Below are 114,283 nucleotides of genomic sequence, written 5' to 3' on the forward strand. Positions count from 1 at the left end.
GCCGTCGCTTCGTTTTCTGCGTCGCTGCATCAGCAGCAGAGAAGTGAGATTATGTCGCAGCTTCTCGTCGTCGTCAACAGTTTTTTTCGCTTTCTTCGCTCGCCGCCGTAGCGACTCGCCTGCTCGAAAACCACCAACCACCGGGCTTTCCAGCCCGTCGCCCCAACCGCTTCGCCGCTTGCGCTGCGTCGCCGTCGTTGCGAGAGACGAGATATTAGTGAAAACCCCGAACCCTGGCAAGCCCTTTGTGAAAATATTTTGAAAAGCCATGAAAAAGCCCCGCCGGGACGGGGCTTTTTCATCAGGCATCTTCACCCACCGGGACCGATGCTCTTGTTGAACAGAACACCGCCCATCACGGCTTCTTGCCGAAGTACCGCGCGTAGATGGTGTCGTACGTGCCGTCGGCCCTGATCGCGTCGATGCCCTTGTTGATCTTGGCCAGCAATTCGGCGTCGCCCTTACGCACTGCAATCCCGTAATACTCCTTCGGGAAGCTGCTGTCGGAGACCGTACGCAGCTTCGCGCCCGGATTATTGGAAATGAAGTTCACCACCACACCATTGTCGGCCACGACGGCATCCACGCCCCCTGCCTCGAGTTCCTTCATCGCCAGCGGCGTGCCTTCGAAGCGTTTGACGGCGGGGTTGTTCTTGCCCATGAGCTTCTGCACCACCTCGTCGCCCGTGGTCGCCGTCTGCACACCCACCTTCAGCGACTTGAGATCGTCGAACTTCGTTACCGTCGAGCCGGCCGGCACAGCAATCAACTGCGACGCTTCGAAATACGGCTTCGAAAAGTCCATCTGCTTGCTGCGCTCGTCGGTGATCGTGATCGCCGATATCAGAATGTCCCGATCGCCCTGCACCAGCGAATTGAAGATTCCCTCGAAAGGCGTGTTGATGAAGCGAATGGAAATGCCGGCCTTGTCGGCGACGGCCTTCATCACATCGATGTCGAAGCCGGCGATCTGCCGGGTATCCGTTTCGAATTCGAACGGCGCATAGGCGGCGTCCGAACCGACGACATACACGGGTTGCGCGCCGTCCGGCCCCACCGAGCGGCCCGCGGCCGATTCTTCCTTTTTCCCGCAGGCACTCAACAGCAGCCCTGAAGCCACTATGAGCGCCAGCGCCAATGTACGTCGTTTGGTCGACATCGTTCCGTCCCTTGCTGAAAAAACCGGCAGCCTACCACAAGGACGCCCCCCGTAAAGGAGGTCGTCACCGTTTTTCACAACACCGTCAGCGATGCTTGAAAACAGGCTTGCGTTTCTCGACGAATGCCGCCATGCCCTCTTTCTGATCCTCCAGCGCGAACAGCGAATGGAAGATACGACGCTCGAACTGCACCCCCTCGTCGAGGGTCGATTCGAATGCACGGTTCACGGCCTCCTTGGCCGCCATCACGACCGGCAGGGAGAATTCGCAGATGGTGTTCGCCGCGCCGATTGCCTCGTCGAGCAGCTTGTCGAACGGGACCACGCGCGAAACGAGACCGGCGCGTTCAGCCTCCGTGGCATCCATGAAACGGGCGGTCAGGCACATGTCCATCGCCTTGGCCTTCGACACGGCGCGCGTAAGACGCTGCGTGCCGCCCGCGCCCGGAATCACGCCCAGCTTGATCTCCGGCTGGCCGAACTTCGCGGTGTCCGCCGCGATGATGAAATCGCACATCATGGCCAGTTCGCAGCCGCCGCCGAGCGCGAAGCCCGACACCGCCGCAATCACCGGCTTGCGGATGCGACGCACCGTCTCCCAGTTGCGCGTGATGTAATCGCCCTTGAACACGTCGGCGAAGGTGTACTTCGACATCATGCCGATGTCGGCACCCGCGGCGAACGCCTTTTCGCTGCCGGTGATCACCATGCATCCAATGGCGTCGTCGGCATCGAAGGCGGTCAGCGCGGCGCCAAGTTCATCCATCAGCGCGTCGTTGAGCGCGTTGAGCGCTTTCGGACGATTCAGCGTGATCAGACCGACGCGACCGCGCGTCTCCACCAGAATGTTCTCGTACGTCATCCTCTTCTTCCTCCAGTCAAAGTCTTGTCTTGTGTTTCGGGGGTAGGTAACGGCACATCACTGCAAACCTGGGTTCAGGGCATGATGCCATCGATCCCCCGGGCACGCACCTGCCGTTCCGCCAAGCAGACTTCCGGCCTTCACGCCCGACGACGGGCGCGGAGACCGTCCCGCCGTCGGGGAAAACCCGGCGTCATCGCATGCCACGCCCGGCAGATTTGATGCTATATTAACAAACCAACCGGTCGGTTAATTAATGTCGACAATGCGTGTCGACGACGACCGGGTGCCGTCACCTGCGTCCTGCCGCGCGCCCGCACGAACGTGCCCGCCGGCGGGTAGCGAATCCGCCAGCCGCATCCCGACACGGACAGATCCACCACCATGACCCATCCCCTCTTCGCCAAACACCAAGAGACTCTCGAGCGCGCCCTTCAGGCCATCGCCACGCGTGGTTACTGGAGCCCGTTCACGGAAATGCCGAGCCCGCGCGCGTATGGCGAAACGGCGGCCGCCGACGGCGAAGCCGCCTTCAAGCAGTATCTGAACGCTGCCTTCCCGCTTGATCAGCGCGGCAGCACGGGACGCGTCGGCCAGGAAGCCTCGCCGTTCGGTTTCGCCCTGGGCACGACCTATCCCGGTTTCGAGGTCGACACCCTGCTCGCCCGCGTGAGCGACGCGCACAAGTCATACCGCGCCGCCACGCCGGACGCCTGGGTCGGGGTTTCGCTCGAAATCCTCAAGCGCCTGAATGCCCGCAGCTTCGAGATGGCCAACGCCGTCATGCATACCACGGGCCAGGCCTTCATGATGGCGTTCCAGGCAGGCGGCCCGCACGCCCAGGACCGTGGCCTCGAAGCCGTGGCCTACGCCTGGGACGAACTGCGCCGCATTCCGACCGACGCCTACTGGGAGAAGCCGCAGGGCAAGAACCCGCCGCTCGCCATGGAAAAGCGCTACACGGTGGTGCCGCGCGGCGTGGCACTGGTCCTCGGATGCTGCACGTTCCCCACGTGGAATGGCTATCCCGGCCTGTTCGCCAGCCTGGCGACCGGCAATGCCGTGATCGTCAAGCCGCACCCGGGTGCGATCCTGCCGCTGGCCATCACGGTGAAGATCGCTCGCGAGGTGCTCGAGGAAGCCGGCTTCGATCCGGATGTGGTCACGCTCGCCGCGACCAACCCGAACGACGGCGCGATCGTCCAGCAACTCGCCCAGCGCGGCGAAGTGCGCGTGATCGACTTCACCGGCAGCACCGCCAACGGCGACTGGCTCGAGACGCATGCCCGTCAGGCACAGGTCTATACCGAGAAGGCCGGCGTGAACCAGATCGTGATCGACTCGACGGACGACCTCAAGGGCATGGCCCGCAACATCGGCTTCTCGCTGGCGCTGTACTCGGGCCAGATGTGCACCGCGCCGCAGAACATCTACATTCCACGCGACGGCATCCAGACCCCGGACGGCAATGTCTCGTTCGACGAGGTCGTGGCTGCCATCGCGGGTAGCGTCCAGAAGACGTGCAGCGACCCGTCCAAGGCCGTGGAGCTGCTCGGCGCGGTCCAGAACGAAGGCGTGCTCGCACGCGTCGAGGAAGCCCGCGGTCTCGGTCGCGTGGTCCTCGACAGCCAGTCGCTGCAGCACCCGGCTTTCGCCGACGCCCGCGTTCGCACGCCGCTGATCGTGGCCCTCGACGTGGCCGACGAGGCGACCTTCACGCGTGAGTGGTTCGGCCCGATCGCCTTCGTGATTGCCGTCGACAGCAGCGCACAGGCCTTCGCGCTGGCCGGACGCATCGCCGCCGAACACGGCGCGCTCACGCTTTCGGCCTACACGACGTCGGCCGAGGGCGAGGCCCAGGCGCTCGACGCCGCCATCGAGGGCCGCGTGGCGCTGTCGCTGAACCTCACGGGCGGTGTGTTCGTGAACCAGTCGGCCGCCTTCTCGGACTATCACGGCACGGGCGGCAACCCGGCCGCGAACGCGAGCCTGGCGGACGCCGCCTTCGTGGCGAACCGATTCCGCGTCGTGCAAAGCCGTCACCACGTGCCGGCCCGCTCCGCCGAAGCGAGCGCCTGAGCGACGCGACACTCATCTATATAGAAGGGACGGAGAGAAAACCCGGCGTCGTGCGCCAACGCGGCGGTAAGTCACTACCATAGTCACTCGCCGCCGACGGGGCACGATCGATCGCCACCGACCGGCACCGGGGCCGTCTCCCGATCACCAAGGACAGGAACGAGACATCATGACCGAAGCCTTCATCTGCGACGCGATCCGCACCCCCATCGGCCGCTACGGCGGCGCCCTGAAGGACGTGCGCGCCGACAACCTCGGCGCCATTCCGCTCAAGGCGCTCATGGCGCGCAATCCGAACGTCGACTGGACGCTCATCGATGACGTGATCTACGGCTGCGCCAACCAGGCGGGCGAAGACAACCGCAACGTGGCCCGCATGGCGTCGCTGCTCGCCGAGCTGCCGATCGACGTGCCGGGCGCCACGCTCAACCGCCTGTGCGGCTCGGGCATGGATGCCATCGGCACTGCCGCGCGCGCCATCAAGGCCGGCGAAGCCGGACTGATGATTGCCGGCGGCGTCGAATCGATGACTCGCGCACCGTTCGTGATGGGCAAGGCCGACAGCGCCTTCGCGCGTCAGGCGGCGATTTTCGACACCACCATCGGCTGGCGCTTCATCAACCCGCTGATGAAGGCGCAGTACGGCGTGGACTCCATGCCCGAGACGGCGGAGAACGTGGCCGACGACTTCAAGATCAATCGCGAAGACCAGGACCGCTTCGCGCTGCGCAGCCAGGAGAAAGCGGCGCGCGCGCAGGCCGACGGCACGCTGGCGCAGGAAATCACGCCGGTGTCGATCGCCCAGAAGAAGGGTGACCCGATCGTGGTGGAGCGTGACGAGCACCCGCGCGCCACGAGCCTGGAGGCGTTGGCCAAGCTCAAGGGCGTGGTGCGTCCCGATGGCACCGTGACCGCGGGCAACGCCTCGGGCGTGAACGACGGCGCGTGCGCGTTGCTGCTCGCGAGCGAGAGTGCCGCCAGGCTGCACGGCCTCACGCCGCGCGCGCGCGTGCTGGGCATGGCCACGGCCGGCGTGGCGCCACGCATCATGGGTATCGGCCCCGCCCCGGCCACGGTCAAGCTGCTCAAGCAACTGAACATGACGCTGGACCAGTTCGACGTGATCGAGCTGAACGAAGCCTTTGCCAGCCAGGGTCTGGCCGTGCTGCGTCAGCTCGGCGTGGCCGACGACGACACCCGCGTAAATCCGAACGGCGGCGCGATCGCACTGGGCCATCCGCTGGGCGCCTCGGGCGCGCGTCTGGTCACGACCGCGATGTATCAATTGCATCGCACCGGCGGCCGTTATGCGCTGTGCACGATGTGCATCGGCGTGGGCCAGGGCATCGCCATCGCCATCGAACGCGTCTGATCGCTCACGGCGCTTCGCCAAGACAAGAGACACCCGGAGGAAGACACTCATGACCGCCACGATTCAGCTCTCGCTGCAGGCCAACGTTGCGACGATCACGCTCAACCGTCCAGAGAAGCTCAACAGCTTCACGCGCCAGATGCATGCGGAATTGCGCGACGCGCTGGACGCCGCGCAGGCGCAAGGCGCGCGCGCGATCGTGCTGACCGGCGCCGGACGCGGCTTCTGCGCCGGCCAGGATCTGGCGGATCTCGACTTCACCCCGGGCGCCTCGACCGATCTCGGTGCGCTGATCGACGAGAACTTCAATCCGCTGGTGCGCAAGCTGCGCGCGATGCCGGTGCCGGTGATTGCCGCCGTGAACGGCATTGCGGCGGGCGCGGGCGCGAACCTGGCACTCGCGTGCGACATCGTGCTCGCCGGCGCCTCGGTGAATTTCGTGCAGGCGTTCGTGAAGATCGGCCTGCTGCCGGATACCGGCGGCACCTGGTTCCTGCCGCAACGCGTGGGCATGGCGCGCGCCATGGGGCTCGCCATGCTCGGCGACAAGCTCTCGGCCGAACAAGCCGAGCAATGGGGCATGATCTGGCGCTGTGTCGACGACGATGCGCTGATGCCCGAAGCCCTGAAGCTTGCCGCCCAGTTGGCGACGCAACCCACGCGGGCGCTCGCCACCATCAAGGCAGCGCTTTACGCGTCGGCGACCAACACGCTCGATCAGCAGCTCGACCTGGAGCGCGATTCGCAGCGGGCGCTGGGCGCCTCGTACGACTACGCCGAGGGCGTGAACGCGTTTCTCGAGAAACGCGCACCGAAATTCGAGGGCCGCTGACCGACGCCCGCACCCAGCGCGCTTGCCCCGGCCAGGACCGCATGCCGCGCGAGAGACCGATACCAAAACAAGACGAGAGACACGATGAGCCTGACCTCCTCCGCCGCCAAGGCACCCAGTGAGATGACACCGGAAGAGCTCGCCCGCGCCACGGGCGAGGCGATGTACAGCACCGATCGCGCCAGCCAGTGGCTGGGCATGGAATTGCTGGAAGTGCGTCCGGGCTATGCGCGCATGTCGATGCGCATTCGCGACGAATTCCTCAACGGCCACGCCATCTGCCATGGTGGCCTGATGTTCACGCTCGCGGATTCGACCTTTGCGTTCGCATGCAACAGCTACAACATCAACACGGTCGCCGCCGGTTGCAGCATCGAATTCCTGAAGCCGGTTGCCGGGGGCGACACCCTCACCGCCGAGGCGCAGGAGCAGGTGCTTTCGGGGCGTCACGGGATCTACGACATCCGGCTGACGAATTCGGCCGGCGAAGTGGTCGCCATGTTCCGCGGCAAGTCCGCACAGATCAAGGGCAACGTCGTCTGACGCGCCCCGGGCAGTACGTGGGTCCGGGCATGCAGGCACGAGACACACACGTCATAGTGAGTAGTAGTAGAAAGTAGCAAGTCCCAAGGAGACAGTCATGACCACCGCCTTGCCGCTCGAGCCGATCGAGAAAGCGAGCCTCGACGAACTGCGCGCCCTTCAGCTCGACCGCCTGAAGACGACGCTGCGGCATGCCTATGAGAACTCGCCGGTGTACCGCCGCAAGTTCGACGAGGCCGGCGTCCATCCGGACGATCTGACCACGCTGGCCGACCTGGCCAAGTTCCCGTTCACGACGAAGCAGGATCTGCGCGACAGCTATCCGTTCGGCATGTTTGCCGTGCCGATGGAGCAGGTCTCGCGCGTGCATGCGTCCTCGGGCACCACGGGCAAACCGACGGTCGTGGGCTATACCGCGAACGACATCAGCACCTGGGCCGACCTGGTCGCGCGTTCGATCCGTGCGTCCGGCGCCCGTCGCGGCGACAAGGTGCACGTCAGCTATGGCTATGGCCTGTTCACCGGCGGTCTGGGCGCGCATTACGGCGCCGAGCGCGCCGGGCTGACGGTGATTCCGTTCGGCGGCGGCCAGACCGAGAAGCAGGTCCAGCTGATCCAGGACTTCAAGCCCGACATCATCATGGTCACGCCGAGCTACATGCTCGCGATCGCCGACGAGCTCGAGCGTCAGGGCGTGGTAGCGGCCGAGTCGTCGCTACGCATCGGCATCTTCGGCGCCGAGCCGTGGACCAATGACATGCGCACGGCCATCGAGAAGCGCATGGGCATCGACGCGGTCGACATTTATGGTTTGTCGGAAGTGATGGGACCGGGTGTCGCGTGCGAATGCGCCGAGACCAAGGACGGCCCGACCATCTGGGAAGATCACTTCTATCCCGAGATCATCGATCCGGAGACTGGCGAAGTGCTGCCCGACGGCGAATTCGGCGAGCTGGTCTTCACCTCGCTCACGAAAGAGGCCCTGCCGATCATCCGCTACCGCACGCGCGATCTCACGCGCCTGCTTCCGGGCACCGCGCGCACGATGCGTCGCATGGAGAAGATCACCGGCCGCTCGGACGACATGATGATCATCCGCGGCGTGAACGTGTTCCCGTCGCAGATCGAGGAACTGCTGCTGCGCCAGCCCGTGCTCTCGCCGCACTATCAGATCATCCTGGACAAGGAAGGCCCGATGGACACGATGGCCGTCGAAGTCGAAGCCGCTGTCGGCTGCAACGACGACGGCGCGCTGCAATCGGCCGGCGGCGAGCTCAAGCGCGATATCAAGACGCTCATCGGCGTGTCGTGTGCGGTGCGCGTGAAGCCGGTCGGCGCCATCGAGCGCTCCGTCGGCAAGGCGCGCCGCGTGCTCGACAAGCGCCCGCGCTGACCCTTCCGACCCGCCGGACCGCGCGGCATCCCCGCGCCGCGGCGGGTCGCCGCGTTCCCTCGCCTTGACGGCGCCGTAACGACGAAAAAGCCCGCGAATCCGCGGGCTTTTTCGTTGTCCTGGACGCTGCGGCCCATGCCACCGGCATCCGGCGCATCGCGCGGCGTCACTGATTCGGCAGGAACACCCACATCTTGCCGCTCTGGCGCATACGCCCGGCGAGATCGCCGGCGTCGTCGCCCAGCCCCCAGAAGAAGTCCGCGCGCACGCCGCCCTTGATGGCGCTGCCCGTATCCTGCGCGAACATCAGCCGGTTGATGGGCGCATTCGCCTGCGGCCCGAAAGGCGGGCGCGTGGTCGAGAGGAACACCGGACTGCCCAGCGGGATCGACGCCGGATCGACCGCGATCGAGCGCTCCGCCGTCAGCGGCACCCCGAGCGCCCCGATCGGGCCTTCGATGCCGCCCACGCCGTGGTTCGGCATCTCGCGGAAGAACACGAAGCGCGGATTCACGTCGAGCAGAGCGTCCACCCGCGACGGGTTGGCCCGCGCCCACGCCCGAATGCCCTGCATCGTCGCCTGCGCGGGCGTGATCTCCCCGCGGTCGATCAACCAGCGCCCGATCGACTTGTACGGCTGGTCGTTATTGCCCGCGTAGCCCACGCGCATGACGGTACCGTCGTCGAGCAGCACCTGCCCCGAGCCTTGCACCTGCAGGAAGAACGCTTCGATGGGGTCGTCCACGTACACCAGTTCGTTGCCGCGCAACATGCCGCTGCGCATGAGCTCCGCCCGCGGGGGCAGCGATCCGGCTCGGCGGCCGGCCGGCCATTTGTAGAGCGGGGTCTGGTACACGCCGCCCCGCACCCGCGAGCCGTGCAGCAACGGCTCGTAGTAGCCGGTAATCAGGCCCGTCTGCGTGCCATCGGAGTTCGCGATACGAAACGGCGTAAAGTACTGTTCGAAGAATTGACGGACCGCTGCCGGATCGAGATCGTCGAGCTGCTCGGAGGCCCGGCAGGCCATTTGCCAGTGACTCTGGCGGCTCAGCTTGACGCAGCTTTGCGCGAGCGCGAGCCGGGCGCCGATGAGCGAATCATCCTGCCAGCCGTCGACCTGCGACCACGATACGGGTTGCATGCGGCCTGCGCCCGAGGGCGGCGTGGCCACGGTCGATGGTGGCGTGCCTGGACGATAGGTGCCCTTCGGGGGCACACTCGAACAACCGTAAAGCAATACCGCCAACGCGGCGAGTGCCAGCCCCCGGCCGGCACGCCACCGCCCGAACACATTCAGGAAAAGCGTCATGGGTAATCTGTTCGATGAATATCCGGCGTTGCTGGTACTGCCGGAAGTGTTGCTTGCCGTCGTGATCATCGCGGCCATCGTGGTGATGCGTCGCAGACCGTCGCCCCACCGCCGGGTGCACCAGACACGGGCGAGCCAGCCCATGCCGAGCGACACCGTCGACCCCATCGATGCCGACGCGGCCGCTCGCACGTCCGACGATCCGTTGAAGCGGGAAGACTGGTCCGACGACCGCCGCTGACGCCCGGTGCCTGCGTTCATACCCGATTTCAGTGCAGCGTGCGCGGCATGGTGAGCGCGAACTCGGCGATGGGGACTTCGAAGCGCGTGCCGTCCTCGGCCACGCAGAAGTACTCGCCTCGCATGGTGCCGACCGGCGTGCCGACCATGGCCCAGCTCGTGTACTCGAACTGCTCGCCGGGCTTGAGGAACGGCTGATGCCCCACCACGCCCAGGCCGCTCACTTCCTGCACCTTGTTGTCGCCGTCGGTGATCACCCAGTGGCGCGAAATCAGCTGTGCCGGCATTTCGCCCGTATTCACGATCGTGATCGTGTATGCGAAGGCGAACTGCCTCCGATCCGGTTCCGATTGTTCGGGAAGATACTGCGGGCGCACGGTGACGGTAAATTCGTACTGGCTCATCGGGTGTTCCTGTTGCGCATGCGTGCTCTCTGATGGCGTTCTGGTCATGGCGGTCGGGCCGCCGGCTGTCGGTCTTTCGTCGGTCGGTCCCACGGCGTCGCGACGATTGCGCTTCGCGCGACCGTGCGCGCGTCATCGCGCTTTGCAAGGCATTCTGCGGCAAGTCGTCGCGGGTCGCAACCGGCGGACATCCCGGGCCCATGCCGCCCCGGCAGGCGCCTGGTTCGTGCCGGGCCCACCTCGCTTGTAGCCGACGTGCCGCCTCAATACCTCCAGTCCCCGTGCCGATTCGTCACACGAAGCCGGTGCGAACCTTCCCGATGAGAGCACTGCGGGCAGGCGTCATGCGAAAGCTTTAAAATAGCGCTTTTGACGCTATCGCCCCACCCCGCCATGACGCAATTCTGTATCGCCCCCAGCATCCTGTCCGCCGACTTTGCCCGGCTTGGCGAGGAAGTCCGTAACGTCGTGGCGGCCGGCGCCGACTGGATTCACTTCGACGTGATGGACAACCATTACGTTCCCAATCTGACCATCGGCCCGATGGTCTGCGAGGCGATTCGTCCGCACGTGGACGTGCCCATCGACGTCCACCTGATGGTGCGCCCGGTCGACCGCATCGTGCCGGACTTTGCCAAGGCGGGCGCCAACCTCATCACGTTCCACCCCGAAGCCTCGGACCACATCGACCGCACGCTCGGCCTGATTCGCGACAACGGCTGCAAGGCCGGGCTCGTCTTCAATCCGGGCACGCCGCTGCACTACCTCGACCACGTGATGGACCGCCTGGACATGGTGCTGATCATGTCGGTCAACCCGGGTTTCGGTGGCCAGTCGTTCATTCCCGAGGCGCTCAACAAGCTGCGTGCCGTGCGCGCGCGCATCGACGCCTACCGCGCCGAGACTGGCCGCGAGATCCGCCTGGAGATCGACGGCGGCGTGAAGGTCGACAACATTGCCGAGATTGCCGCCGCAGGCGCCGACACGTTCGTGGCCGGCTCCGCCATCTTCGGCAAACCCGACTACAAGGCGGTGATCGATCAGATGCGCGCCCAACTGGCGAGCGTGGCATGATCCAGAATCCGCATCTCCGGCTCGACGGGATTCGTGCCGTACTGATCGACCTGGACGGCACGCTCGTCGACACCGCCGGCGACTTCGGCGTGGCGCTCAACGCGATGCTGGCCGCCCTGGGGGCCGCCCCCGTGCCGACCGGGCGCCTGATGACCTTCGTGGGCAAGGGCACGGCCAACCTCGTGCGCAAGACGCTCGCCGAGCGCTTCCCCGACAACGAGATCGAGTCCCTGTTCGCGCGTGCGCAGGACAAATACGAAGCCGTCTACACGTCGATCAACGGCGAGAACACGGTGCTCTATCCCGAAGTGCGCGAGGGATTGGCAGCGCTGCGCGAGGCGGGGCTGCCCGTGGCCTGCATCACCAACAAGCAGCACCGCTTCGCCGTGGCGCTGCTCGAGCACTACGCGCTCGCCGATCATTTCGATCTCGTCTACGGCGGCGACTCATGGCCCAGGCGCAAGCCTGACCCGATGCCGCTCATCAAGGCGTGCGAAGCCTTCGGCGTGTCGCCGTCGCAGGCGGTGCTCGTCGGCGACTCGGGCAACGATGCGCAGGCGGCCCGTGCAGCCGGTTGCGCATCGCTCACCGTGCCGTACGGCTACAACCATGGCGAATCTATACAAACGATCGACACGGATGGTATAGTCGCCTCAATTCTGGGCGCCGCCCGGGCGATCCTGCCCAGGGCAACGTCCGATCTGGCGAGCTGAATTCGCCGTCTTCCACACTGCATTCAAGCGCAATGTTCCTGAACAAGAAACGGAGTCTTGGCGTGATCGACCGGGGGGCCTGGCCCTGGCGACGCTGGTCCTGCTGAACCCTTCCACGGGGTGGCCGGGACCGCCGAGGCACGTCTTCGGCAACCCGTTTCTTGCATCGTTGTTGTTCCCAAGAAGTCATTTGTCTGCGCGCCGTGTCACACAGCGGGCGGATGCGTCGAGACGCGATTCGCGCGGCGATCCCGCGGGCGTTTGCCCGTGCCTCGCGCGCACGTTGCGCCCCGGGCGCGGGCCAGCACGTCCACCCCGACATCACTTAGGTATTCTCAACGCCAATCCACGCCGACATCGCGGGACCGCCCGCCGGCAAACCTGCAGGCAGAGTGCAACATGACCGAACTCGAATTCAAATCGCTGGCCAACCAGGGCTTCAACCGCATCCCGCTGATCGCCGAGGCCTTCGCCGATCTCGACACACCGCTCTCGCTTTATCTGAAGCTGGCGCTGGGCGACCGGCGCGGCGCGAACACCTTCCTGCTCGAATCGGTCGTCGGCGGCGAACGCTTCGGCCGCTACTCGTTCATCGGCCTGTCGGCCCACACGCTGCTGCGCAGCTTCGGACCGAAGACCGAAGTGGTGCGCGACGGCGCGATCGTCGAGACGCATGAAGGCGATCCGCTCGAATTCATCACCCGGTTCCAGGCCCGCTTCAAAGTCGCCCTGCGCCCGGGCATGCCGCGCTTCTGCGGTGGCCTCGCCGGGTACTTCGGCTACGACGCCGTGCGCTACATCGAGAATAAGCTGGCCCACACCACGCCGCGCGACGACCTGCATCTGCCCGACATCCAGTTGCTGCTCACCGAAGAACTTGCCGTGATCGACAACCTGACCGGCAAGCTCTACCTCATCATCTACGCCGATCCCACCCAGCCCGAGGCTTATTCGAAGGCTCGCCTGCGGCTGCGCGAGCTGCGCGCCCGCCTCAAGGCGCCGGTGGACGCGCCGGTCACCTCGGGCAGCGTACGCACCGAGACGTTCCGCGAATTCGCCAAGCCGGACTATCTCGCGGCCGTCGCCAAGGCCAAGGAGGCCATCGCGGCAGGCGAACTCATGCAAGTGCAGGTCGGCCAGCGTCTCATCAAGCCGTATCGCGACGCCCCGCTCTCGCTCTACCGCGCGCTGCGCTCGCTCAACCCCTCGCCGTACATGTATTTCTACAACTTCGGCGATTTTCAGGTGGTCGGCGCGTCGCCCGAAATCCTCGTGCGTCAGGAACGCCGACAAACGCCGGACGGCGAACAGGAGATCGTGACGATCCGCCCGCTCGCGGGCACGCGCCCGCGCGGCGCCACGCCCGAGCGCGACGCCGAACTGGCCACCGAGTTGCTTGGCGATCCGAAGGAAATTGCCGAGCACGTCATGCTCATCGATCTGGCGCGCAACGACGTGGGGCGCATCGCGCAAACGGGCACCGTGACAGTCACCGACAAGATGGTGATCGAGAAGTACTCGCACGTGCAACACATCGTGAGCTCTGTGGAAGGACGCCTGCAACCGGGGTTGTCGAACATCGACGTGCTGCGCGCCACGTTCCCCGCCGGCACGCTTACCGGCGCACCGAAGGTACGTGCCATGGAACTCATCGACGAGCTCGAACCCGTGAAGCGCGGGTTGTACGGCGGCGCGGTGGGTTACCTGTCGTTCGGCGGCGAAATGGACGTGGCCATCGCCATCCGGACCGGCGTGATCAAGGACGGCAACCTCTACGTACAGGCCGCCGCCGGCATCGTCGCCGATTCGGTCCCCGAGTCGGAATGGCAAGAAACGGAGAACAAGGCGCGCGCCGTGCTACGCGCCGCGGAGCAGGTGCAGGACGGCCTCGACGCCGAATTCTGACCCGAGCGCGCGGCGCCGGGGCATGGCGCCCCGGCGGGTGCGCGCACCAACTTGACGCATCCCACCGAACAAACGGAACGCCCCCCGCCCACGCGCGGAATCCCCGAATTGACGCAACAGCACCTGAAACGGGCCGGACTTCCGTGACCCCCGCATGACACGCCAATAGACAGGGCTCCGAATCGACTGAGTTGATCCTCTAGTCGATTCGGGGCCCTTGTTGATTTAGCACAATCGTTCGCTTTTTTTCGACCACTTTCGTATACGCCGATTGACGTCGCCACGCTATAGTGGGATGTCCGTCGGGAGGTCGAGACTTCTATGGCGAAACCATGCAATCCACGTATGCGTTCCGGCGTCGCATCCCCCCTTGCGACGACCGTGACGGCCACCCTGAGCGCGATTCTGGCAACCCTGACCAGCGGTTGCATTTCGATGGCGCCGACCTACGAGCGTCCTGCGGCGCCGGTGCCCAACGTGTGGACATCGGATGTCAGCACGTCGCCCGCCACCGTGGCCGCGCAACCGGCCGCCTCGCTGGGCTGGCGCGAATACTTCGCCGATCCGCAGTTGCGCGGCCTCATCGAGACGGCGCTGGCCAACAATCGCGATCTTCGCGTTGCGCTCGCGCGCGTCGAACAGGCGCGCGCCGTGTACGGCATTCAACGCGCGGACCTGCTTCCGTCGTTGGGTGTGGGGGCGAACGAAACCCGGCAGCGGCTGCCGCGCGACCTGAGCGTTACCGGCAATCCGTACATCAGCAGCCAGTATCAGGTCGGTCTTGGGCTGTCGACATGGGAGCTGGACTTTTGGGGGCGCATCCGCAATCTCAAGGACGCCGCGCTCGATGATTATTTGGCATCCGATGCATCTCGCCGCGCACTCGAACTCAGTCTGATCTCCCAGGTGGCCCAGACGTGGCTGAGCCTGCGCGAATTCGACGAGCGCATTGCACTGGCGCAGCAAACGGTCGACAGCCGAGCCGAATCGCTGCGCATCTTCACCCGCCGCGAGCTGGTCGGCGCCACGTCGAAGCTCGACCTGACCGAGGTCACCACACTGTGGCAACAGGCGCGCGCACTCGTCACGCAGCTCCAGCAGCAACGCGCCGCGCAGGCGCATGCGCTGCAGGTGCTCGTGGGCGCACCGATCGACACTTCGCCGCACGCCCTCGACCACACCTTCGACGACGCGGCGCTGATGCGCGATCTGGAACCGGGGCTGCCGTCCTCGCTGCTCGAAGACCGGCCCGACATCATCGCGGCCGAGTATCAGTTGCGCGCGGCGCATGCCAACATCGGCGCGGCGCGCGCGGCGTTCTTCCCGCAAATCACGCTCACCGGCTCGGTCGGCACGGCCAGCAGTGCGCTCGACGGATTGTTCAAGGCCGGCAGTGCCGCATGGACCTTCACGCCGAGCATCAGCCTGCCGATCTTCCAGGGCGGGCGCCTCGTCAACAACCTGGATCTGGCCGAAGCGCGTCGGGTGGAATCGGTTGCCAACTACGAAAAGACGATTCAAGGCGCGTTTCGCGACGTCGCGGACGCCCTCAGTGCGCGCCGTTGGCTGGCCGATCAGGTCTCGATCCTGCAGGCCACGCAGGACGCCCAGGCCGAACGCGCCCGTCTCGCAAAGCTGCGCTACGACCACGGCGCCGCGGCCTTCCTCGAAGTGCTCGACGCCCAGCGCGATCTCCTCGCGATCGAACAACAGACGGTGCAAACGCGTCGTGCGCTGCTCTCCGCGCGGGTATCGCTCTACACGGCACTCGGCGGCGGCAGCCGTCTGATGCCGGCGGCCGCTTCCCCCGCCGGCCCGTTCGCGCGCACGCCCCGCGTGATCGAGCCCACCCCGGCGGGCAATGTCGCGGCGCCCGGGGCATCGGGCCGGACGAACGCCACGCGGACCGCCCAATGACTTCAAGAGGTCAAAGAACATGACGCTTCCCAACGCCAAGCAACTGATGGTTTCCGTACTCGCCGTGCTGGTCGTGATCGGGCTGGGTTGGTACGGATGGAAGACCTACAACCACACCGGGCCGGGCGCGGGCTTTGCCAGCGGCAACGGTCGCATCGAGGCCACGGAAGTCGATATCGCGACGAAGCTCGCCGGACGCGTGGAGGCCATCTACGTGAAGGAAGGCGATTTCGTCAAAGCCGGGCAGGTTCTCGCGAAGATGCAGATCGACACCCTCAATGCGCAGCGCGACGAAGCGCGTGCACAGTATCAGCAGGCCGTGACCAACGTTGCTGCGATTCAGGCACAGGCGGCGGCGCGTCTGTCGGACAAGGCGACTGCCGAAGCCAACGTTGCCGCGCGCGAAGCCGAGCTCGATGCGGCGCAGCGGCGCCTGTCGCGCTCCGAGACGCTGTCGAAGGAAGGCGCCTCATCGGTGCAGGAACTCGACGACGACCGTGCGCGCGTGCGCAGCACCCGTGCGGCCGTGACTGCCGCACGCGCGCAGGTCGCCGCGGCGCAATCCGCCGTCGAGGCCGCCAACGCGCAGGTCACGGGCGCTAAGTCCACCGTGCAGGCCGCCCAGGCGACCATCCACCGCATCGAAGCCGACATCACCGACAGCGAACTGCGCGCCCCGCGCGACGGCCGCGTGCAGTATCGCGTGGCCCAGCCCGGCGAGGTGCTGGGCGCCGGCGGCAAGGTGCTCAACCTCGTCGACCTGTCCGACGTGTACATGACGTTCTTCCTGCCGTCCGAGGTGGCGGGACGCCTTGCGATGGGCGCCGAGGCCCGCATCATTCTCGATGCCGCGCCGCAGTTCGTGATCCCCGCGAGCATCTCGTTCGTCTCCAGCACTGCGCAGTTCACGCCAAAGACCGTCGAGACCGAGAGCGAGCGCCAGAAGCTGATGTTCCGCGTGCGCGCGCAGATCGCGCCGGCGTTGCTACGACAGCACCTGACGGTGGTCAAGACCGGCCTGCCGGGCGTGGCCTGGGTGAAGACGGACAGCGAGCGGCCGTGGCCGCCGCAGTTACAGACGAAGTTGCCGCCGCATTGAGTCGAATGTCATGACGGTACCCAAGACGTCCCCGTTGCCTGCGATGCCCGACCCGCCCCGGCCGGGACGCGGCCTGCCGCCGGTCATCCATGTGGCCGGCGTGTCGTTGCGCTACGGGCGCAAGACGCTCGCACTCGATAACGTTTCGATCGACGTGCCCGCGCACTGCATGGTGGGGCTGATCGGCCCTGACGGTGTGGGCAAATCGACGCTGCTATCCCTCATTGCCGGCGCACGCGCCGTGCAGACCGGCACGGTCGAAGCACTCGGCGGCGACATGGCGAGCGAGGCGCACCGCAACATCGTGTGTCCGCGCATCGCGTACATGCCGCAGGGGCTCGGCAAGAATCTCTATCCGACGCTCTCCGTCGAGGAGAACCTGCAGTTCTTTGCGCGCCTGTTCGGCCACGACGCCGCCGAGCGCCGCCGCCGGATCGACGATCTCACGCGCAGCACAGGCCTGCACCCCTTTCTGGGGCGCCCGGCGGGCAAGCTCTCCGGCGGCATGAAACAGAAGCTCGGCCTGTGCTGTGCGCTGATTCACGACCCGGACCTGCTGATTCTTGACGAGCCGACCACTGGCGTCGATCCACTCGCGCGGGCGCAGTTCTGGGACCTGATCGCGCGCATTCGAAGCGAACGCCCGGACATGAGCGTGATCGTGGCCACGGCCTACATGGACGAGGCCCAGCGCTTCGACTGGCTCGTGGCGATGGACGCGGGCAACATTCTAGCCACCGGCACGCCGGCCGAGCTGCTCACGCGCACGCGCCGCGACAATCTCGAAGCGGCGTTCATCGACCTGCTGCCGGACGAGAAGAAAGTCGGCTATGAGCCGGTCGCGATTCCGCCATTGCACGTCGACGAGCACACCGAGATCGCCATCGAGGCCAAGGGTCTCACCATGCGCTTCGGCGATTTCGTGGCAGTCGATCACGTGGACTTTCGCATCCGGCGCGGCGAGATCTTCGGCTTTCTCGGCTCGAACGGTTGCGGCAAGTCCACCACGATGAAGATGCTCACCGGGTTGCTGCAGGCAAGCGACGGGCAGGCATGGCTCTTCGGCCACGAAGTCGATCCCCGGGACATCGACACGCGGCGGCGCGTGGGCTACATGTCGCAGGCGTTCTCGCTCTACACCGAACTCACGGTGCATCAGAACCTGGTGCTGCATGCCCGCCTGTTCCACGTGCCGGCGCACGAAGTCGGCGTGCGCGTGGACGAGATGGTCGAACGATTCGGACTGGCCGAGGTGATCGACGCCTTGCCCGACAGCATCCCGCTGGGCATGCGCCAGCGCCTGTCGCTGGCGGTGGCGATGGTGCACAAGCCCGAGCTGCTGATCCTCGACGAACCGACGTCGGGCGTCGATCCGGTGGCGCGCGACACCTTCTGGCGTCTGCTGGTGGAGCTGTCGCGCCGCGATCGCGTGACGATCTTCATCTCCACGCACTTCATGAACGAAGCTGAGCGTTGCGACCGCATTTCGCTGATGCACGCGGGCAAGGTGCTGGTCTCGGATCCGCCCGCGAAGATCACCCTCGACAAGGGCGCGGCCACGCTGGAGCAAGCCTTCATCGACTATCTCGTCGAAGCGGGCGGCGGCACGCCCTCGGCGGGCCAGGCCGTGCAGGTGGCGCGGGCACCGGCAACGTCCTCCGTGCCCTCGACCGCCAACGCATCGCGCAAGGCATTCTCGCCGGCGCGGATGATCAGCTACCTCTGGCGCGAAATGCTCGAACTCCAGCGCGACCCGGTACGCGCCGCGCTGGCGCTGGTGGGCTCGCTCGTGCTCATGCTGGTGATGGGCTACGGCATCAACATGGACGTGGAGGACCTGCGTTACGCAGTACTCGACCGCGACCAGACGGCGCTCAGCCAGAACTACGCGCTCAACATCGCCGGTTCGCGCTACTTCATCGAGCAGCCGCCGATCACCGGGTACGACGACATGGACCGGCGCATGCGCGACGGCGAGCTGGCACTTGCCATCGAGATTCCGCCCGGCTTCGCGCGCGACGTGGCGCGCGGCAAGGCGGTGCAGATCGGCGCGTGGATCGACGGCGCCATGCCCATGCGGGCCGAGACCGTGCAAGGCTACGTCCAGGGCATGCACCAGAACTGGCTCGCCGATCAGTCGCTGCGCCGTCTCGGCGTGCGCCCGACCGCCTCGCTCGACCTCGAGACACGCTTTCGCTACAACCCCGACGTGAGGAGCCTGCCCGCGATGGTGCCCGCAGTGATCCCGCTGCTGTTGCTGATGCTGCCCGCGATGCTCACGGCACTGTCAGTGGTGCGCGAGAAAGAACTCGGCTCGATCCTGAATCTCTACGTCACCCCAGTCACGCGCACGGAATTCCTGATCGGCAAGCAGATTCCGTACGTCGCGCTCGCGATGCTGAACTTCCTGCTCATGACGCTCATGGCGGTGACGCTGTTCGACGTGCCGGTCAAAGGCAGTTTCGTGACGCTGGTGACCGCCGTGTTCATCTTCAACGTAGTCGCGACGGGCATCGGCCTGCTCGCGTCCACCTTCACCCGCAGTCAGATCGCGGCCCTTTTCTTCACGATGATCGGCACCATGATCCCGGCGATCCAGTTCTCCGGCATGCTCACGCCGGTGCCGTCGATGGAGGGCTCGGGTCGCTTCATCGGCGAGATCTATCCGGCGACCTACATGCTCATCATCAGCCGCGGCGTGTTCAACAAGGCACTCGGGTTTGGCGATCTGGGCGGCGCCTTCTGGCCGATGCTGGTCGCCGTGCCCGTGATTCTGGGCGTCACGATCCTGCTGCTCAGGAAACAGGACAAGTGATGACGCGTCCGGCCGCATCTCCCGCTTCCTCGCCTTGCGCGGCACCGCCGCGTCGCAGGCCGTCGCTACTGCGGCATCTGGCCAACATCTACCGCCTTGGCGTGAAGGAACTGTGGAGTCTTGCGCGCGACCCGATGATGCTCGTGCTGATCGTGTACACGTTCACCGCGGCGGTATATTCGGCGGCCACCGCGCAGCCCGACACGCTGCACCTCGCGCCGATCGCGATTGTGGACGAGGACGTCTCACCGCTCTCGCAGCGCATTGTCTCGGCCTTCTACCCACCGCAATTCACCATGCCACGCATGATCACGGCCGACGCCGTGGACCGAGGCATGGACAAAGGCGCCTACACGTTCGCGCTGAACATTCCGCCGAACTTCCAGCGCGACCTGCTCGCGGGACGCTCGGCCGAAGTGCAGCTCAATGTCGACGCCACGCGCATGAGCCAGGCATTCTCCGGCAGCGGCTACGTGCAGCAGATCGTCTCGGCCGAAGTGCGCGAATTCCTGCAGCGATATCGCGCCAGTCCGGAACTGCCGGTCGATCTGGCACTGCGCGTACGCTTCAATCCGACACTGGAGCGCGCGTGGTTCGGCGCGCTCATGGAGATCATCAACAACATCACGATGCTCTCGATCATCCTGACCGGCGCGGCGCTCATTCGCGAGCGCGAGCACGGCACCATCGAGCATTTGCTCGTCATGCCGGTGACACCGACCGAGATCATGCTGGCCAAAGTCTGGTCCATGGGGCTGGTGGTCCTCATCGCGGCGGCCATGTCGCTGTGGCTGATCGTCAGCGGTGCGCTGCACGTGCCGATCGGTGGCTCCGTGGCGCTGTTCCTGCTGGGGGCCACGCTGCACCTGTTCGCCACCACGTCCATGGGCATCTTTCTCGCGACGATCGCGCGCTCGATGCCGCAGTTCGGCATGTTGCTGATCCTGGTGTTGCTGCCACTGCAAATGCTCTCGGGCGGCAACACGCCGCGCGAGAGCATGCCGAAGCTCGTGCAGGACATCATGCTCGCCGCGCCGACGACGCACTTCGTCGAGCTGGGACAGGCGATCCTGTTCCGTGGCGCGGGAATCGGTGTCGTCTGGGTGCAGTTCCTGGCACTCGCCGGCATCGGCGCCGTGTTCTTCGTCTTCTCGCTGCGACGGTTTCGCCGCACGCTCAGCTCGATGGCCTGACGCCCCCGGGGAGAGCGAACGTCCGCGACGGCGCGCCGTCATGTCGAATTTGAGAGGTCATTGCCATGCCTGCCAAGTCTGCCAAGTCATCCGCCACGCCCGGCACGCCCGCTACGTCCGCTACGTCCGCCAAGACGCCCATGCCGGCGACTTCCGCCGCACTCGAACGCCCCACCTCGTCCCGCGACACGGCGTCGTCGACCGCCGACGCGCCCTGGCTCTCGCACCTGCCGTGGATGGCGGCGGCCGCCGAGTATGCCGTGGACGCCTGGCAGCGCAGCGTGCTGTTCGCCGACGTCATGCGACAGCGGGGCAACCAGTATCAGGCTCACCTCGCCGAGTCGGCGCCCAACGTGCTCGACTTTCCCGCCGAAGTCGTCCTCGACGGTCACGATCTGCCGCGACCGTGCAATTACTGCCTGATGCGCATCGTGCCGCCGCACGACACGCCGACCCAGCCCAACGCACGTCCCTTCGTCGTGGTCGACCCGCGCGCCGGACATGGTCCGGGTATCGGCGGCTTCAAGCCCGACAGCGAGATCGGTGCAGCCCTGCGCGCCGGCCATCCGTGCTATTTCGTGGGCTTTCTGCCCGACCCCGTCCCGGGACAAACGGTCGAAGACGTCATGCACGCCGAAGCGGCGTTCCTCGAGAAAGTGATTTCGCTGCACCCGGACAGCGCGAGCAAGCCGGCCGTCATCGGCAACTGCCAGGCCGGCTGGCAGATCCTGATGACGGCTGCGATGCGCCCGGAGCTCTTCGGCCCGATCATCGTGGCCGGTGCGCCGCTGTCCTACTGGGCGGGCTGGCGCGGACGCAATCCCATGCGCTACTCCGGCGGGCTGCTCGGCGGCAGCTGGCTTACGGCCCTCACGAGCGATCTAGGCGACGGACGCTTCGACGGCGCGTGGCTCGTGCAGAACTTCGAGAACCTCGATCCGGCCAATACGCTCTGGCGCAAGAAATATCACCTTTACGCCAACGTCGACACTGAAGCACCGCGTTACCTCGGCTTCGAGAAGTACTGGGGCGGGCACGTCTTCCTGAATGCGCAGGAAATGCAATACATCGTCGACAACCTGTTTGTCGGCAACCGGCTCACCAGCGCCGAGCTGATCACGAGCGACGGCGTGCGGCTCGACCTGCGCAACATCCGCTCGCCCATCGTCGTGTTCTGCTCCTACGGCGACAACATCACGCCGCCGCCACAGGCGCTCGGCTTCGTGACCGACATGTACCGCGACGACGCGGATGTGCTCAGCCACGACCAGACCATCGTCTATGCCACGCACGAGAGCATCGGGCACCTGGGCATCTTCGTGTCGGGCAGCACGGGACGAAAGGAGCATCGAAAGTTCGTGAACAACATCGACCTGATCGACGTGCTGCCCGCCGGCATCTACCAGGCGCAAATCGCCGACAAGACCGCCGACACGCCACACCGCGAGCTGGTCGACGGCGATTACGTGATGTCGATCCAGCGACGCAGTGTGGCCGATGTCCGGGCCATCGTGCAGCCGGACGTACAGAGCGACCGGCGCTTTGCGACGGTGGCGCATCTGTCGGACATCCATCTCGGGCTGTATCGCAGCCTCGTGCAACCGTGGGTGCGTTCGATGGTCACCCCGACCTCTGCCTACTGGATGCGACTGCTCCACCCGTTGCGGGTGAGCTACGAACTTTGGTCCGACCGAAATCCTTTCGCGGTGCCGTTCGCCGACAAAGCCGCGCGGGTGCGCGAGTCCCGGCATCCTGTGGCGCCCGACAACCCCTTCCTTGCCCTGGAGACGGCCGTCGCGTCGGCCATCGAGCAGTCGCTCGACTTCTATCGCGATGTGCGCGACGACACTTGCGAAAAGGCATTCGAGCTCGTCTACGGGCAAGCCTGGGTACAGGCGCTCGCCGGCTTGCACGGCAGCGACGACTCGGCCATTCGGGTGCACCCCGGCACGTCGCCCGAGCACGTGGCGTTCGTCCGGCACACACTGGAGCACCGCCAGCACGAACTCCACGAAGGCGGCCTGCTCGAAGCGGGCATCCGAGCGCTGCTCTGGGTGCATCGCCTGCGTGGCGAAGCCGACGAGCGGCAGTTCAATCTCGCGCGCTCGTTACCGCACGGCGAGCGCGATCTCCCGATCGAGACCTTTCGCGAAATCATCCGGCGTCAGGCCGGTCTGCTGCGCATGGCGCCAGACACGGCGATGGCGGCCATTCCCGGCATGCTCGCGCACGCGTCGCCCGGCCACATCCGGCGGGTGGCGACGGCCGTGCGGGATCTGAGCTTCGCCGTGCCGCTCGACGCGAGCGAACAACGCGATCTGGCCCGCGTGCTCGACGTGTTCGAGCAAACCGCCGCACAGCGCGAAGGCGAGGCGTCGGCGCCTCGGCCAGCCCGCGCGACACGTGCCCGCAGAGGCAAGGCGAACGCCAAAGCGCCCGCCCCGACGTCTGCTGTGACAACCGCAAAAGCGCCGGCCAGAGCGCCGGTCAAAGCGCCGGTCAAAGCGCCTGCGGCCACCGCGTCGAAGCGCAGGAAAGCCGCCTGACGGACGTATCGGTGCACGCTGCGGGTTCCGGTATCGCGAGCGCCCATCCCAGGCGATAGCCAAGCCCGCGCGACGTCTGGATCGCACCGCAACCGAGCTTGCGGCGCACGTTGTGGATGTGGACGTTGAGCACGTTGCTGCGAACACGCGCGGTCATGCCGTAGAGCCTGACATGCAAGGTGTCGGGGGGTACCCATCGTCCACGGTGGCTCGCGAGACACGCCAGCAAGTCGATTTCCCGGCGCGACAGGGCGACGGGCTCATGGCCCAACCACGCCAGCCCGCTTGCGGGGTCCAGCCGCAGCGGCCCCGCCTCGATCATGTGTGCGCAACGCCCCTGCGTGCGACGAATCAGCGCGTGCAGCCGCGCAGCCAGTTCACGCACGTCGAAGGGCTTGACCAGGTAGTCGTCAGCGCCTGCGTTCAGCCCGGCCACCCGGTGCTCCACCGCACTCGCCGACGTGACGAGCAACACGGGCACGTCGGGTTCCACGGTTCGCAAACGCGCAATGATGCCCAGGCCACCGGCGCCGGTGGTGTCGAGATCCAGCACCAGCGCATCGAACCGGTCCTCGGCGTGCGCGGTTAGCGTCGCCTCGCCGCAGACCACCCCCGTCACATCGATGCCCGCCGTCAACAACGCGCCCGAGATTCGCGTCGCCATCCTTGGGTCGTCCTCCGCCAGCAGCACTCGCATTGCGCTACGCCTCCCGCTCGCCTGGGTCCAGTTCACGTAATTCACGTATCCGAAAACTCACGTCGAGCCTTCACCGTAACGGATTCACTTTCGATTAATCCTGATCGAACACGCTCCGACTTGTCCGGAAACGCCGCAGGAAGACGGGTTGACCCAACGAACGCCGCTTCTGCGAGCCCCGGAGGCTTCAGCCGCTCTTCGGCAGGTGTGCATCTGCCGCTTTCCACCATCCGGCGTCTCGCGCGCCGAAGGAGTTCGCCATGTCCACTCGTCTGTCTCTCGCATTTGCCATTTCGTCGTCCGTTCTGCTTGCGCTGCCCACACGCAGTCCGGCGGCCGACGCCCCCACGGCGACAGACAAACCGGCTGTCCTGCAATCGCTCGAGCGCGAAGGCGTGAGCGGCTTGCAGCCTTTCGATACGGGTTCGGATTTGCGCGGCTACGCCGGCTTCGCCGGCCAGCAGCCGCTCGCCGTCTACCTGTCGCGCGACGGCGGGGCCATCGTCGGGTCCCGCATCGGGGCGGACGGCAAACCGCTCGATGTCGAGCGAGTGAAAGCCCTGGTCGAAAAGCCCATGGGCGAGGCCATGTGGTCGAGGCTCGTGTCGTCCGGTTGGGTGCAGGACGGCAAGATCGAGGCACCGCGCGTTGTCTTCATGTTCAGCGACCCGAATTGCCCCTACTGCAACCGCTTCTGGGAAATCGCCCGCCCGTGGGTGGCGGCGGGGAAGGTGCAATTGCGGCATGTTGTCGTGGGCGTGATCCGCGCCGACAGCGTCACCAAGGCGGCCGCGATCCTGGAGGCGGCCGACGCGTCGGCCGCCCTGCGCCAGAACGAGCAGCAATTCGCGCAAGGCGGCATCAAGCCGGCACGGAGCGTGTCGAAGTCCGTCGCACAGAAGCTCGAGGCGAACCAGCGGCTGATGGCGGAACTGGGATTCCGGGGAACGCCGGGCATCGTTTACCGCGACGCCCAGGGCATCGCCCGGCGCGCGAGCGGCATGCCGCCGGACGATGCGCTCGCGGCGATCCTTGGGCCTCGCTGAGCGGCCGCCCCTTCCTGGCCGCAGATTCGTCTACCGAAGGCGGCCGTCGGGCGCACATTCTTGCAAGAATCGCCCCGATGGCGCGCGAAATTCGCCGATTGGCCGCTTTTTGCGACACTCCGCCACGGCGGGCCGCGGATACTGCTACAATCGGCTTCACTATGAAGTCGCATCAGTCTTTCTCCCTCCTCTGGTCGCCCCTGACCGCCGCCCTGCGCTGGTGGCGGTAACCCGCCACGTCCATCTCATCCCCATAGCGCCCTCCCCCGCGGATCGCGAACTCAACGTGGGGGCACGCTCAGGGGGAATTCGCAAATCTCATGCGTTCGACAATCCTTTGTCACCAGACGAACAGGGACCATCATGCTGCTGATGATCGACAACTACGACTCGTTTACCTACAACATCGTCCAGTACTTCGGTGAACTGGGCGAAGACGTACGCGTCTTTCGCAACGACGAAATCACGCTCGACGCGATCGCCGAACTCTCCCCCGGGCGCATCTGCCTGTCGCCGGGCCCCAGTTGCCCGGCCAATGCAGGCATCACGCTCGACGTGCTCAAGCGGTTCTCTGGCGAAATTCCCATTCTTGGCGTCTGTCTCGGCCATCAGGCCATCGGCGAGGCGTTCGGCGGCAAGGTCGTGCGAGCGCAGCAAATCATGCACGGCAAGGTGAGCGAGATCGAAACCACGCAGCAGGGCGTGTTCGCCAACCTGCCCAGGCGCTTTACCGTCACGCGCTATCACTCGCTGGCGATCGAGCGGGCCTCGCTACCCGATTGCCTCGAGGTGACGGCCTGGACGGACGACGGCGAAATCATGGGCGTGCGCCACAAGACGCTGGACGTCGAAGGCGTGCAGTTTCACCCGGAATCCATTCTCTCGGAGCACGGCCACGACGTGCTGCGCAACTTCCTGCACGCCGCACCGCGCGTGGCGCAGGCCGCCTGACGCGCGCCGCCCAGCCGCATACGACGAACGCCGAACCGATACGAGACAACGCAATGATTACCCCGCAAGAAGCCCTGCAGCGCACCATCGAACACCGCGAGATTTTTCACGACGAGATGCTTCATCTGATGCGCCTGATCATGCGCGGCGAGATTTCGCCGGTCATGACGGCGGCCATCATCACCGGCCTGCGCGTGAAGAAGGAAACCATCGGCGAGATCGCCGCCGCCGCGCAAGTGATGCGCGAGTTCGCCAACCACGTGGATGCGCCGGCCGACGAACACTTCGTCGACATCGTGGGCACCGGCGGCGACGTGTCGCATACGTTCAACATTTCCACGGCATCGATGTTCGTGGCGGCCGGCGCCGGTGCGAAGGTCGCCAAGCACGGCAACCGGGGCGTCAGTTCGAAGTCGGGCAGCGCCGACGTGCTCGAAGCCCTGGGCGTGAACATCATGCTCTCGCCCGACCAGGTGGCCGAGTGCCTGCGCGAGGTCGGCATCGGCTTCATGTTCGCGCCGAACCACCATCCCGCCATGAAGAACGTGGCCGCCGTGCGCAAGGAAATGGGTGTGCGCACGATCTTCAACATTCTGGGCCCGCTCACGAATCCAGCCGGCGCGCCCAACCAGCTCATGGGGGTGTTCCACCCCGATCTGGTGGGGATTCAGGTGCGGGTGATGCAGCGTCTGGGCGCCGAACACGTACTCGTTGTCTACGGCAAGGACGGCATGGACGAAGTCTCGCTCGGCGCCGCCACGCTGGTGGGCGAGCTCAAGGACGGCAAGGTCACGGAGTACGAGATTCATCCGGAAGACTTCGGTCTGCAGATGGTGAGCAATCGCAGCCTGAAAGTCGGCAGCGCCGACGAGTCGAAGACGATGCTCCTCGAAGCGCTCGACGACAAGCCGGGCACCGCGCGCGAGATCGTGGTGCTCAACGCGGGCACCGCCCTGTACGCGGCCAATCGCGCGGCGTCGATCGGCGAGGGGATCGGCATGGCGCGCGAATCGATCGCCAGCGGCGCTGCCCGGGCGAAGCTCGACGCATTCGTCAAGTTCACGCAGCGCTTCAAGGCTTGAGCGCCGGCGCGGCGCCACCCTCGAACAACGAAGCGGTCCAACCCTACGCGACAGCGTCGCGCATCCGACACATGATGCCCGACCTTCATTGAACCTCCGAATCCACATCGATATGTCTACCGTTCTCGACAAGATCCTGGCCGTGAAGGCCGAAGAAGTGGCCGCCGCGAAGCGTGCCCGCGACCTCGCAAGCCTGCGGCGCGACGCCGAGGCGACGGTGAACGACAGCGCCCTGCGCACCCGGGACTTCGTCGGTGCGCTGCGCGCGAAGATCGACGCCGGACTGCCCGGCGTGATCGCCGAGATCAAGAAGGCGAGCCCGTCGAAGGGTGTGATTCGCGAGGACTTCGTGCCGCCACGGATTGCCGAGTCGTATCAGCGCGGCGGCGCCGCGTGCCTGTCGGTATTGACCGACGCCCAGTTCTTCCAGGGCGCGCCGGCCTATCTGAAAGCCGCGCGCGCCGCCTGCGACCTGCCGGTGTTGCGCAAGGACTTCATGATCGACGCCTATCAGGTGTACGAGGCGCGCGACATGGGCGCCGACTGCATTCTGCTCATCGCCGCCGCCCTGGAGCTCTCGCAGATGCGCGATCTCGAGGCGCAGGCCCACGAGCTGGGCATGGCCGTGCTCGTGGAAGTGCACAACGGCCGCGAGCTCGAGGCCGGGCTCGCGCTGCGCACGCCGCTGCTGGGCATCAACAACCGCAATCTGCACAACTTCGAGGTCACGCTCGACACTACGCTTGGCCTGCTCAAGCACATTCCCGACGATCGACTCGTCGTGACGGAGTCGGGCATTCTGTCGCGCGACGACGTGACGCGCATGCGTGCTGCCAATGTCAACGCCTTCCTCGTCGGCGAAGCCTTCATGCGCGCGCCCGAGCCGGGCGATGCCCTGGCCACGCTGTTCGACATGCCTCGCTGACCTTGCGGAGCGCACACCGATGGCCATCGAACGCGAACTCAAACTCGCGCTGCCGGGCGACCTGCCCGCCGCGCGCGCCAACGCGCTGATCGAACACCTCGACCGCCTGCCAGGCGCCGAGGCGCGCGGCGAGCGTCATCTCGTCAATCGATACTTCGACACGCCCTCGCTCGCGCTCGCGCACGCCAAGGCAGCCCTGCGGCTGCGCTACGTGGCGCGCGACGGCCATGCCGGCCAGTGGCTGCAGACGCTCAAGTCCGTGGGCGAAGCCCGCGACGGTCTGCACGTGCGCCACGAGTGGGAACTGCCGGTCAAGGGCGAGGCACTCGAACTCGCCGCGTTGATCGCCGCGTGCGATGTGCAGCAGACCGTCGAGCTGCTGCGCTCGGAAGGCGCGAACGTCGTGGCGCAGTTCGAGACGAATTTCGTGCGCCGCCTGTGGCGCTACATTGCCGGTGACGGCACGGCCGTGGAAATTGCGTTCGACCAGGGCGAGGTCGCGGTGGCGATCGACGGCACCCGGCATACGGAACCGCTCGTCGAAGTGGAACTCGAACTGCTCGACGCCCCGGACGACGACCGCGAAGGCCAGGGCGCGCGCATTCTGCACGCCCTCGCGGCCGACCTGCGCGCAGCGCTTCCGGAGTTGCGCAGCGACAACGTGAGCAAGGCGCAGCGCGGTTATCGGCTACGTCAACAGGTACTCGGCCACTGAACGCCGACACGCGCGGCGCCCGGTGCTTGCCGGACCGCGCCGCTTCTTGAACTTTCCAGACACGCATCGATGGCATCACGCTCCCGCGCGACCTCTCCGGCAAAGTCCGACGCACGACAACGTTCGCTCTTCGACGAGCCGCTTCCGGAAACCTCGGGTGCGCCGGACGCTTCCGGCGCTGCCCCCACCGCCATCACAGGCGGTACGGGCATGACGGAAGCGACGCACCCCGCATCGACCGCTGCGCGGCCGCTGGCCGAAGTGAGCACCGCCCCGACGGTGCGTCGTCGCGGTCGTCCGCCGAAGTCGGATGCGGCAGCCCCCCGGGTGGCGAAGCCGGCGGCAGCGCGCGCCGCGACGCCAGGCAGCCATCCCGAGGCCGCCGGACCGCTCAAGGGGCGCGTCGAGGACCAGTTCGACGCCCTGCCGCGCGACTGGAAGACGCTGGTCGCGCCGTTTGTGCAAAGCGACGCCTATGCTCCCCTGTGCCGGTTCGTGGACGCGGAAGTCGCAGCGGGCAAGACCGTGTATCCCGCCGACATCTTTCACGCGTTGCGCATGACATCGCCCGGCGACGTGAAGGTGGTGATCCTGGGTCAGGACCCGTATCACGGCGACGATCACGGCATTGCCCAGGCGCACGGCATGGCGTTTTCCGTGCAACGCGGCGTGCGCGTACCGCCGTCGCTACGGAACATGTACAAGGAAATCGAGCGGGATCTCGGCATCGCGCCCCCATCGCACGGCAATCTCGACGCGTGGGCGAAACAAGGCGTGCTGCTGCTCAACACGACCCTCACGGTGGAAGCGGGCCATGCGGCCAGTCACGCGAAGCCGTTCAAGACCGGCGGCTGGCAGGCCTGCACCGACACGCTGCTGAGCGGACTCGCCGCGCAACCGGGGCCGCTCGTCGTCATGCTCTGGGGCAGTCACGCGCAGGCCAAGGCGCCGCTGCTCGCCGGACACGGCCACCTGCTGCTCGAGGCACCGCACCCGTCGCCGCTTTCGGCGCACCGGGGTTTTCTCGGTTGCGGCCATTTCAGCGCCGCCAACGCCTTCCTCGAACAACACGGCAAGGCGCCCATCGACTGGCGCCTGCCTGCCTGACGCTGCCTGCCCCCCTGCCCGCCCCCTGCCTGCCCTCGCGCCGGCAGGTGCCCGGCACCTGTCGCCGCGATGTCGGTCGTGCCGGACGCACCGACGCCTGGCATCGAGACGCGAAATCGAGCGCTCCGAGGTGATTCGAAGCGAGGCGATGTGATTCGATTGGCGGGGGAAACCGGCCGCGATGCCGGGAGCTTTGCTTATGCGAGCGTTTCGGCAAGTGGCGCCAGGACGCCCATCGCGCCCTGCTGATAGCGGCGGGTCAGCTCGACCAGATCGCTTTCGTCGCGCGCGGCGAAGTTGCCGCGATACACCACGGGCTCGTCGAGCGGCTCGCCGCCGACAAGTACCAGGCGTGCGCCGCCTCGGCCCGCCAGTTGCCACGCGCCCGGCGGCAGCCGCATCGCCTGCGCACCTGCGCCTTCGGCGCGCAGTGCATGCCCGGCCAGGGCGGCATCGCCCTGCACGATCAATGCCACCCATCGACGCCCGTCGCACGGAATCTCCAGCGTGCGCAGCGCGTCGGCGCGCCAGTCGAATTGCAGCAGCGTCGTGCGCTCGCCCTCGGCTCGCGCCACGCTGTGCTCACCCCACTGGCCGCAGACCAACGTCAGCTCGACGTCGCCCTCGCGCCAGTGCGGCATGGCCTCCCTGCGCACCACCGATTGTGCGGGCGCGCCCTGGGCATGGCGTCCGGCACGGTTGACGATCATTCGCACGCCGCGCACGGCGGCGCGCGTGTCGCCGGGCAACTCCTCGTGTACCGTGCCGCAGTTCGCTTCGAGCCAAAGCATGTCGCCGGGACGCAGCGTGTCGTCGCCGCCGTGTGCGTGTCGGCATCGCAGCGAGGTTTCAGTATCGGGAAAAAGATAAGTCGCCACCACGCATCCGGCATGCGGATGCGGCGGAATGCATGCGCCGTGGCGGCGAAAGATGTCGATCGACAGCAACGGATCCGTCTCGTCGACCTGATCGAAAACACCCGTCCCCGCAGCCGCGGCACAACGGCCGGGACGGGAGACGGGAAGCACGCGCGCCATGGCACTCGCGCCGGCATGGGCGGCCGGGCGCCGGGTCTGACGCGGATGCAGGGGCGTCGGATGGGCCATTGGGGGCCTGCGCGTGCGGGTGAAGCGGTAGCCGAAGCCTTGAGCGCTGCGCGATTACAGTGCGGCGATGGCTTCGCGGGCGCCCTTGAAGGCGGCAGCGGCCGATTCCGGACCGCGTGCCAGGCCTTCGGCGAAGATGAACGTCACGTCCGTCATGCCGAGGAAGCCGAGAATCGTCTTGAGATACGGCGTCTGGCTGTCGGCCGGCGTGTCCTTGTAGTTGCCGCCGCGCGCGAACGCCACGATCACCTTCTTGCCCTGGATCAGGCCTTCCACGCTGCCGTCTTCGCGGTAGCGGAACGTCACGCGGGCACGGGCGATCCAGTCGAAGTACGACTTGAGTTGCGTCGGCACCTGGAAGTTGTACAGCGGCACGCCGAACACCACGTAGTCGGCAGCCTGAATTTCCGCGATCAGTTCGTCGCTGCGGGCGATGATGGCCTTCTGCTCTGCCGAGCGCTGCTCTTCCGGCGTGAAGAACGCACCGATCACGGCTTCGTCGAGGTGCGGCACGCCATCCGAGAGCAGGTCACGCACGACGACGTTGGCGCCGGGGTGCTTGGCGACCAGTTGTGCCACCGTTTCGTTGGCGAGGGTGGTCGAGTTCGCGCCTTGCGAACGGGCGGCGGAATTGATCTGGAGAATCGTGGTCATGTCACTGGCTCCTGAGCCTGGGGTGTAAGAGGATCCGTCCGCGCCGGCTCCCCGCTTCGGGGTGACCGTGAATTGCACGTCGGCTTGGGATGAATTCTAGTTACCCCCAAAAATGAAACAAGCCGGTAAAATCGAATTGTTTGTTCCCATTTTGGAACAATGACCTCAAGGCTCGAATCCGGGCCGCGTTGTCCCATCCTTCACTTGTTCACGCCCCTGTCATGCCGCATGCGGCGACGGGTCGACCGCGTCACCGAGGAGCGCGCGATGATTGACGATCTGAATGACATGCTGATCTTCGCGGAGGTCGTGCGCTCGGGCAGCATCACGCGGGCGGGCGAACGGCTCGATCTGCCGAAGGCCACCGTGAGCCGCCGCCTGTCGCGGCTCGAGGCGCGCCTTGGCACGAAGCTCCTGCACAAGACGACGCGACGGCTCGAACTGACGGAAGTCGGCGAAGCGTACTACGAGCGCTGCCTGCCGATACTGGAGGAGGTGGAAGAGACGCGCGACTTTGCGTCGCAATTGTCGAGCAAGCCGCGCGGGCGACTGCGCATCACCGCGCCGGCCGACTTCGCGGCGCAGTGGCTTGCGGTGCCGCTCGCCACCTTTTGCGCGGCCTATCCCGAAATTACGGTCGACATCGACCTGAGTTCGCGGCAAGTCGATCTGATCGCCGAACGCGTCGACGTAGCGATTCGTGCCGGGCAACTCTCCGACTCGACCCTCGTGGCGCGCCCGCTGCTCATGCTCACCCGCAGCCTGTACGCGAGCCCGCTGTATCTGAGCGCCACCGGGTTGCCTGCCACGCCGGACGAACTGGCGGGCCATCGGTTCGTCATCCTGCAGGGCTCACGGCGCCTGTTCACCTCCGACACCCTGCACAAGGGTCGCCAGCGCGTGGATATCACGATGCAGGGCGCGATTCAGGTCAACAGCATGGGAATGGTCAAGGAGATGGCGCTTGCCGGCAGCGGCATTGCCGCGCTGACCGACATACTGGCCGAAGACGCGCTGCGCACCGGACGACTGGTGAAAGTCCTGCCGGAATGGTCTCTGCCGGAAAGCCCGGTGAATCTGGTCACGCCGTCGCGGCGCTTCCTGCCGCGCAAGACACAGGCCTTCATCGAGCACATGCTGGCCGTGGCGCGGAGCTGCCCGGAAGAGAATCGCGACCCGGCGGTGCCGGGTCCGCTCACCGCCTGAGCCTGCTTGCGTCGGAGCACCGGAACCGGACGGGCGGAGTCCGATCGACGGCCATCAGACTCCCGGGGCGCCCCCGGCGCGCAGCGGCGCTCGGGTGCTCAGGCCGACAACCACTTCTCGCGACGCTGCGCTGCGGCGCGATCTCGCGTCTCGGTCATGCGGTACTGCGTGATCTCGGGGGCGTCGAGCGTGAGGGCGGTTTCGCGCAATTCATCGCGGCGGAACGCATGGACGGTGACCCGGTCGCCGGCGCGGTAGCGCTCGAGCAGCTTGTCGAGATTGCCTGTCGTCACGCGCAGGCCATCGATTGCCACGAGCACGTCGCCGGCCGACAGTCCCGCCGCCTGCGCGGCGCCGCCATCGAGCACCTGCGAGAGCGTGAGATCGTCGCCGCGCCGGGTCGTCTTCGCGCCAAGCGAGGGACGGCCGTTCTCGGGTGTTACCGGTTCGAGCGAGAGGCCCATGCGCTCGAGCAACGCGGGCAGCGGCAGATCGCGGGTGCCGTGAATCGCCGTGGCGAAGAAGTCCGACAGGTCGAGGCCGGAGACTTCCTCGAACAGCGGCTGCACGGCAGCCTCGTCAATGCCCACCGGTGCGCCTCGATAGAAATCACGCCCGTATCGTTGCCATAGTGCGCGCATGATGTCGTCGAGCGACTTCTGGCCGCGCGTTTGCGAGCGGATGGTCAGGTCCAGCGCCAGCGCCACGAGCGAGCCCTTGGTGTAGTAGCTCACGATGGCGTTCGGCGCGTTTTCGTCCTGACGGTAATACTTCGTCCAGGCGTCGAACGAACTCTCGGCCACCGTCTGCTTCAGGCGGCCGCTGCCGCGCAGCACGCTCGCGACCGTCTTCGAAACGAGCTCGTAATAGGCCGGGGGGGCGATCACACCGCTGCGCACGAGCATCAGGTCGTCGTAATACGACGTGAAGCCTTCGAAGAGCCATAGCAAGCGCGTGTAATTCTCCTGATCGAGCGTGTATGGCGCGAACGCCGCCGGCTTGATTCGCTTGACGTTCCACGTGTGGAAATACTCGTGGCTCACCAGGCCGAGGAAGCCGCGGTACGCGTCGCTCATGCGCGCCTGGCCCTGCACCGGCAGGTCGTTGCGGCTGGCGAGCAGCGCGGTCGATGCCCGGTGCTCCAGACCGCCGTAGCCGTCGCCCACTGTCATGAGCAGAAAGACGTAGCGCGACATCGGCACGCGCGAGCGCGAACTGGCACCTGGCTCGAACAATCGGATCTGCGACTCGCAGATCTTCTTCATGTCTCGCAGCAGGCGCTCGAGATCGAGATTCGGCACAGGTCCGGTGATCGCCACTTCGTGCGTCACGCCGCACGCCTTGAAGGTGCCGTGCACGAACGTGCCCATCTCGACCGGGGAGTCGATCAGCTCGTCGTAGTCGACGGCGAGATAACGGCCGAAGTCGAGCGCTGCCGTGCCCTCGGCGGGGGCGAGCGCGGTGGCCACGCGCCACGACTTGAATGCCGCGCCGCGCGGGCGCAGCACGTCGACTTCGCACGGCGCGTGTTCCTGCCCTTCCACGCGCAGGAACACGCTCGTGCCGTTGAAGAAGCCGTGGGTGTCGTCGAGATGCGCGGCACGCACCGACAGGTCCCAGGCGTACACCTCATACGTCACGATCAGCGTGCCCTTGCAGGGCGCGGCCTGCCAGGTGTGCTTGTCGAGCTTGTCGAGCGCGACCTTGCGGCCCCGGCAAGTCGCGCCGATCGTCACGATGTTGCGGGCGAACTCGCGCACCATGTAGCTGCCGGGAATCCATGCGGGCAGCATGAAACGCTGTCCGTCGGGGGCCGGGTTCGACACCGTGACGGTCACTTCGAACAGGTGGGCGGCGGGCGACTTCGGAACGATCGCATACCGAACGGCGGGCAAAACGGGTGTGGCGGTCATGACGTGGCGGCTTCTTGTTGTCGTGAGGTCGGGCGTACGGTGGCCGGGTTACTTGACCGTGGCGAGCGCCTTTTCCAGTTCTTCGGCGGGCACGGCCCCCGGCAGGCGGCGGCCGTCGGCCAGGATGATCGTGGGGGTGCCCGTCACGTTGTACTGGTGGCCGAGCGCCACGTTCTGCCTCACCGGTGCGTCGTCGCACTTGGCCGTGGCCGCGGGCGGTGCCTTCTTGTCGAGCATCCAGTCGTGCCAGGCCTTGACCGGATCCGCCGCGCACCAGATCGCCTTCGACTTGGCGTCCGAGTCCGGGCCGAGCACCGGGTAGAGGAAGGTATAGACGGTGACGTTGTCGATCTTCGACGACTTGAGCGTCTCTTCGAAGCGCTTGCAATACGGGCAGTTCGGGTCGGAGAACACCGCGATCTTGCGGCTGCCGTTGCCCTTCACGTACTTGAATGCGCGATCGAACGGCAGCTTGGCGAAATCGACCTTGTTGAGTTCCGACTGACGCGCTTCGGTCAGGTTCTGGCGCGTTTTCGTGTCGACGAGGTTGCCGCCGAGAATGACGTATTGGGCCTTCTCGTCGGCGTAGAGAATCTCGCCGCCGATCGACACTTCGTAGAGTCCGGGGATGGGCGTGCGCGCCACTGACTTGATCGGCGCGTCGGCGCCGAGCGTCTTCTGTACCGCGGCCTTGACGCGGTCGAGCGATGCGTCGGCCTTGTTTTGCGCGAAGGCGGACGTCGTGAGTGTCGCGGCGCAAAGTGCCGTCAGACCGAACGCGAGCGCCGCGGCGCGAGTACGTTGCAACATCGAAAATCTCCAGAAGTATGGCTAGCGGGAAGCGCGAGCGGCCAATGCCGAACGCGCGCCCGGAGGGTCATGCCGGGTCAGCCCAGTGCGCGGCCGATCAGGAATTTCTTGACGAAAGGCAGCATGTTCACGCCGTCGAGTCCGGCATTGCGAACGAACTTCGCAAGCGGGCTGCGCGTGGAGAACAGCTTGTGCAGGCCGTCGGTGGTGAGCGCCATGCTGCCGATGTCTTCCTTGCGGGCGCGCTCGTAGCGGCGCAGCACCGCCGCGTCGCCGCAATCCCGGAACGACTCGCGCGCGGCGACGGCGTCGCCAAGCGCCGCCACGTCGCGCAGGCCGAGATTCATCCCCTGTCCGGCGAGCGGGTGCACCACGTGCGCCGCATCGCCGACCAGTGCCACGCGCGCGGCGATCAGGCGCCTGGCCTGCGCGAGCACGAGCGGAAAACCCTGGGCGCGCGCTGAGACCGGCGCAAGACGCCCGAGTTCACCGCTCGAGAACGTGTCGACGCGCGCCGCGAGCGCTTTGGGATCGAGCGCAAGCAGGTGGTTGGCGTGCTCGTCGGCGGCCGACCAGACCAGCGAGACATGTTGATCGGGCAGCGGCAGCAGCGCGATGATCTCGCCGTCGTGGAACCATTGGAACGCGGTGTCGCGATGCGGGCGTTCCGCGCGGAAATTGCACACCACGCCGAGTTGCTCGTAGCGGTGCACCGAGCCGTCGAGACCGGCGGTGCGGCGCACCCACGAATGGGCGCCGTCGGCGCCGACCACGAGGGCGGCGCGCAAGGTCTTGCCATCGGACAGGCGCACGGAGGCCGCGGCGGCATCGACTTCCAGCGCATCGGCGCGGGCGTCGAGCCACTGGACCTGCGGCGAGAAGCGCAGGGCGGCGTCGAGGGCGCGTTCGAGATTCGACGATTCGGCGATCCAGGCCAGTTGCGGCACGGCGGCCTGGTAGGCGGAGAAGTGCAGGCTGCCACGCTCGTCGCCGAAGACTTCCATGTCGTAGACGGGGTTCACGCGCGCCGGATCGACGGCTTGCCAGACCCGCATGCGCTCGAAGAGGGCTTGCGAGCTCGACGAGAGCGAGTAGATGCGTGCGTCCCACATGTCGCCCCCGGCGGTGGCGGGAGCGGCCGGCTGGGCGAGCAGCGCGACGGACAGGCGAGCCTGCGAGAGCAGCAAGGCGGCGGCCTTGCCGACCAGACCGCCACCGACGACGACGACGTCGTGCGTTTGGCTGGAGGTTTGCGTTTGGGACATGCGGCGAATGCAGCGCCAGCGCATCGATCGCGCGAGCCGGCTGGGTTCAGAAAACGAGATGGCGTATTGTCGCACGCCTGCCGTGCGAGCGATGCCCGGGTGGCGCGTGGCGACCGGGACACAACGTCGCACGTCATTTCGCGGCGCTATACTGGCGCGCATAGTGAATATCGAAAGGGAGTCTGCCATGCGCCTCGACAACGAATCCGAGAGCCAGAATGTCGAAGATCGCCGGGGCGGCGGCTTTGGGGGGCGCACCACCATCGGCATCGGCACCCTCGTGGTGGCATTGGCCGCGTCGTACTTCTTCGGCATCGATCCGAGGGTGATCATCCAGGGTTCGCAGATGATCCAGGGGCAGACGCAGTCGCAGCCCCCATCGAACCCGAACGCGGCGCCGGCCAACGATCCGAAGACCGTCTTCACGCGCAAGGTCCTTGGCAACATCGAGCGCACGTGGACGACCGTATTCCCGCAGCAGGTCGAGCGTCAGTACGTGGCGCCGAAACTGGTGCTTTTCTCCGGGGCGACGCCGACCGCCTGCGGGACCGGCCAGACGGCGATGGGGCCGTTCTACTGTCCGGGCGACCGCAAGGTGTACATCGATCTGGCGTTTTACGACGAATTGCGTCAGCGCTTCGGGGCGGGCGGCGACTTCGCGCAGGCGTATGTCATCGCGCATGAGGTCGGCCACCACATCCAGAATCTGTTGGGGATTTCGGACAAGTTCGACGAATTGCGCCGCCGCATGAGCGAGACGCAGGCCAATGCGTTGTCGGTGCGTCTGGAGTTGCAGGCGGACTGTCTGGCGGGCGTGTGGGCGAACAACGCGGCCAGGGCGAACCAGCAATTGCTGGAGCCGGGCGATATCGAGCAGGGCCTGAAGGCGGCGGCGGCCATTGGCGACGACCGGTTGCAGCAGCAATCGCAGGGCCGGGTGGTGCCGGAATCGTTCACGCACGGCACGAGCGCGCAGCGCGTGTACTGGCTGCGTCAGGGCCTGCAGTCGGGCGACATGCACAAGTGCGACACGTTCTCGGCCAAGCAATTGAGCTGACGGCGCCGAGGGGGTGAAGCGGGTGGCGTTGACGGCAGAACGGGTACAATAGCGGACTTTCCGCGACGCAATGACGGCGCGATCACAGGGACTCCCGCCGGCGCATTCGACGCCGCTTCGGACACACAGGATTTAGCATGAGCCTCAAATGCGGCATCGTCGGCTTGCCCAACGTCGGCAAATCGACCCTTTTCAACGCGTTGACCAAGGCGGGCATCGCCGCCGAGAACTACCCGTTCTGCACTATCGAGCCGAACGTCGGCGTGGTGGAGGTGCCCGACCCGCGACTGGGCAAGCTTGCCGAGATCGTCAAGCCCGAGCGCATTCTGCCTGCCACGGTGGAGTTCGTGGACATCGCCGGTCTGGTGGCGGGTGCGTCCAAGGGTGAGGGCCTGGGCAACCAGTTCCTCGCGAACATCCGCGAGACGGACGCCATCACGCACGTGGTGCGCTGCTTCGAGGACGAGAACGTCATTCACGTGGCCGGCAAGGTGAATCCGATCTCCGACATCGAGGTCATCAATACCGAACTGGCACTGGCCGACCTGGGCACGGTCGAAAAGGCGCTGCAGCGCTATACGAAGGCGGCGAAGTCGGGCAACGACAAGGAAGCGGCGAAGTTGGTGGCGGTGCTCGAGAAGGTGGTGCCGGTGCTCAACGAGGCGCGTCCGGTGCGCTCGCTCAAGCTGTCCGACGACGAGCTGGCGCTGATCAAGCCGTTCTGCCTGATCACGGCCAAGCCGACGATGTATGTCGCCAACGTCAAGGACGACGGCTTCGAGAACAACCCGCACCTGGACGCCGTGCGTCAGTATGCGCAGGCCGAGAACGCACCGGTGGTAGCGGTGTGCGCGGCCATCGAAGCGGAAATCGCGGACATGGATGACGCCGACAAGGCGGAGTTCCTGGCGGACATGGGCATGGACGAGCCGGGTCTGGATCGCGTGATCCGTGCGGGCTTCAAGCTGCTGGGCCTGCAGACGTACTTCACGGCTGGCGTGAAGGAAGTGCGCGCCTGGACGATCCACGTGGGCGACACGGCGCCCCAGGCCGCCGGCGTGATTCACACCGACTTCGAGCGCGGCTTCATCCGCGCGCAGACCATCGCGTTCGACGACTACATCCAGTACAAGGGAGAACAAGGCGCGAAGGAAGCCGGCAAGATGCGCGCCGAAGGCAAGGAATACGTCGTGCACGACGGCGACGTGATGAATTTCCTGTTTAACGTCTGATCAACGTCCGAGCCCGTTCCAACCTCAGGAAAAGCCCGCCTCGCGCGGGCTTTTTCTTTGTTCGCAGGACGCTCTGCGGAGCGGCACGACTCGGTTCGACATCCGGCGAATTCACCGCGCCCATTCCTCCCGAATGATCTGCGCGATGCGCTCGCCGGTCTGGCGGTTGTGCCGCTCCACCAGCGCGACGGCGCCGGCATCGTCGCCGGTCTCGCACAGATGCAGCAGCGTCCGGTGTTCGGCATGCGAGCGTTCGGCGTTACCCGCGGCGCGCCATGAGAGAAACAGATAGCGGCCGAGATTGAGACGCGCCGTCGCCACCGCGCGCTGGAAGAACGGCCGGTCCGCCTTCGCGTAGAGCATCGCGTGAAACGCCGCGTTTCGCGCCACGATGTCCGCCAGATCCGTCGCCGCTTCCAGGGCGTCGAGCGCCGCCGATGCCCGAGCGATATCCGCTCGCGACAGATTTGGCATGGCCAAGGCCATCAAACGGCCCTCGAGCACCGCGCGGAAATCCGCCAGCTCCAACGCATCGGCCTCCGTCAACGCCGTCACCACCGTGCCCCGATTGACCCGGCTCGTCGCCAGACCGTCGGCCGCCAGCATCGTCAACGCCTCGCGCACCGGCACGTGACTCACCCCCAGTGATGCCGCCAGATGGTCCTGGCGCAATGCCTCGCCCGGCTTCAATTCCCCACGTCCAATTTGCTCTCGCAGGGCCTCATACGCGCGCTCGACCGCCGTTCCCGTGCCCGCTGACTGACGCATCGTTCGCCTCATCCGTTAACAATATATAATTAATTAAAATTATATATTATTTGATGACAGGTGACACCCATGCCTCCGGTCAGCGCCTCCTCGACCTCTCCGGCGTCGGCAACGCCCTCGGCCTCGCCCGGCGACGCCTTCTCCCGACGCTACCTCTGGCGCCACGCGCTGCTCCCCACGATGGCGGGCGTTGCCGGCATCGCGCTGTACGCCGCCGGCCTGCGCGGCGACAGGCTCGCTGTCGCCATCGTCGTTCTGCCCTGCCTGAGCTACTGGGCCACCGGATGGCTGCCGGATTTCCTCGTCTCCCTCCTCCTCATGTTCCTGCTCGCGACCTGCACGTCGTTCGGCGCGAACGTCGCGTTCTCCGGCTTCTCGTCCAGCGCGTTCTGGCTCGTCTTCAGTGGCGCCGTCATCGGCATGGCGCTCGGCACGACCGGCCTGGGCGAGCGCATCGCGGCACGTCTGGCCGACCACTGCGGCCACGCCTATGGCGCCGCGCTGGCCGGCTTCGTGACGATCGCCTTTCTTCTCGGCATCGTCATGCCGTCGACACTGGGGCGCATCGCCATCCTTACCCCCATCGTGCTCAGCTTCTGCGAACGCGTCGGGCTCACAAGCGCACGGCCCGGGCGCATCGGACTCCTACTCGCCACGGCGCTGGCCAGTTGCGAACTGACGAGCGCCGTACTTCCCGCCAACCTTCCCAATCTCGTGATGGCAGGCACCGCCGAGACCGTGCTCGGGTGGTGCCTGAGCTACGGCGAATATGCGCTCGCGCTCATCCCCGCGCTCGCGGTGATGCGCGGCGTCGTGCTGATCCTCGTCGCCTTGTTCCTCTTCCCGGATCGCCTGACGTCCCCCCGCAGCGACGGAACCGGCGAAACTGCCGCCGCGCCCACGGTCATGAGCCCCGGCGAGTGGCGACTACTCGCCGCCCTGTCGGCCATGCTGTGTCTGTGGCTGACGGAGCCGTGGCACCACATCGCCGCCGGCTGGGTCGGCCTGGGCATCGCGCTGCTGTGCCTCGGCCCGCTGAGGCTGGTGAATCCCGACGCATTCCTCCGGCAGGTCAAACTCGCCCCGCTGTGGTTCGTCGCCGCCGTTATCGGCCTGACCGCCGCCGTCGACCAGGCCGGACTGGCCAACGCATTGCGTCCCGCACTCATCCGCCTCGATCTTGCACAGATGTCGAGCTCGGCGGCGTACCTGGTCCTCGTCGCCCTGTCGATTTCGCTCACGTTTCTCGTCACGTCCAACGCCGCGCCGGCACTCTACACGCCACTGGTTCCCACCCTCGCCGCAGGCGCGCCGCTTGGCATGAAGGCGGTTCTGCTCACACAGGCCGTCGGCTTTTCCACTATCGCCCTGCCGTATCAGGCGCCGCCGCTGGTGCTCGCCATGGCGCTCGCGGGCATCGGCGTTCGCGACGCCACCCGATTCTGCGTCGCCACCGCCCTCCTCTCGCTTGTCACCGTGGTGCCGCTGAACGCACTCTGGTGGCACACCATCGGACTCGCCCCCTAGCGACACGCGGCACAAGACCCACCAGCCTTTTCCCGTCCTGAGCGCCGCGCCACGCTCGCGGCACATTGCGCCCCGGCATGCCTTGAATTTCCAGTTCAAACGCCGGTTTGCCACACCATGGACCGGAACCCGCGCATCTTCCCCCAGGCCATAACGGTTTGGAGGCCGTCTCGTCTAATATGAAAGTCAGGCGGGGCGCCAGCCCCACGCATTCGCGTCTTCGGGCGGTGCACTCGCCGGGTGCACCGGCCCGCTCGCCACACCGGGAATGTCCGGCTTGAGAAAACCGCTCCCATCCCGCGACAATCGTTGCAACCCGACGCACAACGCGTCGCATCGCTACCGGCGCAGTCATCGTTGTCGAACATCGTCATTTCATGCAGCCCAGGGGAGGTTCTTGCATGGCATCGAAGTCGTCGGCCGTCGTTGAACTGACAACGCGCGAACCCCGGCATTGGTCCGACGATCGCGCCCGCATCCGCCTCTATAGCGGCGCGGCGGTATTCATCGCGCTCGTCGTACTCGGCGCCTGGGCCTATCGACGCTACGCCGTCTCACCACCGACGATCGGCCCCATTGGCCTCGACTTCCTGCCGTTCTGGGGTGCCTCCCATTTCGTGCTGCAAGGCCACGCGCTCGACGCCTACAACATCGACGTCATGTTCCGAGCCCAACTGGCCGCGGAGCCATGGGCGAGCCAGATGGGCGGCGTCATGCCGTGGCTGTACCCGCCCGTAATGATGATCCTGCTCGCGCCCGTCGCGCTCCTGCCCTTCACCTACGCGTACGCTGTCTATGCCGCCGTCGGCTTCGCGCTCTATTACGCCGCCCTGCGACGTACCGCACCATGGCGCGACGCCCGCCTGGCGATCGTCGGCTTCCCCGGCGTGCTGCTCGTGATCGTCGCCGGCCAGATCGCGCTGTACACCACCGCTCTGGCGGGCTTCTCGCTGGCGCTGCTGCGCAAGCGGCCGGTCTGGGCGGGCGTGCTGGCCGGGCTGCTTTTCGTCAAGCCACACATTGCGATCCTGTTTCCGCTGGCGTTTCTGTGTGCCCGCGCGTGGCGCGCGCTGGCCTCGTGCGTCGCAACGGTGCTCGCCACCACGGTGCTCGCCGCCGTCGTGTTCGGGCCCGAGGTGTACCCGACCTTCCTGCATGCCACGACCTTCGCGCGACAGAGCATCGTGGACGGCACCGCGCAGATCGCCCGCGTGCCAACGATCTTCGTGATGATGAAGATGCTCGGCGCGCCGCTCGTGGTGTCCGCCGTCGTGCATGGGATCGTCGCCCTGGTCGCCGTGGCGGTCATGATCGCTTTCTGGCGCCGCCCAACCGCTTTTGCGCTTCGCGCCGCCACGCTCATGTGCGCAACCACGCTCGTGAGCCCCTATCTGTACGACTACGATCTCGCGATCCTTGCGCTGGTCGTCGCGTGGTACGTGCGCGACGGCCTTTCGCGCGGCTGGCTGCGCGGCGAGCGCGAGTGGCTCGTCGTGCTATGGCTCACGCCCTGGTTCGGACTGTTCGGCGTGCTGCACATCGGCTTCCAGTTCATGCCGCTCATCCCGCTGCTCACGCTGGCGATGCTGTGGCGCCGTCGCCGCTGCCTCTCGCACGTGCCCGACGGTTCCGATACGTCCAACGCCCGCGACGCCCGGCCGGCCATCGTCGCCTGTCACCGGCCGTCCGGCGCCCCCGCGTACACGAGGTCATGACCATGCCGCACGCCGCCGACCGTACCGAACACCGTTCCCCGCCGACATTGCCACGCTCGCCGACATCCCCGGCCGCGTCCCGCACGCCGCTCGTCTCGCTCGTCGTGCCCTGCCACAACGAGGCCCCCGCGCTCGGCGCGTTCCATCGGGCCGTGTCGCATGTCATCGACCACCTGCCAGGCGTACGTTTCGAAATCGTGTGCGTCAACGACGGCAGCACCGACGACACCCTGACCGAACTGCTGGCCATGCGCCGTGCGGACCCGCGCATCCGCGTCATCGACTTCACCCGCAACTTCGGCAAGGAAGCCGCGTTGAGCGCAGGGATCGACGAAGCGCGCGGCGATGCCGTCATTCCCATCGACGCCGACCTTCAGGACCCGCCGGCGCTCATCCCGGTGATGATCGAGCGCTGGCGCAACGGCGCCGATGTGGTCCTGGCCAAGCGCACCAACCGGGCAAGCGACAGCCTCGCCAAGCGCCTGGCCGCCGGTCTTTACTACCGCGTACACAATCGCCTGTCGGAAGTGAAGCTGCCTGAGAACGTGGGCGATTTCCGCCTGATGGATCGCCGCGTGATCACGGCGCTAAAACGCCTTCCCGAACGCCGCCGCTTCATGAAAGGACTGTTCGCCTGGGTCGGCTATCACACGGACATCGTGGAATACACGCGTGATCCCCGCGCGGCCGGGGTATCCAAATTCTCCGGCTGGCGGCTGTGGAATTTCGCGCTCGAAGGCATCACCAGTTTCAGCACCGTGCCACTGCGATGCTGGACCTACATCGGCGTCTCGCTCGCCCTGCTTTCGCTCGCGTATGGCAGCTACATCGTGGTGCGCACGCTCGTTCACGGCATCGACGTGCCCGGCTACGCCTCGCTGCTCGTCGGCATCCTGTTCCTCGGCGGCATCCAGCTCGTGGGAATCGGCGTGATCGGCGAATATGTCGGACGCATCTACTACGAATCGAAGGGCCGCCCGTTGTATCTGGTGCGACGCCGCTATCAATCGAGCGTGAAGATCAGCCATCTGCCGTCACAGGCCCCACTGCACGACGCCGGCGAGCGGACGGCATCGCCGAGGAAGGCGCTGCGCGCGCACGCTGGCGTCGGCAAACCGATCACCTCTCGTACGCGCGGGTTCATCGTCCGCTGACTCGCCGGGTCGCGCCGGACCGCCTCGCATAGCGCCTTCGATCGCATACGTCCCCGCGCGCATCGGCAACGTCCCCCTCCGCCCTTCCCCCGGTTCGCCTGCCGACACCAACACCCGACCGGGCCCGCCCCGCCGATGCCGCACCCCGGAATTACAAAGATATTAAGAAAATTGTTCCATTCCCCGGAATAGGTCTTGCATGCCTGCACGATGCGTCTAGGATTGTGTTGTACTCCGCAATAACAATACCCGCCGGACAACAGGAGGAAGACAATGCAACGCCTCAACGCCACCCACGCCGCGAGCGTGCTCGCCCTGGCCATCACGACGTGGAGCGCGTCCGCGCACGCCGACACCGCAAACGGCACGCCACCGCCCTCGCAAACGCTTACGGTCGCCGGTCTGTTGCAGCCGGCCGACATCCTGATCGACCATAACGGCGTACCTCACATCTTCGCCGCCAACGAGCGTGACGGCTTCTTCGTACAGGGCTTCAACGCCGCGCGCGACCGGCTGTTCCAGATCGACCTGTGGCGACGTCGCGGTCTTGGCCAGTTGTCCGAAGTTTTCGGACGCGCATACGTGGCGCAGGACGACGCCGCGCGTCGCTTCATCTATCGCGGAGACATGGCCACCGAATGGCGCCGCTACGGACCCGACGCGAAACCCGCGGCCGAAGCGTTCGCAGCCGGGGTGAACGCCTACATCGACTGGCTCGCCGCGCACCCCGACCAGATGCCGTATGAGTTCCGCAAGGTCGGCTACTGGCCGGCGAAGTGGACGGCCGAGGACATCGTGCGCATCCGGAGTCACGGCCTCACGCGCAACCTCAAGAGCGAAGTGGCGCGCGCGAAGGTCGTCTGCAAGGCGTCGCTGGACGCCGACGGCGTGCGCGTCGGCCTGCAACCCGCATGGAAGACACAGGTCCCCGACGGGCTCGATCCGTGCCTTCCCGACGATCTGCTCAAGGTCTTCGAACTGGCCACCCAGGGCGTGAAGATCACGAAGGACTCGCTGCAGCGCGCCGACGCCGACGTGGTGCAGCTCGCCGAGAATGGACCTTACGACGTATCGACCGAATCGGCCGAGGGCAGCAACAACTGGGTGGTCTCGCCGCAAAAGTCGTCGACGGGCCGCGCGATCATGGCCAACGACCCGCACCGCGCTTATGCCGCGCCGAGCCTGCGCTACATCGTGCAGGTGAGCACGCCCACGCTCGATCTGATCGGGGCCGGGGAGCCGGCCATCCCCGGCGTGGCGATCGGGCACAACGGCACCATCGCCTTCGGCCTCACGATCTTCAACATCGATCAGGAGGACCTGTACGTCTATGACCTGAATCCGACCAACCCCGACCAGTATCGCTACCGTGGCAAGTGGGTGCCGATGCGCACCGTGCACGAAACGATCCCGGTACGCGACGGCACCCCGGTACAGACGGACCTGAAGTTCACGAAGCACGGGCCGGTGATCCATGTCGACGCGGCCCGGCATCGGGCGTACGCCGTTCGCACCGCCTGGCTCGAACCGGGCATGTCGCCGTACTTCGACGCCATGCGCTACATGCGCGCGAAGACCTATGCCCAGTTCCAGACGGCGCTCGACACCTGGGGCGCGCCAACGGTCAACCAGGTCTACGCCGACGCCGCGGGCAACATCGGCTGGGTGCCGAGCGGCATGGCGCCGATTCGGCCAAACTGGGATGGCCTGATGCCCGTGCCCGGCGACGGGCGCTACGAATGGGCCGGCTTCTGGCGACGCGATCAACTGCCTTCGGCGTACAACCCGTCGAGCGGCTACTTCACCACGTCCAACGAGATGAACATGCCGCCCGGCTATCCGTACGCCGAACGCAAGCTCGGGTTCGAGTGGACCAACGGCTCGCGGCACGCGCGCATCGACGAAGTGCTCAGGGCGAAGGACAAAGTGTCGCTCGAAGATTCTGAGCGGCTGCAGAACGACATCGTGTCGATTCCGGCGCGGCGTCTCGTGGCCCTGCTCGCCCCACTGTCGAGCGACGACCCGAACACGGCCGCCGCGCTGAAGCTGCTCAAGGGGTGGGATGCGCATATGGGTGCGGATTCGGCACAGGCCGCGCTGGAAGAGGTCTGGTTCAGCCGCCATCTCGGGCGCGCGTACAAGAACGCCGTGCTGCCCCGGACCGCCGCCGAGAGCTTCGGCGCTCCCGATCCGGCCGCCATGCTCGACGCCCTCGAACAGCCGGCCGCGCGCTTCGGCGCGAACGCCGACGCCAAACGCAACGCCGTGCTGCTCTCGAGCCTGGGCGACGCATGGACCGAAATGGTGAAGCTCCAGGGCGCCGATCCGGGAGCATGGCGATGGGGCAAGCTTCAGACGAATCTGAACGCCCACCCCTTGGCCGACGCCGTGGACGCCGACATGCGCGCCAGGCTCAATGTCGGCCCGCTTCCGAAGGGCGGAAGCCCATTCACGCCGAACCAGTCGACGTACCGCGTGGGCGACTTCCGCCAGACCAACGGCCCCTCGTTCCGGATCGTGGTCGATGTGGGCAACTGGGACAACACCCGTGCAATGAACCTGCCGGGGGAATCGGGCAACCCGGACAGCCCGCACTATCGCGACCTCGCGCAGAGGTGGCTCGACGGCGAGTATTTCAAGTTGCCGTATTCGCGTGCGGCGGTCGAGGCCGCCACCGAGTCGCGCCTGCATCTGGTGCCCGAGGCGTCGCGCTGAGACGGTGACGCGGTAACGCGTCGGCCGTTCGCGCCGCGAGCCGGTCAATGTCCGCCGGGCACGAACTCCGGCTTGTCGCGCTTGATGTCGCGCGAGCGGTCGACGGCGTTGGTCGGCACCAGCAGCAGCAACAGCACCACGCCGATCGAAATCGCCAGCATCGACAGGAACGTGAGGTGCAGGGAGTGATGCAGCACGGCGCGGATCGCCTGATCGGCCACCGTCGCCACGCCTCGGTCTTCGAGCACGTGGCGCAATTGGTCCGACGTCACCGGCGCCAGCCCGTCCGAACGGGTCAGCCCGAAATTGAGTACGGCGCCGAAGAGCGTCGCGCCCAGGGTGCTGCCCAGATTGCGCGAGAAGATGTTCGACGCCGTGGCGCTGCCGCGCTGCGACGGGTCGACCAGCTCCTGAATCAGCACGAGCGCGCTCACGCTGCCGGTGCCCATCGAAAAACCCATCAGCAGCGAACCGAAGCCGGCGAGCAACGGCGAACTGCTCGGCCCGAGCAACGCAAAGACGAGCCCCCCCACAGGCATGAGCAGACTGCCGCCCACCAGAATGCGGCGCAGGCCGAACCGCGTGAACGTCTTGGCCGCCACGGTCGAGCCGATCGGCCAGCCGACCATGATCATGGTGAGCGCCATGCCGGCCACGACCGGCGTCTGGCGCAATACGCCCTGGGCGTACATCGGCAGAAATGTCGTCAGACCCATGAGTACCATGCCCGACAGCAGCGTCGCGGCATTGGCCGCCGCGATCGGACGCCGGCTCCATAGCGCGAAGGAAATCATCGGGTCCCGGGCGCGTCGCTCCTGCCACACGAACAGCAGCGAGGCGATCAGGCACACGAGCACGCCGGCCCACACATGCGTGTCGGTGAACGCATTCGCATCGGTGAGTGCAATCATGAGCCCCGCCACCGCCACGGTGAAAAGCCCGGCGCCGAGTACGTCGATACTCGGACGCTGCCGCGGCGCATCCTCATGCAGGTGCAGGACGAAGCCCAGCGCCGCGAGCAGGCCGATGGGGATGTTGATCCAGAAGATCCACGCCCACGACAGGTCGCGGATGATGAGACCGCCGAGCATCGGGCCGAGCACCGCCGAAATGGCCCACACGCTCGCGAGGTAACCCTGCACCTTGCCGCGCTCGCTGATCGGGTAGTAGTCGGCAATGATGGTCAGGCTGACCGGCTGGATACAGGCCGCGCCCACGCCCTGCAACAGGCGAAAGGCGATCATGGCCGGCATGGACCACGCCAGCCCGCCACCGACCGACGCCATCAGGAAGATGGCGATGCCCACGAGAATCACGGGTTTGCGGCCGTACAGATCGGCCAGCTTGCCGAACACCACGGTCATGGCCGTCTGCGCGAGCAGGAACGCGGAGAAGACCCAGCTGTAGAGATTCAGGCCGCCGAGCTGGGCGACGATTTGCGGCATGGCCGTCGAGATGATCGTGGCTTCGATGGCAACCATGGAAGTCGCCGCCATGACGGAAGCCACGATGAATGGCCGCACGGAATTGCGAGTCGCAGACATGTGATTCTTGATTTTGGGGGATCGGGCGTACCAGCTTGCGAGGAGCGCCGCCACCCCCTGGCCGGGCGTGGCAGCCACGCCGGAGGACGGAAGACGGGGATCGAACGTGGCGGCGACGCCGCACGCGTAGTCAAGACGTCAAGACAACAGGGCCCAGGCGATGCCGTCAAGCATAGCCGAATGCAGGAAAACGCGTGGGGCACGCCCAGAGACGTCCCGAATTCCGATAGCCGGGTGCGGCTTAACGCCGCACGGGTCGCACCAGCCGCAACAGGGCGAGCAGGACGATCGCGCCGATCGTCGCCGTGATGATCCGCCCGAGCGTGCCGTATCCCACCGCAATCCCCAGATGCCGCAACAACCAGCCGCCGACGAACGCCCCGATCACGCCGACGACGATGTCGCCCACGAGACCGAGTCCGCCCCCGACCACCAGCCCCGCCAGCCAGCCGGCGACCAACCCCACGAGCAGGAGCACGAGAATATCCATGATCGGTCCGGCGGCGCGAACGTCAGGCCGTACGGCCGCGCTTGATGGCGCCGTAGATCACGAGCAGCACGATCGCGCCGATGATCGATGCGATCCAGCCGGCCGCCTGGCCTTCGGTGTAGATGTGGAGAAACTGCCCGACATACTTGGCGAGCAGCGCGCCCGCTATGCCGAGGATGATGGTCATGATGATGCCCATGCTGTCCCGCCCGGGATGCAGGGCGCGTGCAATGAGGCCAACGATCAGACCGACGACGATAGTGCCGATAATGCCCATGACGTGACTCCAATGACGGGAACCCGAACGCAGTATATCCCCGAATCCCAAACGTGCGCCGAGGTTTCGGCAGGGGTGTCGCGGCGCCTCGACGCATCGTCCAGGCCACTGATATATCAGACTTTTCCGCGGCATCGGGCGGACGCACCGATGCCGCTATGCCCGGTATAAGTGGCGCCTATTTGTCAAAACCGGGCGTCTGCGCGATGATGGGTTACGCTGATCCAGTGCGCGGCGTACGGGGTGCGAACGAAACGGGCATCGCGTCGACGCGCTATAATCAGGGGCTATCGGATCCCCCACACCATGCAACTGCTCGCTCTCGGCCTGAACCACCACACGGCGCCCGTCTCGCTGCGCGAACGGGTGGCGTTTCCGTTCGAGCGGATCGAGCCGGCGTTGGCGGGGCTCAAGAGCCTGTGGACCGGTCGGTCGAATGCCGCCGAGGCAGCCATTTTGTCCACGTGCAACCGCACCGAGATCTACTGCGTGACCGACGATACGGCCGCGCGGGAGCGCGCGGTGCACTGGCTCTCGCAGTTTCACAACATTCCCGCCAGCGACCTCGCCCCCCATCTGTACGCCCTCCCCCAGTCCGACGCGGTGCGTCACGCGTTTCGCGTGGCGAGCGGCCTCGATTCGATGGTGCTCGGCGAGACACAGATTCTCGGCCAGTTGAAGGACGCCGTGCGCACGGCGGCCGAGGCAGGTGCACTCGGCACGTATCTGAACCAGCTTTTCCAGCGCACGTTCGCGGTGGCCAAGGAAGTTCGCGGCCAGACCGAGATCGGCGCGCATTCGGTGTCGATGGCCGCGGCGGCGGTGCGGCTGGCCCAGCGCATTTTCGAGAGCATCAGTACACAGAAGGTGCTTTTCATCGGCGCGGGCGAGATGATCGACCTGTGCGCGACGCACTTTGCCGCACAGAATCCGAAGGCGCTCTACATCGCCAACCGGACGGCCGAACGCGGTGAGAAGCTGGCCGAGCGCCTGGGCGGCACGGCGATCCGACTTTCGGAATTGCCGCAGCGCCTGCATGAATTCGATATCGTCGTGTCGTGTACGGCGAGCACGCTGCCGCTCATCGGTCTGGGGGCCGTGGAGCGCGCGATCAAGGCCCGCAAGCACAAGCCGATGTTCATGGTCGATCTCGCCGTGCCGCGCGACATCGAGCCGGAAGTCGGCCGTCTGACCGACGTCTTCCTGTACACCGTCGACGATCTCGGCGCAGTGGTGCGCGAAGGCAATGCGCTGCGTCAGGCCGCCGTGGCGCAAGCCGAGGCGATCATCGAGACGCGCGTGCAGAACTTCATGCAATGGCTCGACGCGCGCAGCGTCGTGCCGGTCATCCGCGACATCCACGGCAGCGCCGAGGCCATGCGGGTGGCCGAACTCGAGCGCGCGCAGCGCATGCTCGCGCGTGGCGACGATCCTGCCGCCGTGCTCGAAGCCCTGTCCCAGTCCCTCACCCGGAAGTTCCTGCACGGCCCGACGCACGCGCTCAATACGGCGCGCGGCGAGTCGCGCGAGCAAATCATCCACCTCATTCCCGAACTGTTTCGCACCTCGGGATCCGCCGACAAATAGATGAAAGCGAGCATGCAAGCCAAGCTCGACCAGTTGACGCAACGTCTGGTCGAGCTTGATGGCCTATTGAGCCAGGGCGACGTTACCCGCGATCTGGACAACTACCGCAAGCTCACGCGCGAGCACGCCGAGCTCGCGCCAGTGGTGGAGCAATACCAGCACTACCGCCAGGCAACCAACGACGTGGCGGCTGCGCAGGAAATGGCACTCGACCCGGAGATGCGCGAATTCGCGGAAGATGAAGCCGCGAATGCCCGCGCGCGCATGGAGACGCTGGAAGGCACGTTGCAACGCATGCTGCTGCCGCGCGATCCCAACGACGACCGCAACATCTTCCTCGAAATCCGCGCCGGTACCGGCGGCGACGAGTCTGCCCTCTTCGCGGGCGACCTCCTTCGCATGTACACGCGCTACGCCGAGCGCCAGCGCTGGCAGGTCGAGATCATGTCGGCCAGCGAATCGGACCTGGGCGGTTACAAGGAAGTGATCGTGCGCATCATCGGCCAGGGCGCTTACTCCCGACTGAAGTTCGAGTCGGGCGGGCACCGTGTGCAGCGCGTACCCGCCACCGAGACGCAGGGCCGCATCCACACCTCCGCGTGCACGGTCGCCGTGATGCCGGAGGCGGACGATGTCGCCGATGTCGAGATCAACCCGGCCGATATCCGCATCGACACCTTCCGCGCGTCGGGTGCGGGCGGCCAGCACGTCAACAAGACCGATTCGGCGGTGCGTATCACGCACATGCCCACGGGCATCGTGGTCGAGTGCCAGGACGATCGCTCCCAGCACCGCAACAAGGACAAGGCGCTCAAGGTGCTTGCCGCGCGCATCAAGGACGCCCAGATGCGCGCCCAGCAGGCCAAGGAAGCCGCCACCCGCAAGAGCCTGATCGGCTCGGGCGACCGCTCCGAGCGCATTCGCACGTACAACTTCCCCCAGGGCCGGATGACGGACCACCGTATCAACCTCACGCTCTACAAGCTCGAGTACATCATGGATGGCGATCTCGACGAGATGATCAACGCCCTCGTGACCGAGCACCAGGCCGAGTTGCTGGCGTCGCTGGGCGAGGCGGCGTGATGTCGCAAGGCGCGTCCGACACCGCCAGGGAAACGGCCAGCACGTCGCCGCCGGCGACCGTCGCGCAACTGCTGCGAGAGCCGGGACTGCCGCCGTCGGAGTCGCGCATTCTGCTCTCGCACGTACTTGGATGGAGTCGCACGCAACTCATCACCCGCGACCGCGAACCGCTCTCCCCGCAGACGGTTGCCGTCTACCGTGGGCTCCACGCGCGCCGCGCGGCGGGCGAGCCCATTGCGTATCTGACAGGCACGCGTGAATTCTTCGGACTGACGCTCTCGGTCAGCCCGTCGGTACTCATTCCCCGGCCCGAGACCGAACTGCTGGTGGAACTGGCGCTCGCGCGACTCGAAGGCCGGCGCTCACCGCGCGTGCTCGACCTGGGCACCGGCAGCGGCGCCATTGCACTGGCCATCGCCCACAGCCGTCCCGACGCCCGGGTGATCGCGCTCGACCGCTCGACCGACGCGCTCGCCGTGGCGCAGGCAAACGCCCGTCGCCTTGGCCTGGACGCCCGGGTACAGTGCTTCGAGAGCGACTGGTACGCCGGCCTGCCGTCGCAAAGCGAACCGTTCGACATCATCGTCTCCAATCCGCCATACATTGTGGCGGGCGACGAACACCTCTCCCAGGGCGACCTGCGGTTCGAACCGGTCGATGCCCTCACCGATCATGCGGACGGCCTCGCCGCGCTGCGCACGATCGTGGCCGGCGCGCCGCCCCGGTTGCTGCCGCAAAGCTGGCTGCTGTGCGAGCATGGCTATCATCAGGCTGCCGACGTGCGCGACCTCTGCATGGCGGCCGGTCTCGTGGACGTCGTCTCCGAGCGCGACCTCGCGGGGATCGAGCGCATCACGGGCGGGCGGCGCGTCTGAGCGCCACCGACGGGCGCGACGGAAAACCGCTAAAATGCCGGATACGCCGACTTTCCGGCATCCCAACGGGCTTTCCACCATGACCACCCAGCAACGCATTCAGCAAATCGTCACCGATCATCCCGTCGTGCTCTTCATGAAGGGCAATGCACAATTCCCGATGTGCGGCTTCTCGGGCCGCGCCATTCAGATCCTGAAGGCCTGTGGCGTCGACAACCTGTTCACGGTCGATGTGCTGCAAGACGAGGAAATCCGCCAGGGCGTAAAGGAATTCGCCAACTGGCCGACGATTCCCCAGCTCTACATCAAGGGTGAATTCATCGGTGGCTCGGACATCATGATGGAGATGTACCAGAGCGGCGAACTCAAGCAGGTGCTCGCCGACCTCGCGTAAGCGACCCTCGATGACGGTGTCGACAGGCGTCTCCCGCGCCGCGCACGGCGGCCATCCCGTGCGCCTGATCGTGGCGATCACGGGGGCGACGGGGGCCATCTACGGTGTGCGGTTGCTCCAGCGCCTGCGGGCGATGGGCGGGGTCGAGACGCACCTGCTGGTCTCGGGCGCCGGCTGGCTCACGCTGCGGCACGAACTCGGCATGGATCGCGCCGACGTGCAGGCGCTGGCCGATCAATACCACAGCGTGCGCGAGATCGGGGCGAACATCGCCAGCGGATCGTTCGCCACGGCCGGCATGGTGGTGGCGCCCTGCTCGATGAAGACGCTCGCCAGCGTGGCCCACGGCCTGTCGGACAACCTGATCGCGCGCGCGGCCGACGTCACGCTCAAGGAGCGCCGCCGCCTCGTGTTGATGGTGCGCGAAACCCCGTTCAATCTCGCGCACCTGCGCAACATGACGGCCGTCACGGAAATGGGCGGGATCGTCTATCCGCCGCTGCCGGCCTTCTACAACCGTCCCGAATCGATCGACGCCATGGTCGACGACACCGTCGATCGGATCATCGACCTGTTCGGCGTCGCCCCGCCCGTATCCACCAGTTGGGACGGTCTAGGCAAGGACGCCGAAGCCTGAGTCGCCCCCCCTGGCGCGGCCGGATCGTCACCGTACGCCGTCCAACCAGCGCTGAAGCGTATCGTGTGCGCCCTGCCACTGCCCGGCCGCCGACTCGGCCGTCTGCACGCATAGCTCCAGCATGATGTCGTTCGGATCGAGCAAATAGACGTGCTCGCCATCGCCATGCCGCTCAACGGCGAACGGCACGTCATGCGCCGCGAGACGCGACTTCCAGCGATCCAGCGCATCGCGCCCGCCCACGCGCAGCGCCACGTGGTGAATCTGCGTGGCCGGCGAGTCCGGATGCGCGACCGGCGCGAGGCCATCGCAACTGAAGAATGCCAGGGCTTGCCCCGGCGCGAGCTGGTAGCTCACGAGCAGGTACGGCTTGCCCCACAGACGACTCATGCCGGTCTGCGCGCCCGCGAGGCGAAAACCCATGACCTCGACGTAGAATTGGTGGGTTAGCGCGGCGTCGTAACTGGGATAGGCAACGTGATCGATCGCCACGGCCACGCAAGCCGTCGATTCGACGGCAGGACTCGGTTCCAGCTCGGCCTGGTTCATCACGATCCCCCGGCTGCGAATGGGCGCCCGGCGCCAGCGGGGCCGACGCGCGTCGCGACGGCGGCATTCGGGCAAACTGCGTTTGTAGTGTAGTCCCACCCCGCGCGCACCGGCAACCGGATGCCTGCGCGAGCCGCATGGACTATAGTGAAAACGCCACACTTTGCGCGCCAGGCCGCGTTCCCCCGTGGTGTGACATGTTGGTGACCGGAGTTTGTCATGGAGACCGCCCTCTCGCCCCTCGCCGTCTACGCCGTCGTAACGCTGGTATTCGTCATGCTTGTCCTCGTGGTGCCTGCGGGCGCCCGTTGGCGCCAGATCGCGTGGCCCGCCTCGGTGCCCCCGCTATCGCCACACCGGCCGGGCGATCTGCTCGGCACACCGCGCACCCCTTACTGGCGCTCGCCACACGATACGCAGGACCTGCGCCGACCGTCGTACTTCGCGACGACGGCGCGCCGCGGGCGACGCCCCGCGAATTTTCTCGCGCCGCGCGACCACGACCGGCGCTGACGTCGGCGCTCGGCGCACGCTCGATGGCGTCCCCGCCGACGCCCGGGGCAACCGATTCGTTGGCCGAATCGTTGAGGTGCCACGCCTCGCTCGCCGCTCTGGCGACGCAGGTCCGGCGCTTTCTTACGCCTTGTTACATCTGTAGTGCGACCGTAGCACCGGTGAGCACACGCGATCCGTAAAATCATGCGCATGGATCGCGCTTCGACAGGCATCACAGCGATGCCCGCCGACAGGCGCGGATGACAAGGAGATCAGATGCAAGGCAAATTTTGGATCATGACGGCAGCTGCCTCGGGAATGGCCGCGACGCTCATCTCGGGCAGTGCCTTCGCGCGCACCGACGTCTCGGTCAATATCGGCATTCCCGGCCCGGCGATCATCGCACCGGGTCCGGTCTACGCACCGCCGCCCGTCTATGCCGCACCGGCGCCGATGATGGTGGCCCCGCCCCCGCCGGTCTACTACGGCCCGCCGCCGCGTTACTGGCGTGGCCCGCCCCCGGGACATTGGCGTCACCACGGCGGCTGGGACCGTTACGGTTACGGACACGGACGCGGCTGGGATCATCGCCGCTGAGCCCGAGCCGAAAAAAAGCCCCGCAGGGTGCAAAACCCGCGGGGCTTTTTTCATAACTCGCGCGCCATTCATCAGCGGCCCGCATTTGTCGTCATTCAACGCCGGCGATTTCACTGCGCACTCGTATCCCCAATCAATAGCGATAACAGCACGGATGTCCGTAATATCCCCCGTAATAAGGGCGCGCGGGAACGACGACGCAACCGGCGAGCGTGGTGGCGAGCAAGGCGGCGACAAGCAGTTTCATGATCTGACTCCTGAGAGGACGCGAATCGGGAACGTGAATTCGTTCGCTTTCTTTATATCGCCGCCCCTGCGCGAAGCCCATCACGCGTCTGTAAGCCGTGTAAGCGAAGGTTGCCAAATGAGGCATGTGTCGCACTTTGTTACGTAACGTCGCGCGTCCGTGGCCGTAACGTGCGCGCTCGTATTGCCGGCGAGTCCAGCAACGACGAGGGTTGGCAACGTTCGCGCATCTGGCACGCAGCTTGCGTGGTCACCGACGTCGCCCTTTCAATTGCCCCGAAGCGGGCGACTTTGCGTATCCGCCTCCTCCCGTTGCAAACGCGGGAGGAGGACTTTTTCTCCTCGCTTCCGATTCCATGTCGAGGTGAATTCCGACATCGGGTCGCGACCAATTCCTGCACAATTCGCGTGCAGTATTCATTTCATTTGAGTGTTTGAAATGTATCGACGCTATAACAGCGTCGACTTCACGCGTGGTTCATTTATCTTTAAAGCCTTGATGCACGCGGCTTTCACGGTCTTATTGGCACTCAGGCGAAAGACAACATTCGGGTACGCACTGATCTCAAGTTGACTTTCGCGCTGTCGTAATCGCGTCTATAGAGGACTGCGCTTCGGGGGCCGGTGTGCGCAGATTTTCTTTCGTGACGGTCGCACGACACGCGCCGGGGCAAGCGTATCAAGGGGGATAGTCATGGAAATCGCCACGCCTGAATTCCAGATGGAGCAGCAGGAACTGCAGGCCGTCAGCGCGGCGCTCAATCGCGTACAGGCCGTCATCGAATTCGACCTGCAGGGCCACATCCTGCATGCCAACGAGAATTTTCTCCAGACCGTGGGCTACCGGCTCGACGAGATCCAGGGGCAGCATCACCGCATGTTCTGCGAGCCGGCCTACGCGGGATCGCCCGCCTATCAGGCGTTCTGGGCCAAGCTCGGCAACGGCGAGTTCGACAGCGGCGAGTACAAGCGCATCGGCAAGGGCGGGCGCGAGGTGTGGATTCGCGCCTCGTACAATCCGGTGCTCGATGCCAACGGCACGCCCTATAAGGTGATCAAGTTCGCGACCGACATTACCGACGAGCGAGGCCGTCAGGCGGAATTCGAGAGCAAGGTCAGGGCCATGGACCTCGCGCAGGCCGTGATCGAATTCAATCTCGACGGCACGGTCATCACGGCCAACGACAACTTTCTGAAAACGCTCGGCTACTCGCTCGAGGACATTCGCGGCCAGCACCATCGCATGTTCTGCGAATCGGATTACGCCGCCTCACCCGCATACCAGGAATTCTGGGCGAAGCTCAATCGCGGGGAGTTCGATGCGGGGCGCTACAAGCGGCTCGGGCGCGGCGCTCGCGAAGTCTGGATTCAGGCGACCTACAACCCAATCCTCGATGCGAACGGCCGCCCCTACAAGGTGGTGAAGTTCGCCACCGACATCACCCAGCAGGTCGAACTCGAAGCCAGTGTGAAGCGGCGCGCGGAAGAAGATCAGCGAAAGGTCGCACAGCTGCTCGACACGGTCAATCGTGCGGCCGCCGGCGACCTGACGGGCGAAATCGCCGTCGCGGGCGCCGACCCTATCGATCAGTTGGCCGAGGGCATCCGGCACATGATGGACGACCTGCGCGGCGTGATCGGCAAGGTCGTCAATTCGGCGGGCGAATTCTCCGGGGCGTCGCACGACATCGCCGAGCGCGCCAACACAGTGGCGACCGGGGCTCAGGCACTCGGCGCGACGGTCGAGGAGATGAATGCATCGATCGAGGAACTCACGGCGTCGATCAACTCGATCGCCGACAACACCAAGGGCGCCGATCAGCTCGCCAAGTCCACGCAGCAGGAAGCCGAGACCGGCGCGCGCGCCATCGCCCGCTCCGTCGAGGCGATGGCGCTGATCAACAAGTCCTCCGAGGACATCGGCGAGATCGTGAAGGTCATCGGCGAGATCGCCGGGCAGACCAATCTGCTCGCGTTCAATGCCGCCATCGAGGCGGCCCGCGCGGGCGAACACGGCCTGGGCTTCTCGGTGGTGGCCGACGAGGTCCGCAAGCTCGCTGAGCGCTCTTCGCAGGCGACCAAGGAGATTTCCAAGCTGATCAACGAGTCCACCAAGCGAGTGGCCCAGGGCAGCGAGGTGTCGCGCCAGGCGGGCGAAGCGTTCGAGAAGATCGTCGGTGGCGTGTCCCGCACCACGCAGGCGATCTCCGAGATTTCCTGCGCGGCCGACGAACAGCTCGTGGCCGCGCGCGAAGTCAGCCTCGCGATTCAGCACGTCGCCGAGGAAACGGAGAAGTCCGCCGCCGCCTGCGAGACCATCGCGCAAGCGACGACAGGCCTCAATCAGGGCGCGCAGGAGCTGGACCGGACGGTGTCGCGGTTCAAGGTGTAAGCGTCAAGCGCCATTCGGCCGCCAAACGGTATACGCCGTGCCGCGACCTGCATCACCACGGCGCGGGCTTGCGAAGCGCGCCGGATCTCACGTCCACCCAGAGGGCCCGATATGGAAATCGAAGCCGACGCCGATCCCGGTACGCAGCAGGCGCTTTTGCGCGCCGTGCACCGGCACACCGGCATCTCGATGAACGAGAAGAAGTGGACGATGTTGCAGGGCCGGCTGCGCCCCCGCCTGCGCATGCTCTCGCTGCGCTGCTATCGAGACTATCTCGCGCTGCTGGAAAACACACCCGACGAAGTGCGCAATTTCGTGAATCTGGTCACGACCAACGAGACCACGTTCTTTCGCACGCCGCGCGTCTGGGACTATGTCGCCCAGCACTTCCTGCCGCGCTGGCAGGCGGCACACCCGGGACGGACCTTGCGCATGTGGTCGGCCGCCGCGTCGTCCGGCGAAGAAGCTTATTCGGCGGCCATGCTCTGCGAGGAATTCCGTGCGCGTCACCCCGGCTTTCAGTACCAGATCCATGCGACCGACATTTCCAGTCAGGTCCTGGCCGTGGCCACGGCGGGCACCTACGGCGGGCGCAGCATCGATGCGCTGCGCCAACAGCGTCCGGCGATGCTCGCGAAGTACTTCCGCCCGGTCGAGGGCGGGTTCGCGATCGCGCCCGAATTGCGCTCGCACGTCACGTTCGCCGAACACAATCTGTATCAACGGCTGACGTATCGCGAACCGTTCGATCTCGTGATGCTGCGCAACGTGCTGATCTATTTCGAGACGAGCGATCAGGAGCGCGTTCTCGAGAACGTGCGACGAACCATTGCCCCTGAAGGCGTGCTGGTCGTCGGAGAGTCGGAGTCGCTCGCGCGGTTGTCGACCGGCTATCAGTTCGAACAACCGCTCATTTACCGGAATCAGGGGGCGCCGAATGGGGTCGTCGCATGATATTCAGGTGTTGATGGGCGAGGTGCGTATCGGGCGTGGCGAAGATGTGCTGCGCGCCATCCTTGGCTCGTGTGTCGGCATCGGTCTGCTATGGCGCGCGCGAGGCCTGTACGGTCTGGCGCACTGCCTCCTGCCGGAAGCACCGACGCCCACGCTCGCGATCGGCGCCAAGTACGTCACGCAAGCCGTCCCGTCGTTGCTTGCGCTGATGAAGGCCGACGGCGCGCGCCGCAGCGAGATCGAAGCCGTGATCGCCGGGGGCGGCAACATGATGCCTCACCAGCCGCCCGCCAGGCACGGCCTGATCGGCGTGGCCAACGCCAGGATGGCACAGACGCTGATCGCCGCAACGGGCATCCCCATCATTCATGTCGAAGTCGGTGGCGAAGTGGGGCGGCAACTGACGATCGATTGCGCGCATCATGCCTTTCACGTGCGCGCGATCGGCTCGAACGGCAGCGCGGCGGTGCCCCGACGCCCGGCGCTCCGACTCGTGGAAGGCGAACCATGAACGCACGCACACCGGGATTTCCGTTTCTGTCTCGCGACGCCGTGACCGGCCCGTCGGTTCTGCCCTCGACCGTGCCGCCCGCCGTCTCGCTTTACGAAGGCTATGGCGCTTACCGCGGTGCGCCTCGCCCAGGCATCGCCGCCGAGGCACCGGTGACGCCCGCCGCGCCGCACATGAGCATCGACTCGGCCGCCTCCATCGCTCCCACCGCGCCCCCCATCGAAACGCCGGCATCGCGCAAGGCAACATCCGACGACGTCGAAGTCTTCGGCTCGTTCCATTTGGGCGATGTGGAATTCGCGCTCCCGATCGCCGCTCTACAGGAGGTGGTGAACTACCCCGAGCGTGTCACCCCGGTACCGCTCTCGCCATCGTTCCTGCTCGGGCTTTTCAATTTGCGCGGTACGCTGATTCCCATCGTCGATCTCAAGCCGTTGCTGGACATGGCCCCTTGCGCGCCCGGCGCCGAACCGCAGGCGCACGCAGCGCATGCGTCGCATGAGCTACAGCCGTTGCCCGCAGTGCGGGCCGTGCACGGCAAGATCGCGATCGTCGACGTCGACGGCGTGCGCGTGGGCCTGTTGTTCGACGCGACGAGCGAGATCCTGCGTGTGCGCGCCTCACAGCGCACCGGTTTCGAGTACGCGCCGTCGCACACGGCACCTCAGGTCGTCGCCGGTGCGATCAAGCTCGACGGCGGCGACCGCATCCTGCAGATTCTCTCGCCAGGTGCGCTCGTGCACATCCGCAACATGCCGCAGCTGCTCGCCCGCCAGGCGCTCTCGGCGCCTCAGCGTCGGCTGCAACGTCAGCGGCTGCAATGCGTGTCCTTCACGGTCGAGCACTCGCGCCTCGCCCTGCCGATGAGCGCCATTCGCGAGATCATCCGCATCCCGGAGCTGCAAAACTCCGCGCTGGCGAGCGTGTTCTGCGTGGGCATGCTCAATCTGCGCGGCACCGTCGTTCCGGTCGTCGACTTTGCCCACTTCCTCGGGTTGCAGGCCAGCCGCCCGGACGCCCGGAACGTAGGCACGCCGTCCGACCCGCGTCGCATTCTGATCGTCAAGCAGGAGGACGTGCATTTCGGCCTGCTCGTGGATGCGGTGGACAGCATCGTCACATACTACGCCGACGAACTGCTCGCGATGCCCTCGTTCAGCGCCTCGCACGCCCAGCTCTTTTCGGGCTGCATCGCCCGCGAGTCGGCCGACGACATCGTGCTGCTCAACGCCGACGAACTGTTCACGCATGCGCAGGTGATCGAGCTCACGCGCGGCCATCGCGAGCTGTACCGTGAAGCGCAAGGCGCGCAGTGCGCCCGGCCAGGCGACGGGGCATGGCGGACTGCGAAGTCGTCGCGCGGCTCGCGGCACGCCTATGTGTCGTTTCGACTCCAGCACATGCTTGCGGTGCGCCTCGACCAGTTGCGCGAGATCATCCACGACTCGCCCGATGTCATGCCCGCGCCCGGCGCGCCGTCGTTCGTGCGCGGCATGCTCAACCTGCGCCGCGAACTCATCACCATCGTTGACCTGCGCGCGCTCTACGGCATGCCGCCGCACGACGACGCGCACACGCGCAAGATCCTCGTCATCGAACATGGCCACGACAAGTTCGGGCTGCTCGTCGACGCCATCGAGAACATCGTCACACTCGATGAAGCCGACAAGTTGCCCGTCCCTGCCTTGCTGCTCGGGCGCGCGACGAACGAGATGCGCAACGACATGCGCGAAGCCGTGGAGCTGCCCGCCGCCGACGGCTCGGCGCGCACGGCCATGCTCCTCGACCTGCAACCGCTGAAGCTGCGACTGGAGGCTGCGTTGGCGCAGTGAGGAGACGGTTCATTGAAGTGCCGGCGATTCGCGAGCGCCGGTCGCAGGGCCCTGCGGCGTGTCGGGGGGCACGCCGCAGGGGTGGTATGTCGGGGAATCGAATGAGGGCGGCCGATGGCCGAAACGTGACGCGGCCGCGTCAGACCACTTCGTGGCGATGGATGTCGTGCGTGACGAAGCCGGTCGACTCGCCGGGCATGGCCAGCCACTCCGGATGCGAGAGCGTGCGGCGCACATCGTCGAGCCCGCTCGCCCAGTGGTCGAGCATGGTGGCCAGGCCGAACTGATAGTCCTTGTAGTGCCCCTCGTACTCCTTGTTGCGATAAATGAGCTGCACCACGTTGTAACGCTTGCTGCACGCGATCTCCTCGGCCGCGTGGCACCACGGATCGCTTGCCCGTACCTCGGCAGGCACGCGCTCGAGCACCTCGCGCAGCACACGCCGAAAATGTTGCGCACGCTGCAGATTGTCGGTCACCAGACGCGTCCTGCTCGAGAACTGGATGTCCTTCTGCCGGTCCGCCACATCGTTCAGATTGTCGGGGAGCGGTCCCCGGGCGCTCCACAAATCGACCTGGAACGCGAGCGTATCGCAACGCGGCGACGTGCCGAGCACTTCGGACAGCGGCGTGTTCGAGACCAGACCGCCGTCCCAGAAATACTGACCGTCGATCTCCACCGCCGGGAAGCCGGGCGGCAGCGCGCCGGACGCCATGAAGTGCTCCGGCCGCAGCACTTCCCGCGTGTTGTCGAAATAGACGAAGTTGCCCGTATGGACGTTGACGGCGCCCACCGACACGCGAATCTCTCGCGAATTGATCCGGTCGAAGTCGACGAAACGCTCCAGGGTGCTGCGTAGCGCGGACGTATCGTAGTAACTCGCATGGGCCGGGTCGCCCATGGCGGTGGGCAGCGGTTGCGGCCAACGCGGCGTGAAGAATCCCTTCTGGCCTTCGATCAGCGCACGCCACGCCTGCCAGGCGCTGTAGGCGATGCGCCCGGACTCGGGGCCATTGAGGATGGCGGCCTCGAGCGGCGCGGGCAGCGGCGGGAACACCCCCGGCTCGCAAATCGTTCGCCAGAAGGCTTCGAGCTGCGCCACGCGCCGCTCGGGCGCATTGCCCGCAATGACCGCGGTATTGAGTGCGCCAATGGAAATGCCCGCGATCCAGTTCGGTGCGATGCCCGCTTCGGACAGCCCCGCGTACACCCCCGCCTGATATGCCCCGAGCGCGCCGCCGCCCTGCAGCACGAGCGCAACTGTCTCGTACGGCGGCAGATCGATGGCGCGGTTGGGGACTTTCGGCGGATTGGCCGTCATGTTCGTTCTCCTGAAGCCCGGCAATGCCCGGCAAATGCCCGACGATGCCGGCGGTGCGGACGAGGTGCCGGTCGGGGACCGGCCGGGTGCCTACCACGCGCCGGCGCGTGGTAGGCGCGCGACGCGCTTACTGCATGAACCAGCCGTGGCTTACCACGAACGACTGGCCGGTAAATGCGGCCGTCGGGAACGTGCTGAGAAAGAGCGCGGTTTGTGCGACGTCGTCCACCGTGGTGAACACGCCGTCGACGGTGCCGCCGAGCATGACCTTCTTGACGACCTCGTCTTCCGAGATGCCCAGTTCCTTGGCCTGCTCGGGAATCTGCTTGTCGACGAGCGGGGTGCGCACGAAGCCCGGACAGATGACGTGCGAGCGCACATTGTGCTTCGCCCCTTCCTTGGCCAGCACGCGCGCCAGGCCGAGCAGGGCGTGCTTGGCCGCCACGTAGGCGGACTTCAGCGGCGACGCCTCGTGCGAGTGCACCGAACCCATGTAGATGACGATGCCGCCCCGGTCGTCCTTGTACATGTGCTTGAGCGCCGCCTTGGTGGTGAGAAACGCACCATCGACGTGGATGGCCTGCATTTTCTTCCAGTCGGAGAACGCATAGTTCTCGATGGGGTTGACGATCTGGATGCCGGCGTTCGAAATCAGGATGTCGACCGAACCGAAGGTGTCCGCCACCTTGTCGATGCCACTGTTCACGGCGTCTTCGTTCGTCACGTCCATCGCCACGCCCATCGCGCGTCCGCCTGCGGCCTTGATCTCTTCGGCCACGGCGTCGGCGCCCTGCTGGTTCAGATCGGCGATCGCCACTGCCGCACCGGCACGCGCGAGCGTGAGGGCGATTTCCTTGCCGATGCCGCTCGCGGCACCGGTGACCACGGCGACCTTTCCATTCAACTGATTCACTGGCTGGCTCATTTGCACACTCCTGATTCGTCAAGATGGCGGGTCATGCGATGCGATTGTGGCCTGCATCGGCACGGCTCGTCGAACACGGGTTTCGGCGCCGGCGTATTCCCTGCATCCGCCTGGACGTTACCGGGCGCCGCTGAAACAGAAAAGGCGCCTTGCGGCGCCTTTTCCTGCATTACCGCGCGATCGGCTTGTAGCGGATACGCTTCGGCTTTGCCGCCTCCTCGCCGAGGCGCTTCTTCTTGTCGGCCTCGTACTCCTGGTAGTTGCCCGGGAAGAACTCGACATGCGAGTCGCCTTCGAAGGCCAGAATGTGCGTGGCGATACGATCGAGGAACCAGCGATCGTGCGAGATGACCATCACGCAGCCGGCGAACTCGAGCAGCGCATCCTCGAGTGCCCGCAGGGTTTCGACGTCCAGATCGTTCGACGGTTCATCGAGCAGCAGCACATTGCCGCCGGAGATCAGCGTCTTGGCCATATGCAGACGGCCGCGCTCGCCGCCCGAGAGCGAGCCGACCTGCTTCTGCTGGTCCGAGCCCTTGAAGTTGAAGCGGCCGATGTACGCGCGCGAAGGCGTTTCGTACTTGCCTACCGTCAGCACGTCCGCACCGCCCGATATCTCTTCGAACACCGTCTTGGTGCCATCGAGCGCATCGCGGCTCTGGTCGACGTAGGCCATCTTCACGGTCGGGCCAACCTTGATCTCACCGCTGTCCGGCTGTTCGCGGCCCGTGAGCATTTTGAAGAACGTCGACTTCCCGGCGCCGTTCGGGCCGATGATCCCGACGATGGCGCCCGGCGGCACCGTGAAGCTCAGGTCGTCGATCAGCAAACGGTCGCCGAAAGCCTTCGACACATTCTTGAATTCGATGACTTCGTTGCCCAGGCGCTCCCCCACCGGAATGAAGATTTCCTGGGTTTCGTTGCGCTTCTGGTATTCCTGGCTGTTCAGCTCGTCGAAACGGGCAAGACGCGCCTTCGACTTCGCCTGGCGGCCCTTCGGGTTCTGGCGCACCCACTCGAGTTCCTTCTTGAGCGCCTTCTGACGGGCCGACTCGCTCGCCTCTTCCTGCTTCAGGCGCTGCTCCTTCTGATCGAGCCACGAGCTATAGTTGCCCTTCCAGGGAATGCCGTGACCGCGGTCGAGTTCGAGAATCCACTCGGCGGCGTTGTCGAGGAAGTAACGATCGTGGGTCACGGCCACCACGGTGCCCGGGAAGCGCGTGAGGAACTGTTCGAGCCAATCGACGGATTCGGCGTCGAGGTGGTTGGTCGGCTCGTCGAGCAGCAGCATGTCCGGCTTCGAGAGCAGCAAGCGCGCCAGCGCGACACGACGCTTCTCGCCCCCGGAGAGCACGCCGATCTTGGCGTCCCAAGCCGGCAGGCGCAGCGCGTCGGCGGCCACTTCCAGCGTTTGTTCGATGTTGTTGCCGTCGCTCGCGGCGAGGATCGCTTCGTACTTGGCCTGTTCGGCGGCCAGGGCGTCGAAGTCGGCGTCAGGTTCGGCGTAGGCCGCATAGATTTCATCGAGCTTCGCGCGCGCCTGCATCACTTCGCCCATGCCGCCTTCCACGGCCTCGCGCACCGTCTGCTCCGGATCGAGCTGCGGCTCCTGCGGCAGGTAACCGATATTCAGGTTCGCCATCGGAATCGCCTCGCCCTCGATCTCCTTGTCGACGCCGGCCATGATCTTGAGCAGCGTCGATTTGCCCGAACCGTTCAGGCCCAGCACGCCAATCTTGGCGCCGGGGAAAAACGACAGGGAGATGTCCTTGAGGATGTGACGCTTGGGCGGCACGATCTTGCCCACGCGGTTCATGCTGAATACGTACTGTGCCATTCGGCTTTCCTGATCCTGAAACAGTGACGAAGCTCTGGCGCGAGCCTCGGATAGCGGCAAGTTTATCAAAGCGCGACACGTGCGGCATCGAACGCGTCAATGACGAGCTCGCCCCGCGCGTAGGCGCAGCATGGCAGCAACCAGCCTTGCGCTTTTTCTTCGCGCGACAGACCCGGCCACTCGATGCGGTACGCCACCGGCGCGGGTGCACCGCCCGTGCGCGCCTGACAGAGGCAGGCACGGCACGTGCCATTGCGGCACAGGCTCGGCAGCTTGATCCCCGCAGCGAGCGCCGCGAGCAGGATCGGCGTGTCGGCCGGGGCGTCGAACTGCCAGCCCGAGGGCACGAGCGTCACGGGGTACGACATCGAGGCGTCGGGCGATCCGGTCGCCGTAAGGTCGGCGGGGGTGGGAGGTTTGCGGTTCAAGAGACGCGGCTCGCGGAGGGTCGGGGACGGCTGGGAAGCATCGATTCGGTGCACGGCGCATCCTGCGCCAACGCGCTACCATAACTCGTTCCCGCGCCATTTTGTCGCGCCTGCGCATCCTAATCCGTCGCCGCCCCCGCCCACGGTCCCGCCAGCGCCCTGGTTCGCCGTTCAGGGAGCGACCGCACCGGCCGCGGACGACCTCCGAATATTGCACCCCATGTCCGCTACCCCGAAATCCACCACGTCAGGCTCCGCCCCATCCGGCAATGCACCGGAGCGCCTGATCGACACCGCCGGGCTGGAAGCCGCGCTGCACGCGTTCGCCGACGCGCGCGACTGGCATCGGTATCACACGCCCAAGAACCTTGCGATGGCGTTGTCCGTCGAAGTGGCGGAACTCGTCGAGATATTTCAATGGCAAACCGAGTCCGAGGCCAGCGCCGTCATGCGATCCGGCGAGGCCCGCCACGTCGAACAGGAACTGGCGGATATCGCCATGTATCTCGTGCGGCTGTCGTCCGTGCTCGGCGTGGACCTGAATCGTGCGATCGCCGAAAAGCTCGTCATGAACGCACGGAAGTACCCCGCGCCCCAGGCATGATCCCGCCCGCGGCACTTGCGATCGGGCAAAGCGCCCGCATAACTCCCTCGTCACCCGGAATTCGACCAGACAACGCCATGTCGCAAACGTCCCAAGCTTCGCAGGCCTCACCGGCGTCATCCGATGCGGCGCATCTGCACGGCAAGCCAACGAAACGCACGCTCCCCGCGCGCCCGCGCTGGCTGATGCTGGCGATCATCGCACTGTTGCATGCCTACATCGGCTGGCGCCTGCTCCCGCCGCTGCCCGTCGCCGTGGCATGGAAGGTCCTCGGCGGGCTGTGGCTCCTGGCCTCGACCGTCCTGATTCCACTCGGCCTGATGAGCCGCGCGATTCAGAAGGAGCCACTCGCCACGCTGCTGACCTGGACCGGCATGACGGCCATCGGCGTCTTCTCGACACTCTTCGTACTCACGCTGCTGCGCGACGTCGTGCTCGGCGCGGCCATGCTGTTCTCGGCGCACGATCCGCAACTCGTGGTGCGCTCGGCGGTGATCGTGCTGGCGCTGACGGCCGTGGCCACGATTCTGGGTTTCTACAATGCCCGACGCCTCGCGCGCGTGGTCCACATCGATGTGCCGATTGCCAACCTGCCCCCGGAGCTCAAGGGCTTCACCATCGTGCAACTGAGCGACATCCACGTCAGCTCGACGATCCGCCGCAGTTACATCGAGGCGATCGTCGAGGCGTCGAATGCGCTCGAGCCCGATCTCGTGGCCATCACCGGCGATCTGGTCGACGGCGGTGTGCCGGCTCTGCGCGAGCACATCGCGCCGCTGGCACGGCTGACGTCGCGTCACGGCACCTACGTCTGCACCGGCAATCACGAGTATTACTCCGGCGCGCCTGCCTGGGTCGAGGAGCTGCGCCGCATCGGCCTTACGGTGCTGGAGAACGAACATGTCGTGCTCGATCACGAAGGGGCATGGCTGACCGTGGCCGGCGTGACCGACTTCACCGCCCATCATTTCGATCCGGAAAAGCGCAGCGATCCGCTGGCCGCCGTCGCCGGCGCGCCGGAAGACGCACCACGCGTGCTGCTCGCGCATCAGCCGCGCAGTGCGCCGGCCGCGCACGAGGCCGGCTTCGATCTGCAACTCTCGGGGCACACGCACGGCGGACAGTTCTGGCCGTGGATGTATTTCGTCCCATTGCAGCAGCCATATGTGCACGGCCTTCATCGGCTCGGCCGTCTGGCGATCTACGTGAGCCGGGGGACAGGGTATTGGGGGCCACCCAAGCGTTTCGGTGCGCCGTCGGAGATCACGCGTCTGCGGCTGGTGCCGAAAGTCGGGTGAAGCGGGCTCCGGCGCGCGAACCGGCGGCGTCGCTCGGCGGGGGCCGGCCACGCCGGATGTCGTGCGATGGCGCTACAATCGCCTTTCCCTGCCGCCCAGCCGGCGCCGCCCCATGCCATTCCGTATCCGTGCCCCTGTTGCCATGAAGTCACTTTTGTCCAGCTCCCCGCTCGAAACTGTTGCCGTGCGTTTGCGCGGCAAGATCACGGGCGTCGGCTACCGTCAGGCAGCGGTGCGCGAAGGGCATCTGATCGGGGTACGCGGCTGGGTTCAGGCCTTGCCCGAGGGCGACATCCTGGCCGTGGTGCAAGGCACGCCCGATCAGGTCGACAAGATGCTCGAATGGATGCGGCACGGGCCGCCCGGAGCGCGTGTGACAGACTTCGAGAGCGAGGTCGAGTACACCAATCGCCGTTTCGACCGGTTCGAACAACTCTGAGGATATGCGGGGCTTGGGTGTCGGGCGCGCGCTGATGGCGGCCGCTCACGCTGGGTTCCACGAGCGTGGATGTTTGAAATTCGAAGTGACGGGCAGCGACCACCGGGTCGCCGCGCATCGCTTCAATGCGCGGCACGGCTATGCCCTCGACGGGCAACGGCTTGCGCGCAAAAGCCAGACTTCTCCGACTTAATTCTTGTGACGGTAGTTGATGCGGCCCTTGCTCAGGTCGTAGGGCGACATTTCCAGCGTCACGCGGTCACCCGCCAGGATGCGGATGCGGTTCTTCTGCATGCGGCCGCTCGCATATGCCATCACTTCCACGCCATTCTCGAGCGTGACGCGAAAGCGATTGTCCGGCAGTACGTCCGAGACGTGTCCGCTGAATTCGATCAGTTCTTCCTTGGCCAATATCGTATCCTCTTGAGGGTGCCGCTCGCGATGGCGCAGCACCGGTGTTACTGAAGGTTCGTTCGCCAATACCTTCGCCGCACCCACAAAACGCCGGGGTGTACATCGAACGCCAAAAGGAGCCTACCCGGCGGACCGGCCATGACAGGATGGCGGTGCGCCGAAACGCGGCGATGGTTCGAAGGAGCAAGGCACATTGCGGCAGTGCCGCAATGACGAGCAGTGCGTGTCGGGAGGGCGAAGACCTTGGGGTCTGCGTCATCGGCACAGCGAGTGATTCGGCTCGCAGGACATGGCTGTCAGCGGCGCCGATAAAGCATTTCGCGATCGTCAGGCGATGATCGGCGAATTTTCGCCGATCCCGTTAGGATACGCCTTTCTGCGTCGCCCGTGGAAAAAAAATGGTCCGCCGAGTCATTTTGAAGGCTTTTGCTGCACGAATGTGGCGCAATGCACCAATTCACGCGGCGCGGGTGCCACAACGGGCCCTGCGCGAGGGTTTCCGCTCCGTCCGTCCCGCGACGGGGGACGTCGTCTCGAGACGCCTGGGGACAACGCGGGCATGACGCGCGGCGAGCCCTCATCTATGCTGTAAGTACCCGTAGCCCGCAGGAGGATGACCATGAAAACAGTCGCTCAGATCCTGAAGTCCAAATCGGTCGACACGGTGTACAAAGTGCGCCCGACCGACTCGGTACTCGATGCGTTGACCCTGATGGCCGAAGCTCGCATCGGCGCGGTGCTGGTGAGCGAGGACGACCGCTCGGTCGTCGGCATCTTCACCGAGCGCGATTACGCCCGAAAGGTCGCGCTCATGGGCCGGACCTCGGTCAACACGCCGGTGCGCGACGTCATGACCTCGGCCGTGCGCTACGTCACGCCCGAGCAATCGAACGAGGACTGCATGTCCCTGATGACGGAGCATCGCATTCGTCACCTGCCTGTCATGAAGGACGGCGAGCTGGTCGGCCTGCTGTCCATCGGCGACCTGGTCAAGGACATCATGTCGGAGCAGCAGTTCGTCATCGACCAACTGGAGAACTACATCATGGGCGGCGGCGCCGCCCTGGCGGGCGGGTCGCCCTCGCGGCCGAGCTGACGCCGGAAAACCCGGAAAGCCCGGACCGGCTCGCAAACCGATCGGCGGCGCAATCAGGGGGCACGGCGCTTCACACGAAGCGCCGTTTTTTCCGGCGCGAGCGCGCAAATCGCCGACGGACGGGCCACTGCCCGGCCCACAACGAAAAACGGCCGCCATGACGGCGGCCGTGTCATTCTGCCGGTGACCCCGCAGAACGTCAGAAGTCCTCGGCGTCGACGTCGTAATTCGATGGCTCCCACCGGATCGCCAGCAAGGCCAGCAGGCCGATCGCGGGCGCGGCGGCGATCACCCAGAACACCTTCGTCGAGAGCGCGGCGGCCAGCACCGGAAACAGGAACAGCGAAACCGTCGAGCTGGCGCGCATGAGCGTCTGGTTGAAGCCGACGCCCACGCCACGCAACGACGTCGGATAGCTCAGCGACGCGAACGTCATCGAATGCGCGCCGGGACCGAAGCCCTGCCCCAGCAGGAACAGCGCAAGGAAGCCGAGCGCCCAGGCCACCTGGACACCCCCCGCGGGCTTGCCCACCAGCGCGAGGCCGACGAGCGCCGTCAGTTGAAACGCGTAGCCGACCACCGTGAGTTTCCAGGCTCCCACCTTCGGCACCAGGCGCACGCCCAGCAGGCCGCCGGTGAACGCGAACAGCAGATTGAGCGCGAGCGACATCAGGATCGTCGTGAGCATCGATTGCGCAAGGAAGCTGGCGATGATCACCGGCAGCCCGAACGCCACTGCGTTATAGGCGAACGACGATGCCACGGCGATGATCGTCGCAAGCGTGGTACGACGCAGATACACCCCCTTGAGCAGGGCACCGTAGTTGCTCCACGACGCGGGGCGCTTCGGCGCGGCGCGCTCGGCATCCGGTGCCACCACGGCGTCGATGCCATACGAGCGCTTCAGAATTTTCGCCGCGCCTTCGAGATCGCCCTGGTTTGCCGCCCATACCGGCGACTCACTCATATAGCGGCTGCGCACGGCGATGATCGCCAGCGCCGGAATTGCCCCGAAGCCCAGGATGATGCGCCACAGCAACGCACTGTGCGACGACGGCAGCGCCGAGTAGCACAGCAGCACCAGCAGGTACGACGCGCAGATCGCCGCGTACCACGTCGGGCACCACATCGCGACCCTCGCGGCCTTGTTCCCCCGCCCCTTGAGCTTGGAAAACTCGGCGAGGAATGCCATGGCCACCGGCAAATCGATGCCGACGCCCAGTCCCATCACGAAACGCGCGCCGGCGAGCACGTACGCGTTGGGGGCGAGGGCGCAGGCGATGGCGGCGATGACGAAGCAAAGCATGTCGGCCATGAACACCCGATAGCGGCCGATTCGGTCGGTCAGGAATCCGCCGAGGAACGCCCCGACGATCGCACCGAACGTGATCGCGGACGCCACCATCCCCGTACCCGCCGGGGTGAGATTGAATTCGCGCGTCACGTCCTTCAGGCCAAAGGCGAGCGCGCCGAGGTCATAGGCATCGAGGAACACACCGCCCAGGGCGATGGCCACGATCCATCGGGCATTGGACACGCGGGCGCCGCCCTCGTTGACGAGTCGGGCAACGTCGGCCGCCGAGCGGATGACGGCGGAGCCGGCGGACGCGGCCGATGCCGCGGAGCCCGCGTACGCAGACGCGGCAGGAGACAGGGAAACGTCGACGGACATGAAACGGAATGGAAAGATGCGTCAGTAGGAGCGACGCAGCCCCGAGGCCAGCCGTCGCCAAAGGTCGCGATGTTACCGCTTGGTACTGCGTCATCCAAGTGATTTCTGGTTATATGCTTAGATGATTCCCGCGCACGCACCGCAATATTCGGAAAATTTCTTGCGCAACACTCGATGCTTTTTGAGAATTCTAGTGGATTCCACTTTGGGATTAAGCATTTACAGAGCATGACCCCACGTCTTGCCTGATGGGAATATCATCGGGGAGCCCTTTGCAGGGGAACCGTGGCGGCCTCGCGCGCACCAACGCCTTTCGACGCGATGCCGAGTCTGACATCGGCGCCGGCGGCGTGCGCCACGCTGCGTCATTACAAACGCTTACCTTTTCTTACAGCATAAAGATCGGCGGAACCCTACATTCCGCGTCGTGGTCGCAACAGATGTGCCACATTGTGCGCAACGTCACGCTCGATCTGCGGTGACGCCGCATTTACCTCATGCTCACGAGGACGATCCAAAATGAACATCAAAGCACTTACGGGAATCAGCGCGGCCCTGGCCGCCGTCATGCTCGCCGGTTGCGTGGCTCCGGGCCAGCAATATGGCGGCTACCAGCAGCCGGGATACCAACAGGGATACCAGCAACCGGGATACCAGCAGGGCTATCAGCCGGGTTACCAGCAAGGCTATCAACAGGGATACCAGCAACCCCAGCAGCAGGGAGCGCTCTACGGGACGGTCCAATCGATCGAACAACTGAACGGCGCCAATAACAGCCCGAACATTCTCGGTACGGTCCTCGGCGGTGCCGCGGGCGGGCTGCTCGGCAACACGATGGGCGGCGGACGCGGACGCACCGCGACCACCATTGCCGGCGCGGTCATCGGCGGCATCGCGGGCAACCGCATCGAGAACAGCATGGGTGAGCCGAACGTGCTCTATCGCATCACGGTGCGTCTGGACGACGGCCGCGTCGCCACGGTCACGCAGGCGCCGCCGCTGCGCGTGCAGCAGGGCCAGCGCTGTGCCGTGGCGAACGACACGGTGTATCCGTACTGAGCATCGCGCCGTCGACGCACGGCGAAACAAATCGAAACGCCCGCCGGTTTCCCTCCGGGGGGCGTTTTGTTTTTCGGGTCCCCTCACCGCACGCCTCCCCTGCTTGTCGTTGCCTGTCGGGATGGCTCGACCCCGACTATTTGATCAGACGAAATAACCGCGACACATGGGTGTGCCAAGCACCGCAAGGGCGCTTTATGGTGTCACGCACTTATGCTACGCTTCGCGTCCATTACGTTGCGCCAGACGACACCGCCGTCATCGCCCATTTCACCTCGCGCGCAAACGCGCCATCGCACCGGAAATGCCCGCGTCTTTTGCAACTTCCATGCTGCGAAACATGCAATGCCGGTCGCTTCCCTCACCGCGGCCCGACGGCCCTGGATTTACCGTACGACCATGCACGTTTTGGGGGGACGTTATTGGGACGGCCGTACTTTAGAGTTCGTCGCCTAAGCAAGTCGACAAGAACTTGCCGCGCAATATCACGCTGTATCCCGCATCGGATCCGGCGTTTTGCGTTCTCGACCGTTTCGGAATCCTGTGATTTGGAATCCTGACCGAGCAGCGTCGACAGCGCGCAATCGCGACAACGCCGGGAACACGGACGCGTCGTGTCGGGGAACGCGCAATCGCCACGATTGCCCGTTGCACGTCATTCACGCACCCGTCTTCGGCACAGCATGTGCATTACCCGCACTCGCGGTCATGTATCGCGCGAGCGCGGCATCCGATCGTACTGGCCGCACGCCAGCGCTAATCCGACGATCGATCGACCTGCTGTCCCAACGACGAGCGGTGGATCGTGGAACGCAAATTGCACTCATGCCAATGGCTTCGACTGGACAACACGACGTATCGACAACGCACCATGGTCAAACGGACATGGACCTTGGGGGGACCGCACCAGTGATCGCACGGCCTGCACGAGCGATGGCTCACCTGCTGCTCGCCGCCGCAGTGGCGATCGGCACGGTCGGGGTCGCAGCGGCCCCGACGGCCGCGCAAGCCCAGTCGACGACATCGTTGTCCCTGGCTTCGCCGCAGTCGGCCACCCCGGACATCGCGTTGTATTACGGCGACGATATTCCTGTCGACGCGCTTCAGGCATTCGACTGGGTCGTGATCGATCCGGCACAGGCATCGTTGCCCGACGCCTCGATCGCCCCCCGCACCCAATGGTTCGCGCGTGCCGACGCACGCGACGCGTCGCAAACGCCCGACGCCTTCGTCGACGCGCGTATCGCGCCGCTGTGGCAAAAGGGGTTTCGCAACTTCCTGATCGACGACGGTGCGTCTATCACCAGCGATGCCGAGAGCGATGCACGCATTGCCGCGCGCGTACAAGCCATTCATGCGCGCTACCCGGACGCCCGGCTCGTGCTGAGGAATCACCTGATCGCGGCGGCCTCGCTCGCCCCCACGCTGGCCGGCGTGCTGGCCGACGGGCTGTATCGCCGATATGACGCGGCTGCGATGATCTTCGTCGACACGCCGGCCAACGTGCAGGCGGCGGCGTTCGCGCAGCTCGACGCGTTGCGCAACCAGGCGCATCTGCCGACGTTCGCCATGGACTATTGCGAGAGCGCCGACCTCGCCTGCCGTCGCGCCACGGCGCGCTCGCTCGATCAGAAAGGCGTGCGTGCCTTCGTCACGGATCCCGACGTGCAAACCGTCGGCGTGGGCCGTATCGAAGTGATGCCGCGCAAGATTCTCATGGTCCAGACGCCGGGCGACGGCGAGCCGATCGACCTGACCACCGGCGCGCGCGACATTTCGATGCCGCTGAACTACCTCGGCTACGACGTCCAATACGTCAATGCGAACAGCGGCCAGATGCCGGCGAACGTGCGCACCGACCGATATGCGGGCATCGTCGTGTCGATCGACCGCAACGTGAACAACGCCGGTGCCTGGCGCCGCTGGTTGCTCGCCCGCATCCGTGAAGGCATGCGCGTGGCGGTGATCGGCCAGTTCGGCTTCCCCATCGACCAACAAACGGCGCAGGCACTCGGACTGGAACGCGTGGCGGGCACCGTGCCGGGCGCCGTCGAACCGCGCGTGGTGAGCAAGTCGCCGATGATCGGCTTCGAGATCATGCCGACGCCGGACGTGCGCGACGCCCTTGGCGTTCGTGTCGGCCCGAAGGGCGAGCCGCTGCTTCGCCTCAAGGCGGGCGACTACACCTACGACATGGCCGGCATGCTGCCGTGGGGCGGTTACTCCCTCAACCCGTACGGTGTGACGTCGCTCGCGGGCATCGAACAGGAACGCTGGGCGATCCAGCCCATCGACTTCCTTCGCCAGGCACTCGCGCTGCCGCAGATGCCCGTGCCCGACGTGACGACCGAGAACGGGCGCCGCCTGATGTTCGTGCACGTCGACGGCGACGGCTTCGCGTCGCGTGCGGAGTTCCCCGGCGTCGATTACGGATCGATGGCGCTGTACGAGCAGATCTTCTCGAAGTACCTCGTGCCCACAACGCTGTCGGTGATCGAGGGTGAAGTCGGTCCCACGGGGCTGTACCCGAAGATCTCGCCGCGCCTGGAGGAAATTGCGCGCAAGATGTTCGCGCTGCCCAACGTCGAGATCGGCACGCATACCTATTCTCACCCGTTCAACCTCGAACAGATCAATCAGAAGACGGGCGAGCGCATCTACGGCAAGGCCAACAAGGAATGGGGCGGCGACGACGCCTTCTCGCTCGACATTCCCAACTACCGGTTCAACCTCGATCGCGAGATCCAGGGATCGATCGATTACATCAACCAGCGACTGGCCCCTCCCGGGAAGAAGGTGGTGGTGCTCCAGTGGCCGGGCGACGCCCAGGCGCCGGCCATCGCCATTCGCAGGGCGTGGAAGGCGGGCGTGCTGTCGATCAATGGCGGCGATACGATCATCACGAAGACGAACAACAGCTGGACCAACATTGCGCCGTACGGCGTGGCGAAGGGCCTGCTGCCCACGGAATTCCAGGTGTACGCGGCGGTGATGGACGAGAACGTCTACACGAACGACTGGCTCGGCCCGTATTACGGCTACACGCGCGTGCTGGAGACCTTCGAGATGACCGACAAGCCGATCCGCTTCAAGGCCGTCAACCTGTACTACCACATGTACTCGGGCACGAAAGTCGCCTCGCTCAACGCATTGAAGGACGTCTATAACGCCGTACTGCGGCAACCGGTCTTCCCGATCTTCACCACCGAATACATTCGGCGCGTGCTGGATTGGCGTCGCGTCGCGGTCGCTCGCGAAGTGTCGGCCGACGGCGCGCCGGTGCGCTGGCGCGTTCGCAGCGGCGCGGATCTGCGCGAAATGCGCTGGCCGGGCGAAGGCGTGCCCGCCATGGGCACGTCCGAGGACATCGCAGGCTATCTGCCGGGTCCGGGCGGCCTCTACATCCACATGGGCGGCGACACGGCCGAATTCTCGATCGGCGCGAAGGGCACCGACCGGACGCCCTACATCAGCGAGGCCGCCGGATTCGTGCGTGACTTCAAGCGCACGGGCCGCAACCTGTCGTTCCGGTTCGGCGGGTACTACAAGCCGTTCGTGAGCGTCGCCAATGCCGCGGGGTGCCGCCTGAGCGTCGACGGCGCGACGAAGGCTCGTGCCGATGGCGCCGGCCGCCTGCGCGTCGATGTTTCGGGAATCGCCGAGAAGCCCGTCACCATGCATGCCGTCGGGGTGGAATGTGACTGACGCAACGCGACCCAACGCCCGTCCTCCAGAGAGCGCCGCCGCTTCGCGGCCGGTCGAAAAGCGAGAGCGCCTGAGCCCGCCGTGGCTGACGGCAGCCATCGGCGCCGGCGTCGTGCTCGCGCTCGGCGCGGCACATCCGAGCGACGAGGAACAAACGCGTTCCGTGGCATCGCAACCGCCGAGCGAGCTCTCCGTCGCCTATCTCGAGGCCTGGCTGCGCATCGAGCCCGACGCACCGCGCTATCTCGACCTGCTCGGCCAGCAGTATCTCGGACTCGGCCGCTGGGATGACGCCACGCGCGTGGCGGACAAGCTGCGCGCCATGCCCGACGAACAGAATCGCCGTCGCGGCATCCTGCTCGCCCTGGCCGCCGCCGAGCAACGCGCCTACGACGTGCCTGCCGACGATCCGGGCCGCGCCGAGCGCATGGCGCAGTACGTGGAACTGCTCGACGCCACGTCGCAATATCAATGGGACGTGCCGACGCTGCGCATGCTTGCCGAGAAGGCCCGCCTGGCGGGGGCCACCGAATTGATGTTGCGCGATTACCGCCTGCTGGCCGCGGCGGACGCCGCAAACGCGGCGCAATGGCAGGAAAAGCTCGCCAATGCCGCGCTGTCGCAGTCTGCCTACGACGACGCCGCGAACGCCTATTTCGCCGCACAGGCCGTGGCCCGCACCCGCGACGACCGTCGGCGGCTGTTCCTCGCCGGCATGCGGGTGCTCGTCTCCGCGAATCAGGTGGCGCGCGCCTGCGCCGAAGGGCAAAAGCGCATCGGCGATTTGTCCAACGATCCGGTCACGCTGCGCTATCTGCTCGACGTGGCCCGTCAGGCGGGCCGCACCGACCTGATGACGACTTATGCCCGCGCGCTCACCCAGCTCTCGAGCCTCACGCCGTCGACGCATGGCGCAACCGTGCGCCTTGCGGGCTGGCTGCCCGGCGTGAGCGCGGATGGCCGCGGTCTCGACGGCGCCGCGCCCGCACGTTTTCGCTACCTCGATGGACCGGCGGGCCTGCGTGCGCTGCATCGCTCGAACGGCCCGCGCATCATTCGCGTGGCTGACGTGGGTCTGGCGCGAGGCGCGAGTGCCGCCGATGCCGCGCCGTCCTCGCAACCGGCGCAGGCCGACCCGAAAGCAAGGCTCGCCATCCCGGCCAGTCCCGACTGGGACTCGACCTCGCGACCCGCCGCCGGGGGCACCGACGCCAACGGCGTGAACGCCAGCGATTACGACCTGGCGTTCAAGGCGTTCGTCGAAGCGCGTCAGCTCGACGACGCCGAGAAGCTCGCGCAGCAGGCCCTGCAACGCAAGCTCGACCCGCTCGTCTGGACGCGCCGCCTCGCCCAGGTCGCGCAATGGAACGGACACGCGCCGCTGGCGCTGGCCTACTGGCTCAAGTACGCCGAATCGACCGGCAACGCGCAGGCGTGGGAAAACGTCTACCAGCTCGCCCCGCAACTCAACGACGATCACGCCTATCTGGCGGCACAGATTTTCGAGGCGGACCGCCAGCCGGACAACCTCAAGCTCAAGGACGACATCGTCAACACGTACGAGCGGCTCGGGCGTCCGGAAGAAGGGCTCGCCTATCTCAAGCGCCATGCCACGGGCAGCCAGCGTCGCGCCCTGCTGGAGCGCGAAGGTGACGTTGCGCAGCGCATCGGACAGGATGCCGAAGCCCTGGCCACGTTCCAGACGTTGCAAAAGGAGTTCGGCCCGTCGTCCCAGTACGCGCTGCGCATTTCCAGCCTGCTTTACCAGAAGGGGCGTCTCGCGCAAGCACTGGCCGAACTGCGCAGCGTGCGCGACGTCGCGGGCACCTTGCCCGCCGACGCCGGTTACTGGCGCACCTACGCCGAGGTCGCGCGTCTCACGCAAAGCGACGAGGACGCCAACTTCGCGTATCGACAGCTGTTGCGCACCGGCAAGGCCGAGGCGCTCGACTTCAACGCGATGACGTACTTCTACCAGGGCTATCCGCTCGATGCAGGCCGCACGGCGGAAGCGGAGTTCCGGCAGAACGATTCGGACCTCGCGCTGCAGGCGGCGATTTACTTCTATACGCAGGCCCGGGCCTACGACCGCGTGCAGGCATTGCTCGACGGCCTCGATGCGGAACAGCGCGACAAGTTCGCAAAATCCGGCGACCTGCTCGCCACGCGCGCCGTCTATTTCCAGCAGATCCAGCGCTGGGACGCCGCGCTGGCCGATCTGCGCGTCGCTTCGAAACTGGACAACGCCGGCGACGAAGTCCGCGTAGCCTACCTGTGGGCGCTGGTCGACTACGGCAGCGACGACGAGCTTCGCACGGTCCTGCACGACTACCGCCCCATGGTCGCCGACAACGCCAGCTACTGGGGCGCCTACGGTGCGGGACTGCTACGCCTGGGCAATCCCCGCGAAGCGCTGACCTATCTGCGCCAACAGGCCGCGCTCTCCGACGACGATCCGCTCTGGATGCTGTCGCTCGCCGACGCGGAAGAGGCCGCCGGCGACGCCGGCACGGCATGGAAGATTCGCCAGGGCGCCTGGAAGGATCTCCAGGCGCGTGCGGAATCGGGGCAGTTGCGTTTCGCGTCGCGCCGCCGCCAGGGCGCCGTGGTGCAACGTCTGGCCGCGCTCACGTCCGACAACGACGGCGTGCTCGAAGCCCAGGCCGCCCGCGTCACGCTGGCGCAGGTGTTCTCGAACGCGGACACGTCGCGTCAGTTGCTCGTCAACCTCCTGCGCGAAGATCGGCGCTCCGCCGACAGCGCCAAGGTCGCCGATTCGCTGCTGGGCGATTCGGCCGAGCTGGCCCCGCTCAAGCCCGCGACCGACAACCCCGGGCAGCGCGATCCGTCGGTGATGTCGCGTCAGGCTGTCATCAGTGCGACCACGCGCGACGTCGGGCTCGCCTGGGCGCTCTCCGGCGAGGATTTCGATCTCGCGCGCGCATGGCTGGCGCGCGAGTATACGAACCGGCTCCTGCGCCCGGCCGACGCCGAGATCGCGCTCGCGCTGGAGAACAACGATCGCGACAAGATGGCGCAATTGCTCGATCGCCGTCAGGGCCGCATGCCCATCGAGAACGAAATCGAGGCCAACGAGCGGCTCGGCCGCGCACCGCAGGCGCAAACGCTCGCCTGGCGCGCCGCCGACGGCGCGCCGAACAACGACGCCGTTCACACGACGTTTACCGACACGATCCTGCGCGACCGTTCCAACGCCGGCTTCGATCTCTTTTACTCCCGTCAGGCGCCGCTGAGCTACCTCGAGAGTTCGCTGATCGGCAGCCTCAACCTCACGAGCCGGATCGGCGTGACGCTCGAGGCCATTCAGCGCAACCAGCGAACCGTCGATACCTCGCAGCTCGCCTGGGTGCCCGCGCACGACCGGATATTCAACTTCACCGTGCGCGATCGCACGGTCGATCGGGATCTGGCGTTCACGCTGGGCCACCGCACCGAACTCAACAGCTTCTTCACGGGACTCGCGTCGGCCGCGTTCAACCGCAACTCGCCGCTCACGACCACGTTCCAGGTCGGCTACAACCAGTTCACCGACATTGCGCCCAACACGCAGGTCGCCGCCACCCGCGATTTCGGCAGCATGCAGATGCTGTGGGCGGGCGACGGGCGCTGGTACGGCCAGGCAACCGCGGAATACGATCGCTTTCATGCACAGGACCGCACCTACCTCGGCCGAGGCTGGCGCTTCGGCGGGGAGCTGGGATACAAGCTGCGCATCGATTACCCCGACCTGAACATCCGCCTCGTGGCCGAGCGCGGCATCTATACGCCGAGCAACAACACCGTCAATTCGCTCGCCGTCCTGCTGCCGACCGGCACGGTACCCCTGGCGTCCGAGTTCATGCCGATCACGACCACGCAATACGGCGTGATGGCCGGATTCGGTCAGGACTACCAGAACACCTACCGTCGCGCCTGGCGGCCGTATCTCGACGCCGGCTACATTCACGACAGCCAGCAGGGCTGGGGGCCCCAGGTCAACCTGGGCATCGCCGGATCGGTCATCGGCAACGACCACGCACGCATTTACTACTCGCACGACATCACCAACGGCACTGGTGTTGCCACCACGCAGGTCGGTGTCGCCTACCGACTGTTCTACTGATATTTCGCATCCGCAAGGGAGAGCCGTACCATGAAGACCAACGCATTCAAGAAGTGGCAGCGCTTTTTCGGCGTCGCCGTCCTCGCCGTGTTGATGGCCGGTTGTTCGACGATGAACGTCGGCGACGCACCGAAGCTGCCGAAGACGGCGAGCTGGGTGATTCTGCCCATCGCCAACACGACCGAAACGCCTGATGCCGGGCAGCGCGCGGAGAGCATCGCCCAGAGCATCCTGGTGCAGAATGGCTTTACCGATCTGCATCGCTACGTGGGCGACCCCGACGGCGGCGACTCGCTGATCGGCGGCAACAACGCCCAGACCCGCGTTCGCGCACTTGCATGGGCGCGCAAGATCGGCGCCAAGTACGCGCTCTCGGGCGCGGTAACGGAATGGCGCTACAAGGTCGGCGTCGACGGCGAGCCGGTCGCGGGCGTGACGTTCGACGTCATCGACGTCTCCAACGGCAACACGGTCTGGAGCGCCACGGGCAGCCGCAGCGGCTGGAGCCGTTCGAGCCTTGCCGGTGTGGGCCAGACATTGATCCGCAATCTGCTGGCACCGCTGGCGCAACAGTAACGGAATCATCGTGAATACCGCCAATCAGCAGGACGCTTCCGTCGACGCGAAGCCCAGGGTTGCCGGGCAGGTGCGGCGCTCGGAGCCGTTCGGGAACGTGAGCACCTACGGCCGCCTGCTCGCGCCGGCGGCGACACGCCCCGTGATGGTGTTCGAGGTCATCACGGGCATGGCGCTGGCCGTGGCCATCGCCTGGCTGCTGCACCCCCAGGATCCGCTGCTTATCGAGCTGGGCTTTCCGTGGATGTGGCTCGTCGCCCTCGTCATGGCGTTGCGATACGGCGCACTGCTCGGCGTGGTGGCGGGCCTCGTGCTCGCGGCCGCCTGGTACGGCCTGTATGGGCAGCACGGCCAGCCCTTCCCGACGATGTTCTTCACCGGCGGCTTCACGATGATCGTCGTTGGCGGACACTTCTGCGACATCTGGGGCAATCGGGCAACGCGCGCACGCGGCATCAATACGTACCTGAACGATCGCCTCCTGGCGCTCACCAGCAATCACTACCTGCTGCGCGTGTCGCATGAACGGCTCGAACGTGACTTGCTCACCAAGCCGAGCACCATGCGCGACGCCATCACCCGGCTGCGCGAGCTCACGCTCACCGAGGACGCGCCGGGCAAGGACACACCGCTGCCCAATGCGCAGCCGATGCTCGAGTTCGCCGCCCTCACCTGCCAGATCGAAACGGCGTCGCTCTTCCCCGTGCGCCGCAACCGTCTCGAAACGGCGGCCGTGGCCAGCGTGGGCGAAGCCTTCGCGCCCGACGAGAGCGATCCGCTCGTGCAGACCTGCCTGCGCGAAGGCCGCCTCGCGCACGTGCGCGAAGACACGACAGTGGGCGAAGACAGCGCCTACGTGGTGTGTGCGCCGTTGACCGACGGCAACGGCGAGATCAATGGCATGTTGATCGTGCGCAGCATGTCGTTCCTCGCGCTCAATCACGACAATCTGCAATTGCTGCTCGTTCTGCTGTCGTACTACGCCGACGGCGTGGCACAGCAGGCCCCGGTGGCCAGTGTGCGCGACGAAGTCCCGGCCGCGCCCTACGACTTCGCGCTGGAGCTTGGGCGCCTGGCACGCGCCAAGCGCGAGAGCGGCATTCAATCGTCGCTGGTCGCGCTGGTGTTCCCTCGCGGTGCCAGCGGCGACTCGCTGTTCGAGCAGACGGTGCGTTCACGTCGCGCGCTCGACGCGCAATGGATCCAGTCGACGCCGCGCCATCAGATTGCCATCTCGCTCATGCCGATTACCGACGACAGTGGCATCGACGGTTACCTGCTGCGCATCGAAAACGGGCTGCGTCAGCAGTACGGGCTCGATTTCCAGACAGGGCACATCGCGGTGCATACGGCGAGCGTCGACGAACGCGCGCCGGGCGAAGGACTGAAAAAGCTGCTGGAGCGCTGCCAAGATCATGCTTAAGAAACTGCTGGTGGCTGTGATCGGGATCGTGGCCCTGCTCGCACAGGCGCTGGCGATTCGCACCCTGTTCGCGCCGGTCGGCGCGATCGATCCGCTGCTGCTCTTCTTCGCGTGGCAGACGCTCAGCGCCGGGCTGACGGCGACATTCGTGCGTGCGGCCCTGCCCGAGCACTATCACGGGCGGAACGGCGCGTTCTGGCACAGTTTCGCCGTCTGCCTGTTCATTCCCGTGGGCGGGCTGGTGCTGTTCCTGGGCATCATGACGATCGGCTTCGTGTTCCCGCCGCCACGGGAACTGGCCCGTTCGGGCGCCGTGGACCGGCCCGAGTTCGTGACGTATCTCGTCTCGCAGGTCACGCACGGCGCCGGGGCGCGTCTGCGCGCCCGTCTGCGCAACGTGCGCGGCACGAACGAGGATCGCGTGGCGGCATTGGTGTCGGTACAGGCGCTGCCGTCGCGGGCGACCGGCGAGATCATGCGCGATCTGCTGTCAGACCCCGTGGAGGAAATCCGCCTGCTCGCCTACGGTATCGTCGACGGCGTGGAAAAGCAGATCATGCAACGCATCTTCGATGCGCGCTCGCAGCGTGAGCGCGCCGCCAACGACGACGAGCGTGCGGAGGGAAGCCACCGCCTGGCCGAGTTGTACTGGGAACTGATCTATCAGAATCTCGTGCGCGGCGAGGTCTACCGATTCACGTTGGGTCAGGTCGAGAAGTATGCCCGCGAAGCGCTCGCGCATCGCGAGAGCGACGCCGCCATGTGGTACCTCCTGGGCCGCTGCGCGCTGCTGCGCCGCGATCCGGACGAGGCTCAGACGTGCCTCGAGCGCGCGGAAACGCATCACTTCCCCGCCGACCGGCTCGTGCCCTGGCTCGCCGAAGTCGCCTTCCTCAAACATCAATACGGACGGGTCGGGCCCATGCTCGCCAGCCTCGGGAGTGGTACCTCCACACCGACGCTCAATCCCGTCATGCGTTTCTGGACCCGCTAATGCGTACATCCGAACGTCTCGCCCGGCCGGCAGACATCGCGTTGCTTCTGGAGGGCACCTTCCCGTATGTTCGCGGAGGCGTGTCGTCGTGGGTGGATCAGATGATCCGCGCGTTCCCCGACCTGACGTTTGCCGTCGTGTTCATCGGCAGTCGCCGGGAGGACTACGGCGACAAGGTCTACAAACTGCATGACAACATCGTGCACTTCGAAGAGCACTATCTCTACGAGTTCGACGCGCCGCCCCCGGTGCGGGCCGTCGAAGGCGATGCGCAGGCGTTCGCGCAGATGGAGAAAATGCACGACATGCTGCGCCAGCGCAACGACCTGCAGGGCATCGGCAAGCTGATTCACGACGTGATCCCCATGATGGGCGACGACGGACAGATCAGCGAGGCCAACTTCCTGCACAGCCGCCGATCCTGGGAAGTCATCTCCGAGCGCTACAAGAAGTACTGCCTGGACCCCTCGTTTACCGACTACTTCTGGACCGTGCGGATCATGCACAAGCCGCTCTGGCAGCTCGCACGCATTTGCGATCAGCTGGTTCCGGCACGGGTTTATCACACCGTGTCGACGGGCTATGCGGGCTTTCTCGGCGCGCTGCTGCGCTTCAAGCATCAGCGCCCCCTGCTGGTCTCGGAGCACGGCATCTACACCAAGGAGCGCAAGATCGACCTGCTCCAGGGGCAATGGATTCGCGACAACCGCGGTCTTTTCGAGCGCGACATTTCGCGCGTCGGCTATTTCCAGGATTTGTGGGTCCGCTTCTTCGAGGCACTGGGGCGCGTCTGTTATGAAGCCGCCGACGAGATCACCGCGCTGTTCGAGGGCAATCGCCTGCGCCAGATCGCCGACGGCGCTCCCGAGCACAAGACACGCAATACCCCGAACGGCATTCCAGTGGAAAAGTTCGCGCCGCTGCGCGCACGACGCCCCGCCGAAATTCCGCCCGTCGTGGCGCTGATCGGTCGCGTCGTCCCGATCAAAGACATCAAGACCTTCATTCGCGCGATCTTCATTGCCAGCCGCCAGATGCCCGGCCTGCAAGGCTGGATCGTCGGTCCCGAGGAGGAAGATCCGGCCTACGCGCAGGAATGTCGCGACATCGCCGCGAGCCTCGGCATGGAAGACAACCTGCGGTTCCTGGGCTTCCAGAACGTCGCCGACATCCTGCCGCAGGTGGGTGTCGTGGCGTTGTCGTCCATTTCCGAGGCGCTGCCGCTGGTGGTGCTCGAAGCCTACGCGGCCGGTGTGCCGGTCGTCACGACCGACGTCGGATCGTGCCGGCAACTGGTCGAAGGCCTGGGCGACGAGGACCGGGCGCTCGGCGCGGCCGGCAAGGTCGTGCAGATCGCGAACCCGGAACACTTCGCCCAGGCCGTGGTGGACCTGCTCGAACCGCGGACCTGGCACGCCGCGCAACGCGCCGCGATCGCGCGCGTGGAACGTTATTACACACTCGGACAGATGCAGGACGCCTACCGTCATCTGTACGAGATGCTGCTCGCGCGCTCGGAACGCGCCACGGCAGCGGGAGGGGTCTGATGGCCGGCATTGGCTTCGAACTGCGCAAGATCCTGCGGCGCGACACGCTGACGAGCACGCTTGCGGCTTATGGCTACGCCGGCGTCATCAGCGCCGGCCCGCTGATTCTGTCGATTCTCGGCATCCTGCTCATCGGCATGATGAGCCTGGCGGTCGTTCAGCCGCCCGGTCTCATCGTGCAATTCCAGGTGTCGGTCACTTACCTGATCGCGTTCAGCCTGGTCGTCACCGGTGTGCTGCAACTCTCCTTCACGCGATTCCTGAGCGACCGCCTTTTCGAGCGGCGTCCCGACCTGGTGCTCCCGAACTACAACGCGGTCTCGCTCGTGACGACGGTCGGCACTGGGCTCATCGGTCTGATCCTTGCTCTAACCGCGTTCCGCGACCAGTCGACGGGCTATCGCCTGCTGATGCTCGCGGGCTTCGTGATCGTGAGTAACATCTGGATCGGCGTCCTGTTTCTCACCAGCGTGAAGCAGTACCGCGCCATTCTGGCGATCTTCTTCGTCGGATACGGCGTCACGGTGGTGAGCGCCGTGCTGCTCAACCGTCATGGACTCGAAGGCCTGCTCGGCGGCTTCGTCATCGGCCACCTGATCCTGCTGCTCGGCATGGGGTGCCTGATTCACCGCAACTACCGCACCGACGAGTACCTGCTCCGGCAGGTGTTCGATCGCCGTTTCTCCTATCCGTCGCTGATGTTCGTCGGGTTGCTCTTCAACCTGGGTATCTGGCTCGACAAGTTCATGTTCTGGTTCTACCCGGTGACCGGGCAGGACGTGATCGGACCGCTGCGCGCGTCGGTGATTTACGATCTCCCGGTGTTCATCTCGTACCTCTGCGTGATTCCCGGCATGGCGGTGTTCCTGCTGCGCATCGAGACCGACTTCGTGGAGTATTACGACCAGTTCTACAACGCGGTGCGCACCGGCGGCACGCTCAAGTACATCGAGGAATCGCGCGACATGATGGTGCGCTCCGTGCGCACCGGCCTGTATGAAATCCTGAAGATCCAGGCGGTGGTGACGCTCCTGATCTTCGCGTTCGGCGACCATCTGCTGCGGCTGATCGGCATCTCCGTGCTGTACCTGCCGCTGCTGCACATCGACGTGATTTCCGCCAGCTTGCAGGTGCTTTTTCTTGGCATTCTGAACATCTTCTTCTATCTCGACCGGCGCCTGACGGTGTTGGCGCTCACGTTCGCGATGGTCGTCGCCAACGGTGTGTTCACGTGGGGGACGCTGATGCTCGGTCCGAACACCTACGGATATGGCTTTGCGCTCGCGCTGGCGGTAGTCGTCATCGTCGCGATGCAACTGCTCGACCGGCGGCTCGACGCGCTGGAATACGAAACCTACATGCTGCAGAACCAGCACTGACGATTTGGCTTGACGTCGATATGTCCGACAAGACGATACAACGGCCGCCCGCGCGGCGCAGCCGAACACTGATGCGACTCGTGCGCGGCATGGCGGGCCTGTTCGCCGGTTGCTTTCTCAATGCGGCGTCGGCACAGGCGCCCTCGCCCGGGCGCATCGCGTTCTATTACGGCGAGACGGTCGATCCGAAGGCCTTCGCCGGATACGACCAGGCGGTAGTGGAACCGGACAACGGTTTCATCCCGAAGGTCGCGGAAGCTTCCGGCGCGGAGCCGAAGGGCATTCGCTGGATCGCGTATGTCAGCGTGGGCGAAGTGCTGCCCTCGCGCGATTACTACAAGGCCATGCCGAAAGCCTGGCGCATCGGCCGCAACGGCGAGTGGAAGTCCGAAGTCATCGACCAGTCCGCGCCGGGATGGCCGCAGTTCTTCGTCGACAAGGTTATCGCTCCGCTATGGGCCAACGGTTACCGCGGCTTTTTCCTCGACACGCTCGACTCCTACCAGCTCGTGGCCAGGAGCGACGCCGAGCGCGCGCGGCAGCGAGCCGGTCTGGTCGCCGTCATCAAACGCATTCATCGTCGCTTTCCGCGCGCCGAGGTCATCATGAACCGGGGATTCGAGTTGATGCCCGAAGTGCATGACGACGTCTCGGCGGTGGCCTTCGAGTCGCTTTATCGCGGTTGGGACGAGGCGCAGCGCCGCTACGTGGCCGTGTCCGACAAGGATCGCGAATGGCTGCTCGCCCGCGCCCGGGAGATTCGCGAGAACTACGGGCTTCCCGTCATCGCGATCGACTATTGCCCGCCGACCGATGCCGCGTGTGCGCGACAGACCGTCACCCGCATCCGCGCCGACGGGCTCGTGCCGTATGTCGGCGACGGCCATCTGATGCAACTCAACCCGGCGTCCGTGCTGGATTGAGCCGACGTCAAGACGCCAGCGAGACGCCGGCGGCGTCGCGAAGCAACCGGACAGTCAGGTAACGCTACCGGCTCACCGCGACCGCATTGCCGGACATCCATGAGCGGAACATCAATCAGGGCAGGCACTCGCCACCGTTCGACGAAACGGCGAGCGGGGTGCCACCCGTCATTAGCCTTTAGGGGAAAGTCATGTGTGGAATCGTGGGCGGCGTTGCGCGCAGCGACGTGGTGCCGGTGCTGGTGGAAGGACTGCGGCGTCTCGAATATCGCGGTTACGACTCGTGCGGGGTAGCCGTGCTGGATGCGGCGCAGAAGCTCGCCCGCGTGCGCAGCGTGGCACGCGTTGCCGAACTGCAGGCGCAGGTGGCCGAAGCGGCCCTTGCCGCGCCGCTCGGCATCGCGCATACCCGTTGGGCGACCCATGGCGCGCCGGCTACCGAAAACGCGCATCCGATCTTCTCGCGCGACCGCGTCGGGCTGGTGCACAACGGCATCATCGAGAACCATGAAGTCCTGCGCGACGCGCTGCGCGCCAAGGGTTACGAGTTTGCCAGCCAGACCGATACCGAAGTCATCGCGCATCTGGTCGATGCCCATCTGCATGGCGGCGAGCGCGGTGATCTCGTGCAGGCGGTGCGAGCGGCCATTGCGCAACTTCATGGCGCGTTTGCGATTGCCGTGGTCAGCGACGATGCGCCCGGACGCCTGGTGTGCGCCCGGCAGGGATCGCCGCTCGTGATCGGCTTCGCGCCGGACGGCCATTTCCTGGCGTCCGATGCGCTTGCGCTTGCCGGGCGCTGCGATCGCTTCACCTATCTCGAGGAGGGCGACGTAGCGTTGCTTACCCCCGACACGGTGACGATCCTCGACAGTCATGGCGTCGAAGTGACGCGCGCGGTGCGCACCATGGCTGCCTATCAGGCGGAAGTTGAGCTCGGGCCTTACCAGCACTACATGCAAAAGGAGATCTTCGAGCAACCGCGCGCGATCGCCGACACGATCTCCGGCATCGCCGCGTTCTCGCCCGCCCTGTTCGGCGAGGCTGCCGCGCACGCGCTGGGTCGCGTGGACAGCGTCCTGATCCTCGCGTGCGGCACCAGCTACTACGCCGGGCTGACGGCGAAGTACTGGCTGGAGTCGCTTGCCGGCATTCCCACGCAGGTCGAGATCGCCAGCGAGTACCGTTATCGCGAATCCGTACCCAATCCGCAAGCGCTCGTGGTGACCATCTCGCAATCGGGCGAGACCGCCGACACGCTGGCCGCGCTCAGGCACGCCCAGCATCTTGGTCACGAACACACGCTGGCGATTTGCAATGTCGCCACCAGCGCACTCGTGCGTCAGACGGCGATGTCATTCATCACCCGCGCGGGGGCGGAGATCGGCGTGGCATCGACTAAGGCCTTCACCACCCAGCTCGTTGCGCTATTCACGCTGGCGGTCACGCTCGGCGTGGAACGGGGCCGTATCGACGCCGACGGCGCGGCAGACTACCTCTCGCAGCTGCGCCACTTGCCGGCGGCCGTCGCAAGCGTGCTCGCCCTGGAGCCGCAACTGATCGACTGGTCGCTGAAGTTCGCCAGCGTGCCGAGCGCCCTGTTTCTGGGGCGTGGACTGCATTATCCGATCGCCCTCGAGGGCGCGCTCAAGCTCAAGGAAATCTCATACATCCACGCAGAGGCGTATCCTGCCGGGGAGCTCAAGCACGGTCCGCTCGCCCTCGTGAGCGAGCAGATGCCGGTCGTTACCGTCGCACCCAACGACGTGCTCGTCGAGAAGCTGAAATCCAACATGCAGGAAGTGCGCGCGCGCGGTGGCGAACTTTTCGTGCTGGCCGACGACGACATGAAAATGAGCAGCGGGCAGGGCATTCGTGTCATTCGCATGCCGGAGCACTATGGCAAACTCTCGCCAGTGCTTCACGTGGTGCCGCTGCAACTGCTGGCTTATCACACCGCGTGCGCGAGAGGCACGGATGTGGACAAACCGCGCAATCTGGCAAAATCCGTCACCGTCGAATAGGCAACGCACATCGTGCCTGGAACGCAACACATGAACAATTCCGGAACCATTCTCGTCACGGGCGGCGCGGGCTACATCGGCTCGCACACGTGCGTCGAACTGCTCTCGCACGGCTATGACGTCGTCATCGTCGACAATCTCGTCAACAGCCACCGCGAGTCGGTGGCCCGTGTCGGCGAACTCGCCGGACGCGCGCCTGTTTTCATCGAGGGAGACGCCTGCTCGAAGCCGTTGCTTGCCGACCTGTTCGCGCGCTTCCGCTTTACCGGCGCGATTCACTTCGCGGCCCTGAAAGCGGTGGGCGAATCGGTGGAAAAGCCCGTCGAGTACTACCGCAACAACCTCGACAGCCTGCTGGCGCTGGTCGAGACGATGCGTGACTTCAACGTCAAGGATCTCGTCTTCAGCTCGTCGGCCACGGTCTACGGCAACCCCGCCTCCGTCCCGATCGACGAGTCGTTCCCGCTATCGGCAACGAACCCCTACGGGCAGACCAAGCTCATGGCGGAGACCATCCTCAACGACGTTGCGGCGGCCGACCCGGCCTGGCGTATCGCGTTGCTGCGTTATTTCAATCCGGTGGGCGCGCATGAGAGCGGGCGCATCGGCGAAGACCCCGTGGGCGTGCCGAGCAACCTGATGCCGTTCGTCGCGCAGGTGGCGATCGGCAAGCGCCCCGCAGTGAACGTGTTCGGCGGCGACTGGAGCACGCCGGACGGCACCGGTATCCGCGACTACATCCACGTGGTCGATCTCGCCCGCGGTCACCTGGCCGCGCTGGCGTCGCTCCGGCGACTCAACCGTGGCTTCACGGTCAACCTCGGCACCGGGCGCGGCTATTCCGTGCTGGAAGTGATCAAGGCATTCGAAGCGGCAAGCGGACGCCCGGTGCCGTTCAAGGTGACCGAGCGTCGCCCGGGCGACATCGAGAGTTGCTATGCGGCGACCGATCTGGCCCGCACGCTGCTGGGGTGGGAGGCCGAGTACGGCATCGATCGCATGTGCGCCGACCATTGGCGCTGGCAGATGCAGAACCCGGACGGCTATCGGTAAGCCACACACCCCGAAGGCGCTGAACGCAAAAAAGCCGGATGTCGTGAAGACATCCGGCTTTTTCGTTTTGCCGAATCCGACGCCGGCCGACATCGATGTGCCGAAGTCACACCGCTGCCGATAGATGGCGTCCCCTAGGGGATTCGAACCCCTGTACTCACCGTGAAAGGGTGATGTCCTAGGCCTCTAGACGAAGGGGACGGAAAACCGTCATTCGTTTGGTGGAGGTAAGCGGGATCGAACCGCTGACCTCTTGCATGCCATGCAAGCGCTCTCCCAGCTGAGCTATACCCCCGCGCGAAGAGGCGTGACTATATCGCATTTGACGTCGGCCGGCAACTGGCGTGCGAGGGCGGTGCCTGTCCTCGTCCCGTCCCCCTTGTCGCGACGGTACCGACGGCGCCCCAGGCAACGCAGGTAAAATCCGTGCCACATCCGGCAGACGTGCAACACGGTGTCCGCCGCCCCGACGGAGCGCAAGCACCCCGCATGCCGCGCCCCGCCCCGCCCTCAGCAAACAAAGGTTGACGTCATGAGCGACACGACATCTCCCGCTCGCGTGCCGCGATTCGTGCCCAACGGCCCGGCGCTGACCGACGAGCAGATCGCCATCGCGCTGGCCGGCGAGCGGATCTGCATCGCCATGGCCAACGCGGGCACGGGCAAGACGACCACGCTCGTCGCCCGCATCGGCGAGGCCATCGCCGGCGGCACGCCGCCCGAGCAGATCCTCGCGCTGACGTTCACGACCACGGCGGCCGACGTGCTGCGCGCCCGGTTGCAGCGCAGCGGCATCCATCCGGAGTTGTGCAAACGCGTGCGCGTGTCGACGTTCGACGATTACAGCCACGACGTGCTCGGCACGCTGCCCTGCGCCAACGACCGCGCCCGCCGGGTGCAACGCGACAGCTTCCTCACCGGCTACATCGCCGACGCGATGCAGACGCTGCGCGACGAACTGGGGCACCGCCATCCGCCCGGCGCCTTCGACGACAACCACATCAACGTGGCGCTGTGCCTCGAGGCCATGCGCAAGCTCAAGGCCGGCGGTGCACTGTTCGACGACATGGACGAGGAACGGCTCGACGAGCGTCTTCTCCAGCTCGACGTCACTCGGGCGCAATACGCCGTCACGCAGGCCTACGAGCGCGAGCGTCTGGGCCCCCGGGACGAACCGCTTTTCCGCGACCGTTTCGACGCCACTTACGATCTTGCCCGACTGATCGACGACGACGGCGTGGCGCCGCATTACTTCGCCGCATGCCGACTGATCGTGTGCGACGAGCAGCATGATTTCAACGAAGCCTCGTATCGTGTGCTGCGCCATTTGCTGCGCACCCTGAACTGCCGCTTCGTCGGCGTGGGCGATCGAGATCAGGTGATTCACGGCGCCATGGGGGCGAGCGACGCCTACATGGGCGAGCGCTTTCACGCCGACTTCTCCGGAACCGCGACCTACCCGCTCACGCGCACGTTCCGTCACGGACCGCATATCGCCTATCCGGTGGGCGCCTTCAAACGCAAGGCCGTCGAATCGTTCGTGCGGCGCCACACGCCCGTCGCCGTCATCACGACCGGCAACGACTCAGACGCGACCGCCCGGGCGGTGCTTGCCGACCTTCGCGAATGGCTGGGGGACAGCGACAGGCGCGCCACGTGCGCCGTGCTGTTGCGAGACTGGCATCAGGGCGCGGCCATCGAGCAGGCCTTATGGCAAGCGGACATGCCGTTCGAATCGCCGAACAAGGAAGGATTTCAGTTCCGCGAGGAGATCCGCTTCGTTCGCGCAGTGTTCGCGCTGACGCTGCGCGCGCACGAGACCATCGACGAGCGCGAGCGCATGTCGGTCGCCGCGGTGCTCGGCATCTTCGCGAACATTCGTCTCACGCGCGATCAGTACCAGTTGACGGGAAAGCACCCCGAGCTGCTCGAACAGATCTACACGTCGTATCTGCTGGGCGCGCCGCAGCAGACGCCGGCGGCCAACATCGGACGCCTGATTCGCGAGCTGCGGGCCGACGCCGCCACCCTCACCGCCCGCGACGCGTTCCGACGCATCCGTCAATGCGTCGACTTCCAGTCGGTCGCCACACGCCTGTACGCCCGGCCCTACGACGTCGATCTCGTCGAGCGTTCGCTTCGCGCCTTCGCGTCGACGCTGCCGCAGGACGACACTCCGCTGGCCAGCTATTTCGACGCGATGATGGCGCGCCTGGCCGGCACGCGCCAGGGCCGTACAGCGGCGCGCATCACCATCGACACCGTCACCAACGTCAAGGGCCGGGAATTCGACCACGTCGTCATGCCCTACCTCGAACGCAACGAGTTCCCGAACCCGTTCGCGCCGCTGGAGAGCGAAAAGAACCTGTTCTACGTCGCGCTCACCCGCGCCAGAGCATCGATGTCGCTCATCACGCCCGCGGACGGCACACGGCAAAGCGGCTTCATCGGCTTGCTCGATCTGGCACGCACCACACCGCTCGCGGACGACGCGCTCGCGCGCAACATGGCGATGGTGCCCGACGCCCGGCCGACGCGGCGCTACCTGAGCGGAGACACCTATAGCGCGAAAGACGAACTCGCCAGACTCGGCGCCATGTACGACGCGGCACGACGCCAGTTGTACATCACCTCTGACATGGACCCCACGCCCTTCGAACAATGGCTTCGCGCGTCGAGCATGGGACGCGAGTAGAATCCGGCACGCAAGGGCACGGATTTGGCAGGCGACACACGCCTGCTCCCGCTGCCGGAGACAGGACATGTTCAAGAAGACAGCCGTCGCACTGACATTGGTGATCACCGCGGGTTGGGCCTATGCCGAGCGCATCGGCGACGTCAGCACCGCATTCAAGTTTCTGGGACCGGATCACAAGATCGTCGTGGATGCCTACGACGATCCGAAGGTCCGAGGCGTCACCTGCTACGTCTCGCGCGCGAAGACGGGCGGCCTGAAAGGCATGGTCGGCCTCGCGGAGGACAAGGCGGAAGCGTCGATTGCGTGCCGCCCGGTGGGACCGATCTCGTTCACCGGCCCGTTGCCGAAGGAAGAGGAAGTCTTCTCCGAGGGCATGTCGCCGCTGTTCAAGCGACTGCGCATCGTGCGCATGGTCGACAGGGCGCGCAATACGCTTGTCTATCTCACCTATTCCGACAAGCTCATCGACGGCTCGCCGCAAAACAGCGTGACCGCCGTGCCCGTGGATCGTGCAACGCCGATTCCGTCGAAGTAAGTCTGCAACGGATCGTCACCCGTCGCGACGATCCGGAGCACTCACCCCCGCAACAGGCCGAAGCGTCGGAGCTTGCGGTACAGCGTGTTGCGGCTCACGCCGAGCTTGCGCGCTGCGGCGCTGACCTGACCGTGACAGGCGTCGAGCGTGGCGCGCAGCGCCTGACGCTCCGCGGCTTCCAGCGGTGCCTCCGTCGGCCCCTCCGGCGCGCCGCCGGTCGCCATCGACCCGCGCGATTCGCGCAACGCTTCGGGCAAGTCGTCGACCGTGATCGCGCCCTGCTCGCTGAGCGCGACGAGCGTGCGAATGACGCTGCGCATCTGGCGCACGTTACCGGGCCACGCATAGGTGCACAGGCGCTCCAGCGCCTCGTCCGTGAGCGCGATGCGGCCTTGGGCGTCCGTTTGCGAGAGTAGCTGGAAGATCAGGTCACGCTTGTCTTCGCGCTCTCGCAGCGGCGGCACGCTGACCTCGAGACCGCTCAGGCGATAGAACAGGTCCTCGCGAAACTCCCGCGCGGCAATCCGCTCGGACAGGTCGCGATGCGTGGCGCTGAGCACGCGAATATCGAGCGCCACGGGCTCGCCGCCCCCAAGCGGCGACACCATGCGCTCCTCGAGCACGCGCAGCAGGCGCGTTTGCATCGCAAACGGCATGTCGCCGATCTCGTCGAGAAACAACGTGCCTCCGTTCGCCTGCCAAAGCTTGCCGTTCATCCCTTCCTTGCGGGCGCCCGTGAAGCTGCCGCCGACGTAGCCGAACAGCTCACTCTCGATCAGCGACTCGGGGATCGCCGCGCAGTTCAATGCGATGAACGGACCGCTGGCCCGCGCACTGGCGGCGTGCACCGCGCGCGCGAACACTTCCTTGCCGCTCCCGGTCTCGCCGCGGATGAGCACGGGGACGTCGTGGGCGAAGACACGGCAGGCCCGCGAGAACGCCTGTGCGAGCCTGGCATCGGCGAATGGCTTGACACGCTCGTCATGCAGCCGCGTGGACGCGCGTGGCGCACGTACCGAGCGCAGCGGCGCGCGCACCATCGCGAGCAGCGCCTCGCCGGTATGCGTGCGAATGGGCCAGCAGGTGCCGGGGGTCGGATGTGCCTGCGCGAACAGCGCGTCGAGCGGCTGCGCGAACCACCGGTCCACGCGAGTGCCGACGATGGCCTCTCGCGTCGTGGCGAGCCGGTTCAGCGCGCTCTGGTTGACGGCAAGCACCTGCCCAGCGTCGTCGAACGCGACCAGTGCCTGCGCAAAACCGCCAAGATGATCCGCCTGCTCCTGGAGTTGCAGGAGCCACTCATCGCGATAGTGCTGGAAGAAATACTCGCTCTCCACGACCTTGGCGGACAGGTTGACGAGGGCGAGCGTATGAAACTGGCTTTGGCGAGTGAGGTCGGCACGCGTCGAGGAAACATCGATCACCGCGAGCAGATCGCCGTGTGGCGCGAAGACGGGACTTGCCGTGCAGGTAAGCGGCGTATGCAGCGCACGGAAATGATCTTGCCGGCAGATGATGACGGGAGTGCGCTCGACCGCACACGTGCCGATGCCGTTGGTGCCTTCGCATGATTCGCTCCAGTCCGCGCCGGGCCACAGTCCGGCGCGATGAAAGTCGTCGCGCGTGCCGTCGTGGAGCCGCGAATCGACGATGACGCCGTCGGGCGCGGTCAGCAACACGGCCTGGTGCGGATTCATCAACTGTCGCTGCAAGCGTTCGAGCACCGGCATCGACACGCAGCGCAACTGCTCCATCGCGTTGCGTCGCTCGCGCAATTCCGACGACGCCAGCACGCGCGGCGCCATGCGCGCGCCCGGATCGAGCGCATGCGCGTCGAGGCAGCGGCGCCACGAGCTGGCGATGTTCGGGTCGGTCTCGGCGGTGCCCGGCGCCGGGCGCCCTTGCGCAACGCTCAGCACACGGCGCGCGTGTGCCGACTCGGTATTGACTGGCATTGGTCGTCTCCCCCTGCCGGATGATCTGCGGATCTCGTGTTCGTCCCTGAAGCATGTCGCATGCCGGGGGGGTTTGCAATGCGCTATGTCAATCGACGGGCAAAGGGCGATTGCCTGTCACGACGGTGAGACACCCCCGTCATCGCATGGCACAGATGTGTCACGGAATCGGCACACCCGGCGCCGGGCAGCGTACCGGCCATGCCCGTGGCGCCTGGCGCGCGCCGGGGTGGCCCGCGAATTGCTTGGGGGTGTGGCGTGGCCGCCGCGCCACCGACACGACAATATCCGGAGACACGACATGCGATACGCCCCACCCGGCACACCCGGTGCCCTGCTGTCCCTGCAACCGCGTTACGAGAACTACATTGGCGGCAAGTTCGTGCCGCCCGTGGAGGGACGATACTTCACCAACACGTCGCCGGTCACAGGCGGGGTGATCGGCGAGTTTCCCCGCTCCGGCGGTGCCGACATCGAGCTGGCCCTCGATGCGGCCCACGCCGCGGCGCCGCAATGGGGAAAGACCTCGGTGCAGGCGCGCTCGCGCATTCTGCTGCAAATCGCCGACCGGCTCGAGAGCCAGTTGGAGCGCTTCGCCGTGGCCGAGACGTGGGACAACGGCAAGCCCGTGCGCGAGACGCTCGCCGCCGACCTGCCACTCGCCATCGATCACTTCCGCTACTTCGCGGGCTGCATCCGCGCGCAGGAGGGCACGGCGGCCGAGATCGATGCCCACACGGCGGCCTACCACTTCCATGAGCCGCTTGGTGTCGTGGGTCAGATCATTCCGTGGAATTTTCCGTTGCTGATGGCGGCATGGAAACTTGCGCCCGCGCTGGCGGCGGGCAACTGCGTGGTGCTCAAGCCTGCGGAGCAGACGCCGCTCACGATCACGCTGTTTGCCGAGCTCGTGGGCGATCTGCTCCCGCCGGGGGTGCTCAACATCGTGCAGGGCTTTGGCAAGGAGGCGGGTGAAGCGCTGGCGACAAGCCGGCGCATCGCCAAGATCGCCTTCACGGGCTCGACCCCCATCGGCGGACAGATTCTCGCGCGTGCGGCCGCCAATCTGATTCCGAGCACGGTCGAGCTGGGTGGCAAGTCGCCGAACATCTTCTTCGACGACATCATGCGCGGCGAACCCGAATTCGTCGAAAAGGCGGCGGAGGGGCTGGTGCTCGGCTTCCTGAACCAGGGTGAGGTATGCACATGCCCGTCGCGAGCGCTCGTGCAGGAGTCGATCTACGAGCCGTTCATGGAAGTGGTCATGGCGCGTGTGTCGCGCATCAAGCGCGGCGATCCGCTCGACACGGAGACCGCGGTGGGTGCGCAGGCGTCGCAGCAGCAGTTCGACAAGATCCTCACGTATCTCGACCTCGCCCGCAAGGAGGGTGCCACGATACTCACCGGCGGCGGCATCGAGAGGCTCGATGGGCCGCTCGCCTCGGGCTTCTACATCCAGCCCACGCTGCTCAAGGGCGATAACCGCATGCGCGTGTTCCAGGAAGAGATCTTCGGGCCGGTGGTAGGCGTGACGACCTTCAAGGACGAAGCGGAGGCACTCGCAATTGCGAACGATACCGAGTTCGGCCTTGGCGCCGGGGTCTGGACACGCGACATCAATCGCGCCTATCGGATGGGGCGTGCGATTCAGGCCGGGCGCGTGTGGACCAACTGCTATCACCTCTATCCCGCGCACGCGGCGTTCGGCGGCTACAAGAAGTCGGGGATCGGGCGCGAGACCCACAAGATGATGCTCGACCACTACCAGCAAACGAAGAATCTGCTGGTGAGCTACGACGTCAACCCGCTCGGGTTCTTTTGAGCGTTCGCTCTATTCCTTGTCCGGTTTGCAGCAGATCAAGGACGCATCGCGCCGAGGGTGCGATGCTGTCCTCAGTGCTTGCAAGCGTTGATTCTGGACACCGCCGGCGCGTCCGGTCGGCATCGACGATGCCGTCGGCCGCGCGCGCGTTGTGCCCCTCACAGAGCAGATCAGGAGCATCACCATGAGCACGACCTTTTTCATTCCCGCCGTCAATATGATGGGTGTGGGTAGTCTCGACGAGGCGATTGCCGCCTTGCGTCAATATCAGTTCCGCCGCGCGTTGATCGTGACCGACGCGGGCCTTGCCAAGGCCGGCGTCGCCGACAAGGTGGCCGGGATGCTGGCTCGCGAGGACATTCAGTCGGTGGTATTCGACGGTGCCAAGCCGAACCCCACGGTCGGCAACGTGGAAGCCGGGTTGGCGATGTTGCGCGAGCGTCAGTGCGATTTCGTCATCTCGCTCGGCGGCGGCTCGCCGCACGACTGCGCGAAAGGCATTGCATTGTGCGCGACCAATGGCGGGCACATTGCGGACTACGAAGGCGTTGACCAATCGAAGAAGCCGCAGCTGCCGCTCGTCGCGATCAACACAACGGCAGGCACGGCGAGCGAAATGACGCGCTTTTGCATCATCACGGACGAGAAGCGCCACGTGAAGATGGCGATCGTGGACCGGAACGTGACCCCGTTGCTGTCGGTCAACGACCCGGCCCTGATGGTGGCGATGCCCCAGGGGCTGACCGCCGCCACGGGCATGGACGCACTCACGCACGCCACCGAGGCCTACGTGTCGACGGCCGCTACGCCGATTACCGACGCGTGCGCGCTCAAGGCGGTAACGCTGATCTCGCAGAACCTGCGGCGCGCCGTATCGCACGGCGACGACATGGCGGCACGCGAGAACATGGCGTATGCGCAATTCCTGGCGGGGATGGCCTTCAACAATGCGTCGCTCGGTTACGTGCACGCGATGGCGCACCAGCTCGGCGGCTTCTACGACTTGCCGCACGGCGTGTGCAACGCGGTGCTGCTGCCGCACGTCGAGGAGTTCAATGCAAGTGTGAGTGCCGCACGCCTGAGGGACATTGCGCAGGCGATGGGCGAGAAGGTCGACGGACTGAGCGCCGAGGAAGGCGCGAAGGTGGCCATCGCCGCGATCCGGCGCCTGTCGAAGGACATCGGCATTCCGGCCGGTCTCGAGGCACTCGGTGCGAAGACATCGGATATTCCCACGCTGGCGGCGAACGCCATGCAGGACGCGTGCGGCCTCACGAACCCGCGACGCGCCGAGCAAGCCGAGATCGAGGAGATCTTCCGTCGGGCGTTTTGATGGAGTTGCGCATCGACACGGCCGAAAGCGGCGATTCACCGATGTGATGGCCGACGGAAGCCCTCAGGGGTTGCGGGAATGAGGATGTCCCGCAACCCGTCTGTATGTGACAGCGCCTCGTTCAGCGCGTGGTCATGCCGACAGGCGGCTGCACCGGCTGAATCGTCTGGACCGTCACACCTGCAAGCGTAGCAATGCCGTTGGCCGCATCGGAGCCGACGTTCTCGGCCACCAGGCCAATGCCGTTGATCGTCGTCCGGGCCGTATCTTCAACCAGATAAGTCCGGCCGGAGACGTCGACGCGCGCCTTGATGTGATCGCCCGGAATCAGGACGCCAAGCAGCACACGCGCGGCGGTAGAGCGTGCGTTGTACTCCTCGACCGTAATTTTCACTGGGACACCGCTGGCTGACACCGGCATGCCGTTCTTGTCCGCCTGCTTCTTGAATCCCGCGATCAAGCTCGCCTTTACCTCGTCGTCGACGCTGTGACCGTTCGATTCGATGGTCGGCACCGCAACGCCCTGCTTCAACGTGGCGGCGAGCGACGGATCCACCCCTCGCGACATGTCCGGGCCCGAGGGCGTGGAAGCGCAACCGGCCAGCGCCAGCATCATGACCAAAAGCGCCGCGCGCGGGAGAGTACGTCCATTCATGCGTTTACCCCTTTTCTGGATTTGTAGGAATTCAATCCGGGGAGCCGCCGTGACACGTGATGCTGCACCGTCCCGCTTTCTCAATCCCCGCACGACGGTCCGCGCTTCACAGTATCGGACGTCATGGCCCGCCCCGAATTCCCAGCCAATAGGAATTGGTTGAAACCAGTATTACGGAAAGAGGGGATCGTTTCTTTAGGTTATTGGCTTTCTCTCTACTGATAAACGATTAGTTTCACGAAACAATCGGTGTATCAAAGAATGAGGAAATTGAATTCTCGGGTATCCAAGATCATTTCGGATGCCGTGAAAATCCCTCGCTCACCATCGATTGGACGGAGCGCCGGGACCGCCGCCCGCATGGCATGACGCACTATGACGGCGGCACGCCTCGCCATACCACCCGGTTGCGCCCTTCCCGTTTCGCGCGGTACAGATGTTCGTCGGCGGCCTTCAGGAGGTCTGCCGCCGATTCGGGCGTGCCGGCCTGCAGGGTAGCGCCGCCAAGACTAACCGTGATGCGGTCGTTATCCATCAGGCCCGGTAGCGGCATCTGCCATTGCGAGGTCGCCTCGCGCAGTCGGTTCGCGAATCGCGCCGCACCCTCGGCTTCCGTGCCGGGCATCAGCAACACGAATTCCTCGCCACCATAGCGCGCCACCAGATCCGTCGCGCGAACCATCTCGCGACTCAATATCGAAGCCACGCCCTGCAGCACCCGATCGCCCATCGCGTGCCCCGCACGATCGTTGAAATCCTTGAAGTAATCGATATCCAGAATTGCCACCGACAGTGGCTTCCCGTCACGGGACGCATGCGCCCATTCGATCGCGTAGCGATCGTCGAAGTACCGACGGTTCGCGATCTCGGTGAGCCCGTCGACATTGGCCATCGTCTCGAGCATCCGCCGCTGTCGGGCGAGTTGCAAGTGAAGCCTAACGCGCGCGCGCACCACCGGAAGATGAAACGGCTTGGTGATGTAGTCGGATGCACCGAGCGTGAGCCCGGCCTCCTCGTCTTCCGGCGTGTCGAGTCCCGTGGTAAAGACCACGGCAATGGCCGCCGTGCGCGGGTCGCCCTTGAGGCGGCGCAGTACGTCGTATCCGGTCATTTCCGGCATGACCACGTCCAGCAGGATCAGATCGGGCAAATGTTGTGCCGCCAATGCCAGCGCCTGCTCCCCGCGCTTGGCGAGAATGACCGTGCAATCGTCTCTGAGCAGATCGGCCAGCACTTGCCGGTTGATGGCCGCATCGTCCACCACCAGCACCTTTTGCATATCACGCTTGGTCAATCGACACCCCCTCGTTGAATGCCCATCGAGACCGCCAGTGCGTCCAGCGCTGTCAGCGCGGTCGCATACTCAACGTCGATCACCGCCTCCCGGATCGACGAGAGCGCCTCACCCGGCAACGTCGTGCCCTTCGCCGCTTGCGTCAGGTCGTTCAGCGCGACCAGCGCGTCTGCATCGTCGGCGCGCAGCAATTCGGCAAGCCGGGTCATGAGCGGCTCGAGCCGGGTCGCATCCGCCGCACCGGCGCCATCCGGCGCCTCCGGCGGCAAATCGAAGCTCGCGAGGCCCTCGACGAGCGCGCCCAGCGTTGCGGCGAGATCCGGAATCAGCGCCAGCGCCTCGTCGTCGGCGCCTCGTCGCGCCGCGCGTTCAACCTCACCGGCGAGCCACGAGAGATTGCCCGCGCCGAGATATGCCGACGCCGACTTCAGACCGTGCGCGATACGCGCGATGGTTGCGATCGCATTCTCTCGAGCCGCATCGAGCAGGGCCTGCGCGGACCTGGCATGGTCCTCGCGAAAGCGCTCGACGATCCGGTGCAGCAACGCCGGATTGTGATTCGCACGCTGCAGCGCTATCTGCCAGTTCACCCCCGCCAACTGGGGAAGCGGCCGGAGCGGACGCTGCTTGTCGGCTGGCGCCGGTGTCGCGACTTCGATCTCCGGGACAGGTGTCGTTGCTTCAGGGCGAATCCAGGTCACCAGCGCATGCATCAGCTCGGCGGCGTCGATGGGCTTGGTCAGGTGAGCGTTCATCCCTGCCGACAGACTTTCGTCTCGATCTCTGGCCATCGCGTGGGCGGTCATCGCCACGATCGGCAACGCTTCGAAGCCCGGCATCGCGCGAATCCGGCGCGTCGCGCTCAGGCCATCCATGACCGGCATCTGAATGTCCATCAACACCAGATCGTAATGTGCGCGCTGGACACGTTCGACGGCTTCGCTGCCGTCGTATGCCACGTCGACATGCACGGGCGCCTGCGCAAGCAGCTCAAGTGCGACCTCCCGATTGATGGCATTGTCCTCGACCAGCAACACCCTTGCGCCCGCCAGGCCAGCGAGCGATTCCTTGAGGCTGCCGAGCGGGAATTCACGCGGCGGCGCGGATCGAACACGGTTCGCTGCGCTGGGATAGAGCGTGTTGAGCAATGTGTCGTGCAGCGTGGAGGGACTGACCGGCTTGGCAAGGAAGCCATCGAGGTGGACGCCATCGGCATGCTCGATCACGTCTTCCCGCGAGTACGCCGAGACCATCAATACGGCCGGCGTGGCGGCGATGCGCGCGTCGCCGCGAATGTAGCGTGTCGTCTCCACGCCGTCCCAACCCGGCATGCGCCAGTCCATCAACACCAGATCGATCGGCGTTCCCGCATTGGACGCCACCACCAACGCATCGAGTGCGGCGGCGCCGGACGACGCCGTGACGACCTGCGCACCGAACGAGAGGACCATCTCGGCCAGCACCTCGCACGCGAGTGCGTTATCGTCGACGACCAGCACCCGGCGTCCCTGCAGCGAAGGCAGGGCCTGGCGCTCGCGGACGTCGTCCGCGCGACCGATGTCGAACTCGAGCGTGAAGGAAAACCGGCTACCGACGCCAGGCGTGCTCTGCACGTCGATCTTCCCGCCCATCAGTTCGACCAACTGCTTGCTGATCGCCAGGCCCAGGCCCGTGCCACCGTATTGACGCGTGATCGAACCATCCGCCTGCGAGAACGACTGAAACAATCGGCCGAGTTGCGATTCGGTCATGCCGATGCCGGTGTCCGTCACCGCGAAGGCGAGCACGACGCGTTGCGCGTTTTGCGCCTGCAAATCGACGCTTACGACGATTTCCCCCCGTTGTGTGAACTTCGCGGCGTTGGTGCCCAGATTGATCAGGATCTGACTCAGACGCAGCGAGTCGCCCACGAGCAGCGCGGGGATGTCGCTGCTCACGCGAAAGACCACTTCGACCCCGCTGGCTTCCGTCTTCAGGACGATCAGGCTCGACAGATTGTCGAGAATGTCCTGGAGACGAAACGGCGCCTTCTCGAGCACGATCTTGCCCGCCTCGGCCTTGGAGTAGTCGAGAATGTCGTTGATGATACGCAGCAGGCTTTCCGCCGACGCCGCGATTTTCTCCACATAGGTGCGCTGCTTAGGCGCGAGATCCGTCTGCAACGCGAGCCGGCTCATGCCGATCACACCATTCATCGGCGTACGGATCTCGTGACTCATGTTGGCGAGAAACTCGGACTTCATCCGCGAGGCTTCCTCGGCCGCCTCCTTCGCCATGCGCGTCGCCTCTTCGGCACGCTTGCGTTCAGTGACATCGAGGGCTGTCCAAACGGACCCCTTGCCGGGGTCGTCAGGGTCCAGCAAGGTGCCATGGTCGGCACACCAGATCGGCGTGCCGTCCTTGCGGACGAATTCGGCGTCGCCGGCGTAAATGTGCCCGGAGACCGTCCGGTAGTTACGGGAGGCTTGTTCCCACGCTTCATCCGTCGCATAGAGGATGCGCGTCGACTTGCCGACCGGCTCACCCTTCTCGTAGCCGAACAGCTTTTCGAAGCCACGATTGCAGCGCACGATGACCCGGTCTTTCACGAAGCAGACGCTCACCGGTGTGTGGTCCAGCACTGCGGTTTGCTCGAGGCGGAGTTGATCGAGCGCCGCCTTGAGCGACGCTGCCTCGTGGTTCGCTGCCTGCGCCCGCGCCTGCGCGTCGACGAGCGCTTCCGATGACGCACGGGACACGCGCCGCGCGTGCAGTAACGCGCCAATCGTGACGGCCGAGAGTCCCGCGAAAAGCGACGCAACAACAACTGTCGAAGTGAATTCCATCATCGATTCGTGTCTGCCTTGTTCTTTGCCACTCGACGAACCAATCGTGCCTCGGGAGACGCGAAAGCACGCGCCACCCCGCCGATCTGTCTCTTCCAATATGACGGGGTCCGAATCAGCCGTGGAGAATACGATGCGAATTGCACGTCGTTCCCGTGGCATCGCAGTCCTTCCGATTCTATAGGCATATGGCGCGACAAGGCGCGGTGAGTTGGGGGCGCCGGAAGCGATGTCGGGCCGGAGTAACGTCAGCGTGTCGGAATTCTTCCGACGCATCGATGTGACGAGATATCTCGACAATCGAGCGATTGAATCGCAATCCTGACCAGTGCGATCGCCCCACGCGATCCCGCGGATATGCCCATGACCTCGACCGCGGATCGAAGCGCCTGCCCCTCCTCCCCAACCGCACTTCTCTGCAGCTGAAGCGAAACCGCGTTTCGGGGTAACCTCGCGCCGCCCGTCAAAAATGTATACAAAAATCAATAAATTTCATTTATATATCCAATATCACTCAATTTCACGATAGGAGGTATCGCGAAACACACGGGCACCCCAAAGGGGCTGTCCCTAAAATTCGCGTCAGCATGTCGACAGAACATGTCACCGAACGAAAAAGATGGAGACAGTCACATGAAGCTTCCCCGCACTCAGGCGGCCGCCTTGATCGTGGCGCACGTGGTCGGCATGATCGACCTGGTGGCCCTGCCGCTCTGGATTGGCGCCCTGATGAACCGATATGGCTGGAATCCGGCCCAAGCCGGCTTTCAGGTCACCGTGTACCTCGCCTGCGCCGTGCTCGCGAGCGCCTGGCTTGCCCCGCGCAGCCCTCGCATTCGCGGCCGACGCGCCGCATCCCTGAGCTACCTCGTGGCGGCGGCCGCCTTCGGGGGGCTTGCCGTCGCGCCGTCGTTCGCGCTCGTCGCCGCCCTGCACGTGCTGGCTGGCGCCGGTGTCGGCTGCGGCCTGTCGCTGGCGCACGGCGCGATCGCCCGCACTGGCAATCCGCACCGGCTGTTCGCCTGCGCCCACCTCGGGCTGGGCCTGTTCGGCATCCTCTTTTTCGCGCTTACGCCGCTGACCATCGAACAGTTCGGTCCGGCCACGCTGTTCCGGATCTTCTGCTGCCTGTGCCTTGCCGCCGCCGTGGTGAACGCCGTCACATTCCCCGTCGCCCGCGATCGTGCGGCGCCCGCGTCCGCAGCAAGCCCGTCGGGCCATCCGCTCGACAAACGTTGCGTGTGGATCATCGGCGGCATCGTGCTGATGGCGGTCAATCAGGCGTTGGTGTTCAGCTTCGTCGAGCGCATCGGCGTGGCGCGAGGCTTCGCCCAGTCGCATGTCAACGCGGTGCTGGTGGCGTGCGGCTTCGTCAACCTGTTCCCGCCATTGGCGGCCGCCCTGTTGCAGCGCCGCCTGCGCGCCACCACCGTGGCTGTCGCGGGTCCGATCGCCCAGATGGTGCTGGCGATGGTCATCAGCCAGTCGACCGATTTCGCACCGTACGCGCTCGCGACTTCCTGCTGGGTGTTCGCGATGATCTTCACGCACACGTTCCTCTTCGGTCTGCTGGCGCGCCTCGACCCCACCGGCCGTGCGAACGCTTCCACGCCTGCCATGCTGATGTCGGGCTCGGCCATCGGGCCGCTGCTCGGCGGCCTGCTGATCGTGCGCTTCGGATTCGGCGCGCTCGGCGTCGCCGCCGTGGTCATCGGGCTGGGATGCGTGCTGCTGATGCTCAAGGTCCGCGACAGCGACGCGACCTTCGACGCCGCCGGCGCCAGCGCCGCACGGTCGTCGGGCCACGGCTGAACGCGAGCGTCAGCGTCCAGGCCGACGCCCCCCTTTCTCTTTCCACCGCTTCACGCGCCCGATCGGCGCTTGCCCGCACGCCGGCGTGCGTGCCGGGCTTCTGCACACCACGAGGTAACCGCACATGTCTGGAATGGTCTTTGAAGATGTCCGCGTATTCGATGGCAGCGCCAACCTGCCCTTCCCGGCGCAGGTGCGCGTCGAGGGCAACCGCATTACGGCCGTGGCCCCGGCCGGCGCGCCGTCGGTCACGCGTCCCGGCGACGTCGTTCATGCGTGCGGCGGCGCCACGCTGATGCCGGGCCTGGTCGAGGCGCATGCGCACCTGTCGTGGCCCAGCTCGGTCGAGCGCTTCGTGCCGGGCATGTCGCTGCCCGTCGAGGAGCTCGTGCTGACCACGGCGCGCAATGCACGCATCCTGCTCGATCACGGCTTCACCAGCGCCTACTCGGCCGGGGCGCTCAACAAGCGCGTGGAAGTCGCGCTGGCGGACCAGATCAACACGGGGGGCATGCCCGGGCCACGTCTGGTGGCCTCGTCGATCGAGCGCACCCCGCCCGTGGCCGAAGACGAGAAGGAGCTCAGCCCCGGTGAAGTCGACGAGCATGGCAAGGGTCCGGAGGCAGTGCGCGCCTTCGTTCGAGGCTGCGCCGAGATGGGCGCACGCTCGGTCAAGTTCCTGCTGTCCGGCGAAGACGCGCTGCAACCCGGCGCCTCTCAACTGCTGCTCTACACGGAGGACGAGGCCAAGGCCGCCGGCGACGCGGCGCGCGAGCACGGCGTGTGGCTGGCCGCGCACGCGCAGGCCGCCGACGCGGTGAAGATGGCGCTGCGCAATGGCTTCCGCGTGCTGTATCACTGCACCTATGCCGACGACGAAGCGCTCGACATGCTCGCCGCCGCGCGCGACGACATCTTCGTGGCACCGGCCATCGGCATCATTCAGGCGACGCTCGACGCCAACCCGCCGCCGCACTTCGACATGAGCCACATGAAGCGCAGCGCCGCCGAGGTGAAAGCGCGCCAACAAAAACTGATTCCGGCCCTGCGGGCGCGCGGCGTGCGCATTCTGCCCGGCGGGGATTACGGCTTTCCGTTCAACCCGAACGGACGCAATGCGCGCGATCTCGCACTGTTCGTCGAATGGTTCGGGTACACACCGGCGCAGGCGCTGCATGCGGCCACCGCGCTGGGCGGCGAACTGATGGGCATGGGCCATGAGCTCGGCCGCATCGCGACGGGCTATCTGGCCGACCTGCTGATCGTGGATGGCGACCCGTGCCAGGACGTGACGCTGCTGCAGGACAAGCAACGCCTGCTCGGCATCATGAAGGACGGTCGCTTCCACAAAACGCCGGCAGGGTTCTCGCCCGCCGTCGCTGCGTGAGGGCCGCCATGCCGACCCCATCCCGCATTTTCGAGACCGATCGCCTGTTGCTCGACACGCGCATCCGCGAACTGGGTGCCGTGATCGATCCGCCGCGCGTGAAGGCATGGTATGCCCCTTATGCCGAGCAGCAGGAGACGAGTGGCGTCGACGTGCAACGCGACGTGGCCTATGGCACCGACGAGCGACATCGGCTGGACGTTTACTCGCCGTCGGCGGTCAGCGGCACGAAGCGCGCTGCGCTGATCTTCCTGCACGGCGGCGGCTTCATTCGCGGCGACAAGCGCGATCGTGCCAATTTCGGCTGGTATTTCGCGCGACGCGACGTGGTCGCCATTCTGCCCAACTACCGCCTCGGGCCGAAGGCCACCTGGCCCGCGGGTGCACTCGATGTCGCCGCCGTGTGGGCGTGGGTGCGTGCCAATGCGGACGTGCTCGGCGTCGATCCCGCCCGTATCTCGCTCGGCGGCGAATCGGCCGGCGCGGCACATGTGGCTGCGGCCACGCTGATCCATGCGATGCACAGCGACGCGTTGCCGTCGCCGGCATCGGTCGCGCTCGTCTCGGGCGTCTACAACGTCGAACTGGAGCGACGGTGTCGCGAACAGTTCGGTGTGCCGACGCCGGACCCGCGCAACGACGCCTACTTCGGTACCGACGCGTCACGCATGCGGGCCATGTCGACCGTACGCCTCGTGGATGCCGAGCCATTCCCGTTGCTCGTCACCTATGCCGAACTTGATCCGCCGCAGATGCAGGTGCAGGCCGGAGAACTGTTTGCGCGCCTGGTGTGCGATCACGGCTTCGCGCCACAGATCAAGTGCATCGCCCATCACAACCATCTGTCGCAGGTCGAGGCGGTCAACACCGTAGACGACACCGTGGCGGAGCTGATTCTGCAACACATGCGTTAACCTCGCGCGTCGCGGACAGACGCACCGGGAGGAGACATCGAGACCGGCACTACGGAGCACGGTCGTCCGATTCATTCGCAGCGGGCCCACCCGCCAAGAGCAAAAGCCATAACGAAGACATTGGAGACAACATGCTGCATCCGCATCGACATTCGCAACACCCCCGCGTCACCGACGCCGCAACCCACGCATTGCCGTGGCGCACGCGCGCACAGGCGCCTGGCCTGCGCATGAAGCGCGCCGCCCTGATTGCGGCGTGCGCCGCGACGGCGCTCGGCACCTGCGCCAGCGCACACGCCCAGTCGGGCGTCACCATCTACGGCATACTCGACGCCGGCGTGACGTACTTCAGCAACCAGGGCGGCAAGTCGAACTGGTCGCAATCGAACGGCGTCGACTTCCCGACGACGATCGGCATGGTCGGGCGCGAGGATCTCGGTGGCGGGCTGGCCGCCATCTTCCGCCTGGAGACCGCGTTCAAGATGAACAACGGCATGTCGGTCGAGGCAAGCCAGATGTTCAACAAGCAGGCGTTGGTCGGCCTCCAGGACCGCACCCTCGGCACGTTGCAGATCGGCCGGCTGCGCGAGTTCAACGTGGAAATGGCCCAGTACGTCGCCGCGCACGGCGGCATCTTTGGCTTCCACCCGGGCAACTGGGACCAGATCGTCCAGTCATACCTGAACAATGGCGTCATGTACGAAACCCCGGTCTGGGGTGGTGCCCAGTTCGGTGCGATGTATGCCTTCGGTTCGAAAACCACGCCGGTGACCAACAGTGGTCGCGCCTATGGCTTCAAGGCCGCATACGCCAACGGTCCGCTGCAGGCGATGGTCACGATGCAGAACATCAACGGCACTACCATCAACCCAGGCGCGATCGGCCTGCCATACGCGTTCGGCCAGAGCACGGCGAGCAGCATTGCGAGCGGCATCGCGCTGCAGAATCTCACCAGTGTCGTGAGCGACGTGAGCTACCGCCTCGGCGACCTCGACCTGATCGGCATCTACGCTTACACCCGCATGCAGGCGCACGAAGCCGTCGAAAAGCTGGGTACGGGCGAGGTGGGGGCCGTCTATCATCTCAGTCCCGCATGGAGCGTGGGCGGCGCGTATTCGTACTCGGTCGGCGTGGGTGGACGCTGGCACATTTTCAACCTGAGCACCCACTACATGCTGTCCAAGCGCACCACGCTGTATCTGGACGGCGAATTCCAGCGCGTCACGGGCGCGGGGCAAAAAGCCGCCCTGCTCTTCAGTCAGGCGTCGAGCACCGCCAGCCAGACGGCCGTGACTGTCGGCATCAAGCATGCATTCTGAACAACACAGTATCCGAAGGAGACAAGACATGAAGGGATTCACCGGCGCCGCATGGCGTCGACTGCACAGCGCAACGGCGGCCGGCGCCGTCGCACTCTCGGTTCTCGCCGCCATGCCGGCGTGCGCCGCCGATGCTTCCGCCGCACTGACTTGGACCACGCTTGGCACGGCCGCCGGCCCCGTGCTGTATGCGGAGCGCTCGCAGCCCGCCAACCTGTTGAGCGTGGACGGTCGTCCGTGGCTGATCGATTGCGGCGACGGCGCGCTGGAGCGCCTCGCGGCCCTGCATCTGCGTGCGGCGCAGATCGACACCGTCGTCATCAGTCACTTGCACATGGATCACATCGGCGGTCTGCAAGGGTTGCTCGGTCTGCGCTGGATGCAGAACGCCAAACGCAAGCTGACGATCTACGGCCCACCGGGCACTGATGCAGTCGTCGCGGGCCTCGTCGCCTCGTTGAAACCCGTTGCCGCGATCGATGGCAAGCAGGCCGGGCACGGCGACCCGGCGACGATGGTCGACGTCGTCACGCTGCGTGACGGCGCCGACATCGACGTGCAGGGCGTACGCCTGCGCGCCGTGCGCAATTCGCACTTCGACGTCACGCCGGGGCACCCGCTCGAGAACGGCACCCAGTCGCTGTCGCTGCGCTTCGACTACAAGGGCCGCGCGATCGGCTATACGGGCGACACCGGCCCGAGCGACGCCGTCGCTCGTCTGGAGCAGGGCGTCGATGTACTGGTCAGCGAGGTCATCGACATCGAGCCGACCATTGCCGGCATTGCGCAGGCCATGGGACGGATGTCGCCGGACGCCCGCGAGCACCTGATCGAGCATCTCAAGACGCAGCATCTTACGCCTCGTGAAGCCGGCGCACTTGCCACGAAGGCCAACGCAAAACAGTTGGTGTTCACGCATCTGGCCATCGCCGGGTCCACCGATGGCTCGCGCGACACGCTGATCAACGGCGCGAAGGAAACCTTCGACGGCCCCGTCGCCGTGGCCCACGACCTCGACCGCTTCTGATATCGATTCGCAAGGACACCCGCATGACCGCCCTCGTTCGTACCCTCGGTGCCTGTCTGGCACTACTCGCCGGCACAGCCCTCGCCGCGCCCGACGCAACACCTGGCGCCGCCGGGCCCGCGGCCGTGGTTGACGCCACTGCGCAATGGATCACACTTGGTACCGGCGGAGGCCCGCTGATCCGGCGCGAGCGCTCGGAGCCCGCCAATGCGCTGGTCGTCGGTGACGCCGTGTATCTGTTCGACGTCGGCTCGGGCGTGGAGCGTCAGATGGTTGGCGCTCACCTTCCGATGGCCAAGGTGCGCGCCATCTTCATCTCGCATCACCATATCGACCACGACGCCGATCTCGGCCAGGTGATGGCGAGCCGCTGGATGTTCAACCAGTACACGCCGATGCCGGTGATTGGACCGCCCGGCACCGAAGCCATGGTCGACCATCTGAGCGAAGCCATGCGTGCGGTGGAGCTGGCACCGATCGGCGCGGGCGACAAAGGCAAGAAGCCGATTCGGCAGACGGTCGCGCCGAAGGATATCGCGCTGGACATGGACACGCCGACGGAGATCTACAAGGACGACAACATCCGGGTGCTCGCGGTCACCAACACGCACTATCACTTCGCGCCGGGCTCGACGCAAGCGCGCAAGGCGCGGTCGTATTCCTTCCGTGTCGAGACGAAGGGACGTACGTTCGTGTACACCGGCGACACGGGTCCGTCACGGCATGTGGAGCAGTTGGCACAAGGGGCCGATGTGCTGATCAGCGAAGTTATCGACCTTCCCGCCATTCGTGCCACGTTGCTGCAGGCGCCGCCGTCGATCCTCCCGCGCGATCGTTTGTCGTCGATGATCCGGCACATGGAAGAGGATCACCTGACGCCGGTTGAAATCGGCAAGCTCGCGGCGGCGGCCAAGGTGAAGTCCGTGGTGCTGACGCATCTCGCGCCCGGTAGCGACGGCGAGACGGATCTGAGCGGCTACACGAACGGCATTGCACCCACGTATGACGGTCCGGTCACCGTGGCGAAGGACTTGCAGCGTTTCTAAGGACTCGCGACGCGCATCGGGTGGGCGTGGCACGGTGTGCCACGCCGCTCACGCTCCCGACGCCGGCAACTTTGCCGCCACGTCGGAAATCACGTTGCGCAGCCAGCGATGGCAGGGATCGGCATCGAGGTAGTGATGCCACTGCAGGCATTCGCGCACGTGCGGCACGGGCAGCGGCACCGGCACGATGCGCAGTGGCAGGTGCTTCGCGGCAAGGTGCGCGAGCCGGGCGTGCATCGTCGCGACCATGCGCGTGCCGACCACCACCGACGCGGCGCTCAGGAAGTCCGACGCCTGCACGCGCACGTTGCGACGGATGCCCCGGTCGTCGAGAAAACGGCTCTCGAAAGTCGGCGTGCGTGGCCAGCCGAGCAACACGGACACGTGGCCCAACTGCTCGTAGCAGGCCAGATCGAACTCGGCATCGACGATCGGGTTGTCCTTTGCGATGACGCACACGTACTCGTCCTCGAACAGCGGCACGAACGGCTGATCGTCTGCGATGAAGGGCTCAGGGATGATCAGGAAGTCGTAGTCTCCACGGCGCAGCTTCTCGGCCGAATCTTCCACCTGCGGCATGAACTCCAGCGTGATGTTCGGCGCGCTCAACTCGATTTCCTGTATCACGTGCCGAAGCAATACGTGCACCACATAGTCCGACGTGGCGATGCGGAAATGCCGTCGAGCCGTCAACGGCGCGAAGGCGGGCGTGATGGATGCCACCGTTCGCGCATGCAGCAGGACATTGCGCACCGGTTCGACCAGTTCCTGGGCGAGCGGCGTCAGCATCATCGATCGGCCGACCGGCGTAAGCAACTTGTCGTCGAAATACTCTCGCAGCCGCGACAGCATGCCGCTCAGCGCGGATTGGCTAAGACTCAGCCGTTCCGCCGCACGCGTGATATTTCGCTCCTCCAATAACGCGTCCAAGGCTACCAGTAAGTTCAAATCTAAACGCTGATACCGCACGTTCGAGTCTCCAAACGCTGCATGTTTTTATATTCGGGTTCGGCGGGCTAGCTGCGGCCAGGCAAGGCGTTTCTTCAATCGGCTTCCCAGACGCGCCCACTTGCGGGTAATTCACGGCCTAAGCTTAACTGAGGCGAGGAAGGGGCGGTTAAACGTCGACGATTTGAATTGTAGAAGAGTGTAATAGTCCGCGAAAACGGACTTGCATCATGTCCGCGGAAAGGACGAGGATTTTTGATGGCATTTGATCGATGCGCGGGCCTCCTCGTACGCCATGCGTTCAGGTAATTTGGGCCGAACGCTTGATATCCCGCGTCGAATAAACTATCCGAATTGAAATTTGCGTTTTCCGTCACGGGACATCCTCCCGCGTGGAATGCCGTGACTAGCCTCGACCTCGGCAACGATTGGAAACGTTCGGTGGTTGGCACCCGACGGCTTGCTGGGCTCCAGGCGATCGATCTTCGCACTGCGCTCAAGGCGCCGCTACACCTGCCGATAATGGGTTTACAGGGTATTGGAAGATCACGATGAGCCACGAGGAAAAGGATTTAGCTCCCAATTCGCTTCAAGCCGCGTTCCTGCGCCACGAGGACAGCCTGGCATCGTCCGGCCGCCAGCCCGGCGAGGATAACCCCACGGTTTATCGCACGTTGCTCGAATCCACCCGGGCGATCCCCTGGAAGATCGACTGGGCGACAATGCAGTTCACCTATATCGGCCCGCAGATTGAAGCACTGCTTGGCTACGCGCCGTCGACGTGGAAAACGGTCGAGGACTGGGCCTCGCGGATGCATCCGGAGGACCGTGATGCGGTTGTGGAATTTTGCGTCGCGCAGTCGCAAGCGGGCGCCGATCATGAGGCGGACTATCGCGCGCTGACTGCGGACGGCGGGTATGTGTGGATTCGCGACGTTGTCCACGTCGTGCGCAAGGAGAACGGTGACGTTGAGGCGCTGATCGGCTTCATGTTCGACATCAGTGAGCGCAAGCGCACCGAGGCACGGCTCGCGGAACTCCAGCGCGAACTCGAACGGCTCTCGTTGTCAGACAGTTTGACCGGGGTCGGCAATCGCCGCATGTTCGACACGATCATCGCCCGTGAATGGGCGAACGCGGCGGCATCGGGAAAGCCACTTTCGCTCGTGATGGTCGACATCGATTTCTTCAAGTCGTACAACGACTATTACGGTCACCTCCAAGGCGACGAATGTCTGAAGCGCCTTGCGCGCGTGCTCGAAGCGGCAGTTGGGCCGAATGCGTTCCTTGGCAGATTCGGCGGGGAAGAATTCATGCTGGTGCTTGCAGATACGAACGCCGATGACGCGGTGCGTGTCGCGGAGCGTTGCCGCGCGCTGATCGCGGAGGAAGCCATCGCTCATCTACGCTCCCCGCACGGTCAGCGAGTCACGGCAAGCTTCGGGGTAGCCACCGTCGTGCCGACGGGAGACATTGACGTCACCGCGTTCATCAATCTGGCCGATGCGCAGCTCTACCAGGCTAAGGACCAGGGACGCAACCGAATCGCAGCGGTCGACCGGGCTCGCATCGGCGGCGACGGTTATAAGCGGCAGTCGCGCTGATTAGTAGGTTTGGGGGGTGATTGTTTCGGTGTGGCGTTCCGGTGCATCCGACTGATCCGTGCGGCGGTAACGCCTGACGTATTTTTGTGATGCCCTGCCCCTGCCGGTTACTGAATCGTCTCTTGCGGCACTTTGGGAGCGCGGGAGCCAGTGGGAACTCAAAGGGCTGACCTGGAAAATTTGGCACGACCAAAAACGTCCTGCTGCGTCTAGTGATGCGGTCAGTCTGTAGCCGTAGCGAACACGGCCGCCCCCCGGCAATCGATGCTCCACCATCATTTGGGACAAAGCTTATTGCCGACAAGTATCCGATCAAGCTATCAATACGCTCCCCGCGTGATGAGCGCGTATTCAGGTGGAGGCGTGAAGTATGGCAATACCGGCGTACCTGTGGCTCAAAGATGATGGCGGCATGCCCATCAAAGGCTCTTCGACTGTGGCAACGCGCGAAGGCAGCATCGAGATCATTGGCTTTAGTCACGGAGTGAACCTTCCGGTCGACGAACGCAGCGGCCAAATCACCGGCACACGCACACACTCGTCGATGATGCTCGAAAAGGAGTTCGACGCTTCAAGCCCCTATCTGTACAAGGCGGTCTCAACCGGGCAGACACTCTCGTCGGCACTTCTGTAATGACCCACTGAAAACCTGCTCAGGTGTTAACCTTCGAGGACAAACACATGAGCATGAAGATGGAAGACGAGA

Annotated in this window: 92 protein-coding genes, 2 tRNA genes and 1 pseudogene; 66 read left to right on the forward strand and 29 right to left on the reverse strand. The window is 65.7% G+C overall.

Annotated features, from left to right (window positions below):
• The 3 genes from PMO31116_RS19405 to PMO31116_RS19415 form a co-directional block, all read right to left on the reverse strand.
• The coding region (locus PMO31116_RS19405; protein ID WP_150568125.1) for a hypothetical protein at window positions 1-309 on the reverse strand (309 nt) is incomplete at its 3' end.
• 46 nt (window positions 310-355) lie between these two features.
• Complete coding sequence (locus PMO31116_RS19410; protein WP_150568126.1) at window positions 356-1,159, reverse strand: basic amino acid ABC transporter substrate-binding protein; 804 nt, start codon at window positions 1,157-1,159, stop codon at window positions 356-358.
• An 85-nt stretch (window positions 1,160-1,244) separates the two neighbouring features.
• Window positions 1,245-2,021 carry an enoyl-CoA hydratase gene (locus tag PMO31116_RS19415; protein ID WP_150568127.1) on the reverse strand — a complete coding sequence of 259 codons (777 nt, stop codon included), beginning with the start codon at window positions 2,019-2,021 and terminating at the stop codon, window positions 1,245-1,247.
• Between the two features lie 384 nt (window positions 2,022-2,405).
• Between PMO31116_RS19415 and paaN the strand changes: the two genes are divergently transcribed.
• The 5 genes from paaN (at window position 2,406) to paaK (ending at window position 8,240) form a co-directional block, all read left to right on the forward strand.
• On the forward strand, window positions 2,406-4,100 hold the full coding sequence (gene paaN / locus PMO31116_RS19420; protein WP_150568128.1) for a phenylacetic acid degradation protein PaaN: 1,695 nt from the start codon (window positions 2,406-2,408) through the stop codon (window positions 4,098-4,100).
• Window positions 4,101-4,269: 169 nt separating this feature from the next.
• Window positions 4,270-5,472: a 3-oxoadipyl-CoA thiolase gene (gene pcaF / locus PMO31116_RS19425; RefSeq protein ID WP_150568129.1), complete on the forward strand. Its 1,203-nt coding sequence runs from the start codon at window positions 4,270-4,272 to the stop codon at window positions 5,470-5,472.
• 49 nt (window positions 5,473-5,521) lie between these two features.
• Entirely contained in the window at window positions 5,522-6,304 is a 783-nt protein-coding gene (gene paaG, locus PMO31116_RS19430; protein ID WP_150568130.1) for a 2-(1,2-epoxy-1,2-dihydrophenyl)acetyl-CoA isomerase PaaG, read from the forward strand.
• Window positions 6,305-6,388: 84 nt separating this feature from the next.
• Window positions 6,389-6,847, forward strand: a complete 459-nt coding sequence (gene paaI / locus PMO31116_RS19435; RefSeq protein ID WP_246185390.1) for a hydroxyphenylacetyl-CoA thioesterase PaaI — start codon at window positions 6,389-6,391, stop codon at window positions 6,845-6,847.
• A 97-nt stretch (window positions 6,848-6,944) separates the two neighbouring features.
• The gene (paaK, locus tag PMO31116_RS19440; protein ID WP_150568131.1) at window positions 6,945-8,240 is read left to right on the forward strand and encodes a phenylacetate--CoA ligase PaaK; all 1,296 of its coding nucleotides are present in this window, start codon (window positions 6,945-6,947) and stop codon (window positions 8,238-8,240) included.
• 166 nt (window positions 8,241-8,406) lie between these two features.
• Here the strand turns inward: paaK and mltA are convergent, their stop codons facing one another.
• The gene (mltA, locus tag PMO31116_RS19445; protein WP_150568132.1) at window positions 8,407-9,549 is read right to left on the reverse strand and encodes a murein transglycosylase A; all 1,143 of its coding nucleotides are present in this window, start codon (window positions 9,547-9,549) and stop codon (window positions 8,407-8,409) included.
• On the opposite strand from mltA, the gene PMO31116_RS19450 reads away from it, so the two are divergent.
• The gene (locus PMO31116_RS19450; protein WP_150568133.1) at window positions 9,548-9,790 is read left to right on the forward strand and encodes a hypothetical protein; all 243 of its coding nucleotides are present in this window, start codon (window positions 9,548-9,550) and stop codon (window positions 9,788-9,790) included. The two genes, mltA and PMO31116_RS19450, sit on opposite strands and share 2 nt — an antisense overlap.
• Before the next feature lie 28 nt (window positions 9,791-9,818).
• Here the strand turns inward: PMO31116_RS19450 and apaG are convergent, their stop codons facing one another.
• Window positions 9,819-10,193 carry a Co2+/Mg2+ efflux protein ApaG gene (gene apaG / locus PMO31116_RS19455; protein WP_150568134.1) on the reverse strand — a complete coding sequence of 125 codons (375 nt, stop codon included), beginning with the start codon at window positions 10,191-10,193 and terminating at the stop codon, window positions 9,819-9,821.
• A 393-nt stretch (window positions 10,194-10,586) separates the two neighbouring features.
• On the opposite strand from apaG, the gene rpe reads away from it, so the two are divergent.
• The 8 genes from rpe (at window position 10,587) to PMO31116_RS19495 (ending at window position 23,455) form a co-directional block, all read left to right on the forward strand.
• Window positions 10,587-11,267 (forward strand): ribulose-phosphate 3-epimerase, encoded by a 681-nt coding sequence (gene rpe / locus PMO31116_RS19460; protein WP_023594033.1) that lies wholly within the window; start codon window positions 10,587-10,589, stop codon window positions 11,265-11,267.
• Complete coding sequence (locus PMO31116_RS19465; RefSeq protein ID WP_150568135.1) at window positions 11,264-11,980, forward strand: phosphoglycolate phosphatase; 717 nt, start codon at window positions 11,264-11,266, stop codon at window positions 11,978-11,980. The genes rpe and PMO31116_RS19465 overlap by 4 nt, the downstream gene beginning before the upstream one ends.
• A gap of 399 nt (window positions 11,981-12,379) precedes the next feature.
• Window positions 12,380-13,885 (forward strand): anthranilate synthase component I, encoded by a 1,506-nt coding sequence (gene trpE, locus PMO31116_RS19470; protein ID WP_150568136.1) that lies wholly within the window; start codon window positions 12,380-12,382, stop codon window positions 13,883-13,885.
• A gap of 345 nt (window positions 13,886-14,230) precedes the next feature.
• Window positions 14,231-15,802 carry an efflux transporter outer membrane subunit gene (locus PMO31116_RS19475; protein ID WP_150568137.1) on the forward strand — a complete coding sequence of 524 codons (1,572 nt, stop codon included), beginning with the start codon at window positions 14,231-14,233 and terminating at the stop codon, window positions 15,800-15,802.
• 19 nt (window positions 15,803-15,821) lie between these two features.
• Complete coding sequence (locus tag PMO31116_RS19480; protein ID WP_150568138.1) at window positions 15,822-16,901, forward strand: HlyD family secretion protein; 1,080 nt, start codon at window positions 15,822-15,824, stop codon at window positions 16,899-16,901.
• 43 nt (window positions 16,902-16,944) lie between these two features.
• A complete protein-coding gene (gene rbbA, locus PMO31116_RS19485; RefSeq protein WP_150568196.1) occupies window positions 16,945-19,716 on the forward strand; it encodes a ribosome-associated ATPase/putative transporter RbbA in 2,772 nt (923 codons plus the stop codon).
• Window positions 19,717-19,784: 68 nt separating this feature from the next.
• Entirely contained in the window at window positions 19,785-20,909 is a 1,125-nt protein-coding gene (locus PMO31116_RS19490) for an ABC transporter permease (RefSeq protein ID WP_150568197.1), read from the forward strand.
• A 140-nt stretch (window positions 20,910-21,049) separates the two neighbouring features.
• On the forward strand, window positions 21,050-23,455 hold the full coding sequence (locus tag PMO31116_RS19495; RefSeq protein ID WP_150568198.1) for a DUF3141 domain-containing protein: 2,406 nt from the start codon (window positions 21,050-21,052) through the stop codon (window positions 23,453-23,455).
• Here PMO31116_RS19495 and PMO31116_RS19500 read toward each other — a convergent pair.
• Window positions 23,409-24,152 carry a response regulator transcription factor gene (locus tag PMO31116_RS19500; RefSeq protein WP_150568139.1) on the reverse strand — a complete coding sequence of 248 codons (744 nt, stop codon included), beginning with the start codon at window positions 24,150-24,152 and terminating at the stop codon, window positions 23,409-23,411. The two genes, PMO31116_RS19495 and PMO31116_RS19500, sit on opposite strands and share 47 nt — an antisense overlap.
• A 260-nt stretch (window positions 24,153-24,412) precedes the next feature.
• On the opposite strand from PMO31116_RS19500, the gene dsbG reads away from it, so the two are divergent.
• The 6 genes from dsbG (at window position 24,413) to PMO31116_RS19530 (ending at window position 29,978) form a co-directional block, all read left to right on the forward strand.
• Complete coding sequence (gene dsbG / locus PMO31116_RS19505) at window positions 24,413-25,198, forward strand: thiol:disulfide interchange protein DsbG (protein ID WP_150568140.1); 786 nt, start codon at window positions 24,413-24,415, stop codon at window positions 25,196-25,198.
• 363 nt (window positions 25,199-25,561) lie between these two features.
• Window positions 25,562-26,149 carry an anthranilate synthase component II gene (locus tag PMO31116_RS19510; RefSeq protein WP_150568141.1) on the forward strand — a complete coding sequence of 196 codons (588 nt, stop codon included), beginning with the start codon at window positions 25,562-25,564 and terminating at the stop codon, window positions 26,147-26,149.
• Window positions 26,150-26,202: 53 nt separating this feature from the next.
• On the forward strand, window positions 26,203-27,231 hold the full coding sequence (trpD, locus tag PMO31116_RS19515) for an anthranilate phosphoribosyltransferase (protein WP_025250222.1): 1,029 nt from the start codon (window positions 26,203-26,205) through the stop codon (window positions 27,229-27,231).
• A 112-nt stretch (window positions 27,232-27,343) separates the two neighbouring features.
• Window positions 27,344-28,156 carry an indole-3-glycerol phosphate synthase TrpC gene (trpC, locus tag PMO31116_RS19520; RefSeq protein ID WP_150568142.1) on the forward strand — a complete coding sequence of 271 codons (813 nt, stop codon included), beginning with the start codon at window positions 27,344-27,346 and terminating at the stop codon, window positions 28,154-28,156.
• Window positions 28,157-28,175: 19 nt separating this feature from the next.
• Complete coding sequence (locus tag PMO31116_RS19525) at window positions 28,176-28,871, forward strand: CYTH domain-containing protein (protein ID WP_150568143.1); 696 nt, start codon at window positions 28,176-28,178, stop codon at window positions 28,869-28,871.
• Between the two features lie 69 nt (window positions 28,872-28,940).
• Window positions 28,941-29,978 carry a uracil-DNA glycosylase gene (locus tag PMO31116_RS19530; protein ID WP_150568144.1) on the forward strand — a complete coding sequence of 346 codons (1,038 nt, stop codon included), beginning with the start codon at window positions 28,941-28,943 and terminating at the stop codon, window positions 29,976-29,978.
• A gap of 197 nt (window positions 29,979-30,175) precedes the next feature.
• Here the strand turns inward: PMO31116_RS19530 and PMO31116_RS19535 are convergent, their stop codons facing one another.
• On the reverse strand, window positions 30,176-31,084 hold the full coding sequence (locus PMO31116_RS19535; protein WP_150568145.1) for a pirin-like C-terminal cupin domain-containing protein: 909 nt from the start codon (window positions 31,082-31,084) through the stop codon (window positions 30,176-30,178).
• Between the two features lie 54 nt (window positions 31,085-31,138).
• Complete coding sequence (locus PMO31116_RS19540; protein ID WP_023594017.1) at window positions 31,139-31,738, reverse strand: FMN-dependent NADH-azoreductase; 600 nt, start codon at window positions 31,736-31,738, stop codon at window positions 31,139-31,141.
• Between the two features lie 267 nt (window positions 31,739-32,005).
• On the opposite strand from PMO31116_RS19540, the gene PMO31116_RS19545 reads away from it, so the two are divergent.
• A complete protein-coding gene (locus PMO31116_RS19545; RefSeq protein WP_174971494.1) occupies window positions 32,006-32,944 on the forward strand; it encodes a LysR family transcriptional regulator in 939 nt (312 codons plus the stop codon).
• Window positions 32,945-33,042: 98 nt separating this feature from the next.
• Here the strand turns inward: PMO31116_RS19545 and PMO31116_RS19550 are convergent, their stop codons facing one another.
• The 3 genes from PMO31116_RS19550 to PMO31116_RS19560 form a co-directional block, all read right to left on the reverse strand.
• A complete protein-coding gene (locus tag PMO31116_RS19550) occupies window positions 33,043-34,839 on the reverse strand; it encodes a M61 family metallopeptidase (protein ID WP_150568199.1) in 1,797 nt (598 codons plus the stop codon).
• A gap of 66 nt (window positions 34,840-34,905) precedes the next feature.
• Window positions 34,906-35,667 carry a DsbC family protein gene (locus PMO31116_RS19555; RefSeq protein WP_145864613.1) on the reverse strand — a complete coding sequence of 254 codons (762 nt, stop codon included), beginning with the start codon at window positions 35,665-35,667 and terminating at the stop codon, window positions 34,906-34,908.
• Between the two features lie 77 nt (window positions 35,668-35,744).
• Window positions 35,745-36,932: a UbiH/UbiF family hydroxylase gene (locus PMO31116_RS19560; RefSeq protein ID WP_063599518.1), complete on the reverse strand. Its 1,188-nt coding sequence runs from the start codon at window positions 36,930-36,932 to the stop codon at window positions 35,745-35,747.
• Between the two features lie 187 nt (window positions 36,933-37,119).
• Here PMO31116_RS19560 and ypfJ point away from each other — a divergent pair, with 187 nt between their 5' ends.
• Window positions 37,120-37,989 (forward strand): KPN_02809 family neutral zinc metallopeptidase, encoded by an 870-nt coding sequence (ypfJ, locus tag PMO31116_RS19565; RefSeq protein ID WP_150568147.1) that lies wholly within the window; start codon window positions 37,120-37,122, stop codon window positions 37,987-37,989.
• 137 nt (window positions 37,990-38,126) lie between these two features.
• Window positions 38,127-39,221, forward strand: a complete 1,095-nt coding sequence (gene ychF, locus PMO31116_RS19570) for a redox-regulated ATPase YchF (RefSeq protein ID WP_023872420.1) — start codon at window positions 38,127-38,129, stop codon at window positions 39,219-39,221.
• 111 nt (window positions 39,222-39,332) lie between these two features.
• Here ychF and PMO31116_RS19575 read toward each other — a convergent pair whose 3' ends face one another.
• Entirely contained in the window at window positions 39,333-39,989 is a 657-nt protein-coding gene (locus tag PMO31116_RS19575) for a GntR family transcriptional regulator (protein ID WP_174971499.1), read from the reverse strand.
• 69 nt (window positions 39,990-40,058) lie between these two features.
• Here PMO31116_RS19575 and PMO31116_RS19580 point away from each other — a divergent pair, with 69 nt between their 5' ends.
• From PMO31116_RS19580 to PMO31116_RS19595, 4 genes are all read left to right on the forward strand, one after another.
• A complete protein-coding gene (locus PMO31116_RS19580; protein ID WP_150568149.1) occupies window positions 40,059-41,516 on the forward strand; it encodes an SLC13 family permease in 1,458 nt (485 codons plus the stop codon).
• A gap of 401 nt (window positions 41,517-41,917) precedes the next feature.
• Window positions 41,918-43,231, forward strand: a complete 1,314-nt coding sequence (locus tag PMO31116_RS19585; protein ID WP_150568150.1) for a glycosyltransferase family 87 protein — start codon at window positions 41,918-41,920, stop codon at window positions 43,229-43,231.
• Entirely contained in the window at window positions 43,228-44,385 is a 1,158-nt protein-coding gene (locus PMO31116_RS19590; RefSeq protein WP_246185392.1) for a glycosyltransferase family 2 protein, read from the forward strand. The genes PMO31116_RS19585 and PMO31116_RS19590 overlap by 4 nt, the downstream gene beginning before the upstream one ends.
• A gap of 273 nt (window positions 44,386-44,658) precedes the next feature.
• Window positions 44,659-47,100 carry a penicillin acylase family protein gene (locus PMO31116_RS19595; protein ID WP_150568151.1) on the forward strand — a complete coding sequence of 814 codons (2,442 nt, stop codon included), beginning with the start codon at window positions 44,659-44,661 and terminating at the stop codon, window positions 47,098-47,100.
• 44 nt (window positions 47,101-47,144) lie between these two features.
• Here the strand turns inward: PMO31116_RS19595 and PMO31116_RS19600 are convergent, their stop codons facing one another.
• The 3 genes from PMO31116_RS19600 to PMO31116_RS19610 form a co-directional block, all read right to left on the reverse strand.
• Entirely contained in the window at window positions 47,145-48,644 is a 1,500-nt protein-coding gene (locus PMO31116_RS19600) for an MDR family MFS transporter (RefSeq protein WP_150568152.1), read from the reverse strand.
• A gap of 241 nt (window positions 48,645-48,885) precedes the next feature.
• A complete protein-coding gene (locus PMO31116_RS19605; protein ID WP_150568153.1) occupies window positions 48,886-49,134 on the reverse strand; it encodes a GlsB/YeaQ/YmgE family stress response membrane protein in 249 nt (82 codons plus the stop codon).
• A 22-nt stretch (window positions 49,135-49,156) separates the two neighbouring features.
• Window positions 49,157-49,411 carry a GlsB/YeaQ/YmgE family stress response membrane protein gene (locus tag PMO31116_RS19610; protein WP_150568154.1) on the reverse strand — a complete coding sequence of 85 codons (255 nt, stop codon included), beginning with the start codon at window positions 49,409-49,411 and terminating at the stop codon, window positions 49,157-49,159.
• A 306-nt stretch (window positions 49,412-49,717) separates the two neighbouring features.
• Between PMO31116_RS19610 and hemA the strand changes: the two genes are divergently transcribed.
• From hemA to PMO31116_RS19635, 5 genes are all read left to right on the forward strand, one after another.
• Window positions 49,718-50,998: a glutamyl-tRNA reductase gene (hemA, locus tag PMO31116_RS19615; protein WP_150568155.1), complete on the forward strand. Its 1,281-nt coding sequence runs from the start codon at window positions 49,718-49,720 to the stop codon at window positions 50,996-50,998.
• Window positions 50,999-52,081 (forward strand): peptide chain release factor 1, encoded by a 1,083-nt coding sequence (prfA, locus tag PMO31116_RS19620; protein WP_023594001.1) that lies wholly within the window; start codon window positions 50,999-51,001, stop codon window positions 52,079-52,081.
• The gene (prmC, locus tag PMO31116_RS19625) at window positions 52,081-52,956 is read left to right on the forward strand and encodes a peptide chain release factor N(5)-glutamine methyltransferase (protein WP_150568156.1); all 876 of its coding nucleotides are present in this window, start codon (window positions 52,081-52,083) and stop codon (window positions 52,954-52,956) included. The genes prfA and prmC overlap by 1 nt, the downstream gene beginning before the upstream one ends.
• A 79-nt stretch (window positions 52,957-53,035) precedes the next feature.
• Complete coding sequence (grxD, locus tag PMO31116_RS19630; RefSeq protein WP_150568157.1) at window positions 53,036-53,350, forward strand: Grx4 family monothiol glutaredoxin; 315 nt, start codon at window positions 53,036-53,038, stop codon at window positions 53,348-53,350.
• A gap of 10 nt (window positions 53,351-53,360) precedes the next feature.
• A complete protein-coding gene (locus PMO31116_RS19635) occupies window positions 53,361-53,987 on the forward strand; it encodes a UbiX family flavin prenyltransferase (protein WP_150568158.1) in 627 nt (208 codons plus the stop codon).
• A gap of 27 nt (window positions 53,988-54,014) precedes the next feature.
• On the opposite strand, the gene PMO31116_RS19640 is transcribed toward PMO31116_RS19635, so the two are convergent.
• Complete coding sequence (locus tag PMO31116_RS19640) at window positions 54,015-54,536, reverse strand: VOC family protein (RefSeq protein ID WP_150568159.1); 522 nt, start codon at window positions 54,534-54,536, stop codon at window positions 54,015-54,017.
• Between the two features lie 219 nt (window positions 54,537-54,755).
• Here PMO31116_RS19640 and PMO31116_RS19645 point away from each other — a divergent pair, with 219 nt between their 5' ends.
• The 6 genes from PMO31116_RS19645 (at window position 54,756) to PMO31116_RS19670 (ending at window position 61,563) form a co-directional block, all read left to right on the forward strand.
• Window positions 54,756-55,049: a hypothetical protein gene (locus PMO31116_RS19645; RefSeq protein ID WP_150568160.1), complete on the forward strand. Its 294-nt coding sequence runs from the start codon at window positions 54,756-54,758 to the stop codon at window positions 55,047-55,049.
• 258 nt (window positions 55,050-55,307) lie between these two features.
• The gene (locus tag PMO31116_RS19650) at window positions 55,308-55,628 is read left to right on the forward strand and encodes a hypothetical protein (protein ID WP_150568161.1); all 321 of its coding nucleotides are present in this window, start codon (window positions 55,308-55,310) and stop codon (window positions 55,626-55,628) included.
• Between the two features lie 940 nt (window positions 55,629-56,568).
• A complete protein-coding gene (locus PMO31116_RS19655; RefSeq protein ID WP_150568162.1) occupies window positions 56,569-58,266 on the forward strand; it encodes a methyl-accepting chemotaxis protein in 1,698 nt (565 codons plus the stop codon).
• Between the two features lie 111 nt (window positions 58,267-58,377).
• Window positions 58,378-59,220, forward strand: coding sequence for a CheR family methyltransferase (locus tag PMO31116_RS19660; RefSeq protein ID WP_150568163.1), 843 nt, complete (start codon window positions 58,378-58,380; stop codon window positions 59,218-59,220).
• A complete protein-coding gene (locus tag PMO31116_RS19665; protein ID WP_150568164.1) occupies window positions 59,204-59,731 on the forward strand; it encodes a chemotaxis protein CheD in 528 nt (175 codons plus the stop codon). Before PMO31116_RS19660 ends, PMO31116_RS19665 begins: the two co-directional genes overlap by 17 nt.
• Entirely contained in the window at window positions 59,728-61,563 is a 1,836-nt protein-coding gene (locus tag PMO31116_RS19670) for a chemotaxis protein CheW (protein ID WP_150568165.1), read from the forward strand. Before PMO31116_RS19665 ends, PMO31116_RS19670 begins: the two co-directional genes overlap by 4 nt.
• Window positions 61,564-61,702: 139 nt before the next feature.
• Here the strand turns inward: PMO31116_RS19670 and PMO31116_RS19675 are convergent, their stop codons facing one another.
• From PMO31116_RS19675 to PMO31116_RS19690, 4 genes are all read right to left on the reverse strand, one after another.
• Complete coding sequence (locus PMO31116_RS19675; protein WP_150568166.1) at window positions 61,703-62,884, reverse strand: DUF3734 domain-containing protein; 1,182 nt, start codon at window positions 62,882-62,884, stop codon at window positions 61,703-61,705.
• A 127-nt stretch (window positions 62,885-63,011) separates the two neighbouring features.
• Window positions 63,012-63,797 (reverse strand): 3-hydroxybutyrate dehydrogenase, encoded by a 786-nt coding sequence (locus tag PMO31116_RS19680; protein WP_174234935.1) that lies wholly within the window; start codon window positions 63,795-63,797, stop codon window positions 63,012-63,014.
• Window positions 63,798-63,978: 181 nt separating this feature from the next.
• Complete coding sequence (ettA, locus tag PMO31116_RS19685; RefSeq protein WP_150568167.1) at window positions 63,979-65,646, reverse strand: energy-dependent translational throttle protein EttA; 1,668 nt, start codon at window positions 65,644-65,646, stop codon at window positions 63,979-63,981.
• Between the two features lie 65 nt (window positions 65,647-65,711).
• Entirely contained in the window at window positions 65,712-66,014 is a 303-nt protein-coding gene (locus PMO31116_RS19690) for a 2Fe-2S iron-sulfur cluster-binding protein (RefSeq protein ID WP_150568201.1), read from the reverse strand.
• A gap of 280 nt (window positions 66,015-66,294) precedes the next feature.
• Between PMO31116_RS19690 and PMO31116_RS19695 the strand changes: the two genes are divergently transcribed.
• The 4 genes from PMO31116_RS19695 (at window position 66,295) to PMO31116_RS24380 (ending at window position 68,608) form a co-directional block, all read left to right on the forward strand.
• A complete protein-coding gene (locus PMO31116_RS19695; protein ID WP_150568168.1) occupies window positions 66,295-66,678 on the forward strand; it encodes a nucleotide pyrophosphohydrolase in 384 nt (127 codons plus the stop codon).
• A 185-nt stretch (window positions 66,679-66,863) separates the two neighbouring features.
• Window positions 66,864-67,976, forward strand: coding sequence for a metallophosphoesterase (locus PMO31116_RS19700; protein ID WP_150568202.1), 1,113 nt, complete (start codon window positions 66,864-66,866; stop codon window positions 67,974-67,976).
• 154 nt (window positions 67,977-68,130) lie between these two features.
• A complete protein-coding gene (locus PMO31116_RS19705; RefSeq protein ID WP_174971502.1) occupies window positions 68,131-68,415 on the forward strand; it encodes an acylphosphatase in 285 nt (94 codons plus the stop codon).
• Window positions 68,416-68,419: 4 nt separating this feature from the next.
• Complete coding sequence (locus tag PMO31116_RS24380) at window positions 68,420-68,608, forward strand: GNAT family N-acetyltransferase (RefSeq protein WP_343038633.1); 189 nt, start codon at window positions 68,420-68,422, stop codon at window positions 68,606-68,608.
• On the opposite strand, the gene infA is transcribed toward PMO31116_RS24380, so the two are convergent.
• Window positions 68,605-68,826: a translation initiation factor IF-1 gene (gene infA, locus PMO31116_RS19710; protein ID WP_010808709.1), complete on the reverse strand. Its 222-nt coding sequence runs from the start codon at window positions 68,824-68,826 to the stop codon at window positions 68,605-68,607. The two genes, PMO31116_RS24380 and infA, sit on opposite strands and share 4 nt — an antisense overlap.
• 622 nt (window positions 68,827-69,448) lie before the next feature.
• Between infA and PMO31116_RS19715 the strand changes: the two genes are divergently transcribed.
• Window positions 69,449-69,925 carry a CBS domain-containing protein gene (locus tag PMO31116_RS19715; RefSeq protein ID WP_023593983.1) on the forward strand — a complete coding sequence of 159 codons (477 nt, stop codon included), beginning with the start codon at window positions 69,449-69,451 and terminating at the stop codon, window positions 69,923-69,925.
• A 199-nt stretch (window positions 69,926-70,124) separates the two neighbouring features.
• Here the strand turns inward: PMO31116_RS19715 and PMO31116_RS19720 are convergent, their stop codons facing one another.
• Complete coding sequence (locus PMO31116_RS19720) at window positions 70,125-71,597, reverse strand: MFS transporter (RefSeq protein WP_150568170.1); 1,473 nt, start codon at window positions 71,595-71,597, stop codon at window positions 70,125-70,127.
• Between the two features lie 519 nt (window positions 71,598-72,116).
• Here PMO31116_RS19720 and PMO31116_RS19725 point away from each other — a divergent pair.
• The 11 genes from PMO31116_RS19725 to galE all read left to right on the forward strand — a co-directional run bounded on the left by PMO31116_RS19725 (window position 72,117) and on the right by galE (window position 90,403).
• Window positions 72,117-72,656 carry an outer membrane lipoprotein gene (locus PMO31116_RS19725; RefSeq protein ID WP_023872441.1) on the forward strand — a complete coding sequence of 180 codons (540 nt, stop codon included), beginning with the start codon at window positions 72,117-72,119 and terminating at the stop codon, window positions 72,654-72,656.
• A gap of 933 nt (window positions 72,657-73,589) precedes the next feature.
• Window positions 73,590-76,361 (forward strand): bifunctional glycoside hydrolase/polysaccharide deacetylase family protein, encoded by a 2,772-nt coding sequence (locus PMO31116_RS19730; RefSeq protein ID WP_150568171.1) that lies wholly within the window; start codon window positions 73,590-73,592, stop codon window positions 76,359-76,361.
• The gene (locus PMO31116_RS19735; RefSeq protein ID WP_150568172.1) at window positions 76,354-80,484 is read left to right on the forward strand and encodes a tetratricopeptide repeat protein; all 4,131 of its coding nucleotides are present in this window, start codon (window positions 76,354-76,356) and stop codon (window positions 80,482-80,484) included. The genes PMO31116_RS19730 and PMO31116_RS19735 overlap by 8 nt, the downstream gene beginning before the upstream one ends.
• 30 nt (window positions 80,485-80,514) lie before the next feature.
• Window positions 80,515-81,060 (forward strand): hypothetical protein, encoded by a 546-nt coding sequence (locus PMO31116_RS19740; protein WP_023593978.1) that lies wholly within the window; start codon window positions 80,515-80,517, stop codon window positions 81,058-81,060.
• Between the two features lie 10 nt (window positions 81,061-81,070).
• Window positions 81,071-82,483, forward strand: coding sequence for a PelD GGDEF domain-containing protein (locus PMO31116_RS19745; RefSeq protein WP_150568173.1), 1,413 nt, complete (start codon window positions 81,071-81,073; stop codon window positions 82,481-82,483).
• The gene (locus tag PMO31116_RS19750; protein ID WP_150568174.1) at window positions 82,476-83,477 is read left to right on the forward strand and encodes a tetratricopeptide repeat protein; all 1,002 of its coding nucleotides are present in this window, start codon (window positions 82,476-82,478) and stop codon (window positions 83,475-83,477) included. Before PMO31116_RS19745 ends, PMO31116_RS19750 begins: the two co-directional genes overlap by 8 nt.
• Entirely contained in the window at window positions 83,477-85,024 is a 1,548-nt protein-coding gene (gene pelF / locus PMO31116_RS19755; RefSeq protein ID WP_150568175.1) for a GT4 family glycosyltransferase PelF, read from the forward strand. Before PMO31116_RS19750 ends, pelF begins: the two co-directional genes overlap by 1 nt.
• A complete protein-coding gene (pelG, locus tag PMO31116_RS19760) occupies window positions 85,024-86,403 on the forward strand; it encodes an exopolysaccharide Pel transporter PelG (protein WP_150568176.1) in 1,380 nt (459 codons plus the stop codon). The genes pelF and pelG overlap by 1 nt, the downstream gene beginning before the upstream one ends.
• A gap of 71 nt (window positions 86,404-86,474) precedes the next feature.
• Window positions 86,475-87,326: an endo alpha-1,4 polygalactosaminidase gene (locus PMO31116_RS19765; RefSeq protein WP_150568177.1), complete on the forward strand. Its 852-nt coding sequence runs from the start codon at window positions 86,475-86,477 to the stop codon at window positions 87,324-87,326.
• A gap of 191 nt (window positions 87,327-87,517) precedes the next feature.
• Window positions 87,518-89,350 (forward strand): glutamine--fructose-6-phosphate transaminase (isomerizing), encoded by a 1,833-nt coding sequence (gene glmS, locus PMO31116_RS19770; RefSeq protein WP_150568178.1) that lies wholly within the window; start codon window positions 87,518-87,520, stop codon window positions 89,348-89,350.
• A 30-nt stretch (window positions 89,351-89,380) separates the two neighbouring features.
• The gene (gene galE / locus PMO31116_RS19775; protein ID WP_150568179.1) at window positions 89,381-90,403 is read left to right on the forward strand and encodes a UDP-glucose 4-epimerase GalE; all 1,023 of its coding nucleotides are present in this window, start codon (window positions 89,381-89,383) and stop codon (window positions 90,401-90,403) included.
• A gap of 125 nt (window positions 90,404-90,528) precedes the next feature.
• On the opposite strand, the gene PMO31116_RS19780 is transcribed toward galE, so the two are convergent.
• A tRNA-Glu gene (locus PMO31116_RS19780) sits at window positions 90,529-90,604 on the reverse strand.
• Window positions 90,605-90,622: 18 nt separating this feature from the next.
• A tRNA-Ala gene (locus PMO31116_RS19785) sits at window positions 90,623-90,698 on the reverse strand.
• Between the two features lie 237 nt (window positions 90,699-90,935).
• On the opposite strand from PMO31116_RS19785, the gene PMO31116_RS19790 reads away from it, so the two are divergent.
• Window positions 90,936-93,098 carry a UvrD-helicase domain-containing protein gene (locus PMO31116_RS19790; protein WP_150568180.1) on the forward strand — a complete coding sequence of 721 codons (2,163 nt, stop codon included), beginning with the start codon at window positions 90,936-90,938 and terminating at the stop codon, window positions 93,096-93,098.
• Between the two features lie 67 nt (window positions 93,099-93,165).
• A complete protein-coding gene (locus tag PMO31116_RS19795) occupies window positions 93,166-93,636 on the forward strand; it encodes a CreA family protein (RefSeq protein WP_150568181.1) in 471 nt (156 codons plus the stop codon).
• 41 nt (window positions 93,637-93,677) lie between these two features.
• On the opposite strand, the gene PMO31116_RS19800 is transcribed toward PMO31116_RS19795, so the two are convergent.
• Window positions 93,678-95,591: a sigma-54-dependent Fis family transcriptional regulator gene (locus PMO31116_RS19800; RefSeq protein ID WP_150568182.1), complete on the reverse strand. Its 1,914-nt coding sequence runs from the start codon at window positions 95,589-95,591 to the stop codon at window positions 93,678-93,680.
• A gap of 301 nt (window positions 95,592-95,892) precedes the next feature.
• Here PMO31116_RS19800 and exaC point away from each other — a divergent pair, with 301 nt between their 5' ends.
• Both exaC and yiaY read left to right on the forward strand, forming a co-directional pair.
• Window positions 95,893-97,413: an acetaldehyde dehydrogenase ExaC gene (gene exaC, locus PMO31116_RS19805; protein ID WP_150568183.1), complete on the forward strand. Its 1,521-nt coding sequence runs from the start codon at window positions 95,893-95,895 to the stop codon at window positions 97,411-97,413.
• 184 nt (window positions 97,414-97,597) lie between these two features.
• Window positions 97,598-98,746: an L-threonine dehydrogenase gene (gene yiaY, locus PMO31116_RS19810; protein ID WP_150568184.1), complete on the forward strand. Its 1,149-nt coding sequence runs from the start codon at window positions 97,598-97,600 to the stop codon at window positions 98,744-98,746.
• A 121-nt stretch (window positions 98,747-98,867) separates the two neighbouring features.
• Here the strand turns inward: yiaY and PMO31116_RS19815 are convergent, their stop codons facing one another.
• From PMO31116_RS19815 to PMO31116_RS19825, 3 genes are all read right to left on the reverse strand, one after another.
• Entirely contained in the window at window positions 98,868-99,401 is a 534-nt protein-coding gene (locus PMO31116_RS19815) for a hypothetical protein (protein WP_150568185.1), read from the reverse strand.
• A gap of 373 nt (window positions 99,402-99,774) precedes the next feature.
• Window positions 99,775-100,695, reverse strand: coding sequence for a diguanylate cyclase (locus tag PMO31116_RS19820; RefSeq protein WP_217424763.1), 921 nt, complete (start codon window positions 100,693-100,695; stop codon window positions 99,775-99,777).
• Window positions 100,692-103,523, reverse strand: a complete 2,832-nt coding sequence (locus PMO31116_RS19825; RefSeq protein ID WP_174971506.1) for a PAS domain-containing hybrid sensor histidine kinase/response regulator — start codon at window positions 103,521-103,523, stop codon at window positions 100,692-100,694. Before PMO31116_RS19825 ends, PMO31116_RS19820 begins: the two co-directional genes overlap by 4 nt.
• Window positions 103,524-104,153: 630 nt before the next feature.
• Here PMO31116_RS19825 and PMO31116_RS19830 point away from each other — a divergent pair.
• The 6 genes from PMO31116_RS19830 (at window position 104,154) to PMO31116_RS19855 (ending at window position 111,025) form a co-directional block, all read left to right on the forward strand.
• A complete protein-coding gene (locus tag PMO31116_RS19830) occupies window positions 104,154-105,332 on the forward strand; it encodes an MFS transporter (RefSeq protein ID WP_174971509.1) in 1,179 nt (392 codons plus the stop codon).
• 124 nt (window positions 105,333-105,456) lie between these two features.
• Window positions 105,457-106,719 (forward strand): amidohydrolase family protein, encoded by a 1,263-nt coding sequence (locus tag PMO31116_RS19835; RefSeq protein ID WP_150568188.1) that lies wholly within the window; start codon window positions 105,457-105,459, stop codon window positions 106,717-106,719.
• An 8-nt stretch (window positions 106,720-106,727) separates the two neighbouring features.
• On the forward strand, window positions 106,728-107,633 hold the full coding sequence (locus tag PMO31116_RS19840; protein WP_150568189.1) for an alpha/beta hydrolase: 906 nt from the start codon (window positions 106,728-106,730) through the stop codon (window positions 107,631-107,633).
• Between the two features lie 131 nt (window positions 107,634-107,764).
• Window positions 107,765-108,952 carry a porin gene (locus PMO31116_RS19845; RefSeq protein WP_150568190.1) on the forward strand — a complete coding sequence of 396 codons (1,188 nt, stop codon included), beginning with the start codon at window positions 107,765-107,767 and terminating at the stop codon, window positions 108,950-108,952.
• A 28-nt stretch (window positions 108,953-108,980) separates the two neighbouring features.
• A complete protein-coding gene (locus PMO31116_RS19850; protein ID WP_174971513.1) occupies window positions 108,981-109,979 on the forward strand; it encodes an MBL fold metallo-hydrolase in 999 nt (332 codons plus the stop codon).
• Between the two features lie 23 nt (window positions 109,980-110,002).
• Window positions 110,003-111,025 carry an MBL fold metallo-hydrolase gene (locus tag PMO31116_RS19855; protein ID WP_150568192.1) on the forward strand — a complete coding sequence of 341 codons (1,023 nt, stop codon included), beginning with the start codon at window positions 110,003-110,005 and terminating at the stop codon, window positions 111,023-111,025.
• A 48-nt stretch (window positions 111,026-111,073) separates the two neighbouring features.
• Here PMO31116_RS19855 and PMO31116_RS19860 read toward each other — a convergent pair whose 3' ends face one another.
• Window positions 111,074-111,994, reverse strand: coding sequence for a LysR family transcriptional regulator (locus tag PMO31116_RS19860; RefSeq protein ID WP_150568193.1), 921 nt, complete (start codon window positions 111,992-111,994; stop codon window positions 111,074-111,076).
• Window positions 111,995-112,524: 530 nt separating this feature from the next.
• Between PMO31116_RS19860 and PMO31116_RS19865 the strand changes: the two genes are divergently transcribed.
• Together PMO31116_RS19865 and PMO31116_RS19870 are read left to right on the forward strand one after the other, a co-directional pair.
• Entirely contained in the window at window positions 112,525-113,577 is a 1,053-nt protein-coding gene (locus tag PMO31116_RS19865; protein ID WP_150568194.1) for a GGDEF domain-containing protein, read from the forward strand.
• A 370-nt stretch (window positions 113,578-113,947) separates the two neighbouring features.
• Window positions 113,948-114,199, forward strand: a pseudogene (locus PMO31116_RS19870) (Hcp family type VI secretion system effector); the annotation flags it as partial.
• Window positions 114,200-114,283 lie beyond the last annotated feature (84 nt).

Origin of the sequence: Pandoraea morbifera, assembly GCF_902459575.1 — a bacterium.
Lineage (GTDB): Bacteria > Pseudomonadota > Gammaproteobacteria > Burkholderiales > Burkholderiaceae > Pandoraea > Pandoraea morbifera.

Excerpts from the sequence above, each read along its gene's own strand:
- ettA (WP_150568167.1), bottom strand. The coding sequence starts at position 65,646 with ATGGCACAGTACGTATTCAGCATGAACCGCGTGGGCAAGATCGTGCCG.
- PMO31116_RS19835 (WP_150568188.1), top strand. The coding sequence starts at position 105,457 with ATGTCTGGAATGGTCTTTGAAGATGTCCGCGTATTCGATGGCAGCGCC.
- PMO31116_RS19850 (WP_174971513.1), top strand. The coding sequence starts at position 108,981 with ATGAAGGGATTCACCGGCGCCGCATGGCGTCGACTGCACAGCGCAACG.
- pcaF (WP_150568129.1), top strand. The coding sequence starts at position 4,270 with ATGACCGAAGCCTTCATCTGCGACGCGATCCGCACCCCCATCGGCCGC.
- PMO31116_RS19585 (WP_150568150.1), top strand. The coding sequence starts at position 41,918 with ATGGCATCGAAGTCGTCGGCCGTCGTTGAACTGACAACGCGCGAACCC.
- apaG (WP_150568134.1), bottom strand. The coding sequence starts at position 10,193 with ATGAGCCAGTACGAATTTACCGTCACCGTGCGCCCGCAGTATCTTCCC.
- PMO31116_RS19560 (WP_063599518.1), bottom strand. The coding sequence starts at position 36,932 with ATGTCCCAAACGCAAACCTCCAGCCAAACGCACGACGTCGTCGTCGTC.
- PMO31116_RS19715 (WP_023593983.1), top strand. The coding sequence starts at position 69,449 with ATGAAAACAGTCGCTCAGATCCTGAAGTCCAAATCGGTCGACACGGTG.
- PMO31116_RS19605 (WP_150568153.1), bottom strand. The coding sequence starts at position 49,134 with ATGGATATTCTCGTGCTCCTGCTCGTGGGGTTGGTCGCCGGCTGGCTG.
- PMO31116_RS19790 (WP_150568180.1), top strand. The coding sequence starts at position 90,936 with ATGAGCGACACGACATCTCCCGCTCGCGTGCCGCGATTCGTGCCCAAC.
- PMO31116_RS19600 (WP_150568152.1), bottom strand. The coding sequence starts at position 48,644 with ATGTCTGCGACTCGCAATTCCGTGCGGCCATTCATCGTGGCTTCCGTC.
- PMO31116_RS24380 (WP_343038633.1), top strand. The coding sequence starts at position 68,420 with ATGCGGGGCTTGGGTGTCGGGCGCGCGCTGATGGCGGCCGCTCACGCT.
- trpC (WP_150568142.1), top strand. The coding sequence starts at position 27,344 with ATGTCTACCGTTCTCGACAAGATCCTGGCCGTGAAGGCCGAAGAAGTG.
- PMO31116_RS19720 (WP_150568170.1), bottom strand. The coding sequence starts at position 71,597 with ATGTCCGTCGACGTTTCCCTGTCTCCTGCCGCGTCTGCGTACGCGGGC.
- PMO31116_RS19540 (WP_023594017.1), bottom strand. The coding sequence starts at position 31,738 with ATGACCACGATTCTCCAGATCAATTCCGCCGCCCGTTCGCAAGGCGCG.
- grxD (WP_150568157.1), top strand. The coding sequence starts at position 53,036 with ATGACCACCCAGCAACGCATTCAGCAAATCGTCACCGATCATCCCGTC.
- PMO31116_RS19855 (WP_150568192.1), top strand. The coding sequence starts at position 110,003 with ATGACCGCCCTCGTTCGTACCCTCGGTGCCTGTCTGGCACTACTCGCC.
- PMO31116_RS19750 (WP_150568174.1), top strand. The coding sequence starts at position 82,476 with ATGCTTAAGAAACTGCTGGTGGCTGTGATCGGGATCGTGGCCCTGCTC.
- PMO31116_RS19830 (WP_174971509.1), top strand. The coding sequence starts at position 104,154 with ATGAAGCTTCCCCGCACTCAGGCGGCCGCCTTGATCGTGGCGCACGTG.
- paaG (WP_150568130.1), top strand. The coding sequence starts at position 5,522 with ATGACCGCCACGATTCAGCTCTCGCTGCAGGCCAACGTTGCGACGATC.
- PMO31116_RS19700 (WP_150568202.1), top strand. The coding sequence starts at position 66,864 with ATGCTGGCGATCATCGCACTGTTGCATGCCTACATCGGCTGGCGCCTG.
- PMO31116_RS19650 (WP_150568161.1), top strand. The coding sequence starts at position 55,308 with ATGCAAGGCAAATTTTGGATCATGACGGCAGCTGCCTCGGGAATGGCC.
- PMO31116_RS19450 (WP_150568133.1), top strand. The coding sequence starts at position 9,548 with ATGGGTAATCTGTTCGATGAATATCCGGCGTTGCTGGTACTGCCGGAA.
- PMO31116_RS19670 (WP_150568165.1), top strand. The coding sequence starts at position 59,728 with ATGAACGCACGCACACCGGGATTTCCGTTTCTGTCTCGCGACGCCGTG.
- PMO31116_RS19825 (WP_174971506.1), bottom strand. The coding sequence starts at position 103,523 with ATGATGGAATTCACTTCGACAGTTGTTGTTGCGTCGCTTTTCGCGGGA.
- yiaY (WP_150568184.1), top strand. The coding sequence starts at position 97,598 with ATGAGCACGACCTTTTTCATTCCCGCCGTCAATATGATGGGTGTGGGT.
- trpE (WP_150568136.1), top strand. The coding sequence starts at position 12,380 with ATGACCGAACTCGAATTCAAATCGCTGGCCAACCAGGGCTTCAACCGC.
- paaI (WP_246185390.1), top strand. The coding sequence starts at position 6,389 with ATGAGCCTGACCTCCTCCGCCGCCAAGGCACCCAGTGAGATGACACCG.
- PMO31116_RS19695 (WP_150568168.1), top strand. The coding sequence starts at position 66,295 with ATGTCCGCTACCCCGAAATCCACCACGTCAGGCTCCGCCCCATCCGGC.
- rpe (WP_023594033.1), top strand. The coding sequence starts at position 10,587 with ATGACGCAATTCTGTATCGCCCCCAGCATCCTGTCCGCCGACTTTGCC.
- PMO31116_RS19475 (WP_150568137.1), top strand. The coding sequence starts at position 14,231 with ATGCGTTCCGGCGTCGCATCCCCCCTTGCGACGACCGTGACGGCCACC.
- dsbG (WP_150568140.1), top strand. The coding sequence starts at position 24,413 with ATGTCCACTCGTCTGTCTCTCGCATTTGCCATTTCGTCGTCCGTTCTG.
- hemA (WP_150568155.1), top strand. The coding sequence starts at position 49,718 with ATGCAACTGCTCGCTCTCGGCCTGAACCACCACACGGCGCCCGTCTCG.
- PMO31116_RS19500 (WP_150568139.1), bottom strand. The coding sequence starts at position 24,152 with ATGCGAGTGCTGCTGGCGGAGGACGACCCAAGGATGGCGACGCGAATC.
- PMO31116_RS19575 (WP_174971499.1), bottom strand. The coding sequence starts at position 39,989 with ATGCGTCAGTCAGCGGGCACGGGAACGGCGGTCGAGCGCGCGTATGAG.
- PMO31116_RS19725 (WP_023872441.1), top strand. The coding sequence starts at position 72,117 with ATGAACATCAAAGCACTTACGGGAATCAGCGCGGCCCTGGCCGCCGTC.
- PMO31116_RS19740 (WP_023593978.1), top strand. The coding sequence starts at position 80,515 with ATGAAGACCAACGCATTCAAGAAGTGGCAGCGCTTTTTCGGCGTCGCC.
- PMO31116_RS19665 (WP_150568164.1), top strand. The coding sequence starts at position 59,204 with ATGGGGTCGTCGCATGATATTCAGGTGTTGATGGGCGAGGTGCGTATC.
- PMO31116_RS19675 (WP_150568166.1), bottom strand. The coding sequence starts at position 62,884 with ATGACGGCCAATCCGCCGAAAGTCCCCAACCGCGCCATCGATCTGCCG.
- rbbA (WP_150568196.1), top strand. The coding sequence starts at position 16,945 with ATGCCCGACCCGCCCCGGCCGGGACGCGGCCTGCCGCCGGTCATCCAT.
- PMO31116_RS19610 (WP_150568154.1), bottom strand. The coding sequence starts at position 49,411 with ATGGGCATTATCGGCACTATCGTCGTCGGTCTGATCGTTGGCCTCATT.
- PMO31116_RS19845 (WP_150568190.1), top strand. The coding sequence starts at position 107,765 with ATGCTGCATCCGCATCGACATTCGCAACACCCCCGCGTCACCGACGCC.
- PMO31116_RS19410 (WP_150568126.1), bottom strand. The coding sequence starts at position 1,159 with ATGTCGACCAAACGACGTACATTGGCGCTGGCGCTCATAGTGGCTTCA.
- PMO31116_RS19465 (WP_150568135.1), top strand. The coding sequence starts at position 11,264 with ATGATCCAGAATCCGCATCTCCGGCTCGACGGGATTCGTGCCGTACTG.
- trpD (WP_025250222.1), top strand. The coding sequence starts at position 26,203 with ATGATTACCCCGCAAGAAGCCCTGCAGCGCACCATCGAACACCGCGAG.
- PMO31116_RS19795 (WP_150568181.1), top strand. The coding sequence starts at position 93,166 with ATGTTCAAGAAGACAGCCGTCGCACTGACATTGGTGATCACCGCGGGT.
- PMO31116_RS19595 (WP_150568151.1), top strand. The coding sequence starts at position 44,659 with ATGCAACGCCTCAACGCCACCCACGCCGCGAGCGTGCTCGCCCTGGCC.
- prfA (WP_023594001.1), top strand. The coding sequence starts at position 50,999 with ATGAAAGCGAGCATGCAAGCCAAGCTCGACCAGTTGACGCAACGTCTG.
- pelG (WP_150568176.1), top strand. The coding sequence starts at position 85,024 with ATGGCCGGCATTGGCTTCGAACTGCGCAAGATCCTGCGGCGCGACACG.
- PMO31116_RS19840 (WP_150568189.1), top strand. The coding sequence starts at position 106,728 with ATGCCGACCCCATCCCGCATTTTCGAGACCGATCGCCTGTTGCTCGAC.
- PMO31116_RS19640 (WP_150568159.1), bottom strand. The coding sequence starts at position 54,536 with ATGAACCAGGCCGAGCTGGAACCGAGTCCTGCCGTCGAATCGACGGCT.
- PMO31116_RS19765 (WP_150568177.1), top strand. The coding sequence starts at position 86,475 with ATGCGACTCGTGCGCGGCATGGCGGGCCTGTTCGCCGGTTGCTTTCTC.
- PMO31116_RS19800 (WP_150568182.1), bottom strand. The coding sequence starts at position 95,591 with ATGCCAGTCAATACCGAGTCGGCACACGCGCGCCGTGTGCTGAGCGTT.
- paaN (WP_150568128.1), top strand. The coding sequence starts at position 2,406 with ATGACCCATCCCCTCTTCGCCAAACACCAAGAGACTCTCGAGCGCGCC.
- PMO31116_RS19535 (WP_150568145.1), bottom strand. The coding sequence starts at position 31,084 with ATGGCCCATCCGACGCCCCTGCATCCGCGTCAGACCCGGCGCCCGGCC.
- PMO31116_RS19530 (WP_150568144.1), top strand. The coding sequence starts at position 28,941 with ATGGCATCACGCTCCCGCGCGACCTCTCCGGCAAAGTCCGACGCACGA.
- exaC (WP_150568183.1), top strand. The coding sequence starts at position 95,893 with ATGCGATACGCCCCACCCGGCACACCCGGTGCCCTGCTGTCCCTGCAA.
- PMO31116_RS19525 (WP_150568143.1), top strand. The coding sequence starts at position 28,176 with ATGGCCATCGAACGCGAACTCAAACTCGCGCTGCCGGGCGACCTGCCC.
- PMO31116_RS19865 (WP_150568194.1), top strand. The coding sequence starts at position 112,525 with ATGAGCCACGAGGAAAAGGATTTAGCTCCCAATTCGCTTCAAGCCGCG.
- PMO31116_RS19660 (WP_150568163.1), top strand. The coding sequence starts at position 58,378 with ATGGAAATCGAAGCCGACGCCGATCCCGGTACGCAGCAGGCGCTTTTG.
- PMO31116_RS19480 (WP_150568138.1), top strand. The coding sequence starts at position 15,822 with ATGACGCTTCCCAACGCCAAGCAACTGATGGTTTCCGTACTCGCCGTG.
- pelF (WP_150568175.1), top strand. The coding sequence starts at position 83,477 with ATGCGTACATCCGAACGTCTCGCCCGGCCGGCAGACATCGCGTTGCTT.
- PMO31116_RS19510 (WP_150568141.1), top strand. The coding sequence starts at position 25,562 with ATGCTGCTGATGATCGACAACTACGACTCGTTTACCTACAACATCGTC.
- PMO31116_RS19645 (WP_150568160.1), top strand. The coding sequence starts at position 54,756 with ATGGAGACCGCCCTCTCGCCCCTCGCCGTCTACGCCGTCGTAACGCTG.
- PMO31116_RS19555 (WP_145864613.1), bottom strand. The coding sequence starts at position 35,667 with ATGTTGCAACGTACTCGCGCCGCGGCGCTCGCGTTCGGTCTGACGGCA.
- PMO31116_RS19495 (WP_150568198.1), top strand. The coding sequence starts at position 21,050 with ATGCCGGCGACTTCCGCCGCACTCGAACGCCCCACCTCGTCCCGCGAC.
- paaK (WP_150568131.1), top strand. The coding sequence starts at position 6,945 with ATGACCACCGCCTTGCCGCTCGAGCCGATCGAGAAAGCGAGCCTCGAC.
- PMO31116_RS19730 (WP_150568171.1), top strand. The coding sequence starts at position 73,590 with ATGGCTCACCTGCTGCTCGCCGCCGCAGTGGCGATCGGCACGGTCGGG.
- PMO31116_RS19655 (WP_150568162.1), top strand. The coding sequence starts at position 56,569 with ATGGAAATCGCCACGCCTGAATTCCAGATGGAGCAGCAGGAACTGCAG.
- galE (WP_150568179.1), top strand. The coding sequence starts at position 89,381 with ATGAACAATTCCGGAACCATTCTCGTCACGGGCGGCGCGGGCTACATC.
- ypfJ (WP_150568147.1), top strand. The coding sequence starts at position 37,120 with ATGCGCCTCGACAACGAATCCGAGAGCCAGAATGTCGAAGATCGCCGG.
- PMO31116_RS19815 (WP_150568185.1), bottom strand. The coding sequence starts at position 99,401 with ATGAATGGACGTACTCTCCCGCGCGCGGCGCTTTTGGTCATGATGCTG.
- PMO31116_RS19590 (WP_246185392.1), top strand. The coding sequence starts at position 43,228 with ATGACCATGCCGCACGCCGCCGACCGTACCGAACACCGTTCCCCGCCG.
- prmC (WP_150568156.1), top strand. The coding sequence starts at position 52,081 with ATGTCGCAAGGCGCGTCCGACACCGCCAGGGAAACGGCCAGCACGTCG.
- PMO31116_RS19580 (WP_150568149.1), top strand. The coding sequence starts at position 40,059 with ATGCCTCCGGTCAGCGCCTCCTCGACCTCTCCGGCGTCGGCAACGCCC.
- glmS (WP_150568178.1), top strand. The coding sequence starts at position 87,518 with ATGTGTGGAATCGTGGGCGGCGTTGCGCGCAGCGACGTGGTGCCGGTG.
- PMO31116_RS19415 (WP_150568127.1), bottom strand. The coding sequence starts at position 2,021 with ATGACGTACGAGAACATTCTGGTGGAGACGCGCGGTCGCGTCGGTCTG.
- PMO31116_RS19690 (WP_150568201.1), bottom strand. The coding sequence starts at position 66,014 with ATGTCGTACCCCGTGACGCTCGTGCCCTCGGGCTGGCAGTTCGACGCC.
- mltA (WP_150568132.1), bottom strand. The coding sequence starts at position 9,549 with ATGACGCTTTTCCTGAATGTGTTCGGGCGGTGGCGTGCCGGCCGGGGG.
- PMO31116_RS19635 (WP_150568158.1), top strand. The coding sequence starts at position 53,361 with ATGACGGTGTCGACAGGCGTCTCCCGCGCCGCGCACGGCGGCCATCCC.
- PMO31116_RS19545 (WP_174971494.1), top strand. The coding sequence starts at position 32,006 with ATGATTGACGATCTGAATGACATGCTGATCTTCGCGGAGGTCGTGCGC.
- ychF (WP_023872420.1), top strand. The coding sequence starts at position 38,127 with ATGAGCCTCAAATGCGGCATCGTCGGCTTGCCCAACGTCGGCAAATCG.